Origin of the sequence: Sinorhizobium sp. 7-81 (genome assembly GCF_030124405.1) — a bacterium.
Classification (GTDB): Bacteria; Pseudomonadota; Alphaproteobacteria; order Rhizobiales; family Rhizobiaceae; genus Sinorhizobium; species Sinorhizobium psoraleae.
In genome coordinates this window covers 542827-657217 of the sequence record NZ_JASKLT010000002.1, presented here as the reverse complement: position 1 = coordinate 657217, position 114391 = coordinate 542827, and the positions used below count along the sequence as shown (strand labels likewise).

Annotated in this window: 103 protein-coding genes and 5 pseudogenes (2 of these 108 running past the window's edge); 42 read left to right on the top strand and 66 right to left on the bottom strand. The window is 62.0% G+C overall.

Annotation, left to right across the window (positions count from 1 at the left end):
- On the top strand, positions 1-427 hold the 3' portion of the coding sequence (locus QN224_RS10315; RefSeq protein WP_283976565.1) for an NADH-quinone oxidoreductase subunit I. Its footprint begins 140 nt before the window's first position; the window shows 427 of its 567 coding nt (coding positions 141-567); its start codon lies beyond the left edge, outside the window; the stop codon is at positions 425-427.
- A gap of 45 nt (positions 428-472) precedes the next feature.
- Positions 473-913 carry a CBS domain-containing protein gene (locus tag QN224_RS10310; protein WP_173512078.1) on the top strand — a complete coding sequence of 147 codons (441 nt, stop codon included), beginning with the start codon at positions 473-475 and terminating at the stop codon, positions 911-913.
- An 86-nt stretch (positions 914-999) separates the two neighbouring features.
- On the opposite strand, the gene nuoG is transcribed toward QN224_RS10310, so the two are convergent.
- From nuoG to QN224_RS10240, 14 genes are all read right to left on the bottom strand, one after another.
- A complete protein-coding gene (nuoG, locus tag QN224_RS10305) occupies positions 1000-3615 on the bottom strand; it encodes an NADH-quinone oxidoreductase subunit NuoG (protein ID WP_283976564.1) in 2616 nt (871 codons plus the stop codon).
- 21 nt (positions 3616-3636) lie between these two features.
- Positions 3637-4902 (bottom strand): NADH-quinone oxidoreductase subunit NuoF, encoded by a 1266-nt coding sequence (nuoF, locus tag QN224_RS10300; RefSeq protein WP_283976563.1) that lies wholly within the window; start codon positions 4900-4902, stop codon positions 3637-3639.
- 4 nt (positions 4903-4906) lie between these two features.
- A complete protein-coding gene (nuoE, locus tag QN224_RS10295) occupies positions 4907-5419 on the bottom strand; it encodes an NADH-quinone oxidoreductase subunit NuoE (RefSeq protein ID WP_283976562.1) in 513 nt (170 codons plus the stop codon).
- A 17-nt stretch (positions 5420-5436) separates the two neighbouring features.
- The gene (gene nuoD / locus QN224_RS10290) at positions 5437-6651 is read right to left on the bottom strand and encodes an NADH dehydrogenase (quinone) subunit D (RefSeq protein WP_283976561.1); all 1215 of its coding nucleotides are present in this window, start codon (positions 6649-6651) and stop codon (positions 5437-5439) included.
- A gap of 89 nt (positions 6652-6740) precedes the next feature.
- On the bottom strand, positions 6741-7277 hold the full coding sequence (locus tag QN224_RS10285; protein WP_283976560.1) for an NADH-quinone oxidoreductase subunit C: 537 nt from the start codon (positions 7275-7277) through the stop codon (positions 6741-6743).
- Positions 7274-7777, bottom strand: coding sequence for an NADH-quinone oxidoreductase subunit NuoB (nuoB, locus tag QN224_RS10280; protein WP_173512072.1), 504 nt, complete (start codon positions 7775-7777; stop codon positions 7274-7276). The genes QN224_RS10285 and nuoB overlap by 4 nt, the downstream gene beginning before the upstream one ends.
- Positions 7765-8130 (bottom strand): NADH-quinone oxidoreductase subunit A, encoded by a 366-nt coding sequence (locus tag QN224_RS10275; RefSeq protein WP_269286113.1) that lies wholly within the window; start codon positions 8128-8130, stop codon positions 7765-7767. The genes nuoB and QN224_RS10275 overlap by 13 nt, the downstream gene beginning before the upstream one ends.
- A gap of 254 nt (positions 8131-8384) precedes the next feature.
- Positions 8385-9824, bottom strand: coding sequence for an NADH-quinone oxidoreductase subunit N (locus QN224_RS10270; RefSeq protein ID WP_283976559.1), 1440 nt, complete (start codon positions 9822-9824; stop codon positions 8385-8387).
- On the bottom strand, positions 9821-11296 hold the full coding sequence (locus tag QN224_RS10265) for an NADH-quinone oxidoreductase subunit M (protein WP_283976558.1): 1476 nt from the start codon (positions 11294-11296) through the stop codon (positions 9821-9823). The genes QN224_RS10270 and QN224_RS10265 overlap by 4 nt, the downstream gene beginning before the upstream one ends.
- Positions 11297-11304: 8 nt before the next feature.
- Positions 11305-13080 (bottom strand): Na(+)/H(+) antiporter subunit D, encoded by a 1776-nt coding sequence (locus QN224_RS10260; RefSeq protein WP_283976557.1) that lies wholly within the window; start codon positions 13078-13080, stop codon positions 11305-11307.
- Complete coding sequence (locus QN224_RS10255) at positions 13073-13327, bottom strand: hypothetical protein (RefSeq protein WP_283976556.1); 255 nt, start codon at positions 13325-13327, stop codon at positions 13073-13075. The genes QN224_RS10260 and QN224_RS10255 overlap by 8 nt, the downstream gene beginning before the upstream one ends.
- Positions 13324-14787, bottom strand: a complete 1464-nt coding sequence (locus QN224_RS10250) for a monovalent cation/H+ antiporter subunit D family protein (RefSeq protein WP_283976555.1) — start codon at positions 14785-14787, stop codon at positions 13324-13326. The genes QN224_RS10255 and QN224_RS10250 overlap by 4 nt, the downstream gene beginning before the upstream one ends.
- Before the next feature lie 4 nt (positions 14788-14791).
- Positions 14792-15094: an NADH-quinone oxidoreductase subunit NuoK gene (gene nuoK / locus QN224_RS10245; RefSeq protein WP_173512065.1), complete on the bottom strand. Its 303-nt coding sequence runs from the start codon at positions 15092-15094 to the stop codon at positions 14792-14794.
- Positions 15094-15594 carry an NADH-quinone oxidoreductase subunit J gene (locus QN224_RS10240; protein WP_283976554.1) on the bottom strand — a complete coding sequence of 167 codons (501 nt, stop codon included), beginning with the start codon at positions 15592-15594 and terminating at the stop codon, positions 15094-15096. The genes nuoK and QN224_RS10240 overlap by 1 nt, the downstream gene beginning before the upstream one ends.
- Positions 15595-16332: 738 nt before the next feature.
- On the opposite strand from QN224_RS10240, the gene QN224_RS10235 reads away from it, so the two are divergent.
- Entirely contained in the window at positions 16333-17496 is a 1164-nt protein-coding gene (locus tag QN224_RS10235; RefSeq protein ID WP_283976553.1) for a DUF445 domain-containing protein, read from the top strand.
- Positions 17497-17570: 74 nt separating this feature from the next.
- Here QN224_RS10235 and QN224_RS10230 read toward each other — a convergent pair whose 3' ends face one another.
- Positions 17571-18671: a LacI family DNA-binding transcriptional regulator gene (locus tag QN224_RS10230; RefSeq protein WP_283976552.1), complete on the bottom strand. Its 1101-nt coding sequence runs from the start codon at positions 18669-18671 to the stop codon at positions 17571-17573.
- A gap of 160 nt (positions 18672-18831) precedes the next feature.
- Here QN224_RS10230 and QN224_RS10225 point away from each other — a divergent pair, with 160 nt between their 5' ends.
- The 8 genes from QN224_RS10225 to QN224_RS10190 all read left to right on the top strand — a co-directional run bounded on the left by QN224_RS10225 (position 18832) and on the right by QN224_RS10190 (position 27523).
- Positions 18832-19815 (top strand): ABC transporter substrate-binding protein, encoded by a 984-nt coding sequence (locus QN224_RS10225; protein ID WP_283976551.1) that lies wholly within the window; start codon positions 18832-18834, stop codon positions 19813-19815.
- Between the two features lie 175 nt (positions 19816-19990).
- Positions 19991-21484, top strand: coding sequence for a sugar ABC transporter ATP-binding protein (locus QN224_RS10220; RefSeq protein WP_283976550.1), 1494 nt, complete (start codon positions 19991-19993; stop codon positions 21482-21484).
- Between the two features lies 1 nt (position 21485).
- On the top strand, positions 21486-22490 hold the full coding sequence (locus QN224_RS10215) for an ABC transporter permease (protein ID WP_283976549.1): 1005 nt from the start codon (positions 21486-21488) through the stop codon (positions 22488-22490).
- A gap of 29 nt (positions 22491-22519) precedes the next feature.
- Complete coding sequence (locus QN224_RS10210) at positions 22520-23512, top strand: ABC transporter permease (RefSeq protein ID WP_283976548.1); 993 nt, start codon at positions 22520-22522, stop codon at positions 23510-23512.
- A gap of 64 nt (positions 23513-23576) precedes the next feature.
- Positions 23577-24425: a phytanoyl-CoA dioxygenase family protein gene (locus QN224_RS10205; RefSeq protein ID WP_283976547.1), complete on the top strand. Its 849-nt coding sequence runs from the start codon at positions 23577-23579 to the stop codon at positions 24423-24425.
- Positions 24426-24591: 166 nt separating this feature from the next.
- Positions 24592-25800 (top strand): NO-inducible flavohemoprotein, encoded by a 1209-nt coding sequence (hmpA, locus tag QN224_RS10200; protein WP_283976546.1) that lies wholly within the window; start codon positions 24592-24594, stop codon positions 25798-25800.
- Between the two features lie 225 nt (positions 25801-26025).
- Positions 26026-26490, top strand: a complete 465-nt coding sequence (locus QN224_RS10195) for an Rrf2 family transcriptional regulator (protein ID WP_283976545.1) — start codon at positions 26026-26028, stop codon at positions 26488-26490.
- Positions 26491-26611: 121 nt separating this feature from the next.
- On the top strand, positions 26612-27523 hold the full coding sequence (locus QN224_RS10190) for an SMP-30/gluconolactonase/LRE family protein (RefSeq protein ID WP_283976544.1): 912 nt from the start codon (positions 26612-26614) through the stop codon (positions 27521-27523).
- Positions 27524-27610: 87 nt separating this feature from the next.
- Here the strand turns inward: QN224_RS10190 and QN224_RS10185 are convergent, their stop codons facing one another.
- The 14 genes from QN224_RS10185 to QN224_RS10120 form a co-directional block, all read right to left on the bottom strand.
- Entirely contained in the window at positions 27611-28381 is a 771-nt protein-coding gene (locus QN224_RS10185) for an ABC transporter ATP-binding protein (protein ID WP_283976543.1), read from the bottom strand.
- Positions 28382-28390: 9 nt separating this feature from the next.
- Positions 28391-29374: an ABC transporter substrate-binding protein gene (locus tag QN224_RS10180; RefSeq protein ID WP_283976542.1), complete on the bottom strand. Its 984-nt coding sequence runs from the start codon at positions 29372-29374 to the stop codon at positions 28391-28393.
- A 129-nt stretch (positions 29375-29503) separates the two neighbouring features.
- Positions 29504-30343 (bottom strand): ABC transporter permease, encoded by an 840-nt coding sequence (locus QN224_RS10175; RefSeq protein WP_283976541.1) that lies wholly within the window; start codon positions 30341-30343, stop codon positions 29504-29506.
- Between the two features lie 24 nt (positions 30344-30367).
- Complete coding sequence (locus QN224_RS10170) at positions 30368-31717, bottom strand: LLM class flavin-dependent oxidoreductase (RefSeq protein WP_283976540.1); 1350 nt, start codon at positions 31715-31717, stop codon at positions 30368-30370.
- Positions 31718-31784: 67 nt separating this feature from the next.
- Positions 31785-32342 (bottom strand): FMN reductase, encoded by a 558-nt coding sequence (gene msuE, locus QN224_RS10165; protein WP_283976539.1) that lies wholly within the window; start codon positions 32340-32342, stop codon positions 31785-31787.
- Between the two features lie 442 nt (positions 32343-32784).
- Entirely contained in the window at positions 32785-35037 is a 2253-nt protein-coding gene (locus tag QN224_RS10160) for a xanthine dehydrogenase family protein molybdopterin-binding subunit (protein ID WP_283976538.1), read from the bottom strand.
- Positions 35037-35537 carry a (2Fe-2S)-binding protein gene (locus tag QN224_RS10155; protein ID WP_173512046.1) on the bottom strand — a complete coding sequence of 167 codons (501 nt, stop codon included), beginning with the start codon at positions 35535-35537 and terminating at the stop codon, positions 35037-35039. Before QN224_RS10155 ends, QN224_RS10160 begins: the two co-directional genes overlap by 1 nt.
- On the bottom strand, positions 35537-36925 hold the full coding sequence (locus QN224_RS10150) for a cytochrome c (protein ID WP_283976537.1): 1389 nt from the start codon (positions 36923-36925) through the stop codon (positions 35537-35539). Before QN224_RS10150 ends, QN224_RS10155 begins: the two co-directional genes overlap by 1 nt.
- Before the next feature lie 314 nt (positions 36926-37239).
- Entirely contained in the window at positions 37240-37476 is a 237-nt protein-coding gene (locus tag QN224_RS10145; RefSeq protein WP_283976923.1) for a DUF1127 domain-containing protein, read from the bottom strand.
- Positions 37477-38020: 544 nt separating this feature from the next.
- Complete coding sequence (locus tag QN224_RS10140; RefSeq protein ID WP_283976536.1) at positions 38021-39037, bottom strand: aldo/keto reductase; 1017 nt, start codon at positions 39035-39037, stop codon at positions 38021-38023.
- A 307-nt stretch (positions 39038-39344) separates the two neighbouring features.
- On the bottom strand, positions 39345-39770 hold the full coding sequence (locus QN224_RS10135; RefSeq protein ID WP_173512043.1) for a VOC family protein: 426 nt from the start codon (positions 39768-39770) through the stop codon (positions 39345-39347).
- 167 nt (positions 39771-39937) lie between these two features.
- Positions 39938-40366 (bottom strand): DoxX family protein, encoded by a 429-nt coding sequence (locus tag QN224_RS10130; RefSeq protein ID WP_336621108.1) that lies wholly within the window; start codon positions 40364-40366, stop codon positions 39938-39940.
- A gap of 11 nt (positions 40367-40377) precedes the next feature.
- Positions 40378-40863, bottom strand: a complete 486-nt coding sequence (locus QN224_RS10125) for an SRPBCC domain-containing protein (protein ID WP_173512041.1) — start codon at positions 40861-40863, stop codon at positions 40378-40380.
- Positions 40847-41194: a helix-turn-helix transcriptional regulator gene (locus QN224_RS10120; protein ID WP_173512040.1), complete on the bottom strand. Its 348-nt coding sequence runs from the start codon at positions 41192-41194 to the stop codon at positions 40847-40849. Before QN224_RS10120 ends, QN224_RS10125 begins: the two co-directional genes overlap by 17 nt.
- A 98-nt stretch (positions 41195-41292) precedes the next feature.
- Here QN224_RS10120 and QN224_RS10115 point away from each other — a divergent pair, with 98 nt between their 5' ends.
- On the top strand, positions 41293-41628 hold the full coding sequence (locus QN224_RS10115; RefSeq protein WP_283976534.1) for a hypothetical protein: 336 nt from the start codon (positions 41293-41295) through the stop codon (positions 41626-41628).
- Between the two features lie 175 nt (positions 41629-41803).
- Here the strand turns inward: QN224_RS10115 and QN224_RS10110 are convergent, their stop codons facing one another.
- Entirely contained in the window at positions 41804-43210 is a 1407-nt protein-coding gene (locus QN224_RS10110; protein ID WP_173512038.1) for an FAD/NAD(P)-binding protein, read from the bottom strand.
- A gap of 675 nt (positions 43211-43885) precedes the next feature.
- On the opposite strand from QN224_RS10110, the gene QN224_RS10105 reads away from it, so the two are divergent.
- Positions 43886-45103, top strand: coding sequence for an SfnB family sulfur acquisition oxidoreductase (locus QN224_RS10105; protein ID WP_173512037.1), 1218 nt, complete (start codon positions 43886-43888; stop codon positions 45101-45103).
- A gap of 64 nt (positions 45104-45167) precedes the next feature.
- Here the strand turns inward: QN224_RS10105 and QN224_RS10100 are convergent, their stop codons facing one another.
- Positions 45168-46178 (bottom strand): MBL fold metallo-hydrolase, encoded by a 1011-nt coding sequence (locus QN224_RS10100; protein ID WP_283976533.1) that lies wholly within the window; start codon positions 46176-46178, stop codon positions 45168-45170.
- Positions 46179-46468: 290 nt separating this feature from the next.
- Here QN224_RS10100 and QN224_RS10095 point away from each other — a divergent pair, with 290 nt between their 5' ends.
- From QN224_RS10095 to QN224_RS10085, 3 genes are all read left to right on the top strand, one after another.
- Complete coding sequence (locus QN224_RS10095; protein ID WP_283976922.1) at positions 46469-47017, top strand: GXWXG domain-containing protein; 549 nt, start codon at positions 46469-46471, stop codon at positions 47015-47017.
- A 251-nt stretch (positions 47018-47268) separates the two neighbouring features.
- The gene (locus tag QN224_RS10090) at positions 47269-47547 is read left to right on the top strand and encodes a hypothetical protein (protein WP_283976532.1); all 279 of its coding nucleotides are present in this window, start codon (positions 47269-47271) and stop codon (positions 47545-47547) included.
- Positions 47548-47936: 389 nt separating this feature from the next.
- Positions 47937-48215, top strand: coding sequence for a hypothetical protein (locus QN224_RS10085; RefSeq protein ID WP_283976531.1), 279 nt, complete (start codon positions 47937-47939; stop codon positions 48213-48215).
- 322 nt (positions 48216-48537) lie between these two features.
- Here the strand turns inward: QN224_RS10085 and QN224_RS10080 are convergent, their stop codons facing one another.
- The gene (locus QN224_RS10080) at positions 48538-49269 is read right to left on the bottom strand and encodes a GntR family transcriptional regulator (RefSeq protein WP_173512497.1); all 732 of its coding nucleotides are present in this window, start codon (positions 49267-49269) and stop codon (positions 48538-48540) included.
- A 227-nt stretch (positions 49270-49496) separates the two neighbouring features.
- Here QN224_RS10080 and QN224_RS10075 point away from each other — a divergent pair, with 227 nt between their 5' ends.
- Positions 49497-50510: an SIS domain-containing protein gene (locus QN224_RS10075; RefSeq protein ID WP_283976530.1), complete on the top strand. Its 1014-nt coding sequence runs from the start codon at positions 49497-49499 to the stop codon at positions 50508-50510.
- A gap of 185 nt (positions 50511-50695) precedes the next feature.
- Complete coding sequence (locus QN224_RS10070; protein ID WP_283976529.1) at positions 50696-51508, top strand: PfkB family carbohydrate kinase; 813 nt, start codon at positions 50696-50698, stop codon at positions 51506-51508.
- Positions 51509-51529: 21 nt separating this feature from the next.
- Here the strand turns inward: QN224_RS10070 and QN224_RS10065 are convergent.
- The 8 genes and pseudogenes from QN224_RS10065 to QN224_RS10030 form a co-directional block, all read right to left on the bottom strand.
- Positions 51530-52282, bottom strand: a pseudogene (locus tag QN224_RS10065) (amino acid ABC transporter ATP-binding protein).
- A gap of 15 nt (positions 52283-52297) precedes the next feature.
- Positions 52298-53182, bottom strand: a complete 885-nt coding sequence (locus tag QN224_RS10060; RefSeq protein WP_283976528.1) for a DMT family transporter — start codon at positions 53180-53182, stop codon at positions 52298-52300.
- Positions 53172-54143, bottom strand: a complete 972-nt coding sequence (locus tag QN224_RS10055) for an amino acid ABC transporter permease (protein ID WP_283976527.1) — start codon at positions 54141-54143, stop codon at positions 53172-53174. Before QN224_RS10055 ends, QN224_RS10060 begins: the two co-directional genes overlap by 11 nt.
- A gap of 19 nt (positions 54144-54162) precedes the next feature.
- Entirely contained in the window at positions 54163-55443 is a 1281-nt protein-coding gene (locus tag QN224_RS10050) for an FAD-binding oxidoreductase (RefSeq protein WP_283976526.1), read from the bottom strand.
- Between the two features lie 59 nt (positions 55444-55502).
- A complete protein-coding gene (locus tag QN224_RS10045; protein WP_269286165.1) occupies positions 55503-56330 on the bottom strand; it encodes a transporter substrate-binding domain-containing protein in 828 nt (275 codons plus the stop codon).
- Between the two features lie 388 nt (positions 56331-56718).
- Positions 56719-57084, bottom strand: coding sequence for a DUF2188 domain-containing protein (locus tag QN224_RS10040; protein WP_283976525.1), 366 nt, complete (start codon positions 57082-57084; stop codon positions 56719-56721).
- Positions 57085-57274: 190 nt separating this feature from the next.
- Positions 57275-57925: a hypothetical protein gene (locus QN224_RS10035; RefSeq protein WP_283976524.1), complete on the bottom strand. Its 651-nt coding sequence runs from the start codon at positions 57923-57925 to the stop codon at positions 57275-57277.
- Between the two features lie 160 nt (positions 57926-58085).
- Positions 58086-58454 (bottom strand): PRC-barrel domain-containing protein, encoded by a 369-nt coding sequence (locus QN224_RS10030; protein WP_173512025.1) that lies wholly within the window; start codon positions 58452-58454, stop codon positions 58086-58088.
- 305 nt (positions 58455-58759) lie between these two features.
- Here QN224_RS10030 and QN224_RS10025 point away from each other — a divergent pair, with 305 nt between their 5' ends.
- The 5 genes from QN224_RS10025 (at position 58760) to QN224_RS10005 (ending at position 63560) form a co-directional block, all read left to right on the top strand.
- On the top strand, positions 58760-59560 hold the full coding sequence (locus QN224_RS10025) for a class I SAM-dependent methyltransferase (RefSeq protein WP_283976523.1): 801 nt from the start codon (positions 58760-58762) through the stop codon (positions 59558-59560).
- Positions 59561-59881: 321 nt separating this feature from the next.
- Positions 59882-60625 (top strand): SDR family oxidoreductase, encoded by a 744-nt coding sequence (locus tag QN224_RS10020; RefSeq protein WP_283976522.1) that lies wholly within the window; start codon positions 59882-59884, stop codon positions 60623-60625.
- Between the two features lie 27 nt (positions 60626-60652).
- Positions 60653-61495 carry a fumarylacetoacetate hydrolase family protein gene (locus tag QN224_RS10015; protein WP_283976521.1) on the top strand — a complete coding sequence of 281 codons (843 nt, stop codon included), beginning with the start codon at positions 60653-60655 and terminating at the stop codon, positions 61493-61495.
- A 125-nt stretch (positions 61496-61620) separates the two neighbouring features.
- Positions 61621-62337 (top strand): FadR/GntR family transcriptional regulator, encoded by a 717-nt coding sequence (locus tag QN224_RS10010; RefSeq protein ID WP_283976520.1) that lies wholly within the window; start codon positions 61621-61623, stop codon positions 62335-62337.
- 20 nt (positions 62338-62357) lie between these two features.
- Positions 62358-63560, top strand: coding sequence for a mandelate racemase/muconate lactonizing enzyme family protein (locus tag QN224_RS10005; protein ID WP_283976519.1), 1203 nt, complete (start codon positions 62358-62360; stop codon positions 63558-63560).
- A gap of 387 nt (positions 63561-63947) precedes the next feature.
- Here the strand turns inward: QN224_RS10005 and QN224_RS10000 are convergent, their stop codons facing one another.
- The 6 genes from QN224_RS10000 to QN224_RS09975 form a co-directional block, all read right to left on the bottom strand.
- The gene (locus tag QN224_RS10000; protein ID WP_173512019.1) at positions 63948-64952 is read right to left on the bottom strand and encodes a TRAP transporter substrate-binding protein; all 1005 of its coding nucleotides are present in this window, start codon (positions 64950-64952) and stop codon (positions 63948-63950) included.
- Between the two features lie 47 nt (positions 64953-64999).
- Positions 65000-66277: a TRAP transporter large permease subunit gene (locus QN224_RS09995; protein WP_283976518.1), complete on the bottom strand. Its 1278-nt coding sequence runs from the start codon at positions 66275-66277 to the stop codon at positions 65000-65002.
- On the bottom strand, positions 66277-66810 hold the full coding sequence (locus tag QN224_RS09990; protein WP_269286175.1) for a TRAP transporter small permease: 534 nt from the start codon (positions 66808-66810) through the stop codon (positions 66277-66279). The genes QN224_RS09995 and QN224_RS09990 overlap by 1 nt, the downstream gene beginning before the upstream one ends.
- Positions 66811-66832: 22 nt before the next feature.
- The gene (locus tag QN224_RS09985; RefSeq protein WP_283976517.1) at positions 66833-67993 is read right to left on the bottom strand and encodes a fumarylacetoacetate hydrolase family protein; all 1161 of its coding nucleotides are present in this window, start codon (positions 67991-67993) and stop codon (positions 66833-66835) included.
- A 206-nt stretch (positions 67994-68199) separates the two neighbouring features.
- On the bottom strand, positions 68200-68922 hold the full coding sequence (locus QN224_RS09980; protein WP_283976516.1) for a FadR/GntR family transcriptional regulator: 723 nt from the start codon (positions 68920-68922) through the stop codon (positions 68200-68202).
- Between the two features lie 44 nt (positions 68923-68966).
- Positions 68967-70382 (bottom strand): FAD-binding oxidoreductase, encoded by a 1416-nt coding sequence (locus QN224_RS09975; RefSeq protein ID WP_283976921.1) that lies wholly within the window; start codon positions 70380-70382, stop codon positions 68967-68969.
- Between the two features lie 177 nt (positions 70383-70559).
- Between QN224_RS09975 and denD the strand changes: the two genes are divergently transcribed.
- The 5 genes from denD to aac(3) all read left to right on the top strand — a co-directional run bounded on the left by denD (position 70560) and on the right by aac(3) (position 75423).
- Positions 70560-71543, top strand: coding sequence for a D-erythronate dehydrogenase (denD, locus tag QN224_RS09970; protein ID WP_283976515.1), 984 nt, complete (start codon positions 70560-70562; stop codon positions 71541-71543).
- Entirely contained in the window at positions 71543-72454 is a 912-nt protein-coding gene (locus QN224_RS09965) for an NAD(P)-dependent oxidoreductase (protein WP_283976514.1), read from the top strand. The genes denD and QN224_RS09965 overlap by 1 nt, the downstream gene beginning before the upstream one ends.
- Entirely contained in the window at positions 72451-74235 is a 1785-nt protein-coding gene (locus QN224_RS09960; RefSeq protein ID WP_283976513.1) for an IlvD/Edd family dehydratase, read from the top strand. The genes QN224_RS09965 and QN224_RS09960 overlap by 4 nt, the downstream gene beginning before the upstream one ends.
- Positions 74236-74496: 261 nt before the next feature.
- Positions 74497-74565, top strand: a complete 69-nt coding sequence (locus tag QN224_RS33860) for a BA14K family protein (RefSeq protein ID WP_283976920.1) — start codon at positions 74497-74499, stop codon at positions 74563-74565.
- A 33-nt stretch (positions 74566-74598) separates the two neighbouring features.
- On the top strand, positions 74599-75423 hold the full coding sequence (aac(3), locus tag QN224_RS09950; RefSeq protein ID WP_283976512.1) for an aminoglycoside 3-N-acetyltransferase: 825 nt from the start codon (positions 74599-74601) through the stop codon (positions 75421-75423).
- 372 nt (positions 75424-75795) lie between these two features.
- On the opposite strand, the gene QN224_RS09945 is transcribed toward aac(3), so the two are convergent.
- The 5 genes from QN224_RS09945 to QN224_RS09925 all read right to left on the bottom strand — a co-directional run bounded on the left by QN224_RS09945 (position 75796) and on the right by QN224_RS09925 (position 80635).
- Positions 75796-76383, bottom strand: a complete 588-nt coding sequence (locus QN224_RS09945) for a DJ-1/PfpI family protein (protein ID WP_283976511.1) — start codon at positions 76381-76383, stop codon at positions 75796-75798.
- A 65-nt stretch (positions 76384-76448) separates the two neighbouring features.
- The gene (locus tag QN224_RS09940; RefSeq protein WP_173512008.1) at positions 76449-77417 is read right to left on the bottom strand and encodes a substrate-binding domain-containing protein; all 969 of its coding nucleotides are present in this window, start codon (positions 77415-77417) and stop codon (positions 76449-76451) included.
- 29 nt (positions 77418-77446) lie between these two features.
- Complete coding sequence (locus QN224_RS09935; RefSeq protein WP_283976510.1) at positions 77447-78442, bottom strand: ABC transporter permease; 996 nt, start codon at positions 78440-78442, stop codon at positions 77447-77449.
- Positions 78405-80000 (bottom strand): sugar ABC transporter ATP-binding protein, encoded by a 1596-nt coding sequence (locus QN224_RS09930; protein ID WP_283976509.1) that lies wholly within the window; start codon positions 79998-80000, stop codon positions 78405-78407. The genes QN224_RS09935 and QN224_RS09930 overlap by 38 nt, the downstream gene beginning before the upstream one ends.
- Positions 79997-80635, bottom strand: coding sequence for a GntR family transcriptional regulator (locus QN224_RS09925; RefSeq protein WP_283976919.1), 639 nt, complete (start codon positions 80633-80635; stop codon positions 79997-79999). The genes QN224_RS09930 and QN224_RS09925 overlap by 4 nt, the downstream gene beginning before the upstream one ends.
- Positions 80636-80782: 147 nt before the next feature.
- Here QN224_RS09925 and QN224_RS09920 point away from each other — a divergent pair, with 147 nt between their 5' ends.
- The 4 genes from QN224_RS09920 to QN224_RS09905 are packed head-to-tail and all read left to right on the top strand — an operon-like array spanning position 80783 to position 85355.
- Positions 80783-81787, top strand: coding sequence for an Ldh family oxidoreductase (locus QN224_RS09920; protein WP_283976508.1), 1005 nt, complete (start codon positions 80783-80785; stop codon positions 81785-81787).
- Between the two features lie 20 nt (positions 81788-81807).
- On the top strand, positions 81808-83007 hold the full coding sequence (locus QN224_RS09915) for an iron-containing alcohol dehydrogenase (protein WP_283976507.1): 1200 nt from the start codon (positions 81808-81810) through the stop codon (positions 83005-83007).
- Positions 83008-83024: 17 nt separating this feature from the next.
- On the top strand, positions 83025-84488 hold the full coding sequence (locus tag QN224_RS09910; RefSeq protein WP_283976506.1) for an NAD-dependent succinate-semialdehyde dehydrogenase: 1464 nt from the start codon (positions 83025-83027) through the stop codon (positions 84486-84488).
- A gap of 15 nt (positions 84489-84503) precedes the next feature.
- Complete coding sequence (locus QN224_RS09905) at positions 84504-85355, top strand: alpha/beta hydrolase (RefSeq protein ID WP_283976505.1); 852 nt, start codon at positions 84504-84506, stop codon at positions 85353-85355.
- Positions 85356-85500: 145 nt separating this feature from the next.
- On the opposite strand, the pseudogene QN224_RS09900 reads toward QN224_RS09905, so the two are convergent.
- Positions 85501-85634: pseudogene (locus QN224_RS09900) on the bottom strand (transposase); the annotation flags it as partial.
- A gap of 543 nt (positions 85635-86177) precedes the next feature.
- Between QN224_RS09900 and QN224_RS09895 the strand changes: the two are divergent.
- Positions 86178-88078, top strand: a pseudogene (locus tag QN224_RS09895) (potassium transporter Kup).
- Positions 88079-88756: 678 nt separating this feature from the next.
- Here QN224_RS09895 and QN224_RS09890 read toward each other — a convergent pair.
- From QN224_RS09890 to QN224_RS09860, 7 genes are read right to left on the bottom strand one after another with little or no spacing between them, the layout of a single operon-like run.
- Positions 88757-89734 (bottom strand): FAD:protein FMN transferase, encoded by a 978-nt coding sequence (locus QN224_RS09890; protein ID WP_283976504.1) that lies wholly within the window; start codon positions 89732-89734, stop codon positions 88757-88759.
- Positions 89727-90260, bottom strand: coding sequence for a nitrous oxide reductase accessory protein NosL (locus QN224_RS09885; RefSeq protein ID WP_283976918.1), 534 nt, complete (start codon positions 90258-90260; stop codon positions 89727-89729). The genes QN224_RS09890 and QN224_RS09885 overlap by 8 nt, the downstream gene beginning before the upstream one ends.
- A 20-nt stretch (positions 90261-90280) precedes the next feature.
- The gene (locus tag QN224_RS09880; RefSeq protein WP_283976503.1) at positions 90281-91108 is read right to left on the bottom strand and encodes an ABC transporter permease; all 828 of its coding nucleotides are present in this window, start codon (positions 91106-91108) and stop codon (positions 90281-90283) included.
- Entirely contained in the window at positions 91105-92019 is a 915-nt protein-coding gene (locus QN224_RS09875) for an ABC transporter ATP-binding protein (protein WP_283976502.1), read from the bottom strand. Before QN224_RS09875 ends, QN224_RS09880 begins: the two co-directional genes overlap by 4 nt.
- Complete coding sequence (locus QN224_RS09870; protein WP_283976501.1) at positions 92016-93347, bottom strand: nitrous oxide reductase family maturation protein NosD; 1332 nt, start codon at positions 93345-93347, stop codon at positions 92016-92018. The genes QN224_RS09875 and QN224_RS09870 overlap by 4 nt, the downstream gene beginning before the upstream one ends.
- Positions 93348-93391: 44 nt before the next feature.
- A complete protein-coding gene (nosZ, locus tag QN224_RS09865) occupies positions 93392-95311 on the bottom strand; it encodes a TAT-dependent nitrous-oxide reductase (RefSeq protein WP_283976500.1) in 1920 nt (639 codons plus the stop codon).
- 24 nt (positions 95312-95335) lie between these two features.
- Positions 95336-97609 carry a regulatory protein NosR gene (locus QN224_RS09860; protein WP_283976917.1) on the bottom strand — a complete coding sequence of 758 codons (2274 nt, stop codon included), beginning with the start codon at positions 97607-97609 and terminating at the stop codon, positions 95336-95338.
- Between the two features lie 153 nt (positions 97610-97762).
- Here QN224_RS09860 and QN224_RS09855 point away from each other — a divergent pair, with 153 nt between their 5' ends.
- Positions 97763-98593 (top strand): ferritin family protein, encoded by an 831-nt coding sequence (locus tag QN224_RS09855; RefSeq protein ID WP_283976499.1) that lies wholly within the window; start codon positions 97763-97765, stop codon positions 98591-98593.
- Positions 98594-98931: 338 nt separating this feature from the next.
- Here QN224_RS09855 and QN224_RS09850 read toward each other — a convergent pair.
- Together QN224_RS09850 and pqqA are read right to left on the bottom strand one after the other, a co-directional pair.
- A pseudogene (locus tag QN224_RS09850) lies at positions 98932-99835 on the bottom strand (hypothetical protein).
- A gap of 48 nt (positions 99836-99883) precedes the next feature.
- Complete coding sequence (gene pqqA, locus QN224_RS09845) at positions 99884-99979, bottom strand: pyrroloquinoline quinone precursor peptide PqqA (RefSeq protein ID WP_026187092.1); 96 nt, start codon at positions 99977-99979, stop codon at positions 99884-99886.
- Between the two features lie 499 nt (positions 99980-100478).
- Between pqqA and QN224_RS09840 the strand changes: the two genes are divergently transcribed.
- The 5 genes from QN224_RS09840 to QN224_RS09820 all read left to right on the top strand — a co-directional run bounded on the left by QN224_RS09840 (position 100479) and on the right by QN224_RS09820 (position 107045).
- A complete protein-coding gene (locus tag QN224_RS09840; protein ID WP_283976498.1) occupies positions 100479-102245 on the top strand; it encodes a PQQ-dependent methanol/ethanol family dehydrogenase in 1767 nt (588 codons plus the stop codon).
- 74 nt (positions 102246-102319) lie between these two features.
- Complete coding sequence (locus QN224_RS09835) at positions 102320-103042, top strand: response regulator transcription factor (RefSeq protein ID WP_283976497.1); 723 nt, start codon at positions 102320-102322, stop codon at positions 103040-103042.
- A gap of 84 nt (positions 103043-103126) precedes the next feature.
- Positions 103127-104305, top strand: coding sequence for an FIST N-terminal domain-containing protein (locus QN224_RS09830; protein WP_283976496.1), 1179 nt, complete (start codon positions 103127-103129; stop codon positions 104303-104305).
- Positions 104305-106509: a PAS-domain containing protein gene (locus QN224_RS09825; protein WP_283976495.1), complete on the top strand. Its 2205-nt coding sequence runs from the start codon at positions 104305-104307 to the stop codon at positions 106507-106509. Before QN224_RS09830 ends, QN224_RS09825 begins: the two co-directional genes overlap by 1 nt.
- Positions 106510-106619: 110 nt before the next feature.
- A complete protein-coding gene (locus QN224_RS09820) occupies positions 106620-107045 on the top strand; it encodes a pseudoazurin (RefSeq protein ID WP_173511990.1) in 426 nt (141 codons plus the stop codon).
- A 322-nt stretch (positions 107046-107367) separates the two neighbouring features.
- On the opposite strand, the pseudogene QN224_RS09815 reads toward QN224_RS09820, so the two are convergent.
- Positions 107368-107591, bottom strand: a pseudogene (locus QN224_RS09815) (GFA family protein); the annotation flags it as partial.
- A gap of 115 nt (positions 107592-107706) precedes the next feature.
- Between QN224_RS09815 and QN224_RS09810 the strand changes: the two are divergent.
- Entirely contained in the window at positions 107707-108486 is a 780-nt protein-coding gene (locus QN224_RS09810) for a class I SAM-dependent methyltransferase (RefSeq protein ID WP_283976494.1), read from the top strand.
- A gap of 201 nt (positions 108487-108687) precedes the next feature.
- Here QN224_RS09810 and QN224_RS09805 read toward each other — a convergent pair whose 3' ends face one another.
- The 3 genes from QN224_RS09805 to QN224_RS09795 form a co-directional block, all read right to left on the bottom strand.
- The gene (locus QN224_RS09805) at positions 108688-108813 is read right to left on the bottom strand and encodes an ATP-binding cassette domain-containing protein (protein ID WP_283976493.1); all 126 of its coding nucleotides are present in this window, start codon (positions 108811-108813) and stop codon (positions 108688-108690) included.
- A gap of 90 nt (positions 108814-108903) precedes the next feature.
- The gene (locus QN224_RS09800) at positions 108904-109872 is read right to left on the bottom strand and encodes a YVTN family beta-propeller repeat protein (RefSeq protein WP_283976492.1); all 969 of its coding nucleotides are present in this window, start codon (positions 109870-109872) and stop codon (positions 108904-108906) included.
- Position 109873: 1 nt separating this feature from the next.
- On the bottom strand, positions 109874-111061 hold the full coding sequence (locus QN224_RS09795; RefSeq protein ID WP_173511987.1) for a branched-chain amino acid ABC transporter substrate-binding protein: 1188 nt from the start codon (positions 111059-111061) through the stop codon (positions 109874-109876).
- A gap of 147 nt (positions 111062-111208) precedes the next feature.
- On the opposite strand from QN224_RS09795, the gene pedF reads away from it, so the two are divergent.
- Both pedF and QN224_RS09785 read left to right on the top strand, forming a co-directional pair.
- On the top strand, positions 111209-111895 hold the full coding sequence (gene pedF / locus QN224_RS09790; RefSeq protein ID WP_173511986.1) for a cytochrome c-550 PedF: 687 nt from the start codon (positions 111209-111211) through the stop codon (positions 111893-111895).
- Positions 111896-111898: 3 nt separating this feature from the next.
- Positions 111899-112801, top strand: a complete 903-nt coding sequence (locus QN224_RS09785) for an ABC transporter substrate-binding protein (RefSeq protein ID WP_246299680.1) — start codon at positions 111899-111901, stop codon at positions 112799-112801.
- A 617-nt stretch (positions 112802-113418) separates the two neighbouring features.
- Here the strand turns inward: QN224_RS09785 and QN224_RS09780 are convergent.
- Positions 113419-114391, bottom strand: partial view of a glycosyltransferase gene (locus QN224_RS09780; RefSeq protein WP_283976491.1) — the 3' portion only. It continues 1025 nt past the right edge of the window; only the last 973 of its 1998 coding nucleotides appear in the window; its start codon lies off the right edge, out of view; it ends in the stop codon at positions 113419-113421.

The window sequence follows — 114391 nt, the reverse complement described above, 5'->3', positions numbered from 1 at the left end:
GCCCTATCCGCGTTATCGCGGGCATCACTTCCTGAAGCGCGACGAAGAGGGCGAGATCAAGTGCGTGGCCTGCGAGCTCTGCGCGCGGATCTGTCCCTGCTATTGCATCGAAGTCGTCCCCTACGAAGACGAGAAGGGCAACCGGCGCCCGGCCAAGTTCGAAATCGACACGGCCCGCTGCCTGTTCTGCGGGCTATGCGAGGACGCCTGCCCGGCGGATGCGATCGCGCTTGGCCAACAATATGAATTCTCAAGTTTTTCCTCGCGAGATTTGGTGATCGGGCGCGACGACCTGCTCACCAAACCAGGCAAGGCTGCGACCGGCGGCGGCGTGGTCGCTGCGCGCCTGAACACGAAGAAGGATGTGCTGGTGGAGGCAAACGAGCCACAGGGTTACAACTGGTGGCGGAATATCCGGCGAACGTGAACGCCTGCCAGCTGTCAAACCGGGGCGCTCGGATAGGAGGCTCAGATGTTTGTCGGCGAAATCGTGAAGAACAAGGGGGTCGGAGTCATCGCGGTCGGTCCCGATCAGACGATGGTGGAAGTCCTGCGGCTATTTCGCGACAACAATATAGGCTTTGTGGTCGTCAGTCCCTTGCCCGGGGAATACATGGGCACGCTTTCCGAACGCGATTGCTGCAATGCCGTGGCGGAATACGGGCCCGAGGCAACGATGATGCGGGTCGGCGACATAATGAACCGCAGCGTGGCGACCTGTTCGACACAGGACCTGCTGCCCTTTGCGATGGCGATCATGACCCAGCGGCGTACGCGCCATGTGCTGGTCACGGATGGCGACGTCGTTGTCGGCGTGGTCAGCATCGGCGACGTGGTCAAGCACAGGCTCGATGAAGCATTGCGCACGGAGCAGGAACTGCACGATTACATTTGCGGGGTCAACTATCACTGACAATACTGAGCGCCGCGCGCCTGTTGAGACGCGCAAGGGTCGCGCTCCCGATTCAAGAGAGGATGCGCTCGGTGTGCGATGCAGGGTCAGGGCAAGCCACCGGCCATGCCTTGGTCGACATCCTCAGCGCTCGCCGCCGCATCGGCTGGGAGGGATGATCCCGAAGATGCCCTTGCTTCGTGAACCTCCACCGGACATGGATATTCTCCCCGCCGCATCAAGCTGTTGAGGCGCAAATCCCTGTAGTTTTCGGGAACAAACACGAGGCCTCTCGGAAAGCGCCGGTTGACCTTGAGCTTCGCCGTCAGTTCGCCATGAGCGGACCGCACGGCCACCTGATCCTGATCGGAAAGGCCAAGCTCAGCGGCATCCTGCGCGCTCATCTCGACATAGGGATCGTCTGCGATCGTATTCAGGATCTCCGAGCGTTCGGAAAGATATCCATTGTGAAACAGGCCGTTGCCGGTGACCAGCATGAACTGGCTGGTTGCTTTGGGGACAGGTGGTGCTGCGAAGAACTCATGAGCCGGCGGCGTCGGGGCCGCTTTTGTGAAGGCGCCGTCTGCGCCAAGCCCATCCTGCGTCAACCCCTGATAGGCCGGAACGAGCCGGGCGATCTCGTTGAAAACCTCACCCTGCGTCGATGGTCGCAGCGCTTGATTACGGAGCGCCGCGACGAAGTCGAAGACCGCCAGGTTGCCCCGCGCGTCGGAGGCGGGCTCGCGAAATTTGCTGATCTTCTGCGTCCGGCCCTCGTTGTTGGTAAACGTGCCGGATTCCTCGCCGTAACCCGCCGCGGGCAGTACGACGTCGGCCAGACCCGCCGTTTCCGTGAGAAAGCTGTCCTGCACGATCACGAGATCGGCGGCGCCAAGCGCCCGTGTCACGAAATCCCTGTCGGGATAGCTGACCAGGGGGTCGGTTCCGGCGATGTGGAGCACGCCCATCCGGCCGCCGACGCAGAGCTCCAGCATGGCGTCGAGATCCGCGCCCGGTTCAGACGGGATTTCGGCGCCCCAGCTCCGAGCGAGCGCTGTGCGCGCCGCGTCATCGGAGACCGCACGCAGGCCCGGCAGAGCCGCCGGCAGGACTCCCATGTCCCAGGCACCCATCTGATTGGCACGGTCGAAGAGGAACTGCATCGCCACGTCCTTGCCGAGCAGACGAAGAACCTGGAGCAGATTGTTGAGCTGTTGCAGTGTCGCACGCGCTTCAGGTGATCTCAGGAGGTCGACGCTGACAAGCAGGGTGACGCTGCGGCCTTCCTTAAGCGCCGTGGCCAGACGATCCGGTCCGTCATGGCCGGTGATCACCGCCGGACCGCCGATTGCCGCACCAATGTCCGCAAGAACGTCGCCCGGCAAGCTCTCACCAGCCGTTGCCACGAGCGCGGCGACCACGGCCGCAAGGCTCGCCGCTTCTCCACCCGGAGGGACGCGAACCACCGCCCGGGCATCGGCATCCAGACGGGATGGCCGCGCCGAGAGCATGAGCAAGCCGGTTTGTCGCTGCCGCGCGGCGTCGCGCAGCAGGTATTCCGTGACCGGGTTCTCCTCGGTCACGTTGCCGCCGACGACGAGCACGCAGTCGCTGCCGATGACCTCGTCCAGCGGCGCGCGGGTATGGAAACCGGCAACGAATGGCCCGAGCGCATCGAATGGCGTGGACCAGCGCGTCGAACAGTCGATGTTGTTCGTCCGGAACACCGTCCGCATCAGCTTCTGGAACTGGTAGAGCACCTCGTTCGGAAGGCGTGGCGAGGCCAGCCCGCCGGCAACCTTGTCCTCGACGGCCGACAGTCGCCGGCGCAAATAATCCCCCGCTTCGTCCCAGGAAACCGCAACGAGGACGCCATCGCGACGGATCATCGGCCGCTTGATCCGATCCCGGCTCTCAATGAAGTCGAGGCCGAAGCGCCCGCGCGCGCAGAGCGTTTCGCGATTGACCCCGTGCTCCCAGTCTGAGCGGACTCGCATGAACTCGCCCTTGCGCGCGCCGACGGTCAGCTGGCACCCGGTGCCACAATGCGGGCAGATCGTGTCGGTCTCGGCCAGATCCCAAGGCCGCGCCTTGTAGCGATAAGGGAAGCTCATCAGCGCGCCGACCGGGCAGACCTCGACGCAGTTGCCGCACTGGTCGCAGCTCGCGAGGCTGCCCTCGAAGCCGGTGACGGCGGTATCCATGCCTTTTTCGACGGTGCCCAGGGCGACCGCGCCGACGACTTCCTCGCACATCCGCACACAGCGCTGGCACTGGATGCAGCGGTTGACGTTCATGATGATGACCGGGCTCAGACGGATGTCCTTCGAGTGGAACACACGCTTGGGATCGTGGAACTCGCTTTTGCGCGGCCCGTATGCCATCACCATGTCCTGAAGCTCGCACTCGCCGCCCTTGTCGCAGATCGGGCAGTCGAGCGGATGATTGGCGAGCAGCATGTCGAGCATGGAAGAACGCGTTTCGTCGATCTGAGGCGTGTTCGTCCGCACCACCATTCCGTCGGTGATCACGGTGGCGCAGGACGGTTGCAATCGCCGCAGCCCCTCGACCTCCACCAGGCACATGCGGCACGAGGCCAGCGCCGGCAGCCGTTTCCAATAGCAGAAGGTCGGGATGTCGATGCCCAAGCGTTCAGCAGCCTGCAGCACCGTGGAGCCAGCCTCCACTTCCAGCGTTTGTCCGTCGATCGTGATGCTAACCATATTTCCTCCCAGCCCCATCCTTCAGTGGAACGGGCACCTCCGCTCCTCGATATGGGTGACGAATTCGTCGCGGAAATGCTTAAGGGCGGCCCGCAAGCCCATCGCGGCGCCGTCGCCCAAGGCGCAAAACGTGTTGCCGAAAATGCCCTTGCAGAGCATCTCCAGTTGCTCCAGATCGCCGGGTTCGCCCTCTCCCGCCTCAATCCGGCGCAGGACTTTCACGACCCAGTTCAATCCCTCCCGGCACGGCGTGCACTTGCCGCAGGACTCGTGATGGAAGAACTCGATGATCCGGGTGGCGACGTTGACCATGCAGGTGGAGTCGTCGACCACGATCACGCCGGCCGAGCCGAGCATCGATCCGGCGGCGGCCAGCGAGTCGAAATCCATCCCCACTTCCAGCCCGGACTCCGGGATAACCGGTGCCGAGACGCCGCCCGGAATCACCGCCTTGATCCTGCGTCCCGGCAGCGGACCGCCGGCGTGGTTCTCGACGAGCTCGCGCAGCGGTATGCCCATCGGCAACTCGTAGAGACCGGGTTTGCGCACCTGCCCGCTCACGCAATAGAGTTTCGGACCGGGGCTCTTGTTCGGACCGATGTCCCGGAACCATTCCGGCCCGCGCATTACGATATGCGGCACGCAAGCGAGCGTCTCGACATTGTTGATCACCGTGGGGCTTGCGTAGAGCCCGGCCACGGCCGGGAACGGCGGTTTCAATCGCGGCTGCGCCCGTTTGCCCTCGAGCGACTCGAGCATCGCGGTCTCCTCGCCGCAGATATATGCGCCGGCGCCGCAGTGAATGTGCACGGCGAAATTGAAATCCGATCCCAGAATACTCGATCCCAGATAGCCCCTTTCATGAGCCTCGGCGATCGCCTGCTCCAGGCGACGGATCGCGGTCACATATTCCCCGCGGATGTAGACATAGGCGGTTTCGGCGCCGATCGCGTAGGCGCTGACCGCCAGCCCCTCGATGAGCTGGTGCGGATCGCGCTCCATTATGATCCGGTCCTTGAAGGTGCCGGGCTCTCCTTCGTCCGCGTTGCAGCACAGGTACTTCGGCTTGTCGGCCCCTTTCGGCACGAAACTCCATTTCATGCCGGTCGGAAATCCGGCACCGCCGCGACCGCGCAGGTTGGACTGCTTGACGAGCTCCACGACCTCGTCGGGCGTGTACTCGTTGAGCGCCTTTGCCAGCGCCTTGTAGCCGCCGCCAGCCTCATAGGTCGACAGCAAATGACCGTCCGGCATGTCGATATTCTTGAGAAGAACCGGCTCGAACATGGCGCTATTCTCCCGGTGATCCTGCGGCGGCGAGATCGGCGCCAGTCGCCTGCCGCACCGTCGCGCGCAGCCTGTCCAGAAGCGCGTCGACCCGGGCGATGTCGAGGTCGCCATGATAGTCATCGCCGACCTGCATCACCGGAGCCATCTCGCAAGCGCCGAGGCATTCCACGGTCGAAAGCGTGAACAGCCCGTCCGTGGTCGTGCCGCCCTTCTTGACCCCGAGGACATCTTCCAGATGCTTCAGCAGGTTCTCGCAGCCGCACAGCATACAGGAGACATTGTCGCAGAGCTGCAGATGGAACATGCCCACTGGCTCGGTATGGAAGAGGGTGTAGAAGGTCGCCAGTTCGTAGACCCAGATCCGCTCGACGCCGAGGATGTCGGCGACCTCTTCCAGCACCGGGCCGGGCAGATGGCCATGTTCCTTCTGCGCGATCAGGAGCGCGGGCATGATCGCCGAGCGCTGGTCGGGATACCGCGCCGCCGCCTGTTCGATCTCTTCGCGCATGGTCATTGCGTTTAAATCTCCTGCTACTTGTCCACCTCCGCCATGACAGGATCGAGGCTGCCGAGCACGGCGATCATGTCCGCCAGGTAATGGGCGTTGGTGACCCCGAAGAGTGCCTGAAGGTTGACGAACGAGGGTGCCCGCACCTTCATGCGGAACGGTTTCGGCGACCCGTCGCTGATGATGTAGAAGCCGAGTTCGCCCTTTGGCGCCTCGATCGCCGAATAGACCTCGCCCTTCGGCACATTGAAGCCATAGGCCGACAGGTCGAAATGCTGGATCAGCGCCTCCATCGAGCAGTGCACCCGCTCCTTGTCCACTGGGAAGGCGATGGTCGGCATGTCGATCTGGAACGGGCCCTCGGGCATCTGGTCGAGACATTGCTCGATGATCCGGACGCTTTCGCGCATCTCCTCGACCCGGCATTGCCAGCGCGCATAACAATCGCCCTCGTCGCGGGTAATGACCTTAAAGTCGAGCCGATCGTAGATCTCGTAGGGCTCGTCGCGCCGGATATCCCAGTCGACGCCCGAGGCGCGCAGGTTCGGGCCGCTCAGGCCAAGATCGATGCCGTCCTCGGCGGAGATCACCCCGATCCCCTCGGTGCGCTTCAGGAACACGCGGTTGTTATCGAGCAGCCGTTCGTAGTCGCGGATCCGGTTCGGGAAGATGTCGCAGAATTCCCTGATCTTCGGGAAGAAGGCGTCCGGAAGGTCCTCGCGCACACCGCCAACCCGGCAGAAGGAGGTATGCATCCGCGCCCCGCTGACCATCTCCAACAGGTCCATGATCATTTCGCGCTCGCGCATGGCATAAAGCAGCGCGGTCATGGCGCCGAGATCCATCGGCAGCGCGCCGGTGATCAGGAGATGGCCGGAGATCCGCGCCAGTTCCGCCATGAGCACGCGTATATATTGCGCGCGGATCGGCGCTTCGATGCCCAGGAGCTTCTCGACTGCCAGCGCGAAGGCCAGGTTGTTCGAGGGCGGGCAGACATAGTCGAGCCTGTCGGTGAGCGGGAATATCTGGGTGTAGGTGAAGCTCTCGGCCAGTTTCTCGGTGCCGCGGTGCAGATAACCGATATGCGGGTCGACGCGGGAGACATACTCGCCGTCCAGCTCGAGGACGAGCCGCAGCACCCCATGCGTGCTGGGATGTTGCGGGCCGAGATTGAGAAGCACCTCCTTGGTGTCGAGTGCCTCGCCTTGCGGCCTCATGAGCTCAGTGACTTCGGTCATCTCACATTTCCCGGTGTCGAGCGGCCTCCGTTAAATCAGTTGATGCGGGATGCGGGCGGAAAACCGCACACACTTTTCCTCATCCCGCTCTAAGGGATGTCCTTGGTGGCAAGGTCCGGCTGGGTCGGCGGTGCGCCTTCGGCGCCGAACGGGTTCAGCTCGTCCTTGTAGCCCCGGAGCGGAAAATCCTTGCGCTGCGGGAAGCCCTCGAACCCTTCCCACATGTAGATCCGGCGCAGGTCGGGATGGCCATCGAACCTGATCCCGTACATGTCCCAGGCCTCGCGCTCATGCCAGTTGGCGGTGCGCCAGACCCCCGTCACCGAGGGTACCCGCGGCGGATCGCCGAGGCGGCACTTGATCCGAACGCGCCATTTGTTCGGCAGCGAATAGAGGTGGTACACCGCCTCATATCGCGGTGCCTCCGGGTGGTGATCGACCCCGCAGATATCGGACAGGAAATCGAACCGCAACGCCGGGTGTTCCTTCAGGAATCGGCAAAGCTCGACGATCCTGTCGGGCGGAGAGGCAAAAGCGTGAACCCCGTGCGAGAAGCCGAGCTCTTCGATTGCCCCTCCGAAACGTTCCGTGATCAAGGTGCGGATGAGAGACGTCTCCGCGCTCATGGCAGGGCGATCCTCTCCAGCGGCGTCCCGGCGAGCGCCCTGGACTTCTTGATCTTCTCCTGAAGCAGAAGGAAGCCGTGCATAAGCGCCTCGGGCCGCGGCGGACAGCCGGGCACATGCACGTCCACCGGCACGAAGGTTTCCGCGCCCTGTACCACCGCATAGGTGTTGTAGACCCCACCCGAGATGGCGCAGGTGCCCATGGCGATGACCCAGCGCGGCTCCGGCATCTGGTCGTAGAGCCGGCGCACCACTGGCGCGAACTTCCGCGTTATGGTGCCGGCGATGATCATCACATCCGATTGACGCGGCGACGGCCGGAACACCACGCCGAACCGGTCGAGATCGTAGCGGGCACACCCCGCCGAGATCATCTCGATGGCGCAGCAGGCAATTCCGAAGGTCTCTGGCCACAGCGCCGATCTTCGGCCCCAGTTGATGATGCTGTCGGCCGTGGTGAACAGAACGCTGTCGCGGATCGCGTTGTTTACGCCTCCCATTCCAGCGCCCCTTTCAGCCAGGCGTAGGCGAAGCCCACGATAAGCAGCAACATGAAGACGAACATCTCGACATAGCCTACCAGCCCGATCTCTTTCAGGACGACGGCCCAGGGAAAGAGGAACATCGCCTCGACATCGAAGACGACCAGCAGGATCGCAAGAATGAAGAACTGCACCCTCAGGCGGCCGCCGGCGGCCTCGCCAGCCGGGTCCATGCCGCATTCATAGGGCATGTTCTTCGCGGGATAGGGATTGGACGGGCGCAGCAGCGAAGAGACAAAAAGCGTCGCCAGCGCCACCAGAACAATTCCGGCGACCATGAAAAGAACCGGCAGGAATTCCATTGGGGTCATAATTCCGTCCCCGTCAGCCACCTACGGCGCCGCGCGTCTTCTCGGACGCGCAAAGGACGCTGTAGCACTTTGAATGCTGCATGTTTTACTCTTAAACCGGCTAGGGTTTAAGGAAACATGCAGTAGGGCTTTGCTCGCGCCGAGACCGATCCAGTTCGGGACCGGTGATGCGGTCGCCCGGAAAGCCGACTTGGGCAATCCTTCCTTGACCAGTCAGTCTATTCCGCCGGGCGGATCATTGCAAATCCAATCGATTAGCCGCCGAAGACCGAGCGCTGAGCAAGCCCCAGAAACCACGCCGGAAACAGGCCGATGCCGATGGTGCCGGCGGCGGTGAAGGCGAGCGTGGCGCGGACCAGGGGCGTCAACGCCGGTTCGAACGTTCTCTCCGGCTCGCGCATGTAGATCACCATGACAATGCGGATGTAAAAGTAGGCGGCGACGGCACTCAGCAACACGGCAATCACCGCCAGCAAGACGAAACCTTGCTCGACAAGTGCTACCAGCACGTAGAACTTGGCAAAGAATCCGGCCGTCGGCGGAATGCCGGCCAGCGAGAACAGAAAGAGCAGCATCAGAAACGCCAGACCGGGATGCGACTTGGCGAAACCCGCGTAATCTTCGATGACCTCGCCCGAGAAATCGCCGTTCCGCATCATGATGACGGTGCCGAAGATGCCGAGGTTCATGAAAGCGTAGATCAGCAGATAGAACATCACGCTGGCGATGCCGTCCTGACCGCCGGCCACCACGCCGAGGATGGCGAAGCCGGCATGGGCGATGCTCGAATAGGCGAGGACGCGCTTGAAATTATCCTGCACCAGCGCCACGAAACTGCCGAGCGCCATTGTCACCACCGCAATCACCGCGACGATGATCCAAACTTCCGAGGCTGCGACCAGAGGGTTGAGGAACACGCGCAGGATCACCGCAAAGCCCGCCGCCTTGGGGCCGACCGACATGAAGGCGGTGATCGTCGTCGGCGCGCCTTCATAGACGTCCGGCACCCACATATGGAACGGCACCGCGCCGACCTTGAAGACCAGCCCGGCAACGATGAAGACCACCGCCAGCAACAATCCCGGATCGAGTGGATCGCCGCTCACCGCCGCAGCCATCGCGTCCAGTTGTGTGGTGCCGGTAAGGCCATAGACCAGCGAAACGCCGTAAAGAAAGATCCCGGTCGAGGCAGCGCCAAGGATGACGTATTTCAGCGCCGCTTCGTTGGACCGCCGCTCTCCCCGCAGAAAGCCGGTCAGTACATAGGTGCAGAGCACCATCAGTTCGAGGCCTACATAGATCGACAGGAGATCGGTCGCCGAGGCTAGGATCATCATGCCCGAAAGTGCGAAGAGCAGCAGGACGTAATATTCGCTGCTCCCGATCCCTTCTATGTCGGCATATTTTCGCGAAAGCAGGAATGTGAGGACGGTCGCAAGGTAGAACACGAACTTGAAGAAGACCGCGAAGCGGTCGGCGATGAACATGCCCGTGTAGGCGGGCCGCACTTCGCCCGCCAGCATGAGTGTCAGCAAGGCGGCAATCAGCACCACCGCCACGGAAGCCCAGACATGGAAAAATTCCTGCCCCTTCGGCACAAGCTGTCCAACGATCAGCAGGATGCAGGCCCCGGTGACCACGGCGATCTCGGGCAGGCTTGCCAGAACCGACTGGAAAAGCTCAGCGGCGGTCATTGGCCGCTCTCTCTGTCATGCACCTGCGTCAGCAGATGTTTCACCGAGGCGTCCATGACGTCGAGAAAGGGCTTTGGATAGAGCCCGACCCAAAGCACGAAGACGGCCAGCGGTAGGATCGCAGTGATCTCGCGACCGTTCACGTCGCGTATCTTGAATTGGGCGCGGGCGCTGACCGGACCAAGCGCGACCTTCCTGTACATGCCGAGCAGGTAGGCTGCGCCCAGCAATGCGCCCAGGACGGCGGCAGCGCCGACGGCGAGGTTTGCCGCAAACCCGCCCGACAGCACGAGCAACTCGCCCACGAACGAATTCGTTCCCGGTAGCGCCATCGACGACAGCGTGAATAACGCAAGGAACGCGGTATAGACCGGCGCCACCTTCATCAGCCCGCCATAGTCGGCGATGCTTCGGGTATGGGTCCGTTCGTAGATCAGGCCGACGAACAGGAAAAGGGCGCCCGTCGTCACGCCGTGATTGAACATCTGCAGGATGCCGCCTTCGAGCCCGCGGAGGTTCAGCGCAAAGATGCCCATGGTGACAAAGCCCATGTGGCTGATGCTCGAATAGGCCACCAGTTTCTTCAGATCGTCCTGCGCCAGCGCGAGAAACCCGCCATAAACGATCGCAAGCGCCGAAAGCGCCAGCATCAGCGTCGAATAATACACCGACGCCTCCGGTAGCATCGGCAGCGAGAACCGCAGGAACCCGTAGGCGCCCATCTTCAGGAGCACGCCGGCAAGAATGATGCTGCCCGCCGTCGGCGCCTGCACATGGGCGTCCGGCAGCCAGGTATGGACCGGAACCATGGGTACCTTGACCGCAAAAGCGATGAGGAAGGCGAAGAACAGCCAGGACTGAACCTGGAACGGCAGATCCTGCGCTGTCAGAGCGAGGATGTCGAAGGTCTCGCCGCCCTGGAAATAGAGAACAATGACGCCGACCAGGAACAGGAGGCTGCCCGCCAGCGTGTAAAGGAAGAACTTGAACGCCGCATAGACCCGACCGTCGCCGCCCCAGACACCGATGATCAGATACATCGGGATCAGCATCGCCTCCCAGAAGACATAGAACAGGAAAAGGTCGAGCGCGCAGAATACCCCCAGCATCAGCGCCTGCATGGCAAGCAGACTGATCATGAACTCCTTCACCTTGCGGTCGATAGCGACCCATGAGGCAAGCACGCAGATCCAGCCCAACAGCGCGGTCAGGAACACGAAAAGCGCGCTGATCCCGTCGACGCCGAGCGCATAGGTGATGCCGAGCGCGGGCACCCACGGGCGCCTCTCGGTGAACTGCATCTCGTGCGTCGTGGTGTCGAAGCCGGCAAGCATCACGATCGAGAGAGCGAAATCGAGAACGGTGAAACCGAGCGCCGTCCACCGGACCGCATCGTCGTTGCGCAGAAACATCAGGAGCGCCGCCCCGACGGCCGGCATGAAGACGATGAGGCTGAGCAGTGGGACCGTCATCGCACCCCCTATTGCCACGCAACGGCGAATATGGCCGTAGCCGCGATCACACCGGCGATCATCGCCAGCGCGTAATGTGTCACGACGCCGGTCTGGAGGCGCCGCAACGTCCCGCCGCCATTGAGGATCGCGCGGGCGACGCCATTCACCACGGCATCCACGGCGTTGAGATCGACCCGCAGCCCCGCCCGCGCGGTCCCATGCAGGAAGGGCAGCGCCGCGGTCTCGGACACGTTGCTGACCGCCTTCTCGTAGCGGGCCAGCGGTTTTTCGGCGAGCCACATGAAGGTTCGCGCGCCCTTGCGGTAGAACCAGTCGGTGTCGATGCTGATCGTGTTCTCCGGATCGAGCGCCCTGAGGAACAACACAAAACCCAGTGCGGTGAACATCAGCACGCCGAGGCTCTCGGTGATATGAACGCCGGTATAGGGTTCGAAGTCGACCGGATAGGGAAGAAGCGCGTAAAGCGGCTGAGGGAAAACCCCGATCGCGATACAGAGTGCGGCCGCCATGCCCATCGCAACCAGCATGTTTCCGGGCGGCTCCCGCGCCTCCAGCTTCCGGTCCGTGCCGAAGAACATATAGTATGGGAGCTTGAGCCCCGTGTGCAGGAACGTCCCGGACGACGCCATCGTCAACGCCAGCAACACCAGCGCGCGGTGATCCTGCCCGGCAGCGGCCACCACCATCGACTTGGTGACGAAGCCCGAGAAGAACGGAAATGCCGAGATGGCAAAGGCGCCGACCATGTAGAGCGCCACCGTCAGCGGCATGCTTCTGTAGAGCCCGCCGAGCTCGGTGAGCTTGCGCCGCCCGGTGACGTGGATCACCGCGCCGGCCCCCATGAACAGGAGCCCCTTGTAGAGGATATGCGCGAAAGCATGACTGGTGGCACCGTTCACCGCCATTTCGGTCCCGATGCCGACGCCTGCCACCATGTAGCCCACCTGGCTGACGATGTGATAGGCGAGAAGCCGCCGGCTGTCGTTTTCGAGCACCGCGTAGACGACGCCGTATAGCGCCATCGCGGTGCCGAGCCAGACCAGCAGTTCGGTGCCGGGAAACGCTCGCGCCAGCACATAGACGGCGGTCTTGGTGGTGAAGGCGCTCATGAACACCGCCCCGGTGACGGTCGCCTCCGGATAGGCATCGGTGAGCCAGGCGTTGAGCGGCGGCACGGCTGCATTGAGCAGGAACCCGGCAAGAATCAGATAGGCGCCGGCGCCCATTCCTCCCCCGACTGGGCCTCCTTCTATTGGACCGAAGAGTAGCGAGCCGGTGGCGAGCCCGTGGAGAACGATGCCGCCCAGCAGGGCGACTCCGCCGGTGATATGGACCATGAGGTAGCGGAACGCGGCGCGGGTCGCGCGCTCGCCTCCCTGGGCGAAAACCAGATAGGCAGAGGCAAACGCCATGCCCTCCCAGAACAGGTAAAGGTTGAGGTAGTCGCCGGCAAACACCACGCCGAGCGCACTGCCGACATAGACGAATGCCGCCACGTGCTGGCCGGGGCGCGTCAGATGCAGCGCATAGACCATGCCGATCAGGGCCATGATGGTGAAAACGGTGGCAAAGACGATCGTCAGCCTGTCGATCTTCGCAACGAGGATTTCTTGCCCGATGAACTGCGCCGCGCCATAGCTGCCTGGTTGCACGGTGAGCACAGCAAGGATAGCCAGCACCGGGATCAGCACCAGATAGGCCTTGCGGAGCGTCCCTTTCAGGAAGGGGATCGGCACGGCGCCAAGAATGAACAGCAGGGCGGGATGGACAAAGTCAATCATAATAGCCCTCGCGCCGCATGAGGCCACCCTGATGGCCGAGGAACTTGGAAACGAAAATCAGCAGCACGCAGGAGCCGAAGCCGTAGACGGCCGACCAGCCAGGCAGGCGCTCCCACAGGTATTCGGCATGTTCGCGGGAGACGAGAAAGTCGGCGACGACGATCAGGACGAGCACCAGATAGAACAACCGGCGCCGCCGGGTCGCATGCGTCTCGTCGCCAAAGAAACCGACGATCCGCTCGATCATCTGACCACTCCTTCCGCCAAAGCGAGGAAATAGCCGGGGAAGACGCCCATCAAAACCGACAGGATGGCGGTCGCAACCAGAGGGATCGTCACCAGCGGAATTTCACGGATCGTCGCCCGGCTCTCCGGCGCCTCCGTCCCGAAAAAGGCGACGTAGCTTACCGGCAGGAAATAGGCGGCGTTCAGGACCGAACTCGCCAGCAGCACGATCAGGAACGCCACCTCCCCCGCCTGGACCGAGCCTAACGTCAGATACCACTTACTGACGAAGCCTGCGGTCGGCGGCACGCCTATCATGCTGAGCGAGGCGACGAAGAACGCCCCCATGGTCCAGGGCAGCCTGCGGCCGATGCCGGCCATATCGCTGATGTTTCGCTTGCCGGACGCGCAATAGATCGACCCGGCGCAAAAAAAGAGAGTGATCTTGGAAAACGCGTGCGCCGCGATGTGGATGATTCCGCCGACCATCGCGACGGGCGAGAGGAGCACCGCGCCCAGCACCACGTAGGAGAGCTGGCTCACCGTCGAATAGGCGAGCCGCGCCTTCAGGTCGTCCCGCGTCAGCGCGTAGACGGACGCCATCAGGATGGTGAACGAGACCAGATAGGCCGTGGCGATGCCCAGTCCCAACCCGCCAACGAGCCCCACGCCGAAGACATGGAACACCACCCGCAGCACGCAGAACACGCCCATCTTGACCACGGCGACCGCATGCAGGAGCGCGCTGACCGGTGTCGGCGCCACCATCGCGGCAGGCAGCCAGGCGTGCATCGGCATCACAGCGGCCTTGGCGAAACCGAAGAGATAGCAGAAATAGACGACCGTCAGCAGCGGGCCCGACGCATCGGCACCCGCCAGCAGCCCCCCCGCCACGAAATCGAGTGAACCCGCGATATGGTAGGTCAGCGCCAGCGCGGCAAGCAGCACGCTTTTCGATGCGCCCATCAGGTAGACGAGGTACTTGCGGCTGCCCTTCCACCCCTCTTCGTCCTCGTGATGGTAGACGAGCGGGTAGGTCACGAGGCTTAAGACCTCGTAGAAGATCACCAGCGTGAACAGATTGGCGGAGAAAGCGCCGCCGACGGCCGCCGCGAGGCTCGTGGCGAAACAGGCGAAGAATCGGGTCTGCGCGTGCTCGTTCAGGTGCCGCATGTAGCCGATCGAATAGATCGCCGCGACGATCCACAGCAGAGACGAGACGGTGGCAAACACCATGCCGAGCGCATCGACCCGGAAGGCGAAGTCGATCCCCGGCAGAATCTCGAACAGGCGCAAATCGACCGTTCCGCCTGCGAGCACCGTCGGCGCCATCGAGGCGACAATTGCGAACATGACGATCGCGGCCAGTGGCGAGACGAGATCGCGGAGTTTTTCGCGCTTGTTCAAAAGGAGAACTGCAAGGGCCGCCAGACCTGCGACGGTAACGGCAGCCAGCGGCCGGATTGATATCACCGGGTCCAAGCCGCTATCCTTTCATCACGGTCACGTCGTCGACCTTGAGGGTGGATTTGTTCCTCACGAGGGCGACCAGGATGCCGAGGGCGACGGCAACCTCCGCTGCAGTGGTTGCGATGACGAAGATCGCAAATATCTGCCCGCGGAAATCGGCGTAGTAGCGCCCGAAAGCGATGAAATTGATATTGACCGAGTTGAGCAGCAGCTCCAGCGACATCAGCACGATCAGGATATTACGCCTGACCAGCACGCCCGCCGCTCCGATCACGAACAGGACCACCCCGAGCAAAACATACCACCAGAGCGGAACCATCACCCCGACTCCTTCCGCGCCAGCATGATGGCGCCAACGAGCGCCGCCAGAAGGATGACGGAGGCGACTTCAAACGGCAGGAGATAGTCGGCGAAGAGTGTCGTGCTGAGTTCTCTGATCTGATCGCCGCCTCGCGCGGCAACGGGCTCTGTGGCCGAAAAGCGGTCGCTCCAGAGCACCAGCACGAGCATTTCTATCCCGAGCAGGACGAGCAACACCAGAGCCGGCAGGTTTCCGCCCGGCAAAAACCTCTGCAGCACTGCTTCGCGCACGTCGATCATCATGATCACGAACAGGAACAGGACCATGATCGCGCCGACGTAGACGAAAATCTGGATGACGGCGAGCAACGGCGCCCCAAGCAGGACGAAGAGCGCCGAGATTTGCAGGAAACAGGTCATCAGTGCCAACGCGCTGTGGACCGGATTGCGCGCGAGAACCACAGTCAGGGCCGTGATCACGGACACCGCAGCGAACAGAAGAAAGAACCCCTGGTCCATCGACGCCGACCCTCCGACGCGAACTGTCGCCCGGCGCGAGACGGCCGGATTTTAGATAGCGCCGCACCCACAAATTGTGCCCTAGTATCGGATGTTCCACAAGATTATTCATCGGCGGTGTCGACGGTCCGCCTGATCAGCGACACCGACGTTGCCGCGGCGTCGCTGCGTTCCTCGGCGACGATCAGGCATGAAGCGCGCCGAACTCGCCTGTCATGCCTGATCGACTCGAACAGTATCAGTTGGTGTGGGCGGTCGGTGTCGGCCGAACGCATAGAAGACCAAAGCCGAGGCGGATCCAAGAACGCGTCCCCTCAGGAGTTGCAGGACACCGATCCCGGCCAGAGTCGAAGCCAGCATAGGGCTCCGCAGGAGCGACCTTTGCGCGTCTGAAAGGACGCGCGGCGCTGTAGGGTGACCAACACGGACGGATCGGAGTATCGTCGGATACTCACGCTTGGCCGGGCGGCAGCGCCCGCCCGAACAACATGCATCATAGCAGCTCTTGCCATGCTTTTTGATTGGGCGGTCGTCGAGCGTTGAAAGATTTTCCCCGCGACGACCCAAAAGACGCGTCAATGCAAAAGAGGTTGAGCCATGGCCCCTGATCGTATTCGATCACTTGACACCCCAACCCCATCCTCCTCTCCCGGCACTATTCCGCCGCTCCGTGCCGAAGATGCCCTGCGACGTCGGCTGAAACGCAATCGCGCCCTGGCGACATCCCTTCTCATCGGCATGGGCGCCGTCTTCGTTGGAACACACTTCATCGCCGATCCCGGCTTCTCGATCGGACTGCTGCGCGCAACGAGCGAAGCCGGAATCGTAGGCGGTCTTGCCGACTGGTTCGCAGTGACCGCGCTCTTTCGGCACCCGCTGGGCCTCCCCATTCCGCACACGGCTATTGTGCCTAAGAGCAAGGATCGCATCGGACAGACCCTGGGCCGTTTCATCGAACGTCACTTCTTTACCCAGGAGGTGCTGATAAAGAAGTTGCGGAACGCTCACGCCGCGCAGCGTTTTGCGACCTGGCTCTCGGCCCCGGCGACTGCACCGGTTATCGCCAATGCTGTCGTCGCCGCGATGCCATATCTCGTTCGCTCACTGGACAGCCACGATCTGCGCGAGTTCGTCCGCCGGACCCTGGGCAAGCAGATTCGGCAAGCCGACATCGCGCCGGTGATAGGACGCGCGATTCACATGATTACCGAAAGCGGCGAGGCGGATGTCCTGTTCGAGCGCACCCTTGGTGTTGCCGCCCGATGGTTGGAAGAGAACCGCAACCAGATCTATTCCCTCGTTCAACAACGCAGTCGCTGGTGGATACCGCGGACCATTAACCGAAAAATTGCCGACGCAATCATCACCGGTTGTGCCGATCTCCTCAACGATTTGCGGGAGCCGGAGAGCGAGGTCCGGCTGAAATTTCGCCAGGCACTCGCCGGGTTGATCGATGAGCTCCTCAACTCCGCGGAGCAGCGCAAGCAAATCAACGCTTTCAAGAATCGTATCCTCGAGCATCCGGATGTTAAGGCATGGGTTGCGGCGGTGTGGCGCGAAACATCACGGGTGACGCTTGAGGATCTGTCGCAGCCAAACTCAAAAGCACGCGCAGCCGTTGAGAAAATCTGCATGCTCATCGGCAGGACCCTTGCGAACGACAAGGCGATGTTGAGACATATCGATGCGTTTCTGGAGGAACTTGCGGTCTACCTCGTCTCCTGGCGTCATGAGATTGGCACGTTCGTGGCAGAGGTGGTCAGAAGCTGGGACAGCCCGACGCTCGTCGAGCGCCTGGAACCGGTCGTCGGCAGCGATCTCCAGTACATCCGCATGAACGGTACGATCGTGGGCGCCCTGGCTGGCGGCCTCATCTTCCTCGGCTCCCAGTTGATCGGTTGACGGCATGCGGGATGCCCGCGCGGAAAAGCACCAGCGCTCACTGTAGTCAATTGAGGAACGGCCGCCGACAGCCATCATCGTGACCGACGCAGCGCAGCCACGCCGGAGATCGTCGCGGTCGTTCCCCGCTGGACCAACGGCCCGTCGACCTTGATCGTCATCGGGCGCGGCCTCTTACCGTGGATCGCCATGTCGATCAGGATCTCAGCCGCCTTCTGGCCCATTTCGTAGTTCGGCAGCACCAGTGTCGAAAGCGGCGGATGGGTGTAGCGCGCGAGTTCCTGATCGTCATAGCCCATCACCGACAGGTCCTCCGGCACGCGCAGCCCGCGCTCCGAGGCTGCTTCGAGCACTCCGATCGCCATCAGGTCGTTGCCGCAGAAGATCGCGGTTGGCGGATTGTCCATCGCAAGCAGGTCGAGGCCTGCCTCGTAGCCGCGCAATGGCAGCCAGTCGCCATCGCGCACCAATGTCTCGTCGAAGGCGATGTCGGCGGTGGCGAGCGCCTGCTTGTAGCCTTTGAGGCGGTCGATCGCCGCGTCCATCCACGGCTCGCCGTTGATAAAGCCGATGCGTCGATGGCCGAGGGACGTCAGATGCGCGGTTGCGGCGAAGCCGCCGGCGACCTCTCCCGGCACGATCGCCATATGCTGGCGCGGCTCGGCATAACAATTCAACAGCACCGTCGGAATATCCGCCAGTTCGCGCGGGACGCTCACCCGGCGGGTGAAGATGGTCGCGTAGATGACGCCGGCGATTGCCGGATCGCGCAAGACGGCGCGCAGCACCGCGCTTTCAAGATCGGGGTTGGAGCGGGTCGCATGGGCAGAGACGAGCAGCCCCTGCTCGAAGGCATAGTCGCGAATGCCGTCAAGGCTGACGACCGGATGCGGGCTGGTCGATATCTCGTCGACAATGAAGGCGATCGTGTCCTTCTCGATCGCCGGTGCCCGGGCGAGGTCCTGACGTGTGTTCGGCAATCGGTAGCCGATCTTCTGCGCGGCTTCGCGCACGCGGGTTCTCGTTTCTGCCGAGATGCGGGCACCGGACATTTCGTTCAGCACGAGGGATACGCTCGATTGCGACACGCCCGCGATGCGCGCCACGTCCGTCATAGTCGGCCGGCCGCCGCTCGTTTCTTTCGGCGACGCGTTGCGTCCGTTGCCCTTCGCCATTTCGGCCCCCTGTCGGCGCTGCAGCGCCGCATTGATTTTTGCAAGTGCTAATAACTTTAGCCTTGACTGCTAATATTATTAGCGCAAGGTTTGCCCATGTGAAGCACAAAGTGCTCGCATCCGGTAGAGGAGTACCGGCAAACCGGGAGGAGAGAACACGATGAACAGGATCTCACGTCGCGCCTTCATGCTTGCCGCCACGGCGGCCGGCGCAATCGCCGTCGCCGGCACGGTCGCCTTCGCTGAGCTGCCCAAACTCGCACAGAAGGAAACCTATAAGGTCGGCTTCGCACAAACGGAGTCCAACAATCCCTGGCGCATCGCCCAGACCAACAGCATGAAAGCGGAGGCCGAGAAGCTCGGCCATCAGCTCGTCTACACCGATGCCGCCGGATCCGCCGCCAAGCAGGTCGCCGACGTCAACTCGATGATCGCCCAGGGCGTCGACCTGATTTTCCTGGCGCCGCGCGAAGAAAAGCCGTTGATCCCGGCCGTCATGGCCGCCAAGAAGGCTGGCATCCCCGTCATTCTGCTCGACCGCAGCGTCGACCCGTCGCTTGCCAAGGCCGGTGAGGATTACGTCACCTTCATCGGCTCGGATTTCATCGAGGAAGGCAAGCGCGTCGCCGAGTGGCTGGTGAAGAATGCCAACGGCAAGTCGAAGATCATCGAGCTTGAAGGCACGACCGGCTCGTCGCCCGCCAATGACCGCAAGAAAGGCTTCGACGAAGCGATCAAGGCGGCAGGCGGCTTCGAGATCGTTGCCTCGCAGACAGGCGATTTCGCACGCGACAAGGGCAGGCAGGTCGCCGAAGCCCTGCTGCAGGCACATCCGGATGCCGACATCGTCTATGCGCACAACGACGAAATGGCGATAGGTGCGATTGCCGCAATCGAAGCGGCGGGCAAGGTCCCGGGCAAGGACGTGCTGGTCTTGTCGATCGACGGCGGCAAGGAAGCGGTTCAGGCTGTAATCGATGGGAAGATCGCTGCGGTCGTCGAGTGCAATCCGCGCTTCGGGCCCAGGGCCTTCGAGACGATGCTGCGCTATGCCAAGGGTGAGAAGATCGATCCCTGGGTCATAAACGAGGACAAGTTCTACGACTCGTCCAACGCGGCTGCCGAACTCGCCAACGCTTACTGACATCCGCCTTCCCAGGCCGGCGCGGCAACGCCGCTCCGGCCGGTGGCGAGCTGCTGCAGCGACCTTTGCGAGTCTATTCGGGCGCGCGGCGCTCTAGGCGTGGTACAATCAGCGATGCCCAGGCGCAATCATCGGCGGTCCGCGGCAGAAGACAGATCGGCATCCGGAGGGACTTATGCTTCTGTCCATGCAGGGCATTTCCAAGTCGTTCAACGGCATTCCCGCGCTGCGCTCGGCCTCTCTTGAGGTGGGCGAAGCCGAGGTGATGGCGCTTGTCGGGCAGAACGGCGCAGGCAAGTCGACACTGATCAAGATACTCACCGGCGCCTACCGGCGCGATGAGGGGACGATCGTCTTTGCCGGAGATGAGGTCGCCTTCTCCATGCCAGCGGAAAGCCAGGCCCGGGGCATCGCGACGATTTACCAGGAGATCAATCTCGCCCCGCAGCGATCCGTTGCAGAGAATATCTATCTGTCGCGCGAGCCGCGGCGCTTCGGCTTGATCGATCGCCGCACGATGCGCGAGGGTGCCGCTGCGGTGCTGCGGAACTTCAATCTGGAGATCGATGTCGACGCATCCGTCGCGCGCTTCAGCGCAGCCACCCGGCAAATGGTGGCGATCGCGCGCGCCGTCACACAAAGGGCGCGGCTGGTGATCATGGACGAGCCGACCTCGTCTCTCGATGAACGCGAAGTGGCCATTCTCTTTGATACGATCCGAACGCTGAAACGGGGCGGCGTCTCGGTCATCTTCATCGGCCATCGCCTCGACGAGCTCTACCGGATTTGCGACCGGGTCACGATCATGCGGGACGGCAAGACCGTCGCCACGAGCGCGATGGCGGACATGCCCAAGCTTGCACTGGTGCGGCACATGCTAGGGAAGGAACTTGCAGCCTTCGAAGCGATCGCCAAGGATGCAGACGAAGGCACGCGGAAGCCGGTGCGGCTGTCGGTGCAGAATGCAGGTTCCGGCGTCCGTGTCCGGGACGTCAGTCTTTCGGTTCGCGAAGGCGAGATCTCGGGACTTGCCGGCCTGCTCGGCTCCGGCCGCACCGAAACCGCCAACCTGATCTTCGGCGCCGACCGCCTGGAACGCGGCGAAATCTGCTACAACGGCCAAACGCGCTCCTATCGCCAGCCCGCGGACGCCATCGCCGACGGCATCGGGTTCGTCGCCGAGGATCGGAAGGTCGACGGCATCATCCCCGACATGAGCATCCGCGAAAACATGACGCTCGCGCTTTTGCCGAAGCTGAGCCGTGCCGGCATCATCGATCGTGCGCGCCAGGATGAAATCGTAGAACGCTACATCACTGCGCTCGGGATCAAGTGCGCCTCGCCGGACCAACCGATCAAGGAACTCTCTGGAGGCAACCAGCAGAAGGTCCTGCTTGGCCGATGGCTCTGCACCGACCCGAAGCTGCTGATCGTCGACGAACCGACCCGCGGCATCGACATCGGCGCGAAATCGGAAATCCTCCGCCTCTTGCGCCGGCTCGCCGACGAAGGCCTCGGCGTGCTGATGATTTCCTCCGAACTCGAGGAACTGCTGGCCGCGGCCGACCAGGTCACCGTTCTCAGCGACGGGACATCGGTCGCCGTACTGCCGCGCAAGGACCTAAGCGAGGCGGCGCTCTTTGCCGCCATGGCGCACCAGGTGGAATAGCATGACGACGATCGAGACACAGGCTGCCGCAGACACGGTTCCTTCCGGCAAACGTTTCTTCACACTCGCCGGACGTTACGGCACATTCGCCGCCTTCCTGGCACTGATCCTTTTCAACGTCGTCTTCACTCCGAACTTCCTGTCGCTGCAGACGCTCAACGTCAATCTCACCCAGGTTGCGACCATCGTGATCGTCGCCACCGGCATGACATTGGTGATCGCCACCGGCGGCATCGACCTCTCCGTCGGCTCCCTGATGGCAATCGCCGGTGCGCTCGCGCCGATGATTTTCATGGGAACGCTCTTTCCGATATCGAACATGCCGGTCGCCGTGGCGCTCGCGCTGGTTCTGCCGGTCGTCGTCGCGGGGCTGCTTGGTCTCTTCAATGGTTTCCTGGTGACCCGTTTCGCAATCCAGCCGATCATCGCGACCCTCGTGCTCTTTATCGCCGGCCGCGGCATCGCCCAGGTGATGACCAACGGCAACCTGCAGGTTTTCAGGAACGAAGGCTTCCAGTTCATCGCGATGGGACGCGTCGCCGGCATTCCTGCGCAGGTGATCCTCATGGCGGTGATCGCGGCGATCGCCTGGGCCGCGATCCGCTATACGGTTTTCGGGCGGCAGATCATCGCGGTCGGCGGCAACGAGAAGGCAGCCCGGCTGACCGGCATGCCCGTCCCGCGCGTCAAGCTCATCGTCTACATGATCAGCGGCGCGCTTGCCGGGGTGGCCGGGCTGATCGTCGTCGCACGCAATTCCGCGAGTGACGCGAACCTCGTCGGCCTCGGCATGGAACTCGACGCGATCGCCGCGGTCGCCGTCGGCGGCACTCTGCTGACCGGCGGCCGAGCGAATGTCATCGGTACGGTGGTCGGTGCCCTGGTGATCCAGCTGGTGCGCTACACCCTGCTTGCCAACGGCGTGCCGGACGCCGCCGCGCTGATCGTCAAAGCAGCCCTGATCGTGCTCGCGGTGTTCATTCAGCAGCGCGCCGGCAAGTCATGAAGGAGGCGAGTCGTGAAGGAGAAATGTCGATGGACGCATTCCTCAAGGCTCTAGCGCCCAGATCCTCCGGCGACATGGCCCGTCTCGGCGTCATCCTGGCGCTGTTCGGACTGATCCTGTTCGGAGCGCTGCGCTACGACAATTTCCTGTCTCAATACAACATATTGAGCTTCCTGCGTTACAATTCGATGTTTGCCCTGATCGCGCTCGGCATGGCCTTCGTCATCATGACCGGCGGCATCGATCTATCCGTCGGCGGCACGGCGGCCATGGCGAGCGTCATCGCCGCGCTTCTGTCGCCCTATCACTGGGCGGCAGGTCTCTTCGGCGGTATTGCAGCCGGCCTCGCGGTCGGCGCGCTGAACGGCTTCATCGTAACGGTCATGCGCATCCAGCCCTTTATCGCGACACTCGCAACCATGCTCGCAGCCTATGGCACCGGCTTGCTGCTTGCCGGAAACCAGTCGGTCTCAGTTTCCTACGACAGCGGCTTCACGGCGATCGGCCAGGACGATTTCCTCGGCTTTCCCATTCCGGCCTGGATCGCCCTTCTCGCTTATATCGCGGGCTGGCTGGTGCTGGAGCGTCTGCCCATCGGCCGCCACGTGCTTGCGATCGGCGACGGCGAAGCCACAGCCGCGCTGATGGGCCTCAAAGTCAGGCGAACGCTGGCCGCCGTCTATCTCGGCTCCGGCGCGCTTGCGGGGCTCGCAGGCGTCATCCTCGCCTCGCAGTTCGGCGCCGGGCAACCAACCGAGGGCGTCGGCTGGGAACTCTTCGCGATCGCCTCCGTGGTGGTCGGCGGCACGCTTCTGACCGGCGGCTCCGGCTCCGTCGGGGCAACGTTGGCGGGTGCCTTGCTGCTCGCGATGGTGTTCAACATCCTGAATTTCGAGAACGGCCTCGGGTGGATTTCGCTCTCCGCCTATTGGCAGTCCGTCATCCGGGGCGGCTTCCTGCTCATCGTCGTCGTCCTTCAGGCGCGGCTGATGTCGCGTCGCACGGGTGAGGAGAGCGTTTGAGCGGCGGCACCGGCATCAGCTGGGTGACGCGTCCCAAGCAGCACGAAAACCAAGAGGAGATAGGATGAATACGACCGCAACACGCGAAGCCCGACTGGACTATGATCTCGCCGCTTGCGTCGAAGCTTTGCAACGGGACGGTATTACCGGGCTGAAGGGCGCCTTCTCGCGCGAATGGGCGGAGGCCATGCGCGAGGATATGATGACCGCTTTCTGGTCGGCCATTCAGCGGCCGGGCGGCGCCGTCGGCCGAGGGCCTCGCCGCTGGTATGTAGAGATCCATCCGCAGGACTTTTCCGGCTTCGTCGATCTCGTCACCCATCCCTGGGTCGTAGACATGTGCGAGGCGGCCCTCGGACCCGATTACCAGATCGTCGAAATCGGTTTCGACGTGCCTTTTCAGGGCGCCAAATACCAACCGTGGCATCGCGACTTCCCCTCCCCGTCGGAGACCTATGTCGAGCGCTGCATCACCTCGCTTGCCTTCAACCTGACGGGCGTGGACGTCACCGAGGACATGGGGCCGTTCGAGATCGCACCTGGAACCCAATGGCTCGACGGTCGGGAATGGAAGCATGAAATGTTTCCGCCCAAGGAGGTATGGCCGGAGTTTCAGAAGCTCGCGACCCGCAAGTACCCGCAGCTCGGCGATATTTCATGCCGCTCCGCGCTCACCATCCATCGGGGGACGGAGCACGGCTCGCCGATCGCCCGCCCCGTCCTGGTTCTCGGCGCCGACGCGCCCGGCGCGGGCCACGCCGAATTGCACGACATGATGGTGACGAGGGATTATTACGACACCCTGCCAGAGATGGTGAAGAAACATCTGGTCTGCAGGGTCGTCGACGAGCTGATCCCGGTCACCCAGAAACACGACATCGAAGGTTTGGTGATGGGCTCGACGCCAACCTGACATGCCGGCCGCTTGCTGCGCCCGACGCCGGGCCGCAGCACCTGATGGCCGCGGGCCCGTGACAGAACCGCGCAGGTGTTATCACATGCCAAAAGATATATTGCTTATGAATCTTTAATCGCCTAATCGCTTCGACATCGACCATCGCACAAAGAATGGAGACATGATGTCGAAGCCCTTGAGCGAAACCACCAAGGCAATTATCCGCGCGACAGTGCCTGCGCTTGCGGCCCATGGCACGGCAATAACGGCGGCAATGTACAAACGCCTCTTTCAGGATCCCGAAGTGCGGGAACTCTTCAACCAGTCCAATCAGGGCGAAGAAGGGCGGCAGACCAAGGCATTGGCGCATGCGATCCTTGCCTACGCGCAGAATATCGACAATCTTGACGTGCTTGCCGGGGCAGTCGAGCGCATCGCCCAGAAGCATGTCGGGTTGAACATTCGGCCGGACCACTATCCGCATGTCGCAACCGCGCTGCTCGGTGCGATCAAGGAAGTCCTCGCGGACGCCGCAACCGATGACGTGCTGACGGCCTGGGGCGAAGCCTTCTGGTTTCTCGCCCACATTCTCATCGGCCGCGAGGAACAGATCTATGGCGATCTTCATTCTTCGGTTGGCGGCTGGACCGGATGGCGCCGCTTTCGTATCGACGCCAAGATCCCCGAAAGCGATATCATCACCTCATTCATCCTGCGTCCGGTAGACGCTGGCCCGGTCATCCGTCACCGGCCGGGTCAGTATCTGACCTTTCGTGTCGCCGTTGGGGGCCTGCCGTTGCAGCGCCGCAACTACAGCATCTCATCCGCGCCAAATGGCGAGAGCTACCGTATTTCCGTAAAACGCGAGCCCCACGGCCTGATCTCCAACCTCCTGCACGACGACTTGCAGGTCGGATCCGTCCTGGACGTCGCTCCGCCGACGGGTGATTTCTACCTCGCCGAGGAACAGGAAAGACCGGTCGTTCTGCTCTCGGGCGGGGTCGGGTTGACGCCCATGGTGGCCATGCTCGAGGCTATTGCCGCGAACGGCAACCGACGGCCGGTCCATTATATCCACGGCGCGCAGGATGGACGCGTGCACGCCATGGCCAAGCACGTTCGTGCCCTGACGGCAAAGCAACCGCACATCACGTCGGCGGTCTTCTATCAGTCGCCTGGGACAGGGGACCAAAAGGGCGTGCACTACGACCATGACGGCTTCATCACCCTGGACTGGCTTGCCACCAACACGCCGATCAAAGAAGCGGACTACTACATCTGCGGTCCGAAGCCGTTTCTGGCGACCTTCGTCAACGGTCTTGCGAAATCCGGCGTGCCGAACGACAGAATTCATTACGAGTTCTTCGGGCCGGCCGACCAGCTGGCCGCATAGGCGCTCTCTCCCGCCAACCCGTCTGCTGCAACGATGCGTTTCAGACGCACAAAGGCCGCTGTAGCGTTTTCAGTCGCCGCAGGTTTTCCGGAGCGCATCGATCGCGCTCCGGCTATTCCCTCGGTGACCGGGGAATCTTCCTTGTTCTTCCAGATTTGCATTTAAATAATGGACGAACGAGATATCTTTAGACCGTAATCGCTCTTCGAACTTGGACCCCCCAATATGCGGCTAACAGTCTATTCTGACTATGCGCTTCGCCTGATGATGTATCTCGGGCTGAACGATGGCCGCCTTTCGACGATCGCGGAGATCGCGGAAGCCTACGACATCTCTCGCGCCCACCTCATGAAGATTACACACGAGCTCGGCCAGAAGGGCCTCGTCCGCACGGTGCGTGGACGCCACGGCGGCATGCAGCTTGGCCGCGCCTCTTCCGAGATCAGCGTCGGCGATATCGTCAGGGCCTGCGAACCCGACTTTGCGGTCGTCCCTTGCCTCGAAGCGGGTGCCGGTATCGTTTGTGCCGTTCAGCCCGCCTGCGTGCTGAAGCGCGCCCTTGCCGCGGCCGCCGCGGCGTTCCTCGACGTCCTTGACGGCTACACCTTGGCCGATCTGCTTCGTCCTTCCGTTCCGCTTCGGCAATTGCTCGGGATCGAAGGACCAAAGCCGGCGCCCGCTGGCGCATGAGGCTAGGAGCGGATGGCAGGGTCGCGCATCTTGTCGAACGCGTAAAGGTCGCTGTAGCCATTTGAATTGCTGCATGTTCTTATCCGTGCAGTGGGAAGGCAGCACACGGGAGGACGGGGCCTTGGTAGACAATCCGCTTTACGACATTCGCGACGAACGTTTCCGCGCCCTGACCGTCGGCAGCGCGGCGCTCGAAGAACTTTATCGCGGCTGCCGCTGGGCGGAAGGACCGGTCTGGTTTTCCGATCTGAACTGCCTGATCTGGAGCGATATTCCGAACGAACGCATGCTGCGATGGACGCCGGAGGGAGGCGCTTCCGTCTTCCGCTCGCCCTCGAATTATGTGAACGGCAATACCCGCGACCGCCAGGGCCGGCTGATCTCCTGCGAACACGGCGGCCGGCGCGTGACGCGTACCGAATATGACGGCCGCATCACCGTGCTCGCCGACAGCTACCAGGGCAAGCGGCTGAACTCGCCAAATGATGTCGTGGTGCGGTCCGACGGTTCGATCTGGTTCACCGATCCGACCTACGGGATCATGTCGGACTATGAGGGCCACAAGGCAGAGGCGGAACAGGCGACGCGTAACGTCTATCGCATAGACCCTCTGTCCGGCGCCATCGAAGCCGTAGTCACCGATTTCATCCAGCCGAACGGCCTCGCCTTCTCCCCGGACCAAAAGCAGCTCTATATCGCCGACTCGGGATCGGCTAGCCATGAAGTCCCAAGCCATATCCGCGTTTTCGATGTGGCCGATGATGGCACACTGATAAACAGCCGTTATTTCTGCTCCATCGACAACGGCAACCCGGATGGCTTTCGCTTCGACGTCGACGGAAATCTGTGGTGCAGCGCTGCCGACGGGGTTCATTGCTTCGCACCGGATGGCAAGCTGCTTGGCAAGATCCTCGTGCCGCAGACGGTATCAAACCTCACATTCGGTGGTCCGAAGAAGAACCGCCTTTTTATAACCGCAACCCAGTCGCTCTATTCGATCTACACGACGACGAACGGCGTGCAATATCCGTAGTCATCAGCGCTTTCACGATGCGCCGTTGAGGTCCGCTTTTGTTCGTCTCCGTCATTAAGCCGGCGATAGGCAGCGCGAAACACGCACTCAGTGCAGGCCGAACTCACGAAACAAATCCTTGCGATACTGGACGAAGCGCGTCTCGCTTCGATCGCGTGGCCGGGCGAGATCGATCTCTATGGTCTTCGGGTGGCCGTCCTTGTTCTTGGGAAGAACCAGGACACGATCTGCGAGGTAGATCGCTTCCTCGAGGTCGTGCGTGACGAGAACCATCGTTACGTTCTCATCCCGCCATATTCGCTCCAGTTCCTCCTGCATCGTCAGCTTGGTCATCGCATCGAGCGCGCCGAATGGCTCATCCAGCAGCAGGATTTCCGGCTGGACCGTCAGCGCCCGCGCGATGCCGACCCTTTGCGCCATGCCGCCGGAGAGCTGCTTGGGGTAGGCATCGGCGAATTCAGCCAATCCGACCAGGGAGATGTAATGGCGCGCTCGTTCCTTGGCATGACGGGCGTCGCCACCTCTGACCTCCAGCCCGAACGCGACGTTCTCGAGGACCGTCAGCCAGGGAAGCAGGCGTGGCTCCTGGAAGATGACGGCGCGTTCGTTCCCAACGCCCGTGATCGGCTCGTTGCCGATGAGCACCTTGCCCGCATCTGCGGCTTCGAGACCCGCGAGAATGCGCAGCAAGGTCGTCTTGCCCGATCCGCTGGCCCCGACGATTGCGAGGCATTCGCCGGAACGGATATCCAGATTGACGTTTCTCAGAACTCTGAGCGAGCGCCCGCTGATCTGGAAGGATTTCGAGAGATCGCGGAGTGCAATCTCTCCCTTTCGCGAAGTCTGGACATATTCCATGACTGGACCTCAGTTTGCCGCGGCGCTGGCGCTGGTCTGGAGCAGAAGATCGGATGCCTTGTACTTGCCCTGGGGCAGGCTGCCCTCGCGCTCGAGAACGCCGATCCAGAAATCGAGATCTCTTTCGGTCGCGCGCGCGCCCGGCCGCAGCCCGAAGCCGGTCCAGTGCTTGGCCAGTGCGCCGTTCTCGCCGCGTTTCTCGAGAATTTTTGCAAGCAGCGCCCGTGCTTCTTCCGGGTTCTCTCTCGACCAGTCGGCCGCGCGGGCGGACTGTTCGACGAAATTCCTGGCCGCGTCCGGGTGTTCCTCGACAAAGTCGCGGCGAAGAACGGCAAAGCCGCCGGCAATCTCACCAAGCACGTCGGTATCATCGAAGACCGCGCGTACGCCACCATTGGCTACGATCTGGCCGTTGAACGTTGCCTGCCAATATCCGACAGCCGCGATGTCGACCTGCTTCGAGCGCAACGTCTGCTCCAGCTGCGGACCTGGCACGGTGACGAGGTTGGCGGCATTCTGCGGCAAGCCCTTGCTGTGCAGCGCTTCCCGTATCGCATAGTCGAGGTGGGCGCCGAGCGTATTCACCGCAATGGTCTTGCCGGCGATATCCTCGATGGATTTGATCGGGCTGTCCTCGAGCACGTAGAATATGCTCTTGACCTGCTCGTTGATGCCGTTGGTCGGATAGGCGGCGACAAAATCGTTGCCGCTGGCGATCGAGTTGATAACAGCCGACGTCGCTGCAGACCCGATGTCGACACTACCGGATGCGAGCCCGAAGAGCGACTCCGGGCCGCCGCTCGCATAGCCGACGTTCTCGAGCTTGATACCCGTGCCGTCGAAATAGCCAAGCTCGGACGCGAGCTCGTGCGCTGATAGGCTGCCATGGCTCGCCAGGTAGCGCAGGGTCACCTGATCGGGCGACTGCGCTGCCGCATATCCGGAGAGGCCGATGGCAAGCACGGTGCCAAGACCGAGGGAGCGTATGGTCATATGTTCGTCTTTCCTTGTTGAAGAGGTGAGCTCGAAGCGCAGTGCTAAAGCGCGTCGCACGCGCTTTAGGTCTTTGTTTGCGTGCATGTCGTTGTCCCGAAACCGCTGCACACTTTCCGGCGACATGCATTAGATCGAAACATCACTCCAACGGCACAGCCGGCGCTGCGCGAACACAAGAGCGTAGTTGGCGATGAGCCCAAGCCCCGCGAGGATGAAGATCGCCGCGAACATGAGGGGTATCTGGAAGTTGTACTGGGCGTTCATGACCTGGAAGCCGACCCCCTTGTTCGCGCCGATCATCTCGGAGGCGATCAGCAACAGGAGTGCGGTCGTGGCGCTCAATCGCAGGCCGACGAAGATGGAGGGAATGGCTCCGGGCAGGACGACACGCCGGAACACGGTCGACCGAGACGCCCGGTAGACGCGCGCCATCTCGATCAGCTTCGAATCCACTTCCTTGACCCCGCTGATCGTGTTCAAAAGCAGCGGAAACAATGTCGCCCAGAAGATGACGAAAACCTTGGATGCCTCACCAAGCCCGAGGAGCAGGATGAACACCGGATAGAGCGCGAGCGCCGATGTCTGCCTGAACAGCTGAAGGATCGGGTCGAGTGCGTTTTCGATCGGGCGTACCTGTCCCATGAAGAGCCCGAGCGGTATCGCCACAACCACGGCCGCGACGAACGCCAGGCCCGATCGCTGAAGGCTGATGGCGATATCGTCGAGCAGGGCTCCGCCGAAGACACCTGTCCACATGGCAGAAAGGATCGCGTCGATCGGCGGGAAAACGGCGGGATTAAGCCAGCCGCTGCTGCTGGCAGCCTGCCACAGGACGAGGAAGGCGAGCAGAACTCCGTACCGCGACAGCCAGTGGCGAAGTTTTATGCCTGCCCGCTGAAAATACTCTTCGGCCTTCGCGCCATCGGCGCCGCCGAGGATTGATCTATCGACATCCTGCAAGCTCATCTGCGAGCCCTCCTCGTTGGCGTTTCATTCGGCGGCCTGGACGGTGTCGCGAGATTGCGACCACGGGTTTGCCGGTCTGGGGAGGCCGAGGTTTTCGCGAAGCGTGCGGCCTTCGTATGCGGTTCGGAACAGCCCGCGACGCTGCAGTTCGGGGATCACCAGATCGACAAAATCGTCGAGCGCGCCGGGAAGCCACGGCGGCAGAATGTTGAACCCGTCAGCGGCGTCGTTGCGGAACCACTCCTCGAGCTGATCGGCCACCTGCTCGACGCTGCCGACGCCGGTGTAATGTCCTCCCGCCGTCGCGATCCACTGGTAGAGCTGCCGGATCGTGAAACCGTGCTCGTCGGCGATCTTGCGGATCAACGCCTGGCGGCTCTTCATGCCTTCCGTCTCCTGGCTGACGGGAAGCGGACCGTCGATCGGATATCCCGTGAGATCGAGCGTTCCGCCGGTCAATCCGTTAAGCAGAGCGACGCCGTCTTCAGGCACGATCAGCGCATTGAGCCGATCGTACTTGCTGCGCGCTTCTTCTTCGGTTCGGCCGACAAAGGGCGCGACCCCGGGCATGATCAGCACGTGCTCGGGGTTGCGTCCCGCCCGTTGGACGCGAGCCTTGATGTCCCGGTAGAACTCCTGGGCGGAACTCAGATTCTGGTGCGCGGTGAAGATCACTTCCGCTGTCGCGGCGGCAAGCCTGCGTCCGTCCTCCGATTGTCCCGCTTGGACGACAACCGGATGGCCCTGTATCGGGCGCGGCACGTTCAGGGGTCCTTTCACCGAAAAATGCTTGCCCCGATGATTGATGTCGTGAACGCGTCCGGCGTCGAAGAAGCGGCCGGTCGCCTTGTCGCGGATGAAGGCGTCGTCCTCCCAACTGTCCCAGAGCGCCTTGACCGTTTCGACATGCTCGTGCGCCCGCTCATAGCGCTCGGCATGGCTTGGCTGCGTTTCCCTGTTGAAATTGCGAGCCGTCTCATCTCCCGCCGATGTCACCACGTTCCACCCTGCCCGGCCGCCGGAAAGAAGGTCGAGCGACGCAAATTTGCGGGCGAGCGTATAGGGCTCCTCGTAGGTGGTTGACGCGGTCGCGATGAAGCCGAGATGCGTCGTGAGCGGCGCGAGTGCAGCAAAGAGCGTAACGGGTTCGAACCCTGCGATCTTGGCGTTCCCGCCTTCACGCCCCCCTAGTCCTACGGAGAGATTGTCCGCCAGGAAGTAGGCGTCGAACAGGCCGCGTTCAGCCGTCTGTGCAAGCTTCTTGTGGAATTCGAAGCTTGTCGCGCCGTCTGCCGGAGCCTCCGGGTGTCTCCAGGCGGCGACATGCTGGCCGCCACCGGGCAGAAAGGCGCCGAGCTTGATCTTTCTGGTCATTGAACCCTCCGAGAATTTGGCCGATCGGCCACGAGTTGATGGCTGCTTCACGATGTCTGTTCTGGCTCTAGGCAGCGATGCTCCGCCAATCGGAGCGCGCCACGGCCCGCGTCGCTTCGTCGACCGCCTGCCCTACCCGCGCATGGATCGCTTCGGAGAGCAGAACGCCGTCCGCAAAGTCCTTGTCCGACGCATAGATTGCCGTCGGCATCGCAAGGGCTTCAAAGAAGCCGAACAGAGGGCGTAGCTGATGCTCCACGATCAGCGAATGACGTTCGCCACCGCCCGTCGCCGCGATGATGATCGGCTTGCCGCGCAACGACGTGGGATCGAAGAGGTCGAAGCAGTGCTTGAAGAGCCCGGTGTAGCTGCCTTTGAAAGTCGGTGAACCGACGACCAGCACGTCAGCCTCGATGACCTGGCTGACGAGATATCGTGCTTCTGGGGCGAGATCGTCCAGCCGCCTCGCATTGGGAAGCGAGGGACCGAAGTCCTCGATGTCGAATGTCTGTGCGGAAGCCCCGATGCTCAGCGCGAGCCGATGAACGATATGATCGACGAACCCTCGGGTTTTGGACGGGCGTGTGATGTTTCCCGAGATTCCGGCTACTCTTTTATCCGGCATCTTGACCTCCGTCGGCGCCACTTCAGATGTCATCATCTAAATCTATAATTTTTGTTATTTATAGAAACGAAGTTCTATTCCGCGCCGTTAGAGGAGAAGAGTTTCCCATGATGCAGGCCCTGACTGCAGCGACCTTGGCGCAACCAATCTTTCCGCCGTATTTGGCCTGACTGTCATCGTGTTCTGGAAAGGCAACAAGTGCCGGCTCGGAGAGGACCTACCTCCCTCGGGCCGGTAAGACGGCACCGGCCGCAGGGGGACCCGCGCCGCGAGGTTTCCGCACAAGCGGGTTGAACGACCAGTTGTTCGAGATCATTGTCCAAAGCGGCGGCACGCGGACGCGATTGGGGCAGTCCGCTCGGTCTGGCCCCTACAGCGCCGCGCGTCTTATTCGACGCACAAAGGACGCTAATCGGCTACGATTTAAGGAAACGGCAGTAGATCAAGCGCGTCCGACCGCGTTTCGTAGTCGCTCTCTGGTAAATGGCAAATCATAGAGACGCTTGCCGGTGGCGTTCCTGATCGCATTGGCGACAGCCGCGGCCGCAGGTCCCTGGGCTGCCTCGCCGGTACCGAGGAACGGTTCCCCGGGGCGCTCGACGATATGGACCTCAACGCTGTCCGGGACACTTGCAAAACGAAGAATCGGATAGCTCGACCAGTCGGTGCTGGTAATCCTCATCCTGTCGAATGCCACGGCCTCGTAGAGCGTCCAGCTGATGGATTGCAGGATCCCGCCTTCGGTCTGGTTGCGGATGCCGTCCGGGTTGACGATCTCGCCGCTGTCGATGGCGGAAACGGCGCGTACCACGCGAACGCGGCCGGTCTCCGGCTCGACTTCCGCTTCCATCGCCACCGCCAGGTAAGCGGCCAGATTCTTGTAGCGCGCGAAGCCGAAACCACGTCCGCGATTCCTCGGCATCTGGGCCTTGTCCCAGCCGAAGCGCTCTGCAGCCAGTTCGATTACGGCACGCGCACGCGGATCCTCCATGTGCCGCAACCGGAATTCGACCGGATCGGCTTCGGTCATCAGTGCCAATTCGTCGATCGTGCTTTCGATCGCGAAGACATTGGCATAGCCGCCTAGCGCCCGGAGCGCTGAGACGCGCAGCGGCATGTCGGGCAGGAAGTGCCAAAGCACACGCTTGTTCGAAATGGTGTAGAGCGGATTGGCGTTTCGGTCGCCGTTGCCGGAGGGACTGATTCTGAGCTCGGCCGGCTCCGGCTGGAAAGCTTGAGCCTTATGGCGCGCTGCGAGCAGCGCACCGGCACCGCCGGGGCGCGTGGAGTGGGTATTGCTCCAAAGATCGTAGGCCCAGCTCGCGATTTTGCCTTCATCGTCGAGTGTTGCGCTGACTTTCATGAGCATCGCGGGACCGTAGGGTTCCCAGCTGTGCTCCTGCTCGCGCATCCACTGAACCCGAACCGGTCTTCCGGGAACCTTGGTGGCGATGAGCGCGGCATCGGCAGCTGCGTCGTCGGCACCATTGTGGCCGTAGCATCCCGACCCTTCCATATGGATGACATGGACCTTTTCTTCCGGCATGGCGAGCATCTCGGCGATCGCCGCACGATCGGGAAAGACCCCTTGCGTGTGCGACCAGACGTCCAATGTCCCGTCCGCCTTCATCTGCGCGACGGCGCAGGAGGGGCCGATCGAGCCATGGATCTGATAGGGCCGCGTGTAGGTCGCCTCGAACACCTTGCCGCTGGATGAGAGCACACCCGCTTCGGCGACGGTTCCCACCTCGCGCTCGAGCCTCTGCAGTTCCGCCGGCAGATCGGTCTGATCGGGGAGCGTCTCCCTTTCCTGCCACCGCGCAGCCCCTGCCAACGTCCGCATGGCATTTACCGCCTGAAACTCCTTCTCGGCGACAACGGCAAGGAAATTGCCGTCGCGCACGACGGAGACGACGCCGGGCATCCCCTCGGCTGCGCCTTGATCGAGTTCCGTCAACGTAGCTGCCGAGCTCGGGGGACGCACGACGCGCGCATGCAGCATGCCATCCAGACGCAGGTCGTGCACATAGGCGGGCTGGCCCGTCACTTTCGCCGGGATATCGACGCGAGGAAGCGGTTTGCCCATCACGCGGAAGCTACCGGGCTGCTTCAAGGCCGACTGCGGCTGCGCTTCCACGTGCAGCATCTGGCCGGAAACAAGTTCGCCATAGGTGACGCTTCTCCCGTCTTTTGCCAGCACGGATTTGTTTTCGGCCTTGAGCTCCGCTGGCGCTATGCCGAAGCGCTTGGCGGCTTCCGCCAAAAGCAGCGCGCGCACCTGTGCTGCGGCGTTTCTGATGGCGGTACCGCTGTTTTGCATCGACTGGCTGCCGGCCGTGAAGCCTTCGTTCGGCGTGCGACCCGTGTCGGCCGTGATGAACTCGATGTCCGCGAGGTCCACCTCCAGCTCTTCGGCAGCAACCTGTAGAAGCGCTGTGCGGATGCCTTGGCCGAGCTCTGCCTTGCCGGTGAAGACGGTAATCGAATTGTCGGGATCGATCCGGATCCAGGAATCGAGGAAGCGGTCGTCGTCAAGACTGCCCGGCAGGGACGCGGGTGGTGCCGGTGGCGTCGTCGGCGGTGCCGGCGGCGCGGGCGCCTGGGCAAATGCGCGGCCAAGCGAAAAGCTGACAACGAGGCAGCCGGTACCGGCGATCACGCTGCGGCGAGTGATTTGGCCCTGGAGGATGCTCATCAACCTGCCCTCCCTTCATCGGACTCGGGCAAGGAGGCGGCCTTCATCAATTCGCCTGCCCGTCTGATCGCGGCGAGAATCCGCATATGCGTGCCGCAACGACAGAGGTTCGTTGCCAGCGCCTCGCGGATGTCCTCGTCGCTTGGCTGCGCATTGCGGCGCAAGAGCGCGTGCGCACTCATCATCATGCCCGGAATGCAGTAACCGCATTGCGCCGCCTGCAGCTCGATGAACGCCTGCTGCAACGGTCCCGGCTCGTCGATGGTGCCTAAACCTTCGATGGTCGTGATTTCGCGGCCTTCCAGCAGCATGATCGGCACCATGCAGGAAAGCACCGCCTCGCCATCCACCACCACGGTGCAGGAGCCGCACTGGCCGAGCCCGCAGCCGTATTTGGCACCATTCAAGGCCAGGTCGTCGCGAAGGACGTAGAGGAGAGGCGTCGACGGATCGGCGTCAACCTGATGCGGGCTGCCGTTTACTGTCAGCGATATGCTCATCATCCCTCCTCGGCACCGACATTGTGCGGCGCCCTTTCAATGCCGTCCGACGGCCGGACGGTCACCTTGTGCGCGCCGGAACGGGTATTGGCGACCAGTTCCACGAGGCCCGCCCATGCCGGCTCCTCGGAGAAGCGCTCGCGCATGTAAGCGAGAACGTCGGCCACCTGTTGGTCATTGAGCAGATGTCGGAAGGCCGGCATCACCGCGCTGGCCTCACCGTCCGCCGGCGGAAGGCCGAACAGGACGATGTTGACGATGTTTTGCGGGTTCGGCGCATTGACGGCGGTGCTGAGTTCGAAGTTCAGGCCGCCGAAGGGCTGGCGCTGGCGGCCTTCATGGCAACTTGCACAGGCGGCAATATAGATCGCTTCGCCGGAACCGGCCCCGGAAGTACTCACGAGCGAACTCTGGCTATCGGCCGTCTGCTCCAGGCGATCCCCTTCGAACTGCTCACGCAATTGCGCCGCCTTTTGCCCGCGTTCGGGCGTCGGATCGCCCATGATCGACCTGACATAGGTGGCGATCGCCATGATATCGGTATCCGGAAGGGCCGAGAGATTGCCCGTCACCTCGGCCATCGGTCCGCGCGAAACGCCGTGGAATTCATGCCAGCCGTTGCGCAGGTAAAAGGCGAGGCTTTGCTCGTCCCACGGGATAGGGGCCTTGGAATCCTTGTTGATCGCGTAAGCCTGCCAGCCCTCCGCCTCGCCGCCGCCGAAGTTCCGGTCGCGATCTTCAGCGCCGAAGGCGTTGCGTGGCGTGTGGCAAGCGCCACAGTGGCCGAGCCCTTCGGCAAGATAGCGCCCGCGCGTCCACGCCTCGCTCTGGCCGCTGTCCGGTTCCAGTTTGCCCCTGTCGAAGAAGAGCAGCTTCCAGCCGGCAAGCAGGGGGCGGAACGTCAGCGGGAACTGGAGGTCGTTCTCAGGAGCCTCAGCCTTTACCGCGGCACGCGTCATCAGGAAGGCATAGAGGGCGCGATTGTCCTCTTCCGAGACGCGCGTGAAATGGTCGTAGGGGAATGCTGGATAGAGGTGGCTGCCGTTCCGGTCGACGCCCTCGTTCATGGCGCGCTGGAAGGCCGCCTCGTTCCAGCCGCCAATGCCCGTTTCGCGATCGGGGGTGATGTTGGTGGAGTAAATCGTGCCAAAAGGGGTCGGCACGGCGAGGCCGCCCGAAAATGCGGGTTTGCCGGGAACGGTGTGGCACGCGATGCAATTGCCAAGCGCCGCCAATTGCGCGCCCTTCGCGACGAGATCCGGGGCAAAACTCGCCTGCGCAGCAGCGGCGTCCTCGGGGATCTCGGAACGCCACGCCAACAGAAAGAACACACCTGCAGCCACAAATACGGCCGCTATGAAAACGATCGCCGCCCTCAAGGCCCACATCGCAGATCTCCGCCGATCGGAAGAAACGCCGCACTTCCCGATCTGTTCCGAGCGGCGAAATGACGTGTGCGTGAGTGCGGAAATCCCGTGAACGTGTTCTTGGACAGGAGGTTGGTCCGGCTGCTGCATGTCGGGAACGATCAATGACGCCGGACCGTTGCAGCCGCAAAGCGTTCGCGAGCGGCTTGATCTCGTTACGATCGCCTCTTCCGCGACCGTTCCAGATCCGCATCGAGCAACGAAACGAGAGGAAGGACGTCAGGGACGTCCTTCCTCTGCTTCCGACGGTTTGCCGTCCTGCATAGCGAGGCACCTTAAAGCCGGACATCCCAAAGGGGAAATCTGGCTTCCAGGAGCGTGTCCCCGCTCTCCGGAAGACCGATATCGCGGCGCATGCGGTTTGACAGATGGGCGGTCCGGTTCGTTGTTTGACGACGTCTCCAGGCGGCCCGGATCAACGCACCCGCGGTCTTCCAGATGCCGAATTTCCGGGACAGGTCATCGACCGTTGCGGCAAGGGTATCAACAACCAAAAATTGTGCTTCACGCATGATTTTTCCGTCCCGGCGCGACAACGCGGCCAGGTCCTCTCGAAGATCAAAAAAGACGCGCGGATGCGGACGCGGAAATGCGAACAATCGCTCCGTCAGCCGGTCACGTCAGGTCAAATGGGAAAGCGCCAATCGGCAGAAATCCGGGGCTTAGAGACCCTGGAAGCAAAATCGGCTCGAGCAAGATGTGCGATACATCGTCGTGCTGCCAGCCGTCCCGCCAGAGAGGCGCATAATCACGAGAACAGATATCATTTCACGCCTCCTCTGATTTGAATTGCGAGTGTGGTGACTTTACACGAGACCGACCAATCTGCAAAGGCACAATTCGGGATTGCAGAAAACATGCCAAATCCGTTGCAGGAATGCAACACTCTCAGTGACGCTTTGTGCCGGCGACGGCGAGCAGAAGCGCCACTTGCTTGTTCCAAACGTGGCGGCTCGCGGGACAAGCAAGAGACGACTGGAGGCCGCCGAAGGAAGCGGTCTGGGCATCAGCCGCTCCGTGGATTCTCATTGCCGGGTGCCGTTCCCAGCAGACCGATCACCTTTGATCGGCCTCGTTCCCAAGAAGCGCATCGATTTCCGCCATGGTCGCGGACGGTAACGGACCTTTCTCCAGCGCGGCCAGATTTTCGCGCACCTGCGCCTCCGTCTTGAAGCCGGGGATGGGAAAGGTGTTGGGCGAGCGGGCCAGAATCCACCCGAGTGCCCCTTGCGCCAAGGTCCTGCCGCCGGTCTGGAGGAGCTCTCGTACCTCTGCGAGGCGGTGGAGATAATCGGTTCGAGGCCGCCCGTCCTCGAAGAACCGCACCCAGCTATGACCGGCTGCGCGCACGTCGCTTGGCGGCAGACGCGTCTCGGGACTGAACTTGCCGCTCAGGAACCCCATCGCCAAGGGTGATCGATTGAGACTGGCGAGATTGTTGCCCTCACACATCGCCAGCATGGCCGGTCCATCCGTAAAGACGTTCAGTTCCTGCTGCACCGCGACGAAATGCGGGAATTTCACCATTCGTTTCGCCGCTGCGGCGTTGTCCGTGCTCCAGCCCCAGAAACGGATGGCGCCTATCTCCGCCAGCTTCTCGAGCGTCTCGCCGGCCGCATCCGCCAGATCGGCCGAAAGCTCTCCGACATGGATTTGATAGAGGTCGATATAGTCAGTGCTCAGACGCTCAAGCGATGCTGCGCAGGCCTGTTCGATGTAGGCGGGACTGACATCGGTGCTGACGAGGGCACGGGCGGCGCGATCGTAAGTGTATCCGAACTTGGTTGCGATGATTGCATCAGCTCTTCGTCCGCCCAGTGCCCGGCCGATCACCTCCTCGCTGTGCCCGGTTCCATAAGCATCAGCCGTGTCGATCAGCGAAGCCCCCATCTCAAGCCCGAGATGAATGGCGCGGATCGACTGTTCGTCGTCGACCTCTCCCCAGCCGTCCGGTTTTCCGTCGAGTGTGAAATAACCTCCAATCGCCCAGCAGCCTAAACCGATAGGTGCGGCCGCGAGGCCGGAGCGTCCCAATTGCCTGCGGTTGATCGCAGAGATGTCGCTGGCAAGCATGGCATTCCTTTCCATTCATGGTGATGCCAGCGAACTATGCCACCGCGTGCGCGGCGATCAGAAGCTTCGATTCCGCAGGGGGTTTTTCAACAATGAAAAACCGATCCCCATAGCGCCGCGCGAGACTTGGTATTCGGCGTGAGGGGGCGGGGTCGCAAGTTTGTCGCCGCGCCGTTGACGGCAGCGGGCGCCCGTCCGCCGGTCAGAGGGGATATGGTTCCGCTTGGAGCCATTCACCACCGGCGCGGGTGTTAGGGCCGGCGACTCAGCGCCGGCCGCATGAGAGGTGCTTATACCGGTGCCGACGTCAGGCTGATTCTGCATTGCCGTCCATGACGGCTTGAGGATCCATCCACGCCAACTCGAATACATGCCCGTCGGGATCTTCGAACGCGCGGTTGTACATGAAGCCCATGTCCATCGGTTCACGAATGTCTGCCTTGCCTCCGGCCTTCCCTGCGGTTTCGGTGAGCGAGTCCACCTCTTCGCGGCTGTCGCAGGAGAGGCAAAGCAGCACCTGGCAGGTCGTATGCGCGTCCGGAATCTCTTTCGACGTGAAGGTTGCGAAATAGTCGCGCGTCAGCAGCTGGAAGGTGATCACGTCCGACCAGACCATCGAGGATGCCTTCTCGTCGCTGAACTGCTCGTTCTTTTGGCACCCGATCGCTTGATAGAAGCGGGTCGAGGCGGCGATGTCCTTCACCGGCAGATTCACGAAAATCATCTTGGGCATTGCTGTCTCCTTCAATCGAAGTTGGTGGCCGTTGCGCCGTCGCAACGAACGCTCTCGTCGCCAGCGCGGACGCTGGGCGACCGCTGCAGAACGAATACGCTCAAGACCCACTTGGCTGAAACCGTCGAGGGGAGCTGCACTGCAGGTCGCCGGTGCGTCCATCCCGCTTATTGGCTGGAAACAGGCAACGCTGCCACGTCCCTCGAACGAGGTGGAGCGGAAGGCTCTCGCGCAAGCGGAAACAGAGCCCTGAGGCGCTGGTCGCGGAGCCATAGGCCACCCCACATGAACAGCCCGAGATAGATGCTGAACAGGATGTGGCTGAAGAGTGGGCTGCCCGCGCGGATCTGGGTCGCCATAGCGCCGCCGAGCAGCCCCATCATCATCACCGCACCGAGCACGCTTGTGCGCGGAATCAGGTAAAGCACGAGGCAGGTCAGCTCGATGAGGCCGATCAAGAACGAATAGCCGGCAGGCCAGCCGAGCTCAGCCATCGTCGCTTCCGCCACAGGCATTTGGAGCAGCTTGGGCGCGATCGAGGCACCAAGCATGAACAGGGCAAAAAGCCCGGTGAGAATCCGACCGGTCCAGAGCATCGCGGGCGTGTTCAAACTGTCCTCCCGTAGGTGTGCAGCCACTGATCGAGACGGGCGAAGGTGCCCGTCCAGCCGTGGCGATGTCCGGCAAGACTTTGCTCGGACTTCAATCCCTGCTGCGTGAACTCCATCTGCGTCTGCCCGTCGGGCAGTTCGGTGAGGAGCATGGTGACGAGCGTGTCGACCGGAGTGCCGTCCTCGTGATCGTCGCTCTCCCACTTGAAGCTGAACACCAGCCGCTCGGGCGGAACCACCTCGCGATAGACGCCGCCCTGCCAGAGCACGCGATCTTCCGACGTCGAGCGCAGGCAGGCACGCCAGGTGCCGCCCGGACGCAGGTCCTGCTCGGTGCGGACCGCGGGCCATTCAGGCGGCCCGAACCATGCGACAAGCATCTCCGGCCGCGTCCAGGCGCGCCAGACCAGCTCTCGCGGCGCATTGAAGATGCGACGCAGGTTCAGCGTGTGCGCTGCAAGCCTGTCAGTGACGGGAGCCATCGTCGCTCCCCGATTGGATGCTCTTCAGATAGGCATCCAGCCGGTCGAAGCTCGATTCCCAGAAGTGGCGATACTGATCGATCCAGTCGGCGACCCCCTTCATCGCAAGCGGCTCGAGCTTGGCGGGCCGCCACTGCGCGGTGCGGCTGCGGCTGACGAGCCCGGCACTCTCCAGCACCTTCAGATGCCGCGAGATGGCCGGCAGGCTCATCGCAAACGGAGCGGCGAGATCGTTCACCGACGTCTCGCCCTCGCTCAACCGGGCAAGGATCGCGCGGCGCGTGGGATCGGCAAGGGCAGCGAACTGGGCGCTCAGGGGATCGGTGTGCATGACATATCCTTGTATTTAACATGGATGTTAAATATGCTGTGAAAGGCTGTCAAGGGCTCGGCTATCTTGAGCATCGGGTTGTTCGACGGCGAGCAAAAATGGTCCTCGCTGCAACAGGCGCCATAATGAAGTATAATCGCGTAGACCCCCAACCGATCTTAGAGGGAGCGAAAGAACAAATGTCCGTGGGCGCGGGTCCGCGAAAAGCGGACGCTGAATATGCGATTGAATACTTCCAGGAGAACCCGGAAGCCGGCCTTTGCTACGAGGATCGGCGCTGGTGGATTACGCCGAACGCAAACGAGACCGATCAGCAGGTCCTGCTACTTGACGTGAATGAGGCCGAACGGCTCAAGGATAATCCTCGCCTTCAACTCGTGTCGGGAATCGCTCATGCGGAACGGTCGCTCTGGGTCGTTCGAAGAATGACATAGATAGCTATCCGCCGTCTGTCTCTGAGCGCTAGCACGGCTTGGCAGGTTCGAGCGGGTGTTGTGCGAATTCGACGTCGCGCCGATCTAGAAAAATACGCAGCCACGCAAAGTGCGACAGCACCTGCACGTCTAAAAAGACGCACGGGTGCTGTAGCCTACATCGTCGCGGTTCCGATCACCCCGCCTTCAGTGCTACGCGCTTGCCGGTCGCGATCAGGCGTGCCGCCGCATAGGTCTGGGTGACGATCTCCGGGACGAGGTCGATGTCGGGCAAGCTGCCTACTCCGAGCGGACCGATCGCAAAGAGGTTCGGCGTGCGGCCGCCGCTGCCGAGCACCTCTCCGGTGGGGCTGACGGCAATGCCGAGTTCGAGCTCGTCCGGCATGGCCAATCCGCCGGCAAAAAGGCTTTGAAGCAACGGCGCCTGGAGGTCCGGCGCCGAGCAGCGGCAGTCGATCACCTGGTCGGCCCGCAGCAGTTCCTCCGTTGGCTCGCCGGACCAGCGAACCATCAGTCCTTCCGGCACCCGCCGCCCGGCCCATCCGCGACGAAGTATCGTCCGGCCCTCGGCAAGCTCCTGCTGGAGGCGAGCATGGACGGCCGCCGGCAGGCGGTTTCTGTGGCTGTCGTAGATGGCGCGCAGATGCCGGTTGAACTGGCGCTTTTCCCGCGCGGGGAGCGCCTGCCAGAGCGAGCGCGCACGGCGGCGAAGCCCGTTCATCGCCGACTGCCAGCTCTGCCCCTTGGCCTCCGCATCGGCGCAGGCCTTGCGGACGAACCGGACGATCTCCCGGAGGCTCGACGGCATCGGGTCGACCGGGAAACTCGGGGCCGCCGACAGGCGCGTATGCGTCTGCGGAAGAAAGCCATGTCGCGACAGGAGCGTGACCGTTCCCGCGTAGCCGTTGTCACGCAACTGGAAGAGCTGATCGACGACACGAATGCCGCTGCCAAGAAGGATCGCATGCCGCGGATCGACAAGCCGGCGGGCTCTGACGACCGGCCGCTCCTCGTCGGGAACATCGACGTCGCGAGGCCTCATGCCAAAGCCGGTCGCGAGCACGACGACATCGCATTCGTCGGTTCCGGCATCGTGAACGAGCGTAAAGCGACCTGTGGCGAGCTTGTGCAGACCACGGACTGGCTGGTGGGAGAACTTCACGGTGATATCGGAACGGCGTGCAAGCGCCTCGGAAAAACGCTGATGGACGTAGTCGCTGAAAATGCCCCTGGGCACGAAAATCTGCTGGAAGCCAGGTATCGCCGCCGGTACCGCCGCCCGGAATTCGCCATTGGTGCAAAGCCAGTCGTTGAAATCGTCAGGCTGCCCGGCGGCAACCGAGAGATCACGCACGCGGCTGTTGAGTATCTCGCAGCTCTGCGCCGAGGATAGGGCCTGGCCACCGCTGATCGACGGGTGAGGATCGTACATGGTCAAATGGAAGGATACGCGGACCGACTTCATGAGCGCGATCGCCATCATGATGCCTGAAAATCCACGCCCGACGATGGCAATCTCGGGCTTCGAGGATAGGCCGGCCGCCGCGGGCGGCTTCGTTGCAAACAATCCGTAAACAGTCATGTGAGCTCCTTTGCGTCCGGCCGCAGCCGTATCAGTCGTGGGCAACCCCTACGCAGGACTTCGAGACACACAAATAGCTGCCGTTTGAATTTTCAGGGATATCAAGACTGGATGCCGCTCGGCTACCGGGAAGTCTGCGCTCCTTTGGCTGCCTCCAGCGCCGCGCCTCCTATCAGACGCATGCTTATGCGGCATAGTCTATCAAGTTAGTATTTTATGACAAAGAGACCGATCGGCAAGCGTTTTGTTCGACCGCTCGTCTCAACCACTCGTCTCAAGCAGTCGCCGCCGAACAACATCACGCGGCGCTTCCGATTGAAACCAAGCCACGATTGCCCCTCGACAGCAGTGCGCCAAACGGCTTCGCCCGTCGCCGCCTTTACAGCCTTCTCCACCGCGACCGGACGTACAATTGGCGAATGCAAGAAAACAGTCCATGCTTCATGATATGAGAGTGGATCGACGCGAGCGAAGCAAAGAAAGTTCAATATCCATAAATTCTATAGAACAAGCTTCCTTACCGGATGTAAGGTGATCGTTCAGTGATACGGGCCAATGTCGGAGCGGACTCCTGGGCGTGAAAACGGCTTCCGCCCGCACCGACGTTCTTGGAACCGATTGCGAGTGTTCCGGATTGATGCGATCCAGGGACGTCGCGATCTATGGAGGATCGATATGGGAACCATCTCGCAGTTCGCCGAGAAGACGAGATCGCCCGCGCAGCGCATCGAAAGCGAGGAAGAGGCCTTGTCGGTTGCAAGAGATCTGGCAAGGCAGTTTGCGGTACGTGCCAGCGAGCGTGATCTGGAGCGCGTTCTTCCCCATGAAGAACTCGATCAACTCGCGCAATCGGGCCTGCTGGCGATCAGCGTTCCATCGGATTACGACGGGATCGATGTATCGAACGCCGTGCTCGCCGAGGTCGCGGCGATCCTCTCCGAAGCCGACAGCTCGATCGGCCAGATTCCCCAGAACCATTTCTATGTCCTGGAGGCGCTTCGTCACGACGGGACGGAGGAGCAGAAGAAGTTCTTTTTCGGGCGGGTGCTTGCTGGCGACCGGTTCGGCAATGCGCTCGCCGAAACCGGTACGGAGACCGTCGGCGATTACGACACGCGCCTGACCGAAGACGGTGCCGGATACCGGATCAACGGCCGCAAATATTATTCGACCGGCGTTCTCTTTGCCGATTGGATCGCAATTTTCGCGCTCGATCCTGCCGACCAGTTGACAATGTCCTTCGTCCCGCGCGGCACCGAAGGCGTGCAGATCATCGACGACTGGGACAGTTTCGGGCAACGCGTCACCGGCAGCGGCACGACCGTACTGCAGAATGTCTATGTGAACGCCGGATCCGTCGTCCGGTTTCACCGCGGATTCGAACGTCCCGGCACCATCGGCTCCGTCGGCCAGATCATCCATGCCGGCGTGGATCTCGGCATTGCGCGCGCCGCTTTCCGGGAGACCGTCGACTCCGTCCGCACCAAGGCGCGGCCGTGGACGGGCAGCGGCGTGGAACGGGCGTCGGAAGACCCATTGACGATCGCCCGGGTCGGCGAGATCGCCATCCGCCTGGAGGCGGCGTCGGCAGTCGTCGAACATGCGGGAAGAAAGGTCGACATCGCCCAAATCGATCCGACGGAGCAACACGCAATCGAAGCGAGCCTTGCTGTCGCCGCCGCCCAGGTTCTGACGACAGAGGTCGCGCTCGACGCCACCAACACGCTCTTCGAACTTGCCGGCACCGCCTCGACCAAGGTCGCACTCAATCTCGACCGCTACTGGCGCAATGCGCGCACGCACACACTGCACGATCCGGTGCGCTGGAAATATCACGTGGTCGGCAACTACCATCTCAACGACGTGACGCCACCTCGAAATGGATCGCCGTGACTGATTTCGCTCGGCGAGGACCGAATCAAGCTCATGGGCTGGCGATTGCAGTTGTCAGTTTAGCTCAAGGATCCGCATGAGGAGCCTGGTCGGCAAGGCCTGCCCGGAACTCTTCAATCAGCGATTGTTCCCGACCGAGATAGCGCGGTGAGAAATGCATGGGAACAGCCCTTGTCACAAGGGCGGCTGCAGCGATACTGCCGGCCTGCAATGCGGTCAGGTGCCTTTTGGAAGCTGCAATCGCCTTGTCCTCATCAAGGAAGCCGCCCTCGATAAAGAGGTAGTCCGACCCTCCCGCCAACGCAAGCAAGCGTGAGACGTTCGCGTCGGTAAATGCCAGGTCCGTTGCGTAGCAGACTCGTTCTCCCGGGCCGGTGACGAGCGCCTTGGCACTGAGGAGGTCGCCCAGTGTCACGTCGCGGTGGCCGGGAATTTGCACGACCGCGCCCGGGCCCCCGTGAGACCTCACGAGACGTTTGGCCTCCGTCAGCCAGGGGCCTACCGGAAGGCCAAGCTGATCCAGCACCGTCTTATGCACGTTTACCCGCAGGCTCTCCTGAAACGCGAATGCCAGGCACGGAATCCCGTGATCGAGCTCGATCGCTTCGATGTGGAAGTCTGGCTCCACGAGGAGACGCGGGGAAGCCAGCACCTCGACGCCGAGCGTCTCGCGATCGAGTCTACTGCGTGCCTTGAACCGGGATCGGGTCAGCTCATCCTTGAGATTCCACTCTGCCGCAATGATCGAGAAATCCTCGGAAGTCTCATTGAGAAGATTCCAGGTGTACGATCGCAGCTTTGCCTCGACGGCGTCTGTCAGACCGGGAGGACCGAATATTTGAAGCTCCGCCGTCCGGTTGAGGTGGAACCGGAGCATCCGGTCGAAGCCCGCGAAATGATCCATATGCATGTGAGACACAAATACGTGCCGGATCTTGGAAACGGTGCCAGCCGGAAGAGGAGACAGATCGCCGAGATCGAACAGGATCGCACGCGACTTGAAAGTGAAATCAAGCAGAACGCCCGCATCGCCGAAAGGCTCATTGACCAGCCTGGGTTGAACAAGGAACACCACATGCCGCTCCTGCAGAATACGACCCGGCAAACCGCCTCGTGCGTGGAATCTTGCGTTCGGGAAGTGCCGCGCAGCGCAGTTCTCAAGTCATCTGACGCTCACAGGCTCGCCCGTGTCAACCGCCCGGCCTGGAGCGCCGCGCGTCCACCGGACGCGCAAAGGCAGCGGCAGCATTTCGTACTGCGGCATGTTCTTGTCCTTGTCGGCTCCGGTGGACGATCAGGAGGCGTGCCCTAGATAAACGCGGCATGTGTAGCGACTTAGGCACGTCGTTGAGTACGCACATGAAGATGGGCTCCCAGCACGAGGCCCTCGCCTATTTCGATAGCCTGGACGCGGTGCCGGTGACCGAGATGGTGGGGCTTTGGAAAGGCCGCGGAATTGCGACCGGGCATCCGCTGGACGGGGTGCTGGAGAACCTGGGTTGGTTCGGTAAACGCTTCCGCCCCGACATGCGCGCCGACGCTCTGTTGTTCAATACGTACGGCAACCGCCTCGTGCCGATCGATCCATCTCCAGTCCCGCTTCATCTGGCCTTTCGCTTCCATCGGTTAGGTCGCACCAGCGCCGCCAGGAATTTGTTCTCCCATTTGGTCAAACATCTGCGCGCGCGAGGCCCGACAGCTATTCTGCGGACGTCACGCTTTCGAGACCGGACCAGCGCGGCCATGCTCTACGACCGCAAGCCCATCATCGACCATTTCCGAAGGATCGGTCCGGAGAGGGTGCTCGGGTTAATGGCGGTGGAGGGAGACGACCGCTGCTTCTTCTTTCAGCTCGACTACGTGAATGATCCCGATCCATCGCTGCGGTACGATTACAGCGCCGCGCGCCTATGATGCCTTTGCTCCATCTCACCGGAGCAGCGCCATGCCAAGGTAAAGTAAGCAGAGCACGACGGGCGTTCGCGACATGCGCCAGCCGCATGGTAGCTATTCCTTGCATCCATCGCCCTCGATCCCGATCTAATGGCCTGGGAGCGGCCTTCGGCCTCCCGGACTCCAATCATCGAAGCAATCAACGCAATAGACGTCCGTCCGGCTGCCTGGCCGCGCGCGACCAATTCCGACTAAGAACAGAGGAGCTAGCCATGAGGGATTCTGCCAAGACCCTGGACGCGATGACGCTTCGCGAGCGTTCGGACATGATGACATTGGTCGCAGACGCGCTTGAGGCGACTGCCGAGGAGGCGCAGGAAATCGGCGACGACAGGTTTGCAGCAAACTCGATCAGTCTGGCCAGGACCATAAGCGGTTGCGCCAGCGAGGTCGTGACAAGGGACCTGCCAGCGGCTGAGCTTCTCTTGCAGCACGGCATCGCGCTGATCGCGCAATTTCAAGGCCGGGCGCCGCGGTCCACCGTGCACTAAAGCGTGCAGCAGGCCATCCGACAGCGACGTAACGGGCTCGCGAGGGAACGTATGCGCTGCCGGCTCTGCCATCTGGAGCGGAACAGTCTCGGCAACCAGTCGTTACCACGTCTATGACGACATGCGGGAATGCGCAGAAACGAGCTGGTGGACGAAGGTCCACCAGCGCGCTTCCCCGCATCTTGCATTGGGAAGCGTCCCCGGCGCCGATATCCGCAACCGGAATGCGAGAAGGGTGCAGCCCTGCGTCCCATTTGCCGGTGGCGGAGCTACAGCTGGAGGCTGGCAACGGGGCGCGAAAATCCATGGCAGCGTGGGCCCCGCCTTGTCGGACACGGTGATGCAGAGGCAGGCTTATTGCAGATCCTGCTGCCGTTCAGGAGGAAGAAATGTTAGATGAGAAACAGAAATTGCTACTCGAGGAAGAAGTCCGCAGGGTCCTGCAGGAGTTCGATCAGAGCGGTGCGGCATTCACGCCCTCAATGCTCATTTCCGCAATGAGGGACACTGGAAGACTTGCCGACGGCAACGCGCTTGACGAGGATGATGCCGAGGCCTTCGTCGCCGACGTCGTAACCCGGCGGCTGGACGAACTGGAAGGGCGCCGGAGACAGATCGTTCCGCTGGAAAGCGAGCCCGAGCAGAAATGGCGCTTCAAGGATGCGTAACAATCGGTGTGGTAGAAAGCCTCTCGGTCGACTGCCCCGGCAAGCTGCTCCGTTTCGTCCTCTGCATCAATCGGCAAGTCGTCAGACTGTCTCGTAAGTGCCGATTGAGAATCGCGGCCGGGATCTCGCTTCCGCTCATCACCAGGCTTGAGAGGAGCTATCAGTGCAATTTCACGCAGGGGCGGCAACGACAACAAGTCGGTGTGAGGAGCCGCATCCTACCCGCCAAGTTCAAACTGCTACAGCGTCCTTTGCGCGTCTGATAAGGCGCGCGGCGCTTTAGGATATTGATCCGCTTACCGGGGCAGTTCTCTAATCAAGCTCACTTGCGCACGAGGCTGAAGGAGAAATGGCTGCCGCGGTGATAGTCGATCGCGTAGTTCACTGGCGTGCCGGCAGCATTGAAGCAGGTCTCGGTGATGAGCAGCGCCGGTCCGAAATCGCGCAGGTCGTTGCGCTGGACGACCTCGTCGGGCAGCATGACGGCAGAGACCGTGGCAGCCGACATGCGTGGCCGGTTCTTGTATTCCTCCAGCAGGGAAAGCAGCGAACCACTCCAGTCGATGTCATAGAGCCTGGCCGGAATGATGCTGCGCGGCACGTAATCGAGGCAGTAGAGGATCGGCTCATCGCCCTGCAGCCGCAGCCGCTCGATGCGGATGACGCGGTCCGTCGCCGTCAGTTGCAGCTGTGCGGCCACGTGCTTGTCAGCGGTCTCCTCGGCGATCGAAAGCACCTTGCTGACCGGCTTGTAGCCGTAATGGTGCGCCATGTCGGTCACGCTCTCGAAGACCGTGATAGGCCGGTCGACGTGGACGGCGGAGATCGCCGAGACGAAGCGGCCCCGGCCGTGCTCGACGTAAATCAGATCATCCTGTTCCAGCAGCTTCAGCGCCTCGCGCAACGCGGGCCGGGAAATCTTGAAGCGCTGGGTTAACTGCGCTTCCGTCGGCAGCTTGTCGCCCGGCTTCAGGCCTTCGCTGCGAATGAGATCGGCGATGCGGTCACGAAGCTGGATCGCCAGGGTACGTGAATCGCGAAGAGGTTCGTCCATGGCGGCCTCGAGCAAGAATGATCTCAGTCTTGTTCTTGTCTGACAAATTCGAGGAGGTCAAGCGAATGAAGAGCGCTCCGTCCATCATGGGGACCTCTTGTCACAGGTAACTGCAGCGGAAATCAGAAGGTACGGCTTGACTTGACTGCATCATGATGTCAGTTGTCTTACAACATTGAAACAACAAAACTCCGACAATCACCACCCGTTGCACCGAGAGCAAGACCATGCTGAATTTTGACGAACAGAGATTTCTCCGCATCCAGTCGGGGGCCATCGCGCTACAGAAGCGCCTCGAAACGGTGATCGCGTCCTGCCTTTCGGCCGGTGCCGAAAATATCTTCTTTCTTGGCACCGGCGGAGCGGCGATTCTGATGCAGCCGGCCGCTCAACTGCTGCAACGCCGCTCGCGCTTCCCTGCCTTCGTCGACATGCCGGCCGAACTCGTCGTTACCGGCTGCGCGCATCTTACGGAAAAGTCGATCGTCGTGATGCCGTCGCTCTCCGGTACGACGAAGGAGAGCGTCGCGTTGCTTGCCAGGCTCAAGGAGGTCGGGGCGACCGTCGTCACGCTGGTCGGCCACGAGGAAACGCCACTAGGCAAGGGCGGCGATCATGTCTTCGTCAACTTCGCCGAGGACGACACGTCCTGCGAGTCCTTCTATCTGCAGTCGCTCTTCATCGCACTCGCCATCCTGAAGCAGCGCGGCGAGATTGCGAACCACGACGGGATCATCGCCGAATTGGCACGGATGCCGGAACTGCTTCTCGATGTGAAACGCGCCTACGAACCGAAGGCGGAGGCATTCGCGAAGATCCTCGCGGGGTCCGACTATCACATAATCACCGGCGCGGGGAACGTATGGCCGCAAGCCTTCTACTACGGCATGTGCATTTTGGAAGAGATGCAGTGGATCCGCACCCGGCCGGTGCATGCCTCCGACTTCTTCCATGGCACTCTGGAACTGGTCGAAAAGGGCGTCAGTGTCGTCCTCTTCAAGGGCGAGGATGCGCTCCGCCCGCTCGCCGAACGCGTCGAGAACTTCGCGCCGAACTACACCGACAAGCTGACGGTACTCGACACGGCGGATTTTGCGCTGCCTGGCATTTCGCCCGAGGTCCGCGCGCTCGTCTCGCCGGTACTGCTCGCCACCGTCCTCGAACGGATCAGTGCCCATCTCGAGGTCATGCGCAACCATCCGCTCACGACTCGCCGCTACTACAAGCGCGTCGCCTACTGACGCCGACGCTTGATTCCCGAGGCCGCTACAGCGCGGCGCGTCTGATCAGACGCGGAAAGGTCGCTGTACAGCTTTGAGTCTCTGCGTGATTTTGTCCTTAAATCGATTCCGATTTAAGGAACCAGGCAGTAGCCGCGAATGCACATCGTCGCATTCGCGGCTTAATGTCCGATCACGAGGCCTGTATGAAATCCCTTCGCTTCGCCACAGTCGGCGACAATTGCATCGACCGCTTCCAGCCGCCCCTCTCGCAGTCACTCGTCGGCGGCAACGCGGTGAACGTTGCCGTACAGCTCGCCCGGAAGGGGCATGTCGCCCACTACTTCGGTGCGGTCGGGCGTGATGCAGACGGGGTGCGCACGCGCCGCCTGCTGCAGAGCAACGGGGTGGCCCTGGATTATCTCCAGGAGCGGTCGGGCATCACCGCCTATACGAACATCGACGTGCTGCCGTCGGGCGAGCGCATCATTTCCTACGAGGATTTTGGCGTCTGTGCCGGCTATGCACCGGACGACGCGGAGGTGGCTGTGCTGAAGACGTTCGACCATGTCCATATCGGCTGGATGGACGACGGCGGCGCGCTCAGGCGCAGGCTGGTGGCGGAAGGGGTCAGCCTGTCGCAGGACGTTTCGGTGAATGCCGCCCCGGACGATCTCGGAGTTGCGGGGCTTGCTATCGCCTTCGCCTCGGCCGGACCAGACGAAGCGGCGGCCGAGCGGATAGCGGCGGAACTTCTGGCGCAGGGCGCCCGTATCGCCGTCGTCACGCGCGGATCGAATGGTTCCATGGCAACCGACGGAATTATCCGCGCTGAAGCCGGCATCAGGCCGGTCGCGGTCGTCGATACGACGGGCGCTGGCGACAGTTTCATCGCTGCGTTTCTCGCGGCCCATCTCGCTGGCAAGCCGCTCTCCGCATGCCTCGCGGACGGGCGGGACTGGGCCGCCGAGACCTGCACCCATATCGGCGGTTTTCCGCAGGAACCTTTGCCATTTTAGGCCGCGGGGCGGCGCCAGAGCTCAGTGGAGGAGCTGGCTGAGGAACAGGCTTGCACGCTCCGTCCTGGGGCGCGCGAAGAACTCGTCCGGCGTGCCCTCTTCGACGATCCGGCCGCGGTCCATGAAGATCACGCGATCGGCAACCTGGCGGGCGAAGCCCATCTCGTGCGTGACGCAGACCATCGTCATGCCCTCGCCGGCAAGCGCCACCATCGTATCGAGCACTTCCTTGACCATTTCCGGATCGAGCGCGGAGGTCGGCTCATCGAAGAGCATGACGCGCGGGTTCATGCAGAGCGCCCGGGCGATCGCGACGCGCTGCTGCTGGCCACCGGACAGTTGGCCCGGATACTTGTTCGCCTGTTCGGGAATGCGCACACGCTCCAGGAAATGCATCGCAATCTGGCGCGCCTCCTTCTTCGGCATCTTCTTCACCCACATCGGTGCCAGCGTGCAGTTTTCGAGGATTGTCAGATGCGGAAAGAGGTTGAACTGCTGAAACACCATGCCGACCTCGCGGCGGATCGCCTCCACCCGCTTCTCGTCATGATCTAGTTCGACTCCCGCGACGACTATCCGGCCGCTTTCATGCGCCTACAGACGATTGACGCAGCGGATGAGCGTCGACTTTCCCGAGCCCGAGGGGCCGCAGATCACGACTTTTTCGCGCGGAGCGATCGAAAGGTTTATGTCGTCAAGCGCATGATAGTGGCCGTACCACTTGTGAACGCCGCAAAGCTGGATTTCCGACAGTCCTTCGGTGGACGAGGGCATGATAAGTCTCCCGGATCACTTGAGTACGAGCCAGCCGGACAGGACGATAATCCCGGCGCCGACCAGCGTGTGGAATTCGAGGGGTGTTGCGAAGAGGAACACGCCGTAGAGGCCGCCCCAGACGATCTGGCTATATTGGAATGGAGCGACGACCGAAGCTTCGCCGATGCGGAAGGCCCGGACGAGCAGAGCGTGGCCGCCAAGAAGTAACGCTCCGCCGGCGCACGCGAGCGCGAAGTCTTGCGTGCTGATGGGAACGATGCCGCCGCCGACAAGTGCCACGCCGAGCGAAAGAGGCGTTAGAACGACGAGCAGGCTCGCGACGAGGGCCTCATCGGTCTCCGCCGTCTTCGTCCGGCGCAGGAGAACGAGCGAGAGCGCGAAAAGAACCGCCGAGCCGAGTGCGGCAGCATGGCCGAGGTTAAGCGGCGCGACGCCAGGCTTCAACGCCACCGCCACGCCAGCGAAGCCGATCACCACGCCTGCCCAGCCGATCGGCGAAAGCCGTTCCCCGAGCAGCACAAATCCAAGCATTGCCACGAGAATCGGCGTCAGGAAGGCAAGCAGATAGGCCTCGGCGAGCGGCAGGGCCGCAAAGGCATAGTGGATGAGCAAGGTGTCGCCCGCTAAAAGAAGGGCACGCAACAGCGCGAGACCGGGCTGACGCGGCACGAGCCGCCGGAGGCGTCCAGCGACACCAGCATGACAGAAGAGGATGACTAGCGCCGCCGCCGTTACCAGAAACGTCACCTGCGGGGCCGCGATTCCGGCGGCAAGCACTTTCACGATCGCGTCCGTGCCGGAAAAGACGGCGAAGGCCAGAAGCACCACGATCGCGGCCCGCCCGTTGGCGGCGGGCGCCGCGCCGTCGGCACCCGCGGAGGAGACCTCAGCGGACATCGAAGCGTCCAAAGCGTTCCTCGATGCGAGCCTGGGCGTATTCGAGGCAGATCGAGAGGATCCAGTAGATCATCGAGGCGGTGATCAGCATCTCGATATGGCGGAACTCGGTCTGGCCTTGGGTACGCGCGAGATACATGATTTCCCAGACGCCGACGACCGACACAAGTGAGGAGTCCTTCAGCATCGCGATGAACTGGTTGCCGGTCGGCGGGATGATGACGCGCATCGCCTGTGGCAGGATCACGAGGCCCATTGTCTGGGCAGGGCTGAGACCGAGCGCGGTCGCGCCTTCCGTCTGACCGCGTGGAATGCTCTCGATTCCGGCGCGGAAAATCTCGGTCATGTAGGCGCCGTAGCAGAGCGAGAGCGCCAGGATACCAGCAGGAACAGCGCTGATCACGTAGCCGACCTGCGGCAGACCTAGGTAGATGATGTAGATTTGCATGAGCAGCGGAAGGCCGCGGAAGAGCGAAGTGTAGAAGGTAGCGAGCCCGTAGACGACGCCGTTTCTGGAGAGCTTCGCAATGGCGCCGGCAAGCGCAATGACGGTCGCGATCACGATCGAAATCGCCGAGATGTAAAGCGTCGTCACGACGCCCTGCGAGATGAGGAATCCGATCTTCTTTGCGATGAAGGCGAAGGACAGATCGAAGGAATAGAAGAACAACATCAGGAGCGCGAAGAGTTCGGCCCAAACGGCGACGATCTGCTGACGCCGGGAAAGCTGGCGTAGCGCCTTCCAGTTCGCCGCCACAATCAGCGCAATCAGGAGTGCCGAGACCAGGCGACCGGCCGCCGGATTCTCCCCGAGCCAGCCTTGCGACGCCGGTAGCAACCGGCCGATCCAGGCGGAGCTTATGCCGAGCTGGTAAAGCGCAAGCGTCACGAGGGCGAGCACGAGAAGGGCGCCGGCCCGCCGCGATGCTTCCGGATAGGTGAGGATCAATCGACCGATCATGGTTGTGGTCTTTCCTGTCTCAGGCGGCGCGTTCGCGCCACCAGTCCTGCGCCTGGAGTTTCCAATAGGTGAGCTGAGCGACGGCGAGCCCGGCGAGCCCGCCCGCCCAAACGAGCCCGAACGGCTGATAGAATTTGTAGCGCTCCGATTGGCCAAGAATGCCCTCGGCGACGACCTTGCCGCCGATTGCGGTCGTGTTGAGTCCATGTCCACCAAAGGCCGTGCAGTACCATACGCCCGGGCTCATCTGCCCGATCTGTGGCATCAGGTGCCGGGCATAGGACATGAGGCCCGACCAGGCGAGCTCGGTCTTCAGGCCGGAAAGCTGCGGATAGGTACCTACCATCTCCGCCCTCAGCTCCCGGACGAGCGCATCCGTCGAGGCCGCGCGCGTGGTGATACGCCCACCCCACAGCAGGCGCTTCCCCCCGTCGACGACGCGGTAATAATCGCCGGCACGGCGGTTGTCGCCGATCGCGTCGGCGGTCGCGATCGCCGAAGCGATGAGATCGGGCGCTTCCTCGCTGACCATCACGTAGGTCGCGATCGGCAGGAAGGCGCGCTTGAGCCTGCCATGAAGCGATCCCGTGTAGCCGCCCGTCGTGAAGACGACGGTGCGGGCGCGGACCTCGCCACTCTCGGTCAAGACCCGCTTCTCGGCGCCGTCGAGCACCACCTTCGTCACAGCAGAGGACTCGTAGATCAGGCCGCCGAGGCGCTCGATCTCGCCGGCAAGCGCGCGCAAATAGTTGAGCGGATGCATGTGGAAGGCCCGCCTGTCGCGCAGCGCCTGGAAATAGCGATCGGACTTCAGCACTGAACGCACCTGGTCGCGGTCGAGGTAGTCGAGTTCGTAGTCGTACAGCCGACGCATTTTCTCCGCATGCGCCTTCATGCTGGCACCGTCCGCATAGCGCAGCACGCTTGTGATTCCGCGTGTCGGCAGGGCATCGCGGATCGCCAGCGCCTCGATCGTCTCGCGCACGAAGTCCATGCCTTCGATCGACAGCAGATGGAGGCGGCGGGCGGCATCCTCGCCGGCAATCCGTGCGATCTCGGCGCTGCCAGTCGCATAGCCGGGACTGACGAAGCCACCGTTACGGCCGGAGGCTCCGAAGCCGATGCTCTCGGCTTCCAGGACGGCAACTGCCTGCCCGCCGCGCGCAAGCTGCAGTGCCGTGGTGAGGCCCGCGAGGCCCCCGCCGATGATAACGGTGTCGCAATCCACGTTGCCCGCGAGCGACGGGCGCACCGTATGGTCCGCCATGGTTCGTCTGTAATAGCTATCTGGGTAGGTCATGCCGTGCCGGTCCGCTGAAAATGCAGGGGCGCGAGCGAAAATCGCCCGCGCCCATCCTGTCAGTCCGCGCTGTAGTCCTTGCCGTACCACTTGGTGGTCAGCGTCGCCAGCGTTCCGTCCTTCTTCATCTCTTCGATGATGCCACCGACCTTCTCGGTCCACTCCGGATCGACTTTCTCTGCGATGACGACCAGCGGCTCCTTGAAGGCGTATTCGCCGTCCAGCACGCGCAGCGGATAGCCGTTCTTGATCGCGTTGAGCGCGGTCTGCTCAGGTGCGATCACCGCATCGAGGCGCACACCGTTGCCGAGGCGCAGGTCATCGAAGGGCAGCATGGAGTCGGCAAAGGTGCGCACTTCGCCCGGCTCCAGCTTGTACTCGATCGGCGGCAAGCCCGGCGCGTCGATTTCGAGCCGGCGGTTGATGAAATCTTCCGAGGTCGTCGCCGTCTCGACGCCGATAACCTTGCCCTTCAGATCGTCCACCGCCTTCGCCTCGCTGTCCTTGTGCAGGACGTAGACGTATGGGCTGTAGTAGTAGATGCCGGCGAAATCGATGACCTGGGCGCGCGCCTTGGTGGGTGTCACCGAGCCGACGCCGAGGTCGTAGCGGCCCTGCCAACGGCCGCCGGTGAGCGTCGCCCAGTCCGGCGTCTCGAAGCTCACCTCGACGCCGAGGCGCTTGGCGATCTCACGCGAGACATCGATGTCGAAGCCGACCATCTCGTTGTTATCATCCAGATAGCTTTGGGGCGGCCAGCCGCTGTTGGTCGCGACGACCATCGCCTTCTTTTCCATGACCCGGTCGAGCGTCTGCCCCGCATGGGCAGAGACCGCAGCGGCGACGAATACAACCCCGATGGCAAGTCGTGCGATGAGCTTTTTCACATGATCCTCCTGTTCGATCCGTCAGCCACGATCCCTCTTTATGTAAGATGTCTGACAACTCTATGTGTAAAGGCGCACCGTCAGGAGTCAAGGGCATGCCAGGATGCGAATCATGAAACGATTAGATGAGACGATGCAATTCCGTGATGAATGATGTCGACGGTTGGCGGGTCTGCGCGACCGACACTTCACCGAGAGAAGTCGGCCGCAATGGTCCGCCGTTGCTCGTTGGAACCGACCGGTATCTTGGCTGCGAGTGCGAAGCGTTAGCGCCAGGAAAGCGCGCCAACAGCACGAAGCGGTTGGGCCGCGCGCTGCCAGCCGCACGCCCCGACTAACGATTGGCTTGGGGGCCTCGGCAAGCGATGCGAATGAGCGGCCCTTGAAGTTAGCGACGTTGGGTAGGACGAAGAACGTATCCGACCGCGAAGCCAATACCGGCGAGCAACAAGACAGTGCGAAGTGCACTGCGGTGCTTCGCGGTAGGGTGTCCTATCCCGTGCTGAACGCTTGGTGTATCGACGACTTCGGTACGGGGACGGTCGAGACCGGAGGCGACTTGCTCTTGCCAGTGGCCGGCGGAATCCTGGAATTCGATATTCTCGGTCGAACCGGGAGCCTCGTGGTGACGCGCCGCAATTTCCGCGGCGGCAAGTGCGTCGGCGTGGTTGGGAAAAGTTTCAGAGAAGACGTCGTCGACTTTGTAGGCCCACCCCCCGTCGTGCTCCACGATCTCATACCTTACCTTTGCCATCGCGCTGCTCCCGTTGAATGAAGCAAAAACATCCGACACTGATCTTGGTTCCGCGGGATCTCGGGATCCGAAAAAACACTGGCGAGCAGATGCCGCCCCGAGAGCAGTCGCCGCCGGCGGGCAGATGTTCTGGAAGGTTCGCGAGCAGTTGTTCGACGCGTTCACAGCGACGCACCGTACCGCGGACCCATTACGAGTCGGGCGAGCCCGGAAAAAGCGTCGGCAATTTGTGCTCGGCGGCAGCCCAGGCGCGCATGTGGTAGCGCCGTAACAGCAAGCTGCTTGTTGCAAAAGCACAAATCCCGAAGATTACGCCGAGCGCCATCCCCGAACTGAATACGGATGTTGCCACTATTCCCGTGAAAACGCCTGCGATTGCGCCGTTTATCGTACTCACCATGCCTGAGACACTCATGAAGTACTGCTGGGGCGATGGTTTAAAGCCTTTGTCGACGAGCACCGCCGAACGATCGTCATGGGTGGAGTGGATCAGATACTTCTGCATGACTGGCGCGAATTCGGTGTAATAGTGCCGGATCCGAGCCATGCCGCGGGCGTGCACCATGTCCTCAATGGCGACCTGCACGGCGCGCACGAAGGTGACCAGGCCTATGAAAAAGAGGCAGGGTAGCAGAATCAGGCTGAACAGCACGAAAGGCGGGCCCATCTCAGTAACTTGTGCGACAAAGGCCAGAGCGATCGTCGCGCTCGAAACCGAAGTCAGGAACAGGTTGGCACGCTGGTTCGCTTCCTGAATTGTGGCTGTACGGGCGGTCTGCAGCACGAAATGCTCGGTTGTCATGCACTGCAAGACTTGCTGCGTGTTATCGCCTTCGGTCATTGTGTTCTCCTTGATCGACCTCGCCGCTCACGACCGGGCGACTATGTGCGACTACCCGCTTCGCGTCTCACGTGGTCGACCCGGAGGTTTTCGGGCCCGAACTCTTCTCGAAGATGCTCCGGAGAAAGGTCAATTCTTCAGGCCCGAAAGGCTCGCTTGATCACACCCAATAAGGCGGAATTCCATAGTAGTCATAGACGCGACGACCGCTCTCGGGACTCCAGTCAAATTCCTGGTTTGCCGAATACCGGGGAGCTCCTTCGACCTGCTCTTTGGTGATGTTCACCTGAAAGCCGTCAAGATCCGTGTTGTAGTCGAGCATTTCCCAGGGAAGCGGATAATGGTCATGCCCAATTCCCAGGAAACCGCCGAAGCTCATCACCGCATACGCGACGCGTCCGCCGCGTTTCTCGAGGATTATTCTCTCGACCGATCCGATGTGGTCGCCGTTCATGTCGTAGACATTTGTCCCCACCACCATGTCACTGGCAATGAGATCATGAGATTGATGCAGATCAGGGTTGGCCATCGTCTTTCCTCCTTCTGGTCAGCCAACGCTCGCGCAAACCAGTTGTTCCCTTTGAAGGTCATCTGCGCCGCGTGTCATCCAGCCCGCCCGTTGCAGCCGCCCAGTCCAGCCCCAGCGTGACGACACACGCCGATGTCCGCACGTGGTACCGCGGGCCGTCGATCGGCGCATGAGGCCGAGGCTGATTAGGACGAAGACGGCTCGAACGACGCGCAAAGCGCCACCGCGCCCGGCGAGCCTCGCGCAGCGCGCCTTGGCAACCTCTCTGTCGAGGTCTAGCATATGCCCTGCGCAGGGAGGGTAACATGACCTCGAGTTTCACTGTCCACGACGCGGCCGGCTATGAGCAGCTCATGGGCCGCTGGAGCCGAAAACTTGCGCCGCTCTTCATTGACTTCGCGGGGCTTGCCGATGGCGAAAAGATTCTCGATGTCGGCTGTGGCACCGGCAGCCTGACCTTCGCGCTCGCCAGCACAGCCAATCTCAGCGAGATCGCCGCAATCGACTATTCGCCGGTCTTCGTCGAGGAGGCAAACCGACGCAATACCGACACCCGCATAAAGATCCGCCAGGCGGATGCCTGCGCCCTGCCCTTCGAAAACGGTACGTTCGACCGCGCCTTGGCGCTGCTCGTGCTCCACTTCGTGCCCGAAGCCGGAAAGGCGGTCGCCGAGATGCGTCGCGTCGTGCGCCCGGGCGGTGTTGTCGCGGCGGCCGTCTGGGACCATCTCGGCGGCATGCCCGGGATGCGCATGATGGTCGACACGGTGGCCGCACTCAGCGAAGGCGGGCGCCAGCTGCGCGCCCGCTATTGCTTTCAGCCGATGATGCAGCCCGGCGAAATGAACCGGACTTTTATCGAGCAAGGTCTCGTTGACGTTGCAGAAACCCAGCTGATGATCCGCATGGACTACCAAAGCTTCGACGACTATTGGGGGCCGATTGCCGCGGGCGAAGGACCGCTTGGCAAATACGTGGCAACACTCGACGCCACGGAGCGGGCGCGCACTGAGGCGGCCGTGCGCGACGCCTATGAGGCCGGCCGGCCAGACGGCCCCCGATCGTTTGCAAACATCGCCTGGGCCTGCCGGGGCATCGTTCCCTGACCCCACCGTGGGCACAAAGCGGAGCTTCATCTGGCTCGTCACGGGACGGCCCCGCGATGAAGCATTCCATTGAAAGTCGGGAAATTCAGCTTTCAAGCGAGCCGTAGCCTTGGCCACCTCGCCGGGTATCCCCCGCGACCGCATGCGCAAGTGCCAGGAACATAAGCACGTCCGGCGAATGCGACGCGCTTCTTTGGAGCACCGCAATCGCCTCCGCATGCTGCCGGCGACGAAGTGCACCCTGGACGAAAATGACATTGACAGATCGGCCTTGCGCATGAACAAGTCTGACAACCTGATAACTACGAGGAAGCACGCGTCATGACGTCCCTGAAAGACAAGAAGGCCGTAGTCACCGCCGCCGGGCAAGGCATTGGCCGCGCGAGCGTCATTGCCTTTGCACGCGCCGGCGCCCGCGTTCTTGCGACCGACATCAACGCGGCCGCACTTTCGACGCTCGCAGCCGAAGCCGGCCCTGGCACTCTCGTCGAGACGGCCGTGCTAGACGTCTTGGACGAGGCACAAGTCAAATCGGTACTCGGCAGCTTCGGCGACGTGGAGGTGCTGTTCAACTGCGCGGGCGTGGTTCATGGCGGCAACGTCATGGAGATGGCCGACAATGATCTCGACTTTGCCATGGACCTCAACGTGCGCGCCATGATCCGCACCATCCGGGCAGTTCTTCCCGGCATGATCGCCCGTGGTGGCGGCTCGATCATCAACATGTCCTCGGTCGCTTCCAGCGTTAAGGGCGTGCCGAACCGCTGCGCCTACGGCATTTCCAAGGCGGCCGTCATCGGCCTCACCAAGTCGGTCGCCGCCGACTACGTGGCCCAAGGCATCCGCTGCAACGCCATCTGCCCCGGCACGGTCGAAAGCCCTTCCCTGCAGGATCGCATGAAGGCCCAGGGCGACTATGACACGGCTCGTGCGGCCTTCATTGCCCGCCAGCCGATGGGCCGCCTCGGAACGCCGGAAGAGATCGCGGACCTCGCCCTGCATCTCGCCGGCGCCACCTACACATCCGGCCAAGCCTACGCCATCGACGGCGGCTGGACGATCTGACGACAACGAAGACAGGAGAAACACTTAATGAAGCTCATGCGCGTCGGCCCGCTTGGCCAGGAAAGGCCCGCCCTGCTCGACAAGAACGGCAAGATCCGCGATCTCTCCACCCACGTGAAGGATATCGGCGGCGCCGATATCTCGCCCGAGGGTCTGGCGAAGATTGCCGCCCTCGACGCGGCCTCCCTGCCGGAAATCCAGGCGGACCGCATCGGTGCCTGCGTCGCCGGTACGGGCAAGTTTATCTGCATCGGCCTCAACTACTCCGATCACGCCGCTGAAAGCGGCATGGCGGTGCCACCGGAGCCGGTAATCTTCATGAAGGCCACCTCCGCCATCTGCGGCCCGAATGACGGCGTGCTGATCCCGCGCAAATCCGAAAAGACCGACTGGGAAGTCGAGCTCGGCGTCGTCATCGGCAAGACCGCAAAATACGTCTCCGAAGCAGAAGCTCTCGACTACGTCGCCGGCTACTGCGTCAGCCACGACGTGTCCGAACGCGGCTTCCAGACCGAACGTTCCGGCCAGTGGACCAAGGGCAAGTCCTGCGACACCTTCGGCCCGATCGGCCCGTGGCTGGTGACCAAGGACGAGATCGCCGATCCGCAGAACCTCGGCATGTGGCTGACCGTGAACGGCGAGAAGATGCAGGACGGGACCTCCAAGACCATGGTCTACGGCGTCGCCTTCCTCGTGTCCTACCTCAGCCGGTTCATGTCGCTGCAACCCGGCGACATCATCTCCACCGGCACGCCTCCGGGCGTGGGCATGGGAATGAAGCCGCCGCGCTACCTGAAGCCAGGCGACGTCGTTGAACTCGGGATCGAAGGCCTCGGCACGCAGAAGCAGACCTTCAAGGCCGACGTCTGATCGAGACGAGACATTGGAGGAAGGGGTGGCGCTTCGCCGCCCCTTTTTACGTTTGCCGTTATCCTTTTGCTCTTGGCTTTTGCGCAAACCTATAATACAGGTTTGCAAAAGTCATAGGATAGAGAATGAGCGAAACGGACACGACCACGCCATCTTCCGGTGACCTCGTCGCAGGCGCGGTCTCGCAGATTTCCGCCTTCATTCGCAAAAACCAGTTGAAGCCGGGGGATCGCCTGCCCTCCGAAGCAGCCCTGACGGAAAGCCTCAGCGTGTCCCGCACCGTGGTTCGCGAGGCTCTGCGTTCGCTCGCCGCGATGCGACTGATCGACCTCGGCGCCGGCAAGCGGCCCACCGTCGCCGAACTCGACGACAGTTCCATTGCCATGACCTTCCGGCACGGCCTCTTCACCGACCAGATCGACATCCGCCAGATCTATGACGCGCGCCGCACCATCGAGGGGCGTACGGCAACGCTTGCCGCCCTGCTGCGCACCGAGCAGGAGGCGGACGAGATCCTTGGCTTCGCCCGCGCCATGCAGAACCGCCTCGACCAACCGGCCGTCGTCATGGAAAACGACCTCGCCCTTCATCTGGCGATCGCGCGCGCCTCGAAGAACCCCGTCTTCGCCCTCATGATCGGCGCGTTTCAGGGCGTGATCGTCGAGAGCTGGCCGATCGGCTGGAAGGCCCGCGCCAGCGACGACGAACGCGAAGCCGTGAACCGCCTGCACCTCGAGCTCGCCGAGGCGATCGCCACCGCCGATCCTCAGGTGGCCTCGACCATCATGGACCGGCATTTCGACCAGAGCCTCAAGGCTCTCGGCCGTGCCGGCCTGACCTGAACCAAGAAACTGGAGTTCCCATGAAAATCACAGGTCTCGAAACCGTGCGCGTCGCCGAGCGCGCCAATCTCCTCTGGCTGCTCGTGCACACCGACGAAGGTATCACCGGCCTCGGGGAAACCTTCTTCGGCGCGGAGACCGTCGAAGCCTACATCCACGAATACATCGCGCCCCGCGTGATCGGCCGCGATCCGCTGGAGATCGACCGCCTCGCAGCCGACCTCGTCGGCTATATCGGCTTCCGTTCCTCCGGCGCTGAAGTGCGCGGCAACTCCGCCTTCGACATCGCGCTCTGGGACATTTTCGGAAAGGCGACGGGGCAGCCAATCGCCCAGCTTCTCGGCGGCTTCACGCGGCGCGAGATCCGCACCTATAACACCTGCGCCGGCACCGAATACATCAAGAAGGCGACCGGCCAGACGACATCCAACTACGGCCTTTCGACCGGCAAGGACTATGACGACCTGAACGGTTTCCTGCACCGCGCCGACGAACTGGCGCTCTCACTGCTCGAAGACGGCATCACCGCCATGAAGATTTGGCCGTTCGACGCGGCCGCCGAAAAGACACGTGGCCAGTACATCTCGGTCCCCGACCTCAAGCAGGCACTCGTTCCCTTCGAAAAGATCCGGGCGGCGGTCGGCGACAAGATGGACATCATGGTCGAGTTCCACTCCATGTGGCAGTTGCTGCCGGCCATGCAGATCGCCAAGGCGCTCGCTCCCTTCAACACCTTCTGGCATGAAGATCCGATCAAGATGGACAGCCTTTCGAGCCTGAAGCGCTATGCCGAAGTCTCCCCGGCCCCGATCTCGGCCTCCGAAACGCTCGCCACGCGGTGGGGTTTCCGCGACTATCTCGAAACCGGCGCGGCCGGCATTGTCATGCTCGACATATCCTGGTGCGGCGGGCTCTCGGAAGCCCGCAAGATCGCGTCGATGGCCGAAGCCTGGCACCTGCCCGTCGCCCCCCATGACTGCACCGGCCCGGTGGTGCTCTGCGCCTCGACCCACCTGTCGCTCAACGCGCCCAATGCGCTGGTCCAGGAAAGCGTGCGCGCCTTCTACAACACCTGGTATCGCGATCTTGTGACCGCGCTGCCGGAGGTGAAGAACGGGATGATCACGGTTCCCCCCGGTCCGGGGCTTGGCATGGAGCTTCATCCCGACATGGAGAAGACCTTCACAGTCAGCCGCCGCATGTCCGATGCCTCGGGCATCTGATTGAAGTAACGGCTCAGCCCTTAGGAAAAACCGACGACAAAACCAATAGGCTTCGGCGGAAGCCCTTGGGCTCGCCGCCTTCGCCGGCCCGCGGTAATGCCGCTCGGCAGGTGCTGCTCGCGCTGAACGACGTAATGGGCACGCCAGAGCCGGCGCGAAACTTCCCCGGCACCGGCATCCATGCGGGACAAGCCTTCTCGAGAGCACAACATGAAAGAAGCCCGCAGCGGAGACCACTGCGGGCTCTTTTTTGGCGCGGTCCCGAAGGACCGCCACTACAGCGCCGCACGTCTTGTCAGACGCGCAAAGGACGCTGTAGCACTTTGAATTGCTGCATGTTCTTAGTCTTAAATCGGCTGCGATTTAAGAAAACATGCAGCAGGGAGATTACTTGCGGATCTCGGTGAGTTCGGCAAGGACCGCGTCCACGACGTCCGCACCGATCTCGTCCATGTGCTTCTGGTAAACAACCATCGACTTCTCGCGGATGCGGGTCTGTTCTTCCGGAGACAGGACGTTCACTTCGAGACCGGCAGCCTTGATCTTTTCCAGCGACTTCTTGTTCAGGTCGGCGATGACCTGACGCTCGACGTCGCGACCAACGACGGCGCATTCACGAAGGGCTGCCTGCTCTTCCGGGGTGTAGGTGTCGAAGATGGCCTTCGAGAACAGGAAGAGGAACGGCGTGTAGGCGTGGTTGGTCTCGGTGATGTACTTCTGCACTTCGAAGAACTTCGAGGTGTCGATCGTCACATAGGGGTTCTCCTGGGCGTCGATCGTCTTGGTTTCGAGAGCCGAGAACACCTCGCCGAAGGCCATCGGCGTGGCGTTCGCGCCGAGGTTCTGGAACGTGTCGAGGAAGATGTTGTTCTGCATGACGCGGACCTTCAGGCCCGAGAAGTCTTCCCACTTCGTGACCGGACGAACGGAGTTCGACAGGTTACGGAACCCGTTTTCCCAGTAAGCGAGGTTGACGAGGCCGACGGCTGCCAGCTTCTCGTCCATCATCTTGCCGAACTTGCCGTCGAGAACCTTGTAGGCTTCCTCGGCATTGGCGAAGAGGAACGGCAGATCGAAGACGCCGAGCGCCGGCTCGATGCCGACGAGCGGCGAGGACGAGGTCACGACAGCTTCCTGAACGCCCGAACGGAGCGCCTGGGTGGCCTGCAGGTCGCCGCCGAGAGCACCGCCCCAGAACGCGGTCAGCTTGAGCTTGCCGCCGGACTTTTCGTCCAGGCACTTCTGCATGGCTTCGATGCCGTTGCCGACCGGGTGGTCGGCGTTGATGCCGTTCGACACACGGATGTTGCGGTCGTTGAATTCGGCGAACGCCGGAGCCGAAGCCGTGCAGGCGAATGCAATGGCGGTTGTGGCGAGTAGAAGTTTTCTCATGATATCCCTCCCGAGGATGATTGTTTGAGAAGATTGAGGGTTGTCCATCACCGCAGCCACTGCGCGGGTACGGTGATGATTTCAGGGAACAGTACGAGCAGCATCAGCAGCGCCGTCTGGGCCAGCAGGAAGGGCAGAATGCCGACCGTGACCTTTCCGAGCGGAACTCGACCAACGCCGCTCACGACGTTCAGAACGACGCCCACCGGCGGGGTGATCAGGCCGATGCAGCAGTTCATGACGAACATCACGCCGAAGTAGATCGGATCGATGCCCGCCTGCTTGATGATCGGCATCAGTACCGGCGTGAGGATCAGGATCGACGGCGTCAGGTCGAGAGCCGTGCCGACGATCAGGATCAGGATCATGATCGCCAACATCAGGAGCTTCGGACGGTCGATCAGCGGTTCAATATAGCCCGTGATCTCATTCGGAATGTTCGCGGCCGTGATAAGCCATGCGGAGACGAGCGCCGCGCAGACCAGGAACATGATGACCGCAGTCGTCTTGGCAGCCTGCAGGATGACCTTCGGCAGGTCGCGCGGCTTCAGTTCGCGGTAGATGAACATGCCGACGAACAGGGCATAGAAGGCCGCGATCACGGCAGCTTCGGTCGGCGTCACGACCCCGGCCTTGATGCCGCCGAGAATGATCACCGGCATGCCGAGTGCCCAGGCGGCGCGCCCGGTCGCGTTGAGACGTGCGGACATCGGAGCCTTGGGCAGCGGCTGGATGTTGTCCTTGCGTACGACGAACTGCCAGGTGAGGATCAACGACAGGCCCATCATAAGGCCAGGTACGATACCCGCCATGAAGAGCTGGGTGATCGATACGTTGGCCGACACGCCGAACACGATGAACGCCATGGACGGCGGGATGACGGGGGCAATGATGCCGCCGGACGCAATCAGGCCTGCGGAACGCGGCACATTGTAGCCGGCCTTCGCCATCATGGGGATCAGGATCGCGGCAAGGGCAGCGGTGTCGGCAGCGGCCGAACCCGAAATACTCGCCATGATGACGGCAGCCATGATCGCCACGATGCCGAGACCGCCACGAATGTGGCCGACGCAGGCGATCGCGAACTCGATGATGCGCTTGGACAGACCGCCCGAGTTCATCAACTCGCCGGCGAGAACGAAGAACGGGATGGCCAGCAGCGTGAAGGTGTCGGCACCGATGATCATGTTCTGCGCGATGATCTGGCTGTTGAACATCCCCATGAACCACATGAGGACGACGCCACAGAACATCAGGGCAAATGCAACCGGCACGCCGATCGCCATGGCTCCGACGAGGGAGGCAATAAATACGAGAAGAGTCATCAGCTACGCTCGGCCAGATGTTCGAGGGACATGTTTTCGCCGGCGAAGGCGGCAAGTTCTTCCTCGGTCACGCGACCTGTCAGAAGGCGAATGAGGCGTTCCAGGGCGATGATCACGCAGCCGGCGCCGGTGAAGAAGCCGATGCCGTAAACGAAGCCCATGGAAAGGCCCGTCACCGGTGCACTCATGCTCCAGTTGATCGGGAGCTGCTTCCAGGTCCCCCAGAAGAAGATGGCGGAAACGCCGATGATCACGATGTTGCTGACGGCCATGCAGATAATGCGACCCTTGCGGCCAAACAGTGCCACGAGGGTCTCCACGCCCATGTGTCCGTGTTCTCGGAACGCCACCACGGCGCCGATGAAGGTCACCCAGACGAAGAAGTAACGCGCCAATTCATCCGACACGGTCAGGCCGGAATTCATGGCATAGCGCATGACGACGTTGACGAAAACCATGACCGCCATCCCCGAAAGAAGGATGATCAGCAGGAATTCGAGAACTTTGTAGAATAGATCGATTGCCTTTTGCACTCGGTCCTCCCCGTTTCGAAAATTACAAGAGGCCGCGCTTGGCGAGGTTTCGCATGAGGGCGCCGACCCCGAAGGTCCATTCCGGGCAGGCATCGCAGCGATCAACCCAGTTCACCAGGCGTCCGAGCTTCGGCGTCGATATTTCCACCCGGTCGCCCACTTCGTGCGTGAAGCCCTGTCCGACGCCGCGGCGATCCTTCACCGGCGCGAACATGGTGCCGAGGAACAGCACCGCGCCGTCCGGGTACTGGTGATTGCGGTTGCGCAGTTGCGATACCAGGTTTTCCGGGCTGCGGCTGATCGCTTCCATCGGGCTTTCGCCGTTCATCTCGAAACCGTCCTCGCCCTTGACCAGCAGCGTGACGCGAACCTTGCGCAGGTCGTCGATGGTGAAGTTCTCGTCGAACAGGCGAATGAACGGGCCGATCGAGCAGGACGCATTGTTGTCCTTCGCTTTGCCGAGCAGCAAGGCAGAACGGCCTTCGACATCACGAAGGTTCACGTCGTTGCCGAGCGTGGCGCCGAGGATCGTGCCGTCGGAACGAACTGCGAGCACGACTTCCGGCTCGGGATTGTTCCACTGCGAGATCGGATGAATACCGACCGTGTCGCCACAGCCGACGGAGGACATGGGCTGCGACTTGGTGAAGATCTCGGCGTCGGGGCCGATTCCGACTTCGAGGTACTGCGACCAGAGATTCATGTCCTGCAGCAGCGCCTTGACCTTCGCCGCCTGCTCCGAACCGGCCACGAGACCGCGCAAACTGTCGCCGAGCACCGGCGCCAGCCGTTCGCGGATTTCGCGTGCCCGGGAGGAATCGCCCTTGGCCTGCTCCTCGATCACCCGCTCGAGCATGCTGTCGGCGAAGGTGACGCCGGCCGCCTTGATCGCCTGAAGGTCGATCGGCGCCAGAAGTTCGCCCGCCTTGCCGGAGAGGAAATCGTCGAGAGAGCCGAGATCGGCAAGACCGGTCGCGGATTTCAGCCTGTCGACCAGCCGATCCTGCTCGAACAGGAAGGAAACGGTGGCGGCGATGGTTGTCAGGTCAAGCAAGCGTCCATCGCGCAGCAGTACCGGGCAAGGGCCGTCGACGGCCTTCGACCACACGCGCCCGACCAGAACGGCCTGCGCTGCGTCTTCCGGCAAAATCACGGCTGCGGATAGTGAATGCCTGGAAACCAAGTCCATCCTCCCTTTTTGAATGTCTCCCAGGCAGCGGCCTCCTGCTGCCTTGCCTTATTGTCAGGGTGTCTGACAACGCTCCTGAATCGTTTTAGTCGGACTCCGTCGCAGTGTCCAGCATTCAAATGACGGCTTGCTCAAAAAGCCCCCACGAATGAGGTTCTCACCACCATTTTGGCAGACTTTCGACGATACTGGCCTCGAGTTTATTCAGATGCGACCTCATAGCCCTCGAGCGTCAGGTCGAGCCGCTTCGCCGCCCCCAACAGGTGCATCTTCATCGCTTCGCGCGCCCGCTTCGGATCCCGGCTGGCAATGGCACCGCGCAAGGCGACATGCTCCTCGATCGTCACCTCGACGATCTCCTCGAGAACCGCAGCCGCCCGCGCGGCATCGATCGCCAGGCTGATGCGCTCCGCGATGAACCCGATGAAGACCGAGAAGTACTCGTTTCCGGTGGCGGCAGCGACCGCGCGGTGAAACGCAAGGTCGGCGACGATGCCTTCCGCCGTCCACTTTTCCCCGCCGCTCATGCTGGCGAGCGCCTCGTCGATACGCCGAAGATCGTCGGCCGTATGGTGCAGCGCGGCCAGGCCTGCGGCCTCGATCTCCAGCGGCACGCGCAATTGAAAAAGGTCGCGGAAGCTTTGGCGGTCGGCCAGGTCATCCTGCTCGATACGGATCGGCCGTGCGTGGGCCTCGGTGACGAAGGCACCGACACCCTGGCGCGTCTCGACCAGTCCTTCGTTGCGGAGCTGGGCAATCGCCTCGCGCACCACGGACCGGCTCACGCCGAGCGCCTTGGCCAGAAAGTGTTCGGTCGGCAGCTTCTCGCCGGGACGCATCCGGCCTTCCGTGATGTCGCGCGCAATCTGACCGGCAATGCGCGCCGGCAGATGTTCACTTCGCCTGATATGTCCGAATTCCATGGTCTTTACGTCCCGCCTCCTCCGCGTCACGTGAGGGTTTTCTATCAATCCCTCGCGAAACTCAATTGGCAACCGGGGTTCATCCGAAGATCCGGATCGATCGCCGTCTTCGCAGCGGTCAGCAGCTTGCGCCGAACCTCGGACAGACGCATGTCGAAGTCGGACGTCTTCAGGCGACCGATGCCGTGCTCGGCACTAATCGAGCCGTGATAGCCGTCGAGCACTTCGTTGATGATCTTCTTCGCCTTGTAGATCCGCGCATCGATCTCACTACGCGGCAGGTCACCCGGCGGCAGCACGTTCAGGTGCACATTGCCGTCGCCGACATGGCCGTAGGAGACGCAGACGCATTCCGGAAGCGCGTCATGGACGGCCTTCTCAGCATCGCGCACGAAATCGGCGAGCCGCGACAGCGGAACGGAAACGTCGGTGCGCAAGTGCGGACCGCGCTTGGCCTGCCCCTCGTTCATGCCCTCGCGGAAAAGCCAGAGATTGCGCGACTGCGCCTTGGACGTGGCGACCACGCCGTCGACCACGAGACCGTCGGCCATGACACCTTCGAGGAAACGCTCCATCAGATCCGACACGTCGACCAGCCCCGAGCCCGAGATTTCGAGCAGCGCATAGGCCGCGTGGTCGCCCGACATCGGCATGGCGAGGTCCGGCATCGCCTCGCGCGCCAGTGTGAAGGCGAGCGGCGGCATGAACTCGAAGGCCGACAGGAGGTCGCAGCAGTCGCGACGGGCACGGCGGTAGAGCGCGATTACGTCGTCGAGCGAATTCAATCCCAGAAGTGCGGTGGCCACCTGATCCGGCATCGGCATCAGCTTCACCGCGACCGCCGTGATGATCCCGAGGGTACCTTCGGCTCCGATGAACAACTGCTTCAGATCAATGCCGCGGTTGTCCTTGCGCAGCGTCGACAACCCTTCGAACACCGAACCATCGGGCAGGACGACTTCCAGCCCCAGCACCAGTTCGCGCGTCATGCCGTAGCGCAGGACGTTGATGCCGCCGGCATTGGTGGAGACATTGCCGCCGATTCGGCAGGACCCCTGCGCACCGAGCGCGAGCGGGAAGAACATTCCGGCTTCCTCGACCTTGTCCTTGAATTCGGACAGGATAGCGCCCCCCTCGACGACGGCCGAAAAATCGTCGACGTCAATCCGGCGGATGGCATTCATGCGCTCGAGGCTGAGTACGACCTGGCTTTCCGGCGCATCCGGCGTGGCACCCAGCACGAGGCCGGTATTGCCGCCCTGCGGCACGATCGCGACGCCGAGTTCGGCGCAGACGCGCACCGCCTTCGAGACATCCTCAGTAGAGCGCGGACGGAGAACGGCGATCGCTCCGGTGGTCACATCGCCGTGCCAGTCTCGACAATAGCGCTCCACCTCTTCCCCGAGGAGAACCAGGTCCGCTCCGAGGGCGTCCACGAATTTCTGCTGATATGACTGGATACTCACGCTCACGTGTCCCTCCCGGACCCGGCGCTGACGACCTGTGCGGGATGCCAATTATTCTGTTTTCAAATGCACCATATAAGGTTATCAGACAACCTTACAATGTCTTTTTTCGGCTGAGTGGTTCGCACCTTCGTCGGAAGGTGGGAACGAAAGCATGGAGGAGGTAATCACATGCACATTCTGATCATCGGCGCCGCCGGCATGGTGGGTCGCAAGCTCGCTGCACGTCTTGCAAAGGACGGAAACCTCGACGGCCGCGCAATCGAAGCGATGACGCTGGTCGACGTCGTCACCCCGGAAGCGCCGGCTGGTTTCACCGGCAAGACCGTCCTTGAAACCGTCGATCTTTCGGCTGCCGGCGAAGCGGAGCGCCTCATCGCCAGACGGCCGGACGTGATCTTCCACCTCGCCGCCATTGTGTCGGGCGAAGCCGAACTCGACTTCGACAAGGGCTACCGCATCAACCTCGACGGCACCCGTTACCTGTTCGACGCGATTCGCATCGCCCACGGCCAGGACGGCTACAAGCCGCGTGTCGTCTTCACCTCGTCGATCGCCGTTTTCGGCGCTCCCCTGCCCTATCCGATTCCGGACGAGTTCCACACCACGCCGCTGACCAGCTACGGCACCCAGAAGGCCATCTGCGAACTCTTGCTGTCGGACTATTCGCGTCGCGGCTTCTTCGACGGCATCGGCATCCGCCTTCCGACCATCTGCATCCGTCCGGGCAAGCCCAACAAGGCCGCCTCCGGCTTCTTCTCCAACATCCTGCGCGAGCCGCTGGTCGGCCAGGAAGCCGTACTTCCGGTCTCCGAGGACGTCCGCCACTGGCACGCCTCGCCGCGCTCGGCCGTCGGCTTCCTGATCCACGCCGCGACCATCGATGTCGAAAAGGTCGGCCCGCGCCGCAACCTTTCCATGCCGGGCCTCAGCGCCACCGTCGGCGAACAGATCGACGCTCTGCGCCGCATCGCCGGCGAGAAGGCCGTGTCGCTCATCCGTCGCGAGCCCGACGAGATGATCATGCGCATGTGCGCCGGTTGGGCGCCCGGTTTCGAAGCCAAGCGCGCCACCGAACTCGGCTTCACCGCTGAAGAATCCTTCGACGAGATCATCAAGGTCCACATCGAGGACGAACTGGGAGGCAAGCTCTGATGACCGCGGACAGAGCGAATGCGTCCCGGCGCATTGCCTTTCTCGGCACCGGACTCATGGGCGCGCCGATGGCGCGCCGCCTGCTGAGGGCAGGTTTCCCCGTCACCGTCTGGAACCGTGACGCCTCCAAAGCTGAACCCCTGGCCACCGACGGCGCAAGCCTCGCCGCCACGGCCGCAGACGCTGCGCGTGATGCCGACATCGTCTTCACCATGCTGAGCGACGGAAACGCGGTTGGCCAGGTTCTGTTCGAAGCCGGCGTCGCCGAAGTCCTGAAGGCCGGCGCGACTGTCGTCGATTCCTCGTCGATTGCTCCGCCGACCGCCCGCGATCACGCCGCCCGCCTCGCCGAGTTCGACGTCGCCCACGTCGATGCCCCGGTCTCCGGCGGCGTCGTCGGCGCCGAAGCCGGAACGCTCGCCATTATGGCTGGCGGCAAAGCCGAGGTTGTCGCCGGCCTTACGGACGTCTTTGCAGCGCTTGGCCGCGTCACGCATGTCGGCCCCGCCGGCGCCGGCCAGGTCTGCAAGCTGGCCAACCAGCAGATCGTCGCCATCACCATCGGCGCGGTTGCAGAGGCGATGATCCTCGTGGAAGCTGGCGGCGCGGATCGCGGCAGTTTCCGCGACGCCATTCGCGGCGGCTTCGCCGAGAGTCGGATTCTTGACCTGCACGGCGCCCGCATGGTGAACCGCACCTTCGCCCCCGGCGGTCCATCTCGGCTGCAGCTGAAGGACCTGGATGCGGTTGCCGCCATGGCCGATCTCCTCGATCTGGAATTGCCATTGACGGCCATGGTACGGAGCGAATTCCGTGACTTCGTCACCGATGGCGGCGGCGAAAAGGATCACAGCGCGCTTCTGTTGCATCTGGAGAAGGTCAACGGAAGAGAACGGGAGAACGATCAATGACCGACGACAGGAAGGCAACCCGGCGGCTGCGCTCGCAGGACTGGTTCGATAACCCCGAGCACCTGGACCTGACCGCGCTCTACCTGGAGCGCTTCATGAACTACGGCACCACACCGGAAGAGCTGCGGTCCGGCAAACCGATCATCGGCATCGCCCAGTCGGGCAGCGATCTCAACCCCTGCAACCGCCACCATCTGGAGCTGGCGAAGCGCCTGCGCGACGGCATCCGCGATGCAGGCGGCATTCCGATCGAGTTCCCGACCCATCCGCTGTTCGAGAATTGCAAGAGGCCGACGGCGGCGCTCGACCGCAACCTCGCCTATCTCGGGCTGGTCGAGATCCTCTACGGCTATCCGCTCGATGGCGTGATCCTGACGACCGGCTGCGACAAGACCACCCCGTCGGCATTGATGGCCGCCTCGACTGTCGACATTCCGGCCATCGTCTTCTCCGGCGGACCGATGCTCGACGGCTGGCACGACGGCGATCTCGTCGGCTCCGGCACCGTGATCTGGCGTTCGCGCCGCAAATATGCCGCCGGCGAAATAACCCGCGAGGAGTTCCTCGAAGCGGCCCTCGATTCCGCTCCCTCGGTCGGTCATTGCAACACCATGGGTACGGCGTCCACGATGAACGCCATGGCCGAAGCGCTTGGCATGTCGCTGACCGGCTGTGCGGCGATCCCGGCAGCCTACCGCGAACGTGGACAGATGGCCTATCGCACCGGCCGCCGCGCCGTTGAGCTCGTACTTCAAGACGTCAAGCCATCCGACATCCTGACGCGCGAGGCGTTCCTGAACGCGATCAAGGTCAACTCCGCCATCGGCGGCTCGACCAATGCTCAGCCGCACCTGATGGCAATGGCCAAGCACGCGGGAGTGACGCTCAACCCGGACGATTGGCAGGTTCATGGCTACGACATACCCCTGCTCGCCAATGTCCAGCCGGCGGGTGCCTATCTCGGCGAACGTTTCCATCGTGCCGGCGGTGTGCCCGCAATCATGTGGGAACTGCTCAAGGCCGGCAAGATCGACGGCAGCTGTCCGACGGTGACCGGCAAGACCATGGCAGAAAACCTCGAAGGCCGCGAATCCGACGACCGCGAAGTGATCAGGCCTTTTGCCGAGCCGCTGCGCGAACGCGCCGGCTTCCTCGTCCTCAAGGGCAATCTCTTCGACTTCGCCATCATGAAGATGAGCGTCGTTTCCGACGGCTTCCGCAAGCGCTACCTGCAGGAGCCGGGACGCGAGGGCGTATTCGAGGGTCGCGCGATCGTCTTCGACGGGTCTGAGGAGTACCACAAGCGGATCAATGATCCCTCGCTCGAAATCGATGAGAACTGCATCCTGGTGATCCGCGGCAGCGGTCCCAGGGGTTGGCCTGGCTCGGCCGAAGTGGTCAACATGCAGCCGCCGGATCACCTGCTGAAACGCGGCATCATGAGCCTTCCGACGATCGGCGACGGCCGCCAGTCCGGCACGGCTGACAGCCCGTCGATCCTGAACGCCTCGCCCGAAAGCGCGGCCGGCGGCGGCCTTGCCTGGGTACGCACCGGCGACACCATACGCATCGACTTCAACGAAGGCCTCTGCGACATGTTGGTGGACGATGCCGAGATCGAGCGCCGGAAGGCCGAGGGTATTCCGAAGGTACCGGAGGACGCCACTCCCTGGCAGATGATCTACCGCCAGACCGTGACCCAGCTCGCCGACGGCGCGACGATCAGGAAGGCGGACGAGTTCCGTAAAATCTCCAAGACGCCGCCGCGGCACAACCACTGACGATCTGGCACTGACGATCTGGCCATCGCACGGGGCAAACCGCTCGCGTGCGATCGCCAGATCCGACTAGGCCCTTGCGCGCGAGCTTCGAGGACATCGGGCTGATCTTTAACGGATATCGCGGCATCGTAGTCGCTCACCCCGGCGACCGCCTCCATAGGGGCTACTGGTTTCTTTCCGCCGCATTTGCCGCCGGTGTGATCATTGGAGTTGCAATCGCGCATCCGGTGGCGCCGGTTCGAGGTTGGCCGCGCATATTCGGTGCGTTTTGATCATTGTCGGTCGTATCGGGCATACGATAACACCTATCAGCCCTATGATGGCGCATGAGCAGTGCCGGTCACCATACAGCTGAGGACCCACGTGACGAACAGGACGACACTCAAATCGGACCTTCACGCGCTCGGCATAGAGACAGGCGATGCCGTGATGGTGCATGCGTCGCTGAAGGCGATTGGCGTGGTCGAAGGAGGGGCCGAAAGCGTGGTTGCAGCGCTGCGTGATGCCATAGGACCAACCGGGACCTTGATGGGCTATGCCTCTTGGGATCGGTCTCCCTATGAGGAGACGTTGAACGGCGCTCAGATGGCGGAGGAGGTGCGGCGCAACTGGCCGCCGTTCGATCCCGCGACCGCCCGAACCTATCGTGGTTTCGGTCTGCTGAACCAGTTCCTGGCCGAGGCGCCCGGCGCATTGCGCAGTGCGCATCCCGATGCGTCAATGATAGCAATCGGCGCGCTTGCGAAAGAGCTGATCGAGCCGCACAGACTGGGCCATGCTCTGGGCCGCGGTTCTCCTGTCGAACGCTTTGTCCGGCGCGGCGGAAAAGTGCTCTTGCTTGGAGCTCCCCTCGATACGGTCACCGCGCTGCATTACGCAGAGGCGATAGCCGATATCCCGGGCAAACGCCGTGTGACCTATGAGATGCCGATGCTTGGACCGAACGGGGAAGTAATTTGGGAGACCGCTGAAGACTTCGATACGAACGGCTTCCTTGATTGCTTCGCCATTGACGGAGAACCGGATGAAGTCGAGACGATCGCGAAAGCGTACGTCTCGCAGGGGCGGCATCGCGAAGGCCAAGTGGGAGACGCACGTTCCTACCTGCTCGATGCGCAAGATGTCGTCTCTTTCGGGGTGAACTATCTTGAAACGCGGTTTGGTCACAAGGACGGAAGAAACAGGTGATTGTCTGGTTCTTGGTGGCGCGAGGCGAGTCGACGCCAACATCATCCATCCGTTCCTGACGCTGGACGAGCGCCTTTTGCGCGAGCGGATCGACGCCCCAGAATTTGAATCCGTCCTGCTACAGCGCAGCCCTCGGGAGTCGACTATGCATCCGTCGCCTTGTCAGGATTCGAACCGCCGACCCTATCATTCAAGGTCTTGAAGGTTCGAGCCGGCGAACGTTTTTCCCAGGTCAGCGAACATCGAGCAGATCACACGATAAAACTGCACTTGGTACAGCAGACCGCACCCCGCAAACTGGCTTTGGCTGCGCAAACCTCCCTCGGGCCGACCGCCCGAGGGCGAAGCTGTTATCGATCTCAGGTCAATCGACTACGTGTGCGTGATCTTCGTGCCCAGCACGTTCAGGCACTCGCGCATGAAAGCCGCAAGGCCCGTCCACCCTTTGGCCGAGACCATGTTGCCGTCGACATAGGCCTCGGTGGGCTTCACGTCGATGTAGGTGCCGCCGACAGCCGTCACCTCCGGTTCGCAGGCGCCAAGACCCGCGACTTTGCGGCCTTCCAGCACGCCAGGCACGGCCATGAGGATCTGCACGCCATGGCAGATTGTGAAGATCGGCTTGCCCGTCTCATGAAAATGGCGGACTATGTTTTGGACGCGTTTGTCTGTGCGGATGTATTCCGGGCCGCGGCCGCCCGCTGCATAGACTGCGTCATAATCCTCGACCCGCACTTCGGAAAAGGTCTTGTTGATGTCGGCGTAGTGGCCGAGCTTTTCCGTGTAGGTCTGGTCGCCCTCGAAGTCGTGCAGGGAGGTCTTGATACGGTCCCCGGCCTTTTTGTCCGGGCAAACGACGTGCACCGTATGGCCCACCGCCTCCATTCCCTGCTGGAAGACATAGATTTCGTATTCCTCGGTGAATTCGCCGGTCAGCATGAGGATCTTCTTGCCGCTCATGTCGTGTCTCCTGTTGTCATGAATTTCGGACGAGTGCCCGGCGGCCGGCCGGGCACCGTTTCGGATCAGAATGGGGAATCGGGGAAATAGAACTGGTCGGCGTTTTCCGGGGTGATCAGCGGCGCACCGAGCAGGAATGAACCGCGCATGGGCGCCTGCCCAGCGAATTGTGCCGCTGTCATGTAGATGGCCGACTTGATCATCGACGGCGGATAGGGAGTCGAGACCGGTGTGCGCTCGTTGCCTTCCTTCACCATTTCGATGACCTGCTTCATGCCGTTGCCGCCGAGCGCATACTTGATGTCCTTGCGACCCGCACGATCGACGGCCTCGATCACGCCGAGCAGCATGTCGTCGTCGTTGGCCCAGACGGCATCGATCTTCGGGTACTTTGCTAGATAGTCCTGCATCAACTTGAAGGCTTCGTCCTGGTTCCAGTTGGCATACTGGATATCGAGGATCTTGATGTTCGTCTTGTTGATGACGTCCGAGAAGCCTTTTATGCGTTCGTCGTCGATGACGGTCGGGATACCGCGCAACACGACGATCTCGCCCTCGCCACCAAGCTTGTCGGAAAGCCAGCGCGCCGTATTGGCACCCACGGCGATGTTGTCGCCAGCGACATAGAGGTCCTGGATCGTTGGGTCGGCGAGGCCACGGTCGACCACGGAAATGAAGGTGCCCTTTTCCTTGATCTGCTCGACCGGCCCCGTCAGTTCCTCCGACGTAAAGGGTAGGATGACCAGCGCGTCGAGCTTCCGGGTCGCCGACAGATCTTCGAGCGCCGAGACCTGCGCGGTCGCCGACGACGCGGTCGACAGCACGACGTCTACATTTGCAAACGCAGCCTCGACCTCTTTTTCAGCCTGCTCTGCATGGTAGACGACCCCTCCGGTCCATCCATGCGTTGCGGCCGGAATCGAGACGGCGACAGTCACGTTCCTCTCCTGGGCCTGAGTGCTGCCTAGCGGTAGAGCGAGGACCAGGGTAGCCGTCGATAACAAGAGTCCAGCCTTATGGATAACAGACTTCATTTTCTCCTCCTTTGAAGTCGGTGCTGTTTTCAGCGGTTGGCAGTAAAGCGGTGCGCCAGCATGGCGATGATGATGATCGCTCCCTGAACGGCGGCGACGAGATATTCCGAGACTATGTCCGACAGAACCATGACGTTGGCGATCACCTCGAGGATGAGGGCGCCGGCCACTGTGCCGCCAATGCGCCCCCGCCCGCCGCGGAGCAGGGTGCCGCCGATCACGACTGCAGTGATGACCTGCAGCTCCCAGAGCTGCCCGGTGGTGGGCGTCGCCGCGCCGAGCCGCGGCACATAGCAGATGGCGGCGACGGAGACGCAGACGCCCTGGATGACGTAGGCAACGGTGCGCACGGCAGAGACATTGACGCCGGAAAAGCGCGCGACCTCGACATTGGATCCCGCCGATGTCAAGCGGCGGCCATACTTCGTCTTGTAGAGCAGGAAGGCGCCAAGCATGACGACGACGAAGGTGATGAGCACCGGATAAGGGATACCGAAGATGCTGCCGAAATAGACCGGCCGATAGGCTTCCCGGAGGCTGCGATCGATCGGCAACGAGCCGCCATCGGTCATGAAGGTGATGAAGGCGCGGAAAATGCCCATCGTGCCCAACGTGACGATGAAGGGTTCTATTCGCCCGACTGTCACGATGAGTCCGTTGAAGAGGCCGCATAGCGATCCGACCAGCAGCGCCACGCCCGCTCCCATCGGGATCGCCCAGTTTCCAAATGCCGGGGCGAGATAGTTCATCACCATGATCATGAGGCCGGTGACGAAGGCCATCATCGAACCCACCGACAGGTCCAGCCCGCCGGACGAGATCACGAATGTCGCCCCGACCGCGATGATCGCGATGAAGGCGCTCCGCGTAATAACGTTGATGAGATTGGCCGACGACACGAAGTTTGAATTCACCAGCGCCCCGAACAGCACGATCACCGCAAGGGCGATGAAGGGCGCCAGATCGGCCCAGCGAAAGCGCGCTCCGTCATCCGTGGGCGCGATTGTTACGGTCGCTACGGTCATGTTTCTCCTCCCCGACGTCTGCATGCCCCCCGGTCGTGGCGGCGTAGACGACATTTTCCTCATTGATATCAGTGCCGCGAAGCTCGGCGGCGATCCTCCCGGCCCGCATCACCAGCACGCGGTCGGCAAGGCCCACGAGCTCCGGCATTTCCGACGAGATGACGATGCAGGCCTTGCCGGCGCGCACCATCCCGTCGATGAAGTCATAGATCTGGCTCTTGTTGCCGATGTCGATTCCGCGCGTCGGCTCATCGATGATGATCACGGAGGGATTGGCCATCATGACCTTGGCAAGAAGCAGCTTCTGCTGGTTCCCGCCCGAAAGCTTGCTGGCCTCAAGGCGCAGCGAGCGCACGCGAATATCGTAATCGACGACCGCCTTCTGAAGGCAGGAAAGCTCTCCCCGCTTGTCCAGAAAGACACCCGGATTGATCGTATCAAGCGCCTGCAGGGTGAGGTTAGGGCCGAGCTTCTCCTCCAGGAGCAGGCCTTTGCCCTTGCGGTCCTCGGTCAGGTAGACGAGGCCGGCGTCCATTAGGGTACGGACGGAGCGGTTCCCGATCTCCCGGCCGTTCAGGACGACGCTTTCCACCTCTGACGGACGAAGGCCCATCAGGCCCTCGATCAGTTCGGTACGACCCGCCCCGATCATGCCGCCGATACCCAGCACTTCGCCGGGGCTGACGCTGAAGGAGACCCTCTGCGAGCCGTTGTCGACGGCAAGGTTGGTGACCGACAGAATTGGAGCAGCGGTCGTGGCAGGTCGCTTATGCGGATAGAGCATGTCCAGCTCTCGCCCGACCATCAGTTCCGCCATTTCACGCTGCCCAAGGCCTGCCGCCGGCCAGGTCCCGATCATGCGGCCGTCACGAAGCACGGTGATGCGGTCGGCAAGCGCCTGAACCTCGTCGAGACGATGGGAGATGTAGAGCACCGCAACCCCGTGGTCGCGCAAGCTGCGTACGATGTCGAGCAGCGCCGCCACCTCGTCGTTTGCGAGAACCGCAGTCGGCTCATCGAAGATGATGACCTTGCGCTCATCCAGAAGGGCGCGCGCGATCTGCACGAGCTGGCGCTGGGCGAGTGGCAGTTCACCCACACGGTCGCGCGGCCGGGCCGTTGAACCGACCCGCGCGAGCAGTTCGGCCGTGCGTCGGTTCATCGCCCGGTCGTTGACCATCGGACCACGGCCAACCTCGCGTCCCAGAAACAGGTTTTCCGCAACCGTGAGGTCGGCAGCAAGCAGGATTTCCTGGTGCACGAGTACGATGCCGGCATTTTCGGCTTCCACCGCATTTCGGAACTCAACCGACCTCCCCTCCATGAGCAGGCGGCCGGCCGTTGGGGCGACATGGCCGGAAAGGAGCTTCATCAGCGTCGATTTTCCGGCGCCGTTCTCACCGATAATGGCGTGAACCTCTCCGGCTTCAACCTCAAGCGTGACGTCCGACAGGACGGTGATCGGACCATAGGCCTTGCCAAGCCCTTCGGCCCTGAGCGCGGCAACAGCCGGGTTTGGTAGCGCCGCGACCGGATTGGGAGACGGGACCGCGTTCATTCGAAAGCCGAAAGCAAGCGGTCACGCGAGCGCTCGATGTGGACACGCATGGCATCATATGCGGCCTGTGGATCGCGCGCCCGGAAGGCAGCCAGCAGGTTCTCATGCTCCTCGAGCGCCTCCTGAGTCACCCGGGTGTGGAACATCAGCCGGAAGATGTGCAGGTGGACATGCTGGTTCGACAAAGTGCTGCGGATCACGTCGTTTCCGGCGATTTTCAGGATCGCGTCATGGAACTGCGCATCGGCGCGGGCAAAGCGCGAGTAGCGCGTGTTGCGATCGACCGGCGCCTCGCCGTGGCCCATGTCGGCGGCGGAATTCTCGAGCTGCTGGAGCGCCTCAGGAGTCATATTGATCGCGGCAAGCCGGGCAGCTTCGGGTTCGATCAGGAGGCGAAAAGCATAGAGGTCCTCGAACTGCTTGCGCGTCCATTGAGGGGCTGCGCTATAGCCGATCAGATGCTCCTTGCGAACAAGGCCCTCACGTTCCAGACGGCTCAGGGCCTCGCGGATCGGCGTCTGCGAAACGCCGAGTTCGCGAGCGAGGACATCAATCGGAATGCGTGCACCAGGCGCAATCTCAAGCGACATTAGCCGATGATAGATGCCGTCGTAGACGCCATCGACCACGCTCATCGGGCGTATGCCGGTCGCCCTGCCTTCCCGCGCCGCTGCATTTGTCACTTCGATTCTCCGACTGCTTATTGACATGCGATCTTTTGTTGCAAATAAGATATCGTATGTCAAATATAATATCGTATAGGATCTGATATAGGATTTGAAATGAAGCTCCCGCCTACTCGGCTGAGGAATTTGACCGTGGCCCTGCTCGAAAAGCGGGGAGTTCCGGCCGACTCCGCTCGCCTTCAGGCAGACCTCCTCTTGGAGGCCGAACTGCGCGGATTGCCCTCCCACGGCCTGCAACGCCTGCCATTGCTTCTTTCCCGTCTGGATAACGGGCTGGCGAATCCCACAACGCGTGGACAAGGAACCTGGCAACGAGATGCATTTCTGAGCATCGACGGCGAACGCGGCCTGGGCCCGGTTGTGGTCATGAACGCCATGCGCGTCATGCAAGGCGCCCTGAAGGACACGGGGCTCGCCGTTGCTGCGATCCGCAACGCCAATCACATCGGAATGCTTGCCTACTATGCGGAGGCCGCCGCAAGCGACGGCCTGATCGCTATTGTCATGTCGACCAGCGAAGCGCTCGTGCACCCATTCGGCGGAACGCAAGCCATGCTCGGCACCAATCCGGTCGCGATCGGCATTCCTGCTGATGGCGATCCTTTCGTGCTGGATCTCGCAACCAGCGTCGTTCCCATGGGCAAGATCAACAACCATGCGATGCGCGGCCTACCGATCCCACCCGGCTGGGCAGTGGACCGAGACGGTCGCCCGACAACCGATCCGCACGCAGCAAAGGCAGGCGCGATCGCGCCCTTCGGCGACGCCAAGGGATATGGCCTGGGCCTTGCGATCGAGCTTCTAGCCGCGGCGCTTGCCGGATCCGATCTCGCACCTGAGGTGCATGGAACGCTCGACGACATTCATCCCGCCAACAAAGGCGACCTTGTCATTCTGATCGATCCGTCGGCAGGTTCGGGTAGTACAGCAGCACTTGCCGCCTATCTCGACCGCCTGCGCCTATCCCGCCCGCACGACCCCACCCAACCAGTCGCCATTCCGGGCGATGGTGCACGAGCACGTCGCGCTGCAACCGCGAAAACCGGGATCGAACTGCCGCAGCCGCTTTTCGAACACCTTACGGCCCTCGAGGCCGCCTGAATTCAGCGAGGAGACACGGAATGAACCTATTCGGCATACTGAGGGCGCCGCGCGAACTGCTTTTCGGCGCCGGACAGCGCCATGCCCTTGGCGGCATCGCCGCCAGGCTCGGCCAACGCGCGCTGGTCGTCACGGACACGCGCCTTGCCGCGGATGCCGATTTGCTCGCGCTGGTGCGGCAACTCGAAGAAGCAGGGCTCGCGGTTATGGTGGACAGTTCCACCCTGCCGGACGTCCCGGTCGAATCGGCCATCGCCAGCGCTACACGGGCCAGGGTCTTTGCTCCTGACCTCGTCATCGGCGTCGGTGGCGGGTCATGTCTCGACATGGCAAAATGCGTCGCCCTCCTCCTTACCCACGGCGGACGGCCGCAGGACTATTATGGCGAACATACCGTGCCGGGACCTGTGATGCCGTTGATCGCCATCCCCACCACCGCCGGCACCGGCTCGGAGGTGACGCCCGTCGCCGTGCTTTCGGATGCCGAGCGCAGCCTGAAGGTCGGCATTTCCAGCCCCCACCTGATCCCGGCGGTATCGATCTGCGACCCAGAACTCACCCTCTCCTGCCCGCCTGGCCTGACGGCAATCGCCGGCGCGGACGCCCTGACACATGCGATCGAAGCCTTCACCGCGATCCGGCGCAAGCCCGTTCCCGGCATCGCGCAGCAGCGCGTCTTCGTCGGTAAGAACGAGCTTTCCGACCATTTTGCCCTTGGCGCCATTGCCCTCCTGTGGCAGGGGCTGGAAGCTGCCTGCAAGAACGGCGCCGACCATGGCGCGCGCGAAAAGGTCATGCTCGGCGCAACTCTTGCCGGCCTTGCATTCGGCGTGGCCGGCACCGCCGCGGCCCATGCCATCCAGTACCCCGTCGGCGCGCTTACCCATACGGCGCATGGCCTCGGCGTCGCCTGCCTCATGCCCTATGTCATGACTTGGAACGCGCCACTCATCCGCGACGAACTTGCGAAGATCGCGCTTGCGGCCAGGCTCAACGGACCGGATGACGTGATACCTGCCCTCGTTTCGCTCTTTGAACGCATCGGCATTCCCGCCACGCTGCGGGATCTCGGCCTTGAAGAAGACCGGATCGACTGGGTGGCAGAGCAAAGCTCGGGCATTGCGCGCCTCATCCAGAACAATCCCCGCCCGCTGAACCCGCACGAGATGCGCAACCTCGTTGCCGCCGCCTATTTCGGCGATCGCTACAGCCTGAACTGAGTCGAAAGGACCCCTTCATGACGTTCCATGCCAAGTTTTCCGGTTACGCCGATCCTGCCCTGCATGCCGAGGGCCTCTACATCGGCGGCAAATGGCAAAGCGGCAGCGGTATAACCGTTCTCGATCCTTCGACCGGTAATCTGCTGGCCGAGGTTGCCGACGCTTCTATCGAAGATGCACGGCGCGCAGTCGATGCCGCGGATGCCGCTGCCGCCGAGTGGCGCTCCACTCCCGCTCGCCAGCGATCGGAAATCCTGCGACGCTGGTTCCAGCTGATGACGCAGCACGCTGAGGAGCTTGCAACGCTCATCGCACTGGAAAATGGCAAGGCCCTGCCCGACGCGCGCGGCGAAGTCGCCTATGCCGCCGAATTCTTCCGCTGGTACGCTGAAGAGGCGACCCGCATTCCAGGCGAATTCCGGCGCACCCCCTCCGGGTCGCACAATATCCTCGTCGACCATGAGCCGATCGGCATCGCCGTCCTGATCACGCCTTGGAATTTTCCCGCCGCGATGGCGACCCGCAAGATCGGACCTGCCCTTGCCGCTGGCTGCACGGTGATCCTGAAACCTGCCTCGGAGACGCCGCTGACGGCCTATGCCATGGCCCGTCTCGGCGAAGAGGCGGGCGTCCCGCCTGGCGTCGTCAACGTGCTGACCACAAGCAATCCAAGCGGAATAACGAATGCGATGCTCGCCGATCCACGCGTTCGCAAGCTCTCCTTCACCGGCTCCACCGGCGTTGGCCGCGTTCTTCTTGCCGAAGCCGCCAAGTCGGTCGTCAGTTGCTCGATGGAACTCGGCGGCAATGCGCCCTTCATCGTGTTCGACGACGCTGACCTCGAGGCGGCACTCGACGGTGCGATGATCGCCAAAATGCGAAACGCCGGAGAAGCCTGCACTGCCGCCAATCGTTTCTATGTCCAGGCGGGCATCTATGATGCGTTCGTCGCCGGCCTCACTGCGCGGATGATGGCACTGAAGATCGGTCCCGGCTACGATCCCGAGACGCAATGTGGACCGATGATCACGCAAAACGCCGTCCGCAAGATCGACCGGCTCGTCTCCGACGCACTCGCCGCGGGTGCGCGGGCGACCACCGGCGGCAAACCGCTTATGGAAAACGGCTATTTCTATCCGCCGACTGTACTCGAAAACGTCCCCGTAAACGCGTCAATCGCACGTGAGGAAATCTTCGGGCCGGTCGCGCCTGTCTACAGGTTCGAAAGCGACGACGAGGCGATCCGCCTTGCAAACGATACGGAGTATGGCCTCGCCGCGTACATCTACTCGCGCGACCTCAAACGTGCGATGAAGGTAGGCAAGCGCATTGAAACGGGCATGCTCGGCATCAACAGGGGCCTGATGTCAGACCCCGCAGCTCCCTTCGGCGGCGTTAAACAGAGCGGCCTTGGCCGCGAAGGCGGCGTGACGGGCATTCTGGAATTCATGGAGGCAAAATATTACGCAGTTGATTATTGATCGGCGGAGCAGACGATGACAGCACAGGACCTTTACCTCATTCGCGACTTCGTGCCCGATTTCGACACCATCGCCGCAGAGTTCGCCGAACGCAGTCGTGCCCTTTCGGCGCGCGCGGACGTGCGGGCAGACATAGCGTACGGCCCGGGCGCCCGGGAGGTCCTGGACGTCATCTTGCCGGAACGCCCGCGGGCCGGCGCGCCCCTGCACGTGTTCGTTCACGGCGGATATTGGCGCTCCGGCGAAAAGGCCAACTATCGTTTCGTCGCCGCACCGGTTCTTGCGGCCGGCGGCATTGCTGCCTTGGTCGAATACGACCTGATGCCTGGCAAACGCCTGGACGTGCTGGTGGATCAGGTTCGGCGATCGGTGCTCTGGCTTCAGGCCCATGCCAGGGATTTCGGAGCAGATCCTGCGCGGCTGACCGTCAGCGGTCATTCGGCAGGCGCGCACCTCGCCTCCTTCCTCGCCGCAACTGGGCCTGAGGAAGCCTACCCGCCCTCCCTGCCGACGCTTCAAGGCTTGCTGCTCCTAAGCGGCATCTACGACCTGTCGGGGATACCGGACAGCTTCCTTCGACACGAAGCGGAGATGACACCGATGGAGGCGGCCGCATGGTCGCCTCTCACCAGCTCGCAACACCCCTGCCCGTCGCGCATCATCGCCTATGGAGCGGATGAGACGGCGCCGTTCCAGGATCAGGCGACCGGGCTATGCGAGCGGCTGCGTGCACAGGATGAATGCGCCAAACTGCTCCCGGTTCCTGGCCTCAACCACATGAACATCGTCCTGGACCTTGCCGATTGCGACGGCGTACTCGGACGGCAGCTTCACGATCTTGTGGCTCGACGTACCGATGAGCCATGAAGGGGCTTTGGAGCCAAGCTCGAATACGCGACATAGGCGTCAAGCTGATCCAAGCCGTGGGATATGGTGTCCTGGCAGGTTCGCGCCTCGACAATTCGTGAGTTCAGCATATCATCGTGCACGGGCTTAATCGCGAGATGGGCGAACGCGACAGAACTTTTGCGGGCAGGAAGAAGCCGGGGCGACATGCGATCCAGCGGGTGGCATCCGGCGACAGCCCCCGCCGGGCACGATGATGTGCACATGCGGGTAATGGGCCAGCGCCGATCCCCAGGCATGACCGTCAAGCGATAAGTCGCTTCCTTTTCTTGGTGCGCCAGAAGCGAGCGCGCGGCTAGCGGAGTCACCGTGCACCAGTTGCTTCAGCAGCTATTGACCCGACTGAGCGGCCAGCAGGCGAAAGAAGCGCTCGGTGATGATTTGGCAAGGATTGGCCGAACGACGATGGTGGTGACGGCAACTCGTCGCGCCCAAACGGCAATAGAGCTGCAGATGGATCGGTCCGCTGCAGCTCCGATCGCGACGTATTCATCATGTAGCTGGGGCTCATTCGCCCTGTTCCATCCAAGGGAACCGCTTCGAACGTCGCTACCCCTAGAGAGTTAGAGACGGCACAGGTGAAATCAAGCGCAATGCCTCTACTCGGGAAAATGCCGACGGTTATACGCCGTGTTCACCGGATGGATTCATCGTTCCGGTGTTCTTTAAGCAGGAACAAATAAGAACGCGGTTCAGTTAGTTCGGTGGCTCGACTCTCGAACGGGCGGTATCTATGTCTTCAACTGCATCAGCACGTCGCCCGATCAACACTCGGAGAACACATTGGCCGACTCCCTCGACCACGTACCGGCACATGCGAACAATCTGCCGCGGTTTCTGGCGCTGACCATTGGGGCAATCGGCGTGGTCTACGGTGATATCGGGACCAGTCCTCTCTACGCCTTCCGTGAGGCACTGCGTCCATTGGACCAGGTGGGGTCGGGCGAGACGAGGTCATCGGCCTCGTCTCGCTCGTGATCTGGACGCTCACAGCCATCGTTACCATCAAGTACGTGCTCTTTCTGCTTCGTGCCGATAACGATGGTGAGGGAGGCACCTTGTCCCTGCTCGCCCTGTTGATGAAGAGGGGAACCAAGTATCCTATCGTGATGTTTTTTGCCGGCGTTCTCGGTGCCGCCCTGTTCATCGGTGACGCGATGATCACGCCAGCGCTGTCGGTGCTCTCGGCCGTCGAGGGATTGAAACTCGTGACGCCGGCGCTTCACGATTATGTCCTTCCGATCTCCGTCGCGATAATCGTGTTGCTTTTCGCCGTGCAATCCCGTGGTACCGGGGCCGTCTCGATATTCTTCGGCCCAATCACTCTAATTTGGTTTCTCGTCATGGCGGCTGCCGGCGTTGCGCATATAGGCGACGACTTGGCAATTCTATCCGCATTCAACCCGCTCAATGCGGTTGCCTTCTTATGGAATGCCGGTCTCGTAGGCTTTATCGTGCTCGGCGCCATCTTCCTCACGGTGACCGGAGCCGAGGCGCTTTATGCCGATCTAGGCCATTTCGGACGCCTCCCCATCCAGACGGCTTGGTTTGCCGTGGTGTTTCCGGCTCTTGCGTTGAACTACCTCGGACAGGGCGCCCTGGTGTTGTCCCATCCTGATGCTCTCTCCAACCCGTTTTTCTTAATGTTCCCGAACTGGGCCCTGTTGCCGATGGTGATCCTTGCCACTGCCGCAACGATCATCGCCAGCCAGTCCGTGATCACCGGAGCGTTCTCGCTCATAAGGCAAGCGATCCACCTCGGCTTCCTGCCAAGGTTCGAGATCTGCTACACCTCGGAAACGCAGACAGGTCAGATCTACCTGCCTTTGGTCAACAGCATTCTGCTGATTGGCGTGCTGGCCCTCATGCTGTTGTTCGGTAGTTCCGAAGCCCTTGCCCCCGCATACGGCGTATCGATCACCGGCGCGATGGTGATTGATACTATCCTCGCCTTCGAATTCGTCCGCCGCCAATGGGCTTGGCCCGCGTTGACAGCAATAGCCGTCCTGCTTCCATTGTTCAGCCTCGAACTGGTCTTTCTTGGCGCCAACTTGTTCAAGGTTCACCATGGGGGTTACGTGCCCATCCTCATTGCCGGCACCTTGATTACGATGATGTGGACCTGGCGCAAGGGTGTCAGACTGCTGCGTGAAAAGACGGCCCGCCAGGACATTCCGCTCAGCCAGTTCATAGCCATGGTCGAACGAAAGTCTGAGCATGCTCCTGTCGACGTGCCCGGAACAGCTATCTTCCTGACGGCCACGCCCGACACGACTCCGGCTGTTCTGTTGCACAACATCAAGCACAATCATGTGCTGCACCAGCACAATGTCATTCTGACCATCAAAACCGCCAGGGTTCCGTACGTGCCTGAGAAGGACCGCTACACAATTACAAAGCTCTCGGACCGGTTCAGCCTACTGGAGCTGAGATTCGGCTTCATGGACGATCAGAATGTCTCAAGGGCCCTGGCGCGCTGCCGAAAGGAAGGGCTCAAGTTCGAGATCATGTCGACGTCCTTCTATCTCGGCCGGCGCAAGCTGATAGCAGACTCCCAATCAGGACTGCCCCAGTGGCAGGACAAGCTCTTCATCGTTATGGCCGACTCGGCGATTGATCCAACCGAGTACTTCCATCTGCCTCCAAATCGTGTCGTCGAGTTGGGAGAGCAAGTCATCATCTAGGCCAGCCGGTGGGGAGGCCCCCGGCACTTGCTGTAACCAGGCATCCTCGATGGCGAGGCAATTGTGCTCGATGACAAGGGTCGATCCATGTTCGACACGCGTTTGGGCCGCCGGCGCTGTCGTCGACCGTCTGTAGCCGCCGCGCATCGTCAGCGATCGAAGGGAAGCGCTCAGTCCAGTGCAGCCGACGCGCGTGACAATTCGACGTGCCGAGACTCGACGTGACTGCCGCGCATGTTGCAAGTCATGGGCGGCAACAAGAAGCGAGAAGTTCAGGTCGCATATTCGGTAACGCGATCCAGCACGTCACTTGCGCCACTTAATGCCGCAGTTGTCGCCTAACCCCTGATCAACCTCGCCCCTGCGGGATTTTTATCGCCTGAGCTGCCCCGACTGCTGCCCGCCATCCTCAAGGCGCTGCAGGATTTCGCGCACGAGCCGCATGTCCGAGCTGAGATTGTTCAGCAAGTTCTCTACGGCCGGCATCGAGGTTGCGGCCTCGGGAGGCCGAGGATGCCGGCACGTGCCGCCTCAGCGTAAAGCTCGGAAAGCGGGTGTGGCGGGCTATCCTGGACAGCCGGATCGGATCGCGAGCGAAGAAATGACCATTCTTGGCAAAGGCGTGCGGCCCTGATCCTACAGCGCCGCTCGTCTTATCAGGCGCGCAAAGGACGCTGCCTACCCGAAGCGGGTGCGTTCACCCGCGTTGGAAACGAGGTCAACGGTAAGATCAGGGTGTCGTTCGCCCATGAGGCGAATGCTGGACATGTCCATCAGGCTGAACGCAGTTGAGAAAGCATCCGCCTCCGTCGCCGTCGGAGCTATGACACTGACCCTCTTGAAGAGTTTCGGCGCTCCCCCGCTGTGCGGATCGATAATGTGGCCGTAGCGGCCGGAGCCGCCGAAAAGCAAGCCGTCCTGGCTCGACGTGGCGACGGCCTTGCTGTCCGGTGCCGGCGCATCTTCCCTTGACGCAAGACCGACCCGCCATGGGTTGCCGTCGCCCTGCGCTCCGATTGCGCGCATCTCCCCCATGCTGACGAGGCTGTTTGCGATGCCCGCGTCCTTGAGCAACTCGACGACGCGGTCGGTTATGTAGCCTTGCGCGACGCCGTTTAGCGTCAGGGCCATTCCTGGCCGGATGAACACCACGCGGTCGCGGCCGAGCCTGACCTTGTCGAAGCCGACCCGCGCCAACGCCTGCACCTTCTCGTCATCGGGCGGGCCCGCGGGATCGGGACCCTCTACGGAGAAATGCCTTGCGTAAAGCGCCCACAGCGGCTGGACGGTGGGGTCGAAGGCGCCATTCGTCGCCTTCCAGTATTTGCGGCACGCCTCAAGCAGGCGCACCAGATCCGAAGGCGGAGCAGCAATTGCTCCCGCCCGGTTCAGCTCCGAGAGGACCGAGTCGCTCCGGTAGAGGCTGAACACGCTCTCGAGCCGCGAAACCTCCGCGATAACGCGGTCGATCAGACGGGCGGCTTGTGCCTCGTCATCTACGTGCAAAATTATTGTCGCCGGCGCTCCCAAGGCCTGGCCCTTCCAGGTGACCACGGGGGCAGCGGCCCTCGCTTGCGTGCCGGGTCCCAGCAATGGAAGTCCGGCAGCGGCGGCCATGATGCAGACAGCCCGGCGGCGCGTAATCGGATTATCCATGAGTTTGCCCCCCGCCATGGCTGTCGATTTCCAAACCCGCGTCCCGATCGGGAGCATCGGTCCCCAGCACGTAGTCCCTCGGAATTTCGGTAAATCCTGTCACCTGCCCGCCGTTCTTCGCGGCAAAATTCCTCGCGGCGCCTTCATCGAGGAACGGCACTGCTTCCTCGGCACCCATGCCGCTCTTCACGCTGCTGCGGATGACGTAGAACGCCTTCTTCGCGTCGATCCAATTCTCGGCACCAGGATCTTCCCAGCTCTTTGCAGCGCCCATGTCGGAAACATAGATCGCGGCAATGTCCTTCGGCTCCTCCGGCAGCATGCTGAATGCCACGGTGTCGCGCGCCGAGGAGAACCAGATCGGCTCAGGAATGTCCCGGAGGATGACCTGCCCCTTCGGCCCGGGATGTTCGAGGACGTTCATGCCGCAATAGCGCCCCATGGCATCGGCCGTAAGCGCGTATGGAGCGGGCGTTTTCGCCTCCTCCTTTTCACAACCACCGAGGAGAAACATTGTGGTCAGCATTGCCGCAGTAAGCGCCAGCCTCATAATTCCCTCCTTGAGAAGTTCACCGTGGCGAAACCGAGCGGAGCAAGCGCCCAGAGCCCGAGAGCGGCGAGCAGAACCGATGAGGAAAGGCCCGTGTGGTCGGCCACACCCCCCATGGCAGAAAGCGCACTCGCACCGCCGGAACCGAGATTCAGCAGCCGATAGACATCGGTGGGATTGGCGAGCAGGAGTGCGTTGAGAACGGCCCTCGGTATTGTTTGCCCTTGAGCGGCAACCAGGCCGCCGAGCAGCGCCATATCGTAGATCAGTACGAAGAACAGCCAGATCCCGATCGCGATGCCGCCGGCCGTGGTCCGCTCGCTCGCCAAGGAACTCGTCAGGTATCCGATTGCGGCGAACACTGCGCCCAGCAGGATCGAGGATGCTATCATCGATGCGAAGGCGCGCCAGCTTTCCGGTCCGATCTGGCTTCCTGTCGCCATCAAGGCTATGGCGGCCACGCCGTAGCCGAATAGCGTCGCGAAGGCGAGTATCGCCAGGTGACCGAGGAACTTGCCGAAGACGATCTCGCGACGTCCGATGGGATAGCTCAGAAGAAGAAGCATCGTCCCCCGCTCCATCTCCCCGACAATGGCGTCATGGGAAAGAAGGAGCGCGATCAGGGGCACGAGGAAGATCGTGAGACTTGAGAGGCTGACGATGACGACATCGAGCCTGTTGACGCCGACCGTGCCGGTCGGCGCGCTTCCAAGAAACGTCAACGTCAAGGCAAGTGCCGCCATCAGCAGCGTCGTTGCCAGGACCCAACGGTTGCGGGTGCCTTCCTGTATCTCCTTCCCGGCGATCGTCAGAACATTTCTCATTTCATCACCTGGGCTTTGAGAAAATGGGCGTAGAGGTCATCGAGCGTCGGCTCGGTGATCGTCAAACCGGAGATCAGCGCCGCATCTGCGGTGATGTCGTGCAGCAAGCGGATTTTCCGATCGGGCAATATTTCCGCGTCGAGGACACCGTCCGCACTCCGGCGCCAGTTCATGCCATCATTCGCCCATCGAGGTGCTGCGTCGATTTGCGAAAGGTTGACGCTGATGCGTGTGGGCAGTTGCGCGATGCGACGTAAATCGTCGAGCGTGCCGTCCGCAATCGCCACGCCGTTGTTGAGGATGATGACGCGATCCGTGCGTCCTTCGAGCTCCGTCAGCGCATGCGACGAGAGCAATACCGTGGTGCCCTTCTCTTGCAACTCCGCGATCAGATCGTAGAAGTTCCTCCTGAGCGCCGGGTCGAGCCCGCTGGTCGGTTCGTCGAGCAGCAGGATCCGTGGCGCTCCGAGCAAAGCTTGAGCGAGCCCGAGGCGCTGCCGCATGCCCTTCGAATAGGTCCGGACAGGCCGGTCAACGGCTTCCGCTGCGAGACCTACGCGCTCGAAGAGTTCCTCTGCGGCGGTAGCATCGACGCGCTTTAGTCGCGCATAGAAGCGCAAGGTCTCGCGTCCAGATAGTGCCATGTTGAACGACACGCTTTCCGGCAGGTAGCCGAGGCGTTGACGCACCGCGAAGTCGCCAGTGGCAGGATTCTCGCCGAGGACACGCACTGTGCCCGCCGTGGGCCGGATCAAGCCGAGCATCAGCTTGATGAGCGTCGTCTTGCCGGCGCCGTTATGCCCGACGAGCGCGACCGTCTCTCCCGCGCGGAGCGTGAAGGATACGTCCCGGACGACGGTCGACTTCCCATAGCGCTTGGCTATGCCTGAAACCTGGACGGTCTCATTCATTGTGTAGCTTCCTTGCGTTGGGTCGGAAGCATCAGCGGATGGCTGTCGACGACACCTCCTGGCAGAATCGCCGGAAACTGCGCCTGGGCCCAGCGGATGACCTGAACGGCGGGGCTGCTCGTCAGAAGTTTGGCCTGGGGCGAAGTCCAAAGCACCCTGTCGATGAGATCGTTGGGCCTATAGGGACTGTCTCCGACCCCGTCCCCGTTGAGATCGAATGCCGGATTGTCGCTCCAGTAGTTGCCTCTGCCGTCCGCCGACCAATCGAGGTGACGCGTTCCGACATATTTGACCTGGTTGCGATTGTTTATGAACGCGTTGCCACTGATGCCGTTGCCTTCCGATCCTGCCGTGAAGTGAATGCCGATCGCGCACCCCTCGAACACGTTGTCCCGGAAGCGATTTTTGTTGGCGTTGTAGATGAAGACGCATTTTTCCGGTCCAAGACGGCGGTTTCCGTCGGCGACCGCGCTCCCCTCCTCTGTCTTGGGCATGCCGTGTTCGCTGGATCGGGCTCCTGCCGTTAGCCAGCGCTCGGTCGGTTGCAGGCGACCGACGACGACATTGCCGGTGATTTCGGAACCGTTCGCGTAGTTCAGCAGCAGACCGTGGTCGCGATCCCCATCCGAGCGATTGCCTTTTATTTTCAGGCGGTTGGAAAACATGATCGCATAGCCGACGGCATTGCCGGTCGACACGTTGTTGCTGATCTCGCTGTCGTTTGTGTACATGTAGTGAACCCCGAAACGCAGGTCGCGGAAGCGATTTCCGCTGAAGACATTCCGCCTGCTCGCGTTGGTCGAGATTCCGTCGCGCCCGAAGCTGATATCGTTGTCGAGAACCATCGAGCCTGGCGCATTCCATACCGTGACGCCATTCCCTGCTTCACTCAGGCGGCCTTCCTGCAGGCCGGCAATGCGATTTCCCCTGACGATGCTTTCTGATGCTCCGTGAAGATACACCCCAAAGAGATTGCCGGTAATCGTGTTGTCCTCGATCACGGCGCGCTTGGCGGTCTTTGCAGCAAAGATCCCCGAATCGAGCTTTGTAAGATCAATACCGGAACCGCTCACCTGCAGGCGGCGAATCGTAACGCCCTCCGCGGTGATCGTGATGACGCTGCCCTTGCCATTCCCGACGACCGATGCGCGCCCCTGTCCTACGAGCGACAAGGCTTTGTCGATCGTGACGGGCCCCATGTGTTCCCCGGCCTGCAACGTGATTACGTCGCCGGGTGTCGCCGCATCGATCACCGTTTGGAGGGGCCGCCCCTCGTCCGGTGCAACGGAACGGCTTTCCGCACGCGCGAGCACCGGTAAGGCGGCCATTATAGCCGCCGTCCCGATTCGCAATGTCAGGGCTCGCAAGCTCATCATGCTGCCGTAGGTTCGACGAACATGCGTCCCTTCATTTCCATATGCATGGCGTGGCAGAACCACGAGCAATAATACCAGTAGACGCCTGGCTTGCTGGCCTTGAAGGTGACAGAAGCGGTCGCCTGTGGAGCCACTTCCATGTTGACGCCGTAATTGACGATGGCGAAACCGTGGGTCAGGTCTTCGACCTCGTCGATGTTGGTCACATAGACGGTGACCTCATCGCCCTGCTTCACGGTGAAGGTTTCCAGGCCGAAGGCCGGAGCGGAGGACGTCATATAGACGCGCACCTTGTTGCCGTCTCGAATGACTTCCGAATCGACCATGAGATCGATGTTGTCCGCCTTTGCCTGGGCTACCGCGTCCGAGAAGAAGGGATCCTCGCGGTTCCAGACGTGCACGGGGTTGATCTTGGAGGCATGCACGATCGTCGCGTCATGCGGCTCGGCAAAGGTCGGGTTGTCGTGGACGATGACCATTTCTTCCCCCGAAATGTCGATCAGCTGATCGTTTTCCGGTTTCAGAGGGCCGACGTTCAGGTAACGGTCCTTGGAGAACTTGTTCAGCGAGATCAGCCACTTGCCGTCGGCGTCCTTGGTCTGCCCCATGGACGTGTGGTTGTGGCCAGGTTGGTAGTGGACATCGAGCTTCTGGCGAATGGGATCAACCTTCTCACCCGCATAGGCACGCTTGGCGTCCTCGATATTCCATTTGCAGACCTGGCTGTCGATGAACAGCGTCGTATAGGCGTTGCCCTTGCCATCGTAAGCGGTGTGCAATGGGCCGAGGCCAAGTTCTGGTTCAGCAACGACCGTGTCGCGCGGCTTGATCTTGTCCTCGAACAGGTCATCAAACTTGCGCACGTCGAAGACGGTCACGGTCGGAGACAGCTTGCCGTTCGCGACGACGTGGATCCCGTCAGGTGCCGTGTTGATGCCGTGCGGGCTGTTCGAAACCGGGATATAGCGCGTGTAGGGTGAGCCCTTGCGACCATCGAGAACAGGCACACCGCCCATTTCCTTGTAGTCGCCCTTGGCGACCGCTTCCTCGATCCGCTTGAGATCGAACACGACGACCCAGTCCTGCTCGCTGGCCATCATCTCCGCGAGGTTGACGCCCTCTTCGGAGTTGTAGCAGGTGGCAAAGCAATACTTGCCCTGATAGTCGGCATCGACGTTGTCGAGGTTGCCGTCGACCATGACTTGCCACGCGACCTTCATGGTTTCGCCGTCGACCGCGGTGAAAATCGCGCTGTACTGCTTATGATCGTCCAGAACCTTGCCGTCGTTCGGGATCGGCACGCGATCCTCGCCGTTGCAGAAGACGTATCCGGTTTTCGGATACTTCTGAACCCGCATGCCGTGAACAGTGTGCTGGTTGGGAAGCTGGATGATCTTGTCGCACTTCATCACGTCGAGCCGGATGCGGCAAATGCGTGTATTCGCCTTGTCGTTGGCGAAGAGATAGCGCCCGTCATAGGTCCCGTCGGTGAACGAAGGATGCGGGTGGTGAAGATCGCCATTGAGATAGAGGCCGCCCTGCTCCTTCAGGAACTCCACGGTCTCGGGAAGCAGCCCTTCGGTCAGGATCTTTCGGCTTTCATTCGTCTGGCCCCAGCCCGTGGCGCTGCACCGGTTGAAGACGGGGATCCGCATCATTTCACGCATTGATGGTGCGCCGACGACGCGGACTTCGCCTGTCTGCCCCGATGAGAAGAAGACGTAGTATTCATCGAGCTCACCCGGCTTCACTTCGTAGCTGGAGCCGGATGCTTCCTGCGCCTTTGCCGGCGTTGCCGTGCCACCCGAGAGCGTCAGCGCGCCACCGGCGCCCATTGCGCCGGCGGCCGCCACAAACGCGGACGTGCCCAGCATTTGTCGTCTGTTCAGACGCATTTTGGTTTCTTCGTTTGACATTGTGCCTCTCCTTGGATGTTGGCGTCAGACGGGATTTTCCGGTGCCTTCTCATGTCTCCTGATCGGGACACCCTTGTGGGTCACGGCGGTCTTCGCCGGCGCCTCCCCCCGCGAAGCCGGGGTGGAAAGCGCCATGAACTTCTCGCGTTTCAGCCGCACCTGGATCATGTGCGGACAGCGCTGATCGTCGTGGTAAAGCTCCTGGCAGTGCATGCAGTAGATGCACTCGTTGACATTGATGCCGCCCTCCGGGTGGATCGATTGGACGGGGCATTCTTTCGTGCATCGCTGGCAGGGCGAGCCGCATTCCGGCCACCGCTTCAGCCACTCGAACATGCGGATTCGCCCAGGAATCGCGAGAGCGGCGCCCAGCGGGCAAAGGTAGCGGCAATAGAACCGTTCGATGAACAGCCCGGCGGCGAGCAGGGTCAGTGCAAAGATGACGAAGGGCCATTCGCGCGCGAATTTGAGAATGATGGCCGTCTTGAACGGTTCCACTTCCGAGAACATTTCAGCAAGCGCGAGCGAATAGAGCGACAGCCCGAACAGGCCGAGGAAAATGATGTACTTGATCGGCCAGAGACGTTCATGCAGTCCCCAGGGCACGCGGACCTGCGGCACTTTCCGCCACCGGGCAATATTGTTGGTCAATTCCTGCAAGGCGCCGAACGGGCACAGCCATCCGCAGAAAGGACCGCGCCCCCAGAAAAGTAACGCGGCGGCAACGCTTGCCCACAGGAGAAAGACCAAGGGGGCAGAGAGAAAGAACTCCCACTGGAAGCCGGTCACGAGCGAGTTGAAGAATGTCAGGACGTTGACGACGGAGAGTTGCGCGTTGGCGTACCAGCCGAGCCACACGAGCGTGAAGGTGAGATAGCCACGCCTCACCCACCCGAACAACACCGGTCGTTTCACGAGCCAGTCCTGAAAGAAGAAGATGAGGGTGAGGACAGGCACCGCTGCAATCGCGATCGCGACCGATATGCGGTTCATATCCCACATCTTCATCCAAAGTGGCGCGCTTGCCGCAAGCGGATCGTCAGGCGCGATCTGCTCGACGGCACCTGGCTCCGCTTGCGGGGGCGGTGCCGGTGCAGCTTCGAACTTCACGTAGGCATCGGGGAGCGTGTAGCCGAGATTATAGGGAAGCACCGCCTTTTCGCGCCCCACCGAACTGCGCTGGACCAGCAGTTGCAGTTCCCAGGGAGCCGTCACATCGAAGCCGAACTCGGCCGGAACCACGAAAAGCGCAATTTCGCGAAGATGCGGAGCCCCTGCGGCGGCAAGTGCGGGGAGCCGCGTGTGATTGCGGTCGCGGAACCGCAGGCCCTGGCCATCCTGGAGAAGCTCGATGCGGTCGAAGATGCCGCCTCGAACGTAACCTGATCCCTTGAATGAATAGGCTCCGTCCCCCGCCACGACGATCGCTTCTTCACCGGGTTTGAGTTTGGCGCGCATCTGCTCATAGCGCGCTTCGCCCAGGAGCGACCTTCCAATGCTCGGGACGCTGACCGGTGCGATGTAAAGGTCGATGAACCTGTCGCTTGGCTTGCGTGTCTCCGGGTGCGCGGCCGGGCTTGCTTGCCCCGCCTGCCGGAATGCGCCCGAGACCTCTCCGACCGTCAGCCGGAGGCTTCTGATCGAACCGTCGCCGACGAGCGTCTGCCAATCGCTGAGGTCGCTTTTGTGAAGATCCACCCTGCGGATCTCGGAGGAAGGTCCGGACGCGGCGGCGATGTCCGCGCCGAGCCTGTTGCTGCGGATGAGCTTGAGAGCGGAGCGGACGATGCTGTCGCCCATGACGAGGACGGTCACGGTTGCGCCGCTGACGATATCGACCTGCGGCGGCCGTTCGGCACCCGCCGAGACGCGCCCCAGATCTTTGCCGATCAATGAATTGACCGAAGCAACAACCTTGGCCTCCGGAATGCCGATGAGGACGATCGGCTCCTTGTGCTCGATGAGTTTCAGCCCGCGTACGATACCCTTGGGATCAATGCCGACGACGATATGGATGGGCTTGCCGGAATAACCGACCGAACTCGTAACGTCGGAGTTGAGGAAGGCGTATCCCAACAACTCGTCGCCGTGAAAGATGGGCGCGATCGGAGGGTCCCCCGTCGCCTCGCCGAAACGGGTGGCGCCAGGGAAGATTTCCCCGGGCTGCACCTTCTGAAGCTGGGCAGACAGCTGGCCGGCGGCCATGCTTGGAAAGGCAACGAACAACGCGATGCAGAAAACGGTGAGACCGCGGACAAGGCTTTGGAAATACATTTGACTGATCGCTGTCTGGCACATCGATTTCTGGGCCGTAGGCGCCCACTGCATCGCGTCCATCTGACATGACCGAGAAGGAACTTCTTTGCGCCAAATCAACCCCATCCAATTCGTCTCGGGCCAGTCTGCCCCTGTTAGAGGAATCGTTTCGCGCGCCAGCCGGGAGAGCAGAAGATGCCGGAGAAGAAGACGGAACCATGGGCAATGGCGTCGATGGACGAATTGCTCGCCTTCGCGTGGGCCATGGAACAAGAGGCGATCGACGGCTACGTTTCGCTCGCAGCCCGCATGCGGGCCGAAAACCGCCCCGATCTTGCCGCGGTCTTCGAGCGTCTAATCGCGGAAGAAAGGGGACACATTGGCAAGGTGGACCAATGGCTCGGTGACAGGACGCCGGAGCCCATCACCCTGGCCAAGCCGCTCTTCGACGACGAAGGAGCGGGCGTTGTTGCTCCCGAGCTACTGACCTCGTACCGCGCCTTCTCCATTGCCGTGCGCAACGAGGAACGAGCCTTTGTGTTTTGGACCTATGCGGCGGCGCATGCACCTTCCGATGAAATCAGACAGGCGGCCGAACGAATGGCAAGGGAGGAACTCAGCCACGTGGCGACGCTGCGCCGCGAGCGGCGGATGGCATTTCATGAAATGCGCCGCGCCGATTCCGACTCCATGAAGGGCGACTTGCCGGCATTCGAAGAGCGGCTTTCGGAACTGTTGTCTCACGTCCCAGCGCCGGCATTTGGTGAGCGTGCGGAGCGATTGCGCGGCTTCGCGAACGAGGCGCTGGAGCGGGCAAGCGCTCTGAGAGTGGTGCCACCCGCGGAAACGCTTCTCTTGCAGCACGTTCCGAAGAACGTGACCGGTCGTATTGTCCCGCTTTGCGAATTCCTGCTCGATTGTTATCTGGACCTTGCGGAGCGCGAACGCACGGAGCCGGTGAGGGCGCGGATGCAGACGTTCGCCAGCGAGGTCATTCGCTGCCTCTATGCAGCACGGGAGCAGTAGGCGCTGCCACCCGCAGGAGGCACGCAGTTGCTGTGGTTGCTGGAACTCAAACCGCCGCGAGCGGTTGTGCGTGCGGAAAAGTCACCTTTCCAAATTTGCGTTATGTCAAAAGTCGATGGTGTCAGCCGGGCTAAACCGTGCCGCGACACCAAGATGCGAGTGTCTTCCAACAAGGAGAGCTGAGAGTCGCAAGGGCAAGACGCGGCTTTCGCCCGCTCGCGGTCCAAGGCATATGGCATATGCCGTAGTCGTTCTGGCGGTTATGTTCGCTTGGTTTGCCGACGGGCCAGCACCTTTGCCGGCGGCGAAACAGGTGCCTATACCAGGCCTGAGTGGCTCTACCGTCCGCGGTAGCTCAACGTGGCCGACGACATCGCCGAAAGCCGTTCCGTGTCCCGCGTCAGGCGATCGCGAAGCGGCGAGCGGATACGAACCGGATCGGTTGCGCTGGCGTCGCCGGCAAGCGCCATGCCCTGGCAACGGCAGCCGCCGAAGTCCAGCTTCTTTCGCTCGCAGCTCCGGCACAGGTCCGGCATCCAGTCCTCGCCGCGATGGGCGTTGAACGCGTCGCTCTCGTACCAGATCGTGGCGAGCGCGCCTTCGCGCACATTCTCGAAAGATAGGCTCGGGATCGTTTCCACGGCACGCCCCGAAGGCGTGACGTTCAGGCCGACACGGCCCCAGCCGCCCATGCAGGCCCTTTGGATAGCTGGAGTAGTAGTCAGCCGGCACATAGTCGATCACCAAGATGCCCTGATATCTTTCGCGCGCCGCCGCGACCGTTTGCGTCGCCTGTTCGACCTGTTCGCGCGTCGGCATGAGCGCCGCCTTGTTGCGCTCGGCCCAGCCGTGAAACTGCACCGTTGCGACTTCGATACGGCGCGCCTTCAGCCGTATCGCCAGTTCAATCATGGCCTCGATCTCGCCCATGTTCTGCTTGTGGCAGACGGCATTGAGCGTCAGCGGGATCCCGGCATCCGCCACCCAGCCCGCGACCGCGATCTTTCTTTCATATCCGCCGCTGTAGCCGCCGATCCGGTCGGCGCTTTCGGGCGAAACGCCGAAGACGGCCCAGGCCTCGCCGTCGAGGCTGACGGCCAGCGACGATTGGGTCTGCGGCCTGACGGCCGAGGCAGGATCGCGCGCCATCGTGCAATTCAAACAGCCGCAATTCCATTGCGGGAGACCGCCGCCGGCGGCGGCCCCCAAGACGACAAGACGAAGATCGGACGCTTCATTCACTGGTCTATCCCGAGACGCGTTGTGAGCCGACCATCGTGCGGCGGAGCGTCAGAAGAGGATGGGCTCATCTCCGTCCGCAGGAGCGTAGCGGGTGATTTCCATCGCGCAGCTGACTTCGATGAATTTTGGTTTATGCCAGGACATGTTTCCTCCATTCGTCCGATTGGTGTGCTCGCTCCCGCATTTGCAGGCGCCCTTGCATCTGGATCGAACACGAAACAAGCTTTGCTCGCAAAGAGCGCTGCTTGGGTGAAAGGCCGGAACGGCTTTCTCCCGCACCAGCAAGACCCGGCGGCGCCGTCGCCGGGGATTGGCAAATCGTTTCCTTGACGAAAGTTGCCGATCGCAGACCGTCATTGGCTGGTAACGCACTCCTTACCCGAAGCCGTAACGAAAAGCTCTTGGCTGGTCGCCTTCTGAGATCGAACCTACTTCCGTAAGCAAATGGTAACGACCGCGCAGATCTCCGCAATACGACCTAGGGACAATCGACATCGGGCCCGCCATGGGTAACGCGCGGAGCCACAAGGGCCGCCGACACTACGACCAAGGTGCAATAGCCCACGGCTTTGTCGTGGGAGGATGATCGATGCCGCTAGACGGTTGCGGCTTACGCGACCGATTGCGAGGGAAGGAGATCGATATGAACAGATTGATGCTGGCTGCCGTGACGGTCCTGTCACTGGCGGGACTGGCCCAGGCGGAGGTGACGGAGGAAGACCTCGCCAAGGACGCCACTACGGTCGGCGATGTGCTGACGAACGGCATGGGGAGGGGTCTGCAGCGCTTCTCCCCGCTCGAGACGCTCAACAAGACCAACGTCAAGAACCTTGTGCCCGCTTGGGCATTCAGCCTCGGCGGCGAAAAACAGCGGGGGCAGGAAAGCCAGCCGATCGTCTATGACGGGATCATGTATATCACCGCCTCCTACAGCCGCCTTTTCGCCATCGATATCAAGACCGGTAAGGAGCTCTGGCAGTTCGACGCCCGCCTACCGGAAGGCATCCTTCCCTGCTGCGACGTGGTGAACCGGGGTGCTGCAATCTATGGCGACAATATCTACTTCGGAACGCTCGACGCCCGCCTCGTCGCACTGAACCGCAAGACGGGCGATGTGGTCTGGAACAAGAAGATCGCCAATTACAAGGAGGGCTACAGCTACACCGCCGCGCCGCTGATCGTGAACGGCCTCGTCATTACCGGCAATTCCGGCGGCGAGTTCGGCGTCGTCGGCGAGGTGCAGGCGCGCGACGCCAAGACAGGCGAGCTTGTCTGGACTCGGCCCGTCATAGAAGGGCACATGGGCACCTACAAGGGCAAGGAAAGCACCATGACCGGGACGCTGAACGCGACCTGGCCCGGCGACATTTGGAAGACCGGCGGCGGTGCCACCTGGCTCGGTGGTTCCTACGACGCCGATACCGACACGCTTGTCTTCGGCGCCGGCAACCCCGCCCCCTGGAACAGCCACCTGCGTGGTGCCGGCAAGCCGGTCGAGGGTAACAAGGGCGACAATCTCTATGCCGCGAGCCGCCTCGGCATCAATCCCGAGAATGGCGAGATCAAGTGGCACTTCCAGACAACGCCTCGGGAAGGATGGGACTTTGACGGCGTCAACGAGGTCGTTCCCTTCGTCTCCAAGGATGGCAAGAAGCGGTTCGCAACCGCCGACCGAAACGGCTTCTTCTATATTCTCGATCGCGAGGACGGGAAGTTCGTCACCGCCTATCCCTTCGTCAAGAACATAACCTGGGCCAAGGGCATCGATAAGAACGGTCGTCCGATTTATGTGGAGGAAAACCGTCCTGGAGATCCCACTGCGGCGGCCGACGGCGGTAAGGGTCAGCAGGTCTTCGCGGTCCCATCGTTCCTCGGTGGCAAGAACTGGATGCCGATGGCCTACAGCCAGAAGACCGAGCTTTTCTATGTGCCCTCGAACGAATGGGGCATGGACATCTGGAACGAGCCGATCTCCTATAAAAAGGGCGCGGCCTATCTCGGTGCCGGCTTCACCATCAAGCCGCTTTTCGAGGACTATATAGGCTCGCTGAAAGCGATCGACCCCGACAGCGGTGAGATCAAGTGGGAATACAAAAATAGCGCTCCGCTCTGGGGCGGGGTGATGGCAACGGCAGGCGGCCTTGTCTTCGTCGGGACGCCCGAGGGTGAGTTCAAGGCTCTCGACGATGAGACCGGCGAGGTCCTCTGGACGTTCCAGACCGGTTCCGGGGTCGTCGGCCAGCCCGTCACCTGGGAGCAGGACGGAGAGCAATATGTGTCGGTCATTTCCGGCTGGGGCGGTGCCGTTCCGCTCTGGGGCGGCGAAGTCGCCAAGAAGGTCAATTACCTCAACCAGGGTGGAATGGTGTGGACCTTCCGTTTGCCAAAACAGTTGGCTTTGGCACAATAGGCACAAGGGCCGGGCTTTGGCAGCCCGGCCCTCGAACGCCGTGACTACGGCAGAATAATGCGGAGCGCTCGCACATGATCATCATCCGCAACTCCTTCCATGGACCGCGTCCGAACCTGGCGGTGCCGCCTCTACTTAAGCCCATCGAGTTGCGATCGGCGCTGATCGTGGACGATCACCCCTTGTTCTGTGATGCCCTGGCGATGACATTGACCGGTCTTGTCGGCATCGAATCCACCGATTCCGTAGGAACGCTTGACGCCGCCCTTGCACGGCTTGACGGCGATACGCCGCCGGATGTCGTGGTGCTCGATCTCAATCTGCCGGACGTCAATGGACTCGACGGCGTCGTCCGCCTGAGACAGGCGGTCCCCGGGGTCCCAATCGTCGTTGTCTCGTCGCTGGACGAATTGAAGATCATCCGGGCCTTGCTCAAGGCCGGGATCAATGGCTTCGTGCCAAAGCATGCGGTTCGAGACGAGTTTCGTGCCGCCTTCGCGGCGATCGCTCGGGGCGAAATCTATGCGCCACAGATGGCGCTGGAGCCGGGCAGCCCTTCCTTGTCCGACGAAGCAATTGCCAGGCTGGGGCTGCTGACGCGCCAACAGGCGAAGATCCTGCAGCTCGTCTGCGCCGGCCTGATGAACAAGCAGATCGCCTATGAGCTTTCCATCGCCGAAACCACGGTGAAGGCGCATGTCACTGCGATCATGCGCAAACTCGGCGTCCAGACGCGGATGCAGGCGGTATTGTTCGCACAGGAGGCTCGCTTCACGGCATTAACGCCGGAGGAATGACGCCCGCGACCTGCGGTGGCCCTCCAAAGTTCACTGGATTCCAGACCGATTACGGTTTTACTGTAGTTTCGGGAGGAAGAGGGAATGAGAATATTCGGTGGGAGCGGCTTCGCGTGCGAGGCGATTGTCCCGCGCGGCAGCGTTTCGGCGCGCGATCCGAACGCCTTGGAGACACTGGCACGGCAACTGGGGCCGGGGCCTTTTTCGCTAATCATGCTTTTCGTTTCGCCGGCGGGCGACCTGGAGCATCTGCCCGGCGAGGCAGTGCGGGTCTTCGGTGACATCCCGATCGTTGGCTGCACCACCGCAGGCGAGATTTCCGACGCCGGCTACAGCGAGGACTCCATCGTCGCGATTGCCCTGCCCGCAGAGTACTTCCGCGTCGATACGCTGACGATCCCCGACCTGATGCGGCTCGACCCGCCCGCTCTCGCCGCCGCCCTTGTCCGAACGCGCACGGCGATGGCTCAGCGCTATCCCGAGCTTGCACACGAGTTTGCCATCCTCCTGGTGGATGGGCTTTCGCAGAAGGAAGACGAACTGACCTCGGCACTTGCGGCTGGCATGGGAGCAACACCGATGCTCGGCGGCTCGGCCGGCGACGGGACACGCTTTGCCCAGACCTTCGTGCTCGAGGGCCACCGGGTGAAAGAGAACGCGGCCGTGCTGGCGCTGGTGCGCACGGAGTGTCCGATCCGCGTCTTCAATTTCGATCACCTCGTGCCGACAGAAAAACGCATGGTGGTCACCGAGGCCGATCCCGGCCACCGCATCGTCCGCCAGATCAACGCCGAGCCCGCCGCACGAGAATACGCGCGCCTCGTCGACATGGATCCCGAGCAGCTCAGCACCTTTACGTTCGCCGCCCATCCGGTCGCGGTCCGCATGGGAATGCGACATCACGTGCGCGCCATCCGTCAGGTCATGGAAAACGGCGACCTTGTTTTCTTCTCGGCGATCGACGAAGGCGTGGTGCTGACGATCACCGAACCCGGTGACATGGTCGGTCAGCTCAACCGCGAGCTCACTCGCCTTTCCTTGCCCGAGCGTCCGACAGCGATCCTTGCCTTCGATTGCATCCTGCGCCGGTTGGAGGCTGAGGAAAAGCAGATCGCTGGCCGCGTCTCCGAGCTCTTGCGCCGCCACGGCGTTGTTGGCTTCTGCACCTATGGCGAGCAGTTCGGACCGATGCACGTGAACCAGACGATGACCGGCGTCGCCATCTATCCGCCAGGCACTGTGCTACCCGAAAAGGTTCCGTAATGGCCCGCATCTCTGATTGGCTGATTGATCCCGACGCCCATCCCGAACGCAACACCGAGAAGCTTTTGACCATCGCCGAAGTGCTTATGCGTCAGGTCGAGCAGGCATCTGGCGAACGCGGGATCGCCTATGAGCAGTTCCAGCGCGCCGCCCAACTGGAAGAGCGGGTTCGGCAACGCACGTCCGATCTCGAAGCGACGCTGAAGGTGCTCAACGATACGAATGCGCGGCTGGCTGAGGCCAACCATGCGACCGAGCGCGCTCGCCGCGACCTGGCCGATGCCATCGAGGCGGTGGAGGAAGGTTTCGCCCTCTTCGATGCCGGCGAAATCCTGGTGATGTACAACTCCCGATTTTGCTGCGATCTTCAGGACGTGCGAGCCGTGCTTCATCCCGGGCTGCCGTTTGCGGATTATATCGAAGCCTGCAGCCGGTCGAGCTTTCTGGCCCTACCGGAGGGCGAGGCACCGGCTGGCTGGATGGCAACGAGGATGCAGCGCCATCACGCGCGCAGCGTGTTCCAGGTGGCGCTCGTCGGCGACCGCTGGCTGCAGGTGAGCGAACAGCCCACCTCCAACGGCGGTACGGTCGTGCTCCAGACGGATGTCACCGAGATCATTCGCATGGAGCGGACGGAACGCGGCAGGATGCTGGACGATCAGGCCCGCCTAATCCGTGCGACGCTGGAACATATCAACCAGGGAATTTGCATCTTCGACGCGGGCGGTCGGCTGGTCGGCTGGAACGAGCGGCTCCGCCTGCTGCTCGATATTCCGGTGACCGTCCTGCGCACTGGCATCGGCTTCGACACGCTGCAGCGCTGGATCCGTCGCGACAGCGAACTGGTCAGCGCCCTCGCTCCTTCGGCCCTTTCCGCCTGGGCAGCCCAAACGACAACGCGGCCCCCCTTGTTCCTGGAGATCCGTCGCACTTCGGGAATGATTCTCGTCGTGTTTGCAGAGGAGACGCCGGATCGAGGCTTCGTGATGTCGTTCAGCGACGTGACGCGCGAACGGCAGGCGATCCAGGCGATGCAGCGCGCCAACGCTTCTCTGGAGGCGCGGGTGGCGGCCCGTACGGAAGACTTGCGCGCCGCGCTGGCGGATGCGGAACGGGCCAATTCCACGCGCGCGCGTTTCGTCGCAGCCGCCAGCCACGATCTCTTGCAGCCGCTCTCCGCCGCAAAGCTCTTCGTAGCCTCGGCCCGCGACGAGACAGAGAACGATCACGCCGGCAGCACACTCGACAAGGCCCACAAGGCGCTAGCAAGCGTCGAGGCGATCCTCGGAGCGCTGCTCGATATCTCGCGGCTGGACGAGGCTGTCGTCGAGATTTCGCCTGTGCGCCTTGCACCGCTGATCGCCCAACTCACCGACGAATTTGCGCCGACGGCCGAGCGCAAGGGTCTGAAACTTGCCATGCTGCCTTGCACGCTGACGGTTTACAGCGATCCGGCCTACCTGAGGCGGATCCTGCAAAACCTGATCAGCAATGCGATCCGCTACACGCGCACCGGCCGCGTCCTCGTGGGACCGCGGCGCATACCGGGCGGCGTGCGCATCGAGGTGCATGACACAGGTCCCGGCATTCCCGCCGAGGAGCAGCGGGCGATCTTCCGCGAGTTCCACCGATTGAATGCCACGGCATCCGCCTCCGAGGGCCTCGGACTTGGCCTCGCCATCGTCGAGCGCGCCTGTGCGCTTCTCAACCATCGACTGGCTTTGCGCTCGACGCCGGGCCGCGGCACATGTTTTGCGATCGAGCTGGAGCAGGCGGCCGCACACACCGCCGTCGGCTACCATCGTGGCGACGCCGTGGAGGACGGATGGTCAGGCGACGGCGGCGATCGGATCGCACTTCTCATCGAGAACGACGAGGAGCTGCGCCATGCGATAAGCCTGCTCCTGGAGCGACGACGCATCACAGTTCTGGAGGTGGCGAGCGGCGAGGAGGCATTGGAACTGGTCGATGAGATGGGCATTGTGCCCGATCTTTATCTGGTCGACCAACAGCTCGGCGACGGACTGACGGGCATCGAAACCTTGATGGCTCTGAAGATGCGTCACGGCGACCGGCCGGCAAGGATCATCACCGCCGACCGGACGCCGAGCGTGCGCGAGGCCTGCGCCGCGGCTGAGATAGAGATCATCTACAAGCCGATTGACCCTGACGTACTCGAAGCCTTCATCGCCCGAGCGGGATGAGTTTGCGCCTCGCATCCGATGCTCATCGCGATTGGCACCAAGGTCGCATTGCGTCGCCCTGCCCTTTCGATATTTGCTTTTGTCAGTTTCAAAACCGCAGGAAGAGATGAATGCTGAGAAGAACGGGTATCATGGCCGCGATCGTGCTCATTGCCGCAGGGGCCTTCGCCGAAGAACACGAAATAAAGATGTTGAACAAGGGCGAGAGCGGGGCGATGGTCTTCGAGCCGGCCTTCGTGAAAGCCGCACCCGGCGACACGATCCGTTTCGTACCGGCGGACAAAGGCCACAATGTCGAGTCGATCAAAGGCATGCTGCCCGACGGCGTGGACAAGTTCAAAAGCAAGGTCAACGAAGAATACGTGATGACCGTCACCGTGTCGGGCCTCTACGGCATCAAGTGTTCGCCGCACTTCTCCATGGGCATGGTGGCATTGATCCAGGTCGGCGACGTGCCGGCCAATGTCGAAGCCGTGAAGGCGGTGAAACTGCCGAAGAAGGCCGATGAGCGGATAAAGGCAGCACTTTCCCATTGAGCGAGCGACACAAGAAGAGCCCACAGCGCCGCGGGTTTGATCGGACGCAGCGCTGGAGCTTTATCACGGTCCCGAGACTCTTCGCGAAAGTCTGGCCTTCAGTGCCCAACACAGACTTCCCCCTTGCGTGGACAGCTGACCTTGCAAACAGTTTCGCTTAGAGAAATCGTCTACGGACTGGCGAGCGAACCGGCGAGATGGGGCAAGATACTCGCCGTCTATGTCAAAGATCCGGACAACCAGCTTTAGCCCCGGTCCAAAAGATCGATCAGGTGGAAACCGACGTTCGGTGCGCTCACGGCTGCCACCGCGGCGATTCAGGCTAGTATTGGCCGGTTGGAAGGCTTGGGAAATGCTCTACCATTTCGCCAAGCTGAACGCACTTATGTTTTGACTGTTCGAACACTGATGGCAGGCGGCGCGAAGTCTGGGTCGGCAAATGAACCTACCGCAACCCCGATCCGGGACGGGGAGCCATTGGCCTTAATAGACGGTCGAGTCGCAAGTCGGGCAAAAATGCATTCGGACGTTGCGACCGCTTTGCGCCATTGTTTGATCCTTCCGATTGCAAATTGAAACCAAATTTGTTTCTGCACATCTGATTTTCAAATAACACCAGTTTAATAGTCGATACGCTTCAGGACAGAAAGGGTGATTTCTCATGGGGCTGCAGTGCGCTGATTTTTACGACGCAGAGCTGTCGCGGCATAATCGGCATTTACGGGCCGCTGCCAGCGTCGGAATGCGCGACCGAGTGCTCGATGTCGGTTGCGGTGCAGGCCAAACCACCCGTGAGGCCGCCTGCGTCGCGGTGGAAGGGGAGGTGATCGGGGTGGATACTTCTGCTGAGATGCTGAAGATTGCGCAGCAACGTTGCAAAGATGCAGGGCTTCGGAATGTCGTGTTTGAGCTGGGCGACGCGCAACACCACAACTTTCCGGCTGCCAGATTCGACCTATGCATTAGCCGGTTCGGAGTAATGTTCTTTGCTGATCCGGCGGCGGCATTTGCCAATATCGCCCGGGCAATGCGCTCGGGGGCGCGTCTTGCGTGGATGGTGTGGCAGAGTCAGGAGCGCAATGAGTGGTCAGGCGCCATAAGGCAAGCGTTGGCTCCGGGGCGCGCGATTTTAGAAGATGCCGGCAAGGCGTTTTCACTTGGCGATCCCGCCATCGCCACAGAACTTCTTAGCACTGCCGGCTTCGCCTCAATCGACTTTGTCGAGATTCAAGAGCCGGTCTTTTACGGACCAAACGTTGATGCCGCTTTTGATGCGCTCACCGATCTCTATCTAGTGAAGGACGCGCTCGCGCGCACGGATGAACCACCGGACCAGCCACAGCAGCGGCTGCGTGACTTGCTGGACTCGCATATGACTGCCGAAGGTGTGTTTTTCGATTCGCGTGCATGGATCATCAGCGCTGTGCGAGGGACTGATTGATCGGGGACTGTGTGGTGTGCAATTTCCAAGGGTTCAGCGGTTGCAAAAATCACCCTGGCGGTCCGCAGCTTTGAGGCTCGGCGGCCGCAAAGGCCGGCGAAAAAAAGAAGATTGCGCCGGACGGTGAGATCGAGGTCGATGGTCCGCTGTTGGAGGACGACGCCGATGTGCCGAAGGGCGCCCGGCGGTTCGCGCGCGAGATCATAGCCAGCGATCGAGATCGGCGGCGTGAAAAAGCCGTGTCATAAGGCCGAACAGCGTCGACTTGCCGGCGCCATTCGGCCGGAACAGCGCGCAGAACTCACCGCGGCAAACGGAGAAGCCCACGTCTTGGAGTGCCCGCTTGCCCCCACATATGGCTTATCGAATCGATCGCCAGTCCGCTCATGCTCGCCCCTTCCGATGGTTTCCTGTCTGTCACGGGCGGGCAGCAGCCCCCCATGGAAAGCGGCCGACCTTGATTGACTTGACCGGTTCGCGCGCTGCCACATCGATCACCGTGACGTCGCCGGAAACACCATTCGTGGTGAAAAGCTGCTTGTGATCGGGCGAGAAGGCCATGTGCCAGACGCGTCGGCCGACGAGAATGTATTCCTCGACCGCCAATGTCTTCATGTCGATCACGGCCACGTGGTTTGATGGGCCGAGCGCGGCGAAAGCCGTTTTGCCGTCGGGCGCGAATTCAAAGCCGACGGGCTGGATCAGGTCTGCATTAATTCCGGCGATGCCGAACGCGATCTTGCCCGTCTCCGCCTGGGTAGCGACGTCGAAGACGGTCACCGTGCCACCGATCTCGGAGGATACCCAAAGCTCGCGCCCGTCCGCGGTGAACTCCGCATGGCGGGGCCGGCTGTCAACCAGCGTATTTGCGAAAATCGTCATTGTCGTCGTATCGATCCAATGCGCCATGTTTGTCGTCTCGGAAGTCGTTACGACGATCTTGCCGTCTGGCGAAACAGCCATGCCCTCGGGCTCGATGCCGACATTGATCTGCGCAACGACGTTGCGGGTATCGACGTCGACCACCGTCGTCACCGCGTCGTCTTCGTTTGCGATCCACAGGTGCTTGTCGTCGGGTGCCAGCACGAACTGCTCCGGATCCTCGCCCGAAGGAAGCTCATGAAGGATTTCGCCAGTTCGGGCGTCCATTACCTCAACCGCGTCGCTGTCGGATGCGCAGATATAGGCGCGCGAATGGTCGGAATTGAATGTGATACCGCGCGGGCGTTCACCCGTGGCAATGGTGCGCACGACTTCGAGCGTCGCGATGTCTATCACCGAGATGTTGTCGTCCTTCTCGTTGGTGACCCAGATTTCGCCGGCGGCCGCAGCGTCCGGAAACGCGACAACGGGAAGTGCCATTAGGAAAACAAAGATCAGCCTCATCTCATCCCCCGAACGCCTCGCAGGCGCTTTCCGCGCGGTCGAGACCCAGCGTGTCCATGTCGCTTCCCTGGTGCAGATAACCATCGAGCGGCGCGAGCTCGACGAGTGCGCGGGCGTTCACCACAGGCATTGGCTGACGCAATTGCCCGTTCCAGTCGCGGTAGCTGAGCGAACGGCCCTTGAAGCCGTCGAGGGCAAACGCATCCGACAGGATGTAATTCCGCAGCTTCATCGGATCGGCCGAGTTCATCCGCGTTACCGCCTCGGCGACCGTCCGCAGTGCCGTCCAGGCGGCGTAATCACGCGGCCGCATCTCCCGCTTTGCCGCAGCTTCGAAGCGGTTCTGCAGCTGCACGGCCCCCCATTGTTCCAGAACTGGCGCCCAACCCTCACCGCTTAGGCCGTCGGCGCCGGCAACCGGACGCGGCAGCCAGGTATTGTCGGCAACATAGCGAGCGAAATCGTCCGTCTTGTCGGCAATCAGCAGCACGTCGTAGTCGGGAAGGTCCTGCGTGAATAGCGGCACCTCCTTGCTGGCTGCGCGCCTTAAGTCAGTGTCGAAGGTCCAGGCCTTCTCGGCGAGGATTTCGACGCCAAACTTCGCCGCAGCGGCTCGCAAGGTTGCTGCGAAGTTCTCGTCCTCTGGCCTGGGGCCGACGATCAGGGCCGTGCGCGTCCAGCGGCGCGCTCTCAACACCTGCATCAACGCATCGGCGCCCATCGCATCCTCCGCAATCGTGTGCAGGAGATTGGCACGGCACTCGCCGTCGCGCAGGCGGCGTTCGCCGGACGCGACGTTGAAGAGCAGTGCGCCCCCCGCCTCGGGCAGGTCGGCGACCGTCAGAATGCCTTCGGCGGACGCATCGAGGAGAAGAACCAACGAAGCAGCGAGCGCGGTTTTCGCCGCCGCCGCAAGATCGCCTCCCGGCTCAACGGAGACGACCTGCAGTCTGTAGTGATGGCCGAGGAACTTGCCGGTCGTCTCGCTATCGGCCAGAGCGACCCTCGCTCCTGCGATCCCCAGATCCGCGGGGACCGGATCGAGATTGGAAAGCACCGGCGGCGCCTTCTGCTCCTGGCGCAGATAGGTGACGGCGACGGTGATCTCCGCCTGAGCCACCCCGGCAGCGCTAAGATGCGCAGCCAAAAGGCATGCGGACATTGTCCGTCTGATGCGGATCTCCGACATTGGACGCTCCTCCCACGGAAGACGTTAGGGTGGGGCCGCCGAGGGTGGAATACGACCTAGGTACCATGCCAGGCCGCGACCTAGGTCGTATTCCGCGGCACCGGCGACGGGCGTTAAAAACCTCAGCGAGATCATGGAGGAGGAAAGATGTCCAGAAACCGTATCCGAGCCGGGCTTGCGGGGTTCGCATTATTGGCAACAGCGACGATGGTCGTCGCGCATGGCGACGTCGCGCCCCAGCCGGTCAACACCGATGCGTTGCCCGAAATAGGTGAGGAATGGCTGACGGAGAACCCCTATCGGGAGGCGAAGGCCGGGCATGATGTCTGGCTGAAAGCCGTCGAGGTCGGCGCGTCCGGCTTTAATCAGAACTGTGCCCGTTGTCACGGGCTCGGCGCCGTATCCGGCGGGCTTGCCCCCGACCTTCGCTTCCTGGAAGCGGAGGAATATGGCGACGAATGGTTCATAGAGCGCTTCCGCCACGGTTACACCCAGGACGGCACGACCAAGATGCCTGCCTTCGGGGATATTCTCGGCCAGAAGGCGGCCTGGGCGATCCGAACCTATATCGAGACGCGCCCCGCAGACGGGGCGCTCGACGCTCACTCGGATCGGCTGCATGAAGTGCGGAATGAGCTTGCTTCGACCAAGGTCGAGGATCCAAAGGCGCTGAAGAGCGAACTCGAAAAGATCGCCGCTGAGGTGGAGACGGCTTCCGGCGCACCGGTTGCCGACAGCGTTGCCTACGAGGCAGCCCGGGTTCTCGGCGAGACACCGGAAAGCTGGAAGAAGGCGAGCGAAATCCTGACTGTCGGGCTTTCGGCGACGGAGTGAGCCATGCATCCTCTCAGGGCCATGGCGCTCGCAGTATTGGCCTGCGCCGTCGTGCCAGCCGTGGCCTTCGCACGATGCGATGGCCACGTGCCGCAGCCCAAACCGCAGAACACCTTTCCACAGGACGTCGGGCGCTCTTTGGATCGGGTGATCGAGGAGGGCTGGATCGAGTTTGCGATCTATGAGGATTTCCGGCCGTGGTCCTATGAAGAGAACGGCCAAGCACGCGGGATCGATGTGGACATCGGCCAATCGATTGCTGAAGCACTTGGCGTCAAGGCTCGTTTCCGGCTGGTCCAAGCGGGGGAGACGCTCGACGCAGATCTCCTAAACTACGTCTGGAAAGGCGCGGCGATCGGCGGCCACGTCAGCGATGTGATGCTGCACGTGCCCTATGACAGCGAATATGCGTGCCGGATCGAGCAGGTGACCTTCACCGGCCAATACGCGTCCGAGACCATCGCGATCGCCTACGACAAGAAGGATTATCTCGAAAAAGGACCGACGCCACCTTTCTTCCGCTACGACGCGGTGGCCGTGGAAAACGACTCAATTTCCGACGTCTACCTGACCTCTCTCCTCGGCCCGGTGGACAAGATTCGCCGCTATCGCAGTACCGCGCTTGCCATGGAAGGTCTGGCATCCGGCGAGACCATGGCCGCAATGGCCCCGCGCGCGGAGCTTGAGGCGGGCATCGCCTCGCATCCCAAGGCGAGCCTCGCGGTGCACGAGCCGGCACTTATGGGCTTTGCCCGCGGCAAATGGACTGTCGGAGTCGGCCTGAATTTTCAGCACAAGGATCTCGCCTATGCTGTCGACGACGCCATTGCGGCGGCGCTGGCCAACGGAAGGATCGCTGCGATCTTCAAGAACTGGGGCATTACCTTCGAGCCGCCGACGCGATGACAACCTCAAGACCGTGCGACCGCAGCGGCGGTGGCGGTGAGCCTTCCCTGTTGTTGCGCATCATTACGTGGATGAATGGTTCGCTACAATCGGCGCGTCGGCCTCGTTGCGCCGGTCGGGGATATGTAGGCACGCAACGTGTCGCAACGAACTGAGGTTGCTGTCCCGTGCGGGGCTATAGTCTACGCAGAATGGCGCTTATCCTCAGCGGATGGAGCAGCGCCGCTCCCAAGCAATCGGCTACTATCCTGCGGATACGACGATGCTTGCCTTGATTCTCGCTCCCAGCCGATTCCGACAGCAACGCAAGGTGAATAAAACGGCTTCGAAGGACTGCTTGCTGTCCTTCGCCCCGCTTCGACTGAGTGTTCCTGATGATACATTATGCGGCGTACCATTCTCGACCCGCAATCTCATCGCCTGCATGCAGGAGGCGCGCGCCGGTTCGGCCGGGAGCAGCGCAGCCCGAACGCCAGCCGATGTCTGCGGCGCTGGTGCCGCGATCGCGAATGCCGTCTACAACGCAACGGGCATGAGCTCCTCCGGCTATCCAACGCGCGATCTGCTGGCGAGGGAATGGCTCCGACGAGCTGGAAGACATAAGCGTTAAGCCCCGGTTACGATGCGACACGTGTGCGTCCGAAAGCGCGCAGCAACAGGCTCACAGACACCGCGATCTTATCGATATCGGGAACCTCCCGGGAATAACGCCCGGTATAGAGTTTGATGATCATCTTGTCGCGTTCGAAGCCGCGCAGATCGAAATGGAGATGAAGGTAATAACGCCGCTTGTCGCCCGAGCGGGTAATATCCCCGCGCCTCTGGGTGACCTGCTTCAGATCTGCCTCGAGCGGCGCAAAGCCTTCAAGGTTCAGGAGCACACGTGTCGACCTGAAGCGCGTCTCCGTCGGAACCGCAACGACCGCCTTGTCCAGGGAAAGGCTGACCAGGCGCCCTGCAGCACCGTCGACCTCCACCGCCTCGTCGAGCTTGAAGGCCTGAAGGAGGCGTCGCGGCTTCTCGAAGCAGATCAGCGAGGCAATGACAAGCACGACGATGTTGAGCCCGGACCAGAAGGCCGCGATCGTTGAGAACGAGCCGCGCGTGTGCGCAGTTTCCGGAACGATGTTGATCAGCAGGCCAAGCGCAGTGACGACGATGAAGCCCGCGATCCAGGTGAAGGTATAGGCGTCGAAGGCGCTCGCCTCGTTGCCGCTGCCCTTGGGGGTCACCTTGAAAGGCTTGCCGAACGGTCGCACGAGGCTCGAAAGAACCGTTGGCAGCATCCGGAAGGTCGAAAAGGTGCCGACCGCTGTGGAGACCAGCGGCAGGTAGCGGGTGGGTGTCAGCCATAACATCAGCAAAAAATAGGCGGCCAGCACCGGCACCTGATGGGAGAGATAGTCGCCGACGTCCGTGAAATAGAGCGGGAGCGCGCCGAACCAGAGGTAGGCGATCGGTACCACCAGCACCGTAAAGCGGACCAGATATTGCACCAGCCAGGACATCGGCAGGAACATGATCCTCTGGAAGAGCGACAGTCCAGGCCCGCGTAAGGGGCCGTTATGCAGGTAGAGTGTCTGGATGCCG

Excerpts from the sequence above, each read along its gene's own strand:
- QN224_RS10310 (WP_173512078.1), top strand. The coding sequence starts at position 473 with ATGTTTGTCGGCGAAATCGTGAAGAACAAGGGGGTCGGAGTCATCGCG.
- nuoG (WP_283976564.1), bottom strand. The coding sequence starts at position 3,615 with ATGGTTAGCATCACGATCGACGGACAAACGCTGGAAGTGGAGGCTGGC.
- nuoF (WP_283976563.1), bottom strand. The coding sequence starts at position 4,902 with ATGTTCGAGCCGGTTCTTCTCAAGAATATCGACATGCCGGACGGTCAT.
- nuoE (WP_283976562.1), bottom strand. The coding sequence starts at position 5,419 with ATGACCATGCGCGAAGAGATCGAACAGGCGGCGGCGCGGTATCCCGAC.
- nuoD (WP_283976561.1), bottom strand. The coding sequence starts at position 6,651 with ATGACCGAAGTCACTGAGCTCATGAGGCCGCAAGGCGAGGCACTCGAC.
- QN224_RS10285 (WP_283976560.1), bottom strand. The coding sequence starts at position 7,277 with ATGAGCGCGGAGACGTCTCTCATCCGCACCTTGATCACGGAACGTTTC.
- nuoB (WP_173512072.1), bottom strand. The coding sequence starts at position 7,777 with ATGGGAGGCGTAAACAACGCGATCCGCGACAGCGTTCTGTTCACCACG.
- QN224_RS10275 (WP_269286113.1), bottom strand. The coding sequence starts at position 8,130 with ATGACCCCAATGGAATTCCTGCCGGTTCTTTTCATGGTCGCCGGAATT.
- QN224_RS10270 (WP_283976559.1), bottom strand. The coding sequence starts at position 9,824 with ATGACCGCCGCTGAGCTTTTCCAGTCGGTTCTGGCAAGCCTGCCCGAG.
- QN224_RS10265 (WP_283976558.1), bottom strand. The coding sequence starts at position 11,296 with ATGACGGTCCCACTGCTCAGCCTCATCGTCTTCATGCCGGCCGTCGGG.
- QN224_RS10260 (WP_283976557.1), bottom strand. The coding sequence starts at position 13,080 with ATGATTGACTTTGTCCATCCCGCCCTGCTGTTCATTCTTGGCGCCGTG.
- QN224_RS10255 (WP_283976556.1), bottom strand. The coding sequence starts at position 13,327 with ATGATCGAGCGGATCGTCGGTTTCTTTGGCGACGAGACGCATGCGACC.
- nuoK (WP_173512065.1), bottom strand. The coding sequence starts at position 15,094 with ATGGTTCCGCTCTGGTGGTATGTTTTGCTCGGGGTGGTCCTGTTCGTG.
- QN224_RS10240 (WP_283976554.1), bottom strand. The coding sequence starts at position 15,594 with ATGGACCAGGGGTTCTTTCTTCTGTTCGCTGCGGTGTCCGTGATCACG.
- QN224_RS10235 (WP_283976553.1), top strand. The coding sequence starts at position 16,333 with ATGGGCGCCGTCTTCGTTGGAACACACTTCATCGCCGATCCCGGCTTC.
- QN224_RS10230 (WP_283976552.1), bottom strand. The coding sequence starts at position 18,671 with ATGGCGAAGGGCAACGGACGCAACGCGTCGCCGAAAGAAACGAGCGGC.
- QN224_RS10225 (WP_283976551.1), top strand. The coding sequence starts at position 18,832 with ATGAACAGGATCTCACGTCGCGCCTTCATGCTTGCCGCCACGGCGGCC.
- QN224_RS10220 (WP_283976550.1), top strand. The coding sequence starts at position 19,991 with ATGCTTCTGTCCATGCAGGGCATTTCCAAGTCGTTCAACGGCATTCCC.
- QN224_RS10215 (WP_283976549.1), top strand. The coding sequence starts at position 21,486 with ATGACGACGATCGAGACACAGGCTGCCGCAGACACGGTTCCTTCCGGC.
- QN224_RS10210 (WP_283976548.1), top strand. The coding sequence starts at position 22,520 with ATGGACGCATTCCTCAAGGCTCTAGCGCCCAGATCCTCCGGCGACATG.
- QN224_RS10205 (WP_283976547.1), top strand. The coding sequence starts at position 23,577 with ATGAATACGACCGCAACACGCGAAGCCCGACTGGACTATGATCTCGCC.
- hmpA (WP_283976546.1), top strand. The coding sequence starts at position 24,592 with ATGTCGAAGCCCTTGAGCGAAACCACCAAGGCAATTATCCGCGCGACA.
- QN224_RS10195 (WP_283976545.1), top strand. The coding sequence starts at position 26,026 with ATGCGGCTAACAGTCTATTCTGACTATGCGCTTCGCCTGATGATGTAT.
- QN224_RS10185 (WP_283976543.1), bottom strand. The coding sequence starts at position 28,381 with ATGGAATATGTCCAGACTTCGCGAAAGGGAGAGATTGCACTCCGCGAT.
- QN224_RS10180 (WP_283976542.1), bottom strand. The coding sequence starts at position 29,374 with ATGACCATACGCTCCCTCGGTCTTGGCACCGTGCTTGCCATCGGCCTC.
- QN224_RS10175 (WP_283976541.1), bottom strand. The coding sequence starts at position 30,343 with ATGAGCTTGCAGGATGTCGATAGATCAATCCTCGGCGGCGCCGATGGC.
- QN224_RS10170 (WP_283976540.1), bottom strand. The coding sequence starts at position 31,717 with ATGACCAGAAAGATCAAGCTCGGCGCCTTTCTGCCCGGTGGCGGCCAG.
- msuE (WP_283976539.1), bottom strand. The coding sequence starts at position 32,342 with ATGCCGGATAAAAGAGTAGCCGGAATCTCGGGAAACATCACACGCCCG.
- QN224_RS10160 (WP_283976538.1), bottom strand. The coding sequence starts at position 35,037 with ATGAGCATCCTCCAGGGCCAAATCACTCGCCGCAGCGTGATCGCCGGT.
- QN224_RS10155 (WP_173512046.1), bottom strand. The coding sequence starts at position 35,537 with ATGAGCATATCGCTGACAGTAAACGGCAGCCCGCATCAGGTTGACGCC.
- QN224_RS10150 (WP_283976537.1), bottom strand. The coding sequence starts at position 36,925 with ATGTGGGCCTTGAGGGCGGCGATCGTTTTCATAGCGGCCGTATTTGTG.
- QN224_RS10145 (WP_283976923.1), bottom strand. The coding sequence starts at position 37,476 with ATGCGTGAAGCACAATTTTTGGTTGTTGATACCCTTGCCGCAACGGTC.
- QN224_RS10140 (WP_283976536.1), bottom strand. The coding sequence starts at position 39,037 with ATGCTTGCCAGCGACATCTCTGCGATCAACCGCAGGCAATTGGGACGC.
- QN224_RS10135 (WP_173512043.1), bottom strand. The coding sequence starts at position 39,770 with ATGCCCAAGATGATTTTCGTGAATCTGCCGGTGAAGGACATCGCCGCC.
- QN224_RS10130 (WP_336621108.1), bottom strand. The coding sequence starts at position 40,366 with ATGCTCTGGACCGGTCGGATTCTCACCGGGCTTTTTGCCCTGTTCATG.
- QN224_RS10125 (WP_173512041.1), bottom strand. The coding sequence starts at position 40,863 with ATGGCTCCCGTCACTGACAGGCTTGCAGCGCACACGCTGAACCTGCGT.
- QN224_RS10120 (WP_173512040.1), bottom strand. The coding sequence starts at position 41,194 with ATGCACACCGATCCCCTGAGCGCCCAGTTCGCTGCCCTTGCCGATCCC.
- QN224_RS10115 (WP_283976534.1), top strand. The coding sequence starts at position 41,293 with ATGGTCCTCGCTGCAACAGGCGCCATAATGAAGTATAATCGCGTAGAC.
- QN224_RS10110 (WP_173512038.1), bottom strand. The coding sequence starts at position 43,210 with ATGACTGTTTACGGATTGTTTGCAACGAAGCCGCCCGCGGCGGCCGGC.
- QN224_RS10105 (WP_173512037.1), top strand. The coding sequence starts at position 43,886 with ATGGGAACCATCTCGCAGTTCGCCGAGAAGACGAGATCGCCCGCGCAG.
- QN224_RS10095 (WP_283976922.1), top strand. The coding sequence starts at position 46,469 with ATGGGCTCCCAGCACGAGGCCCTCGCCTATTTCGATAGCCTGGACGCG.
- QN224_RS10090 (WP_283976532.1), top strand. The coding sequence starts at position 47,269 with ATGAGGGATTCTGCCAAGACCCTGGACGCGATGACGCTTCGCGAGCGT.
- QN224_RS10085 (WP_283976531.1), top strand. The coding sequence starts at position 47,937 with ATGTTAGATGAGAAACAGAAATTGCTACTCGAGGAAGAAGTCCGCAGG.
- QN224_RS10080 (WP_173512497.1), bottom strand. The coding sequence starts at position 49,269 with ATGGACGAACCTCTTCGCGATTCACGTACCCTGGCGATCCAGCTTCGT.
- QN224_RS10075 (WP_283976530.1), top strand. The coding sequence starts at position 49,497 with ATGCTGAATTTTGACGAACAGAGATTTCTCCGCATCCAGTCGGGGGCC.
- QN224_RS10070 (WP_283976529.1), top strand. The coding sequence starts at position 50,696 with ATGAAATCCCTTCGCTTCGCCACAGTCGGCGACAATTGCATCGACCGC.
- QN224_RS10060 (WP_283976528.1), bottom strand. The coding sequence starts at position 53,182 with ATGTCCGCTGAGGTCTCCTCCGCGGGTGCCGACGGCGCGGCGCCCGCC.
- QN224_RS10055 (WP_283976527.1), bottom strand. The coding sequence starts at position 54,143 with ATGATCGGTCGATTGATCCTCACCTATCCGGAAGCATCGCGGCGGGCC.
- QN224_RS10050 (WP_283976526.1), bottom strand. The coding sequence starts at position 55,443 with ATGACCTACCCAGATAGCTATTACAGACGAACCATGGCGGACCATACG.
- QN224_RS10040 (WP_283976525.1), bottom strand. The coding sequence starts at position 57,084 with ATGGCAAAGGTAAGGTATGAGATCGTGGAGCACGACGGGGGGTGGGCC.
- QN224_RS10035 (WP_283976524.1), bottom strand. The coding sequence starts at position 57,925 with ATGACCGAAGGCGATAACACGCAGCAAGTCTTGCAGTGCATGACAACC.
- QN224_RS10030 (WP_173512025.1), bottom strand. The coding sequence starts at position 58,454 with ATGGCCAACCCTGATCTGCATCAATCTCATGATCTCATTGCCAGTGAC.
- QN224_RS10025 (WP_283976523.1), top strand. The coding sequence starts at position 58,760 with ATGACCTCGAGTTTCACTGTCCACGACGCGGCCGGCTATGAGCAGCTC.
- QN224_RS10020 (WP_283976522.1), top strand. The coding sequence starts at position 59,882 with ATGACGTCCCTGAAAGACAAGAAGGCCGTAGTCACCGCCGCCGGGCAA.
- QN224_RS10015 (WP_283976521.1), top strand. The coding sequence starts at position 60,653 with ATGAAGCTCATGCGCGTCGGCCCGCTTGGCCAGGAAAGGCCCGCCCTG.
- QN224_RS10010 (WP_283976520.1), top strand. The coding sequence starts at position 61,621 with ATGAGCGAAACGGACACGACCACGCCATCTTCCGGTGACCTCGTCGCA.
- QN224_RS10005 (WP_283976519.1), top strand. The coding sequence starts at position 62,358 with ATGAAAATCACAGGTCTCGAAACCGTGCGCGTCGCCGAGCGCGCCAAT.
- QN224_RS10000 (WP_173512019.1), bottom strand. The coding sequence starts at position 64,952 with ATGAGAAAACTTCTACTCGCCACAACCGCCATTGCATTCGCCTGCACG.
- QN224_RS09995 (WP_283976518.1), bottom strand. The coding sequence starts at position 66,277 with ATGACTCTTCTCGTATTTATTGCCTCCCTCGTCGGAGCCATGGCGATC.
- QN224_RS09980 (WP_283976516.1), bottom strand. The coding sequence starts at position 68,922 with ATGGAATTCGGACATATCAGGCGAAGTGAACATCTGCCGGCGCGCATT.
- denD (WP_283976515.1), top strand. The coding sequence starts at position 70,560 with ATGCACATTCTGATCATCGGCGCCGCCGGCATGGTGGGTCGCAAGCTC.
- QN224_RS09965 (WP_283976514.1), top strand. The coding sequence starts at position 71,543 with ATGACCGCGGACAGAGCGAATGCGTCCCGGCGCATTGCCTTTCTCGGC.
- QN224_RS09960 (WP_283976513.1), top strand. The coding sequence starts at position 72,451 with ATGACCGACGACAGGAAGGCAACCCGGCGGCTGCGCTCGCAGGACTGG.
- QN224_RS09945 (WP_283976511.1), bottom strand. The coding sequence starts at position 76,383 with ATGAGCGGCAAGAAGATCCTCATGCTGACCGGCGAATTCACCGAGGAA.
- QN224_RS09940 (WP_173512008.1), bottom strand. The coding sequence starts at position 77,417 with ATGAAGTCTGTTATCCATAAGGCTGGACTCTTGTTATCGACGGCTACC.
- QN224_RS09935 (WP_283976510.1), bottom strand. The coding sequence starts at position 78,442 with ATGACCGTAGCGACCGTAACAATCGCGCCCACGGATGACGGAGCGCGC.
- QN224_RS09930 (WP_283976509.1), bottom strand. The coding sequence starts at position 80,000 with ATGAACGCGGTCCCGTCTCCCAATCCGGTCGCGGCGCTACCAAACCCG.
- QN224_RS09925 (WP_283976919.1), bottom strand. The coding sequence starts at position 80,635 with ATGAGCGTGGTCGATGGCGTCTACGACGGCATCTATCATCGGCTAATG.
- QN224_RS09920 (WP_283976508.1), top strand. The coding sequence starts at position 80,783 with ATGAAGCTCCCGCCTACTCGGCTGAGGAATTTGACCGTGGCCCTGCTC.
- QN224_RS09915 (WP_283976507.1), top strand. The coding sequence starts at position 81,808 with ATGAACCTATTCGGCATACTGAGGGCGCCGCGCGAACTGCTTTTCGGC.
- QN224_RS09910 (WP_283976506.1), top strand. The coding sequence starts at position 83,025 with ATGACGTTCCATGCCAAGTTTTCCGGTTACGCCGATCCTGCCCTGCAT.
- QN224_RS09905 (WP_283976505.1), top strand. The coding sequence starts at position 84,504 with ATGACAGCACAGGACCTTTACCTCATTCGCGACTTCGTGCCCGATTTC.
- QN224_RS09890 (WP_283976504.1), bottom strand. The coding sequence starts at position 89,734 with ATGGATAATCCGATTACGCGCCGCCGGGCTGTCTGCATCATGGCCGCC.
- QN224_RS09885 (WP_283976918.1), bottom strand. The coding sequence starts at position 90,260 with ATGCTGACCACAATGTTTCTCCTCGGTGGTTGTGAAAAGGAGGAGGCG.
- QN224_RS09880 (WP_283976503.1), bottom strand. The coding sequence starts at position 91,108 with ATGAGAAATGTTCTGACGATCGCCGGGAAGGAGATACAGGAAGGCACC.
- QN224_RS09875 (WP_283976502.1), bottom strand. The coding sequence starts at position 92,019 with ATGAATGAGACCGTCCAGGTTTCAGGCATAGCCAAGCGCTATGGGAAG.
- QN224_RS09870 (WP_283976501.1), bottom strand. The coding sequence starts at position 93,347 with ATGGCCGCCTTACCGGTGCTCGCGCGTGCGGAAAGCCGTTCCGTTGCA.
- nosZ (WP_283976500.1), bottom strand. The coding sequence starts at position 95,311 with ATGTCAAACGAAGAAACCAAAATGCGTCTGAACAGACGACAAATGCTG.
- QN224_RS09860 (WP_283976917.1), bottom strand. The coding sequence starts at position 97,609 with ATGTGCCAGACAGCGATCAGTCAAATGTATTTCCAAAGCCTTGTCCGC.
- QN224_RS09855 (WP_283976499.1), top strand. The coding sequence starts at position 97,763 with ATGCCGGAGAAGAAGACGGAACCATGGGCAATGGCGTCGATGGACGAA.
- pqqA (WP_026187092.1), bottom strand. The coding sequence starts at position 99,979 with ATGTCCTGGCATAAACCAAAATTCATCGAAGTCAGCTGCGCGATGGAA.
- QN224_RS09840 (WP_283976498.1), top strand. The coding sequence starts at position 100,479 with ATGAACAGATTGATGCTGGCTGCCGTGACGGTCCTGTCACTGGCGGGA.
- QN224_RS09835 (WP_283976497.1), top strand. The coding sequence starts at position 102,320 with ATGATCATCATCCGCAACTCCTTCCATGGACCGCGTCCGAACCTGGCG.
- QN224_RS09830 (WP_283976496.1), top strand. The coding sequence starts at position 103,127 with ATGAGAATATTCGGTGGGAGCGGCTTCGCGTGCGAGGCGATTGTCCCG.
- QN224_RS09825 (WP_283976495.1), top strand. The coding sequence starts at position 104,305 with ATGGCCCGCATCTCTGATTGGCTGATTGATCCCGACGCCCATCCCGAA.
- QN224_RS09820 (WP_173511990.1), top strand. The coding sequence starts at position 106,620 with ATGCTGAGAAGAACGGGTATCATGGCCGCGATCGTGCTCATTGCCGCA.
- QN224_RS09810 (WP_283976494.1), top strand. The coding sequence starts at position 107,707 with ATGGGGCTGCAGTGCGCTGATTTTTACGACGCAGAGCTGTCGCGGCAT.
- QN224_RS09800 (WP_283976492.1), bottom strand. The coding sequence starts at position 109,872 with ATGAGGCTGATCTTTGTTTTCCTAATGGCACTTCCCGTTGTCGCGTTT.
- QN224_RS09795 (WP_173511987.1), bottom strand. The coding sequence starts at position 111,061 with ATGTCGGAGATCCGCATCAGACGGACAATGTCCGCATGCCTTTTGGCT.
- pedF (WP_173511986.1), top strand. The coding sequence starts at position 111,209 with ATGTCCAGAAACCGTATCCGAGCCGGGCTTGCGGGGTTCGCATTATTG.
- QN224_RS09785 (WP_246299680.1), top strand. The coding sequence starts at position 111,899 with ATGCATCCTCTCAGGGCCATGGCGCTCGCAGTATTGGCCTGCGCCGTC.